The organism is Luteimonas sp. RIT-PG2_3, from assembly GCF_054902115.1.
In genome coordinates this window covers 345,436-457,999 of sequence record NZ_JBUBPF010000002.1, presented here as the reverse complement: position 1 = coordinate 457,999, position 112,564 = coordinate 345,436, and the positions used below count along the sequence as shown (strand labels likewise).

General features: G+C 67.0%; 102 protein-coding genes and 1 tRNA gene (1 of these 103 cut by a window edge). 56 read left to right on the top strand and 47 right to left on the bottom strand.

Annotation, left to right across the window (positions count from 1 at the left end; all coding sequences use genetic code 11):
* Positions 1–78: 78 nt before the first annotated feature.
* From ACYX7E_RS04840 to ACYX7E_RS04815, 6 genes are all read left to right on the top strand, one after another.
* Positions 79–993, top strand: a complete 915-nt coding sequence (locus tag ACYX7E_RS04840) for an ABC transporter permease (protein WP_462079429.1) — start codon at positions 79–81, stop codon at positions 991–993.
* Positions 994–1,025: 32 nt separating this feature from the next.
* Entirely contained in the window at positions 1,026–1,913 is an 888-nt protein-coding gene (locus tag ACYX7E_RS04835) for an ABC transporter permease (protein ID WP_462079428.1), read from the top strand.
* Positions 1,910–2,902, top strand: a complete 993-nt coding sequence (locus ACYX7E_RS04830; protein WP_462079427.1) for an ABC transporter ATP-binding protein — start codon at positions 1,910–1,912, stop codon at positions 2,900–2,902. Before ACYX7E_RS04835 ends, ACYX7E_RS04830 begins: the two co-directional genes overlap by 4 nt.
* Positions 2,899–3,861, top strand: coding sequence for an ABC transporter ATP-binding protein (locus ACYX7E_RS04825; RefSeq protein WP_462079426.1), 963 nt, complete (start codon positions 2,899–2,901; stop codon positions 3,859–3,861). The genes ACYX7E_RS04830 and ACYX7E_RS04825 overlap by 4 nt, the downstream gene beginning before the upstream one ends.
* A 75-nt stretch (positions 3,862–3,936) precedes the next feature.
* The gene (locus ACYX7E_RS04820) at positions 3,937–4,548 is read left to right on the top strand and encodes a DsbA family protein (protein WP_462079425.1); all 612 of its coding nucleotides are present in this window, start codon (positions 3,937–3,939) and stop codon (positions 4,546–4,548) included.
* Entirely contained in the window at positions 4,545–5,978 is a 1,434-nt protein-coding gene (locus tag ACYX7E_RS04815) for a SidA/IucD/PvdA family monooxygenase (protein WP_462079424.1), read from the top strand. Before ACYX7E_RS04820 ends, ACYX7E_RS04815 begins: the two co-directional genes overlap by 4 nt.
* Positions 5,979–6,055: 77 nt before the next feature.
* Here the strand turns inward: ACYX7E_RS04815 and ACYX7E_RS04810 are convergent, their stop codons facing one another.
* The 3 genes from ACYX7E_RS04810 to ACYX7E_RS04800 form a co-directional block, all read right to left on the bottom strand.
* Positions 6,056–7,492, bottom strand: a complete 1,437-nt coding sequence (locus ACYX7E_RS04810) for a S10 family peptidase (protein WP_462079423.1) — start codon at positions 7,490–7,492, stop codon at positions 6,056–6,058.
* Between the two features lie 193 nt (positions 7,493–7,685).
* On the bottom strand, positions 7,686–9,188 hold the full coding sequence (locus ACYX7E_RS04805; protein ID WP_462079422.1) for an amidase: 1,503 nt from the start codon (positions 9,186–9,188) through the stop codon (positions 7,686–7,688).
* Positions 9,185–10,705 (bottom strand): ABC transporter substrate-binding protein, encoded by a 1,521-nt coding sequence (locus ACYX7E_RS04800; RefSeq protein ID WP_462079421.1) that lies wholly within the window; start codon positions 10,703–10,705, stop codon positions 9,185–9,187. The genes ACYX7E_RS04805 and ACYX7E_RS04800 overlap by 4 nt, the downstream gene beginning before the upstream one ends.
* Before the next feature lie 109 nt (positions 10,706–10,814).
* On the opposite strand from ACYX7E_RS04800, the gene ACYX7E_RS04795 reads away from it, so the two are divergent.
* Together ACYX7E_RS04795 and ACYX7E_RS04790 are read left to right on the top strand one after the other, a co-directional pair.
* Entirely contained in the window at positions 10,815–11,186 is a 372-nt protein-coding gene (locus ACYX7E_RS04795; RefSeq protein WP_462079420.1) for a hypothetical protein, read from the top strand.
* 226 nt (positions 11,187–11,412) lie between these two features.
* Positions 11,413–12,342, top strand: a complete 930-nt coding sequence (locus ACYX7E_RS04790; RefSeq protein ID WP_462079419.1) for a hypothetical protein — start codon at positions 11,413–11,415, stop codon at positions 12,340–12,342.
* Positions 12,343–12,491: 149 nt separating this feature from the next.
* Here ACYX7E_RS04790 and lpdA read toward each other — a convergent pair whose 3' ends face one another.
* The 3 genes from lpdA to ACYX7E_RS04775 form a co-directional block, all read right to left on the bottom strand.
* Positions 12,492–14,342, bottom strand: a complete 1,851-nt coding sequence (gene lpdA, locus ACYX7E_RS04785; RefSeq protein ID WP_462079418.1) for a dihydrolipoyl dehydrogenase — start codon at positions 14,340–14,342, stop codon at positions 12,492–12,494.
* 95 nt (positions 14,343–14,437) lie between these two features.
* The gene (gene aceF, locus ACYX7E_RS04780) at positions 14,438–15,826 is read right to left on the bottom strand and encodes a dihydrolipoyllysine-residue acetyltransferase (protein ID WP_462079417.1); all 1,389 of its coding nucleotides are present in this window, start codon (positions 15,824–15,826) and stop codon (positions 14,438–14,440) included.
* Between the two features lie 136 nt (positions 15,827–15,962).
* Positions 15,963–16,790, bottom strand: coding sequence for a DUF2884 family protein (locus ACYX7E_RS04775; protein ID WP_462079416.1), 828 nt, complete (start codon positions 16,788–16,790; stop codon positions 15,963–15,965).
* 598 nt (positions 16,791–17,388) lie between these two features.
* Here ACYX7E_RS04775 and ACYX7E_RS04770 point away from each other — a divergent pair.
* Positions 17,389–18,021, top strand: a complete 633-nt coding sequence (locus tag ACYX7E_RS04770) for an OmpW/AlkL family protein (protein WP_462079415.1) — start codon at positions 17,389–17,391, stop codon at positions 18,019–18,021.
* A 1,102-nt stretch (positions 18,022–19,123) separates the two neighbouring features.
* Here ACYX7E_RS04770 and ACYX7E_RS04765 read toward each other — a convergent pair.
* Positions 19,124–19,663, bottom strand: coding sequence for a DUF1453 domain-containing protein (locus ACYX7E_RS04765; protein ID WP_462079414.1), 540 nt, complete (start codon positions 19,661–19,663; stop codon positions 19,124–19,126).
* A 99-nt stretch (positions 19,664–19,762) separates the two neighbouring features.
* On the bottom strand, positions 19,763–20,689 hold the full coding sequence (locus ACYX7E_RS04760) for a DMT family transporter (RefSeq protein ID WP_462079413.1): 927 nt from the start codon (positions 20,687–20,689) through the stop codon (positions 19,763–19,765).
* A gap of 212 nt (positions 20,690–20,901) precedes the next feature.
* Here ACYX7E_RS04760 and ACYX7E_RS04755 point away from each other — a divergent pair, with 212 nt between their 5' ends.
* Together ACYX7E_RS04755 and ACYX7E_RS04750 are read left to right on the top strand one after the other, a co-directional pair.
* Positions 20,902–21,384: a YajQ family cyclic di-GMP-binding protein gene (locus tag ACYX7E_RS04755; protein WP_462079412.1), complete on the top strand. Its 483-nt coding sequence runs from the start codon at positions 20,902–20,904 to the stop codon at positions 21,382–21,384.
* Positions 21,384–21,953: a DUF1415 domain-containing protein gene (locus ACYX7E_RS04750; protein WP_462079411.1), complete on the top strand. Its 570-nt coding sequence runs from the start codon at positions 21,384–21,386 to the stop codon at positions 21,951–21,953. Before ACYX7E_RS04755 ends, ACYX7E_RS04750 begins: the two co-directional genes overlap by 1 nt.
* Positions 21,954–22,028: 75 nt before the next feature.
* On the opposite strand, the gene ACYX7E_RS04745 is transcribed toward ACYX7E_RS04750, so the two are convergent.
* Complete coding sequence (locus tag ACYX7E_RS04745) at positions 22,029–23,201, bottom strand: prephenate dehydrogenase (RefSeq protein ID WP_462079471.1); 1,173 nt, start codon at positions 23,199–23,201, stop codon at positions 22,029–22,031.
* Between the two features lie 140 nt (positions 23,202–23,341).
* On the opposite strand from ACYX7E_RS04745, the gene ACYX7E_RS04740 reads away from it, so the two are divergent.
* Both ACYX7E_RS04740 and ACYX7E_RS04735 read left to right on the top strand, forming a co-directional pair.
* Positions 23,342–24,460, top strand: a complete 1,119-nt coding sequence (locus ACYX7E_RS04740) for a cation diffusion facilitator family transporter (RefSeq protein WP_462079410.1) — start codon at positions 23,342–23,344, stop codon at positions 24,458–24,460.
* Positions 24,457–24,789, top strand: a complete 333-nt coding sequence (locus ACYX7E_RS04735; protein ID WP_462079409.1) for an ArsR/SmtB family transcription factor — start codon at positions 24,457–24,459, stop codon at positions 24,787–24,789. The genes ACYX7E_RS04740 and ACYX7E_RS04735 overlap by 4 nt, the downstream gene beginning before the upstream one ends.
* Positions 24,790–24,826: 37 nt before the next feature.
* Here ACYX7E_RS04735 and ACYX7E_RS04730 read toward each other — a convergent pair whose 3' ends face one another.
* From ACYX7E_RS04730 to ACYX7E_RS04720, 3 genes are read right to left on the bottom strand one after another with little or no spacing between them, the layout of a single operon-like run.
* Positions 24,827–25,507 (bottom strand): HAD family hydrolase, encoded by a 681-nt coding sequence (locus tag ACYX7E_RS04730; protein WP_462079408.1) that lies wholly within the window; start codon positions 25,505–25,507, stop codon positions 24,827–24,829.
* Positions 25,504–26,214: a pseudouridine synthase gene (locus ACYX7E_RS04725; RefSeq protein WP_462079407.1), complete on the bottom strand. Its 711-nt coding sequence runs from the start codon at positions 26,212–26,214 to the stop codon at positions 25,504–25,506. Before ACYX7E_RS04725 ends, ACYX7E_RS04730 begins: the two co-directional genes overlap by 4 nt.
* A gap of 10 nt (positions 26,215–26,224) precedes the next feature.
* Positions 26,225–27,256, bottom strand: coding sequence for a class I SAM-dependent methyltransferase (locus ACYX7E_RS04720; protein ID WP_462079406.1), 1,032 nt, complete (start codon positions 27,254–27,256; stop codon positions 26,225–26,227).
* 189 nt (positions 27,257–27,445) lie between these two features.
* Here ACYX7E_RS04720 and fabA point away from each other — a divergent pair, with 189 nt between their 5' ends.
* Both fabA and fabB read left to right on the top strand, forming a co-directional pair.
* The gene (gene fabA / locus ACYX7E_RS04715) at positions 27,446–27,955 is read left to right on the top strand and encodes a 3-hydroxyacyl-[acyl-carrier-protein] dehydratase FabA (protein WP_462079405.1); all 510 of its coding nucleotides are present in this window, start codon (positions 27,446–27,448) and stop codon (positions 27,953–27,955) included.
* Positions 27,952–29,178, top strand: coding sequence for a beta-ketoacyl-ACP synthase I (gene fabB, locus ACYX7E_RS04710; RefSeq protein ID WP_462079404.1), 1,227 nt, complete (start codon positions 27,952–27,954; stop codon positions 29,176–29,178). Before fabA ends, fabB begins: the two co-directional genes overlap by 4 nt.
* A gap of 167 nt (positions 29,179–29,345) precedes the next feature.
* Here fabB and ACYX7E_RS04705 read toward each other — a convergent pair whose 3' ends face one another.
* Together ACYX7E_RS04705 and ACYX7E_RS04700 are read right to left on the bottom strand one after the other, a co-directional pair.
* Positions 29,346–29,822 (bottom strand): hypothetical protein, encoded by a 477-nt coding sequence (locus ACYX7E_RS04705; RefSeq protein WP_462079403.1) that lies wholly within the window; start codon positions 29,820–29,822, stop codon positions 29,346–29,348.
* Positions 29,819–30,541: an RNA polymerase sigma factor gene (locus ACYX7E_RS04700; protein ID WP_462079402.1), complete on the bottom strand. Its 723-nt coding sequence runs from the start codon at positions 30,539–30,541 to the stop codon at positions 29,819–29,821. The genes ACYX7E_RS04705 and ACYX7E_RS04700 overlap by 4 nt, the downstream gene beginning before the upstream one ends.
* A 227-nt stretch (positions 30,542–30,768) precedes the next feature.
* On the opposite strand from ACYX7E_RS04700, the gene ACYX7E_RS04695 reads away from it, so the two are divergent.
* Positions 30,769–31,095 carry a hypothetical protein gene (locus ACYX7E_RS04695; protein ID WP_462079401.1) on the top strand — a complete coding sequence of 109 codons (327 nt, stop codon included), beginning with the start codon at positions 30,769–30,771 and terminating at the stop codon, positions 31,093–31,095.
* Positions 31,096–31,186: 91 nt separating this feature from the next.
* Here ACYX7E_RS04695 and ACYX7E_RS04690 read toward each other — a convergent pair whose 3' ends face one another.
* Positions 31,187–33,712: an ABC transporter permease gene (locus tag ACYX7E_RS04690; protein ID WP_462079400.1), complete on the bottom strand. Its 2,526-nt coding sequence runs from the start codon at positions 33,710–33,712 to the stop codon at positions 31,187–31,189.
* Positions 33,709–34,461, bottom strand: a complete 753-nt coding sequence (locus ACYX7E_RS04685) for an ABC transporter ATP-binding protein (RefSeq protein ID WP_462079399.1) — start codon at positions 34,459–34,461, stop codon at positions 33,709–33,711. Before ACYX7E_RS04685 ends, ACYX7E_RS04690 begins: the two co-directional genes overlap by 4 nt.
* Before the next feature lie 84 nt (positions 34,462–34,545).
* Here ACYX7E_RS04685 and ACYX7E_RS04680 point away from each other — a divergent pair, with 84 nt between their 5' ends.
* The 6 genes from ACYX7E_RS04680 to ACYX7E_RS04655 all read left to right on the top strand — a co-directional run bounded on the left by ACYX7E_RS04680 (position 34,546) and on the right by ACYX7E_RS04655 (position 40,258).
* Entirely contained in the window at positions 34,546–35,220 is a 675-nt protein-coding gene (locus tag ACYX7E_RS04680) for an arylesterase (RefSeq protein ID WP_462079398.1), read from the top strand.
* A 288-nt stretch (positions 35,221–35,508) separates the two neighbouring features.
* Positions 35,509–35,634 (top strand): hypothetical protein, encoded by a 126-nt coding sequence (locus tag ACYX7E_RS04675; RefSeq protein ID WP_462079397.1) that lies wholly within the window; start codon positions 35,509–35,511, stop codon positions 35,632–35,634.
* Between the two features lie 419 nt (positions 35,635–36,053).
* Positions 36,054–36,122, top strand: a tRNA-OTHER gene (locus tag ACYX7E_RS04670).
* Between the two features lie 937 nt (positions 36,123–37,059).
* Positions 37,060–38,181, top strand: coding sequence for a slipin family protein (locus ACYX7E_RS04665; RefSeq protein ID WP_462079396.1), 1,122 nt, complete (start codon positions 37,060–37,062; stop codon positions 38,179–38,181).
* A gap of 84 nt (positions 38,182–38,265) precedes the next feature.
* Positions 38,266–39,489: an RtcB family protein gene (locus ACYX7E_RS04660; protein WP_462079395.1), complete on the top strand. Its 1,224-nt coding sequence runs from the start codon at positions 38,266–38,268 to the stop codon at positions 39,487–39,489.
* 217 nt (positions 39,490–39,706) lie between these two features.
* Positions 39,707–40,258 (top strand): DUF3016 domain-containing protein, encoded by a 552-nt coding sequence (locus ACYX7E_RS04655; protein WP_462079470.1) that lies wholly within the window; start codon positions 39,707–39,709, stop codon positions 40,256–40,258.
* Positions 40,259–40,366: 108 nt separating this feature from the next.
* Here ACYX7E_RS04655 and ACYX7E_RS04650 read toward each other — a convergent pair whose 3' ends face one another.
* On the bottom strand, positions 40,367–42,370 hold the full coding sequence (locus ACYX7E_RS04650; RefSeq protein WP_462079394.1) for a BCCT family transporter: 2,004 nt from the start codon (positions 42,368–42,370) through the stop codon (positions 40,367–40,369).
* Positions 42,371–42,993: 623 nt separating this feature from the next.
* Here ACYX7E_RS04650 and ACYX7E_RS04645 point away from each other — a divergent pair.
* Both ACYX7E_RS04645 and ACYX7E_RS04640 read left to right on the top strand, forming a co-directional pair.
* Positions 42,994–43,278 (top strand): DUF4031 domain-containing protein, encoded by a 285-nt coding sequence (locus ACYX7E_RS04645; RefSeq protein ID WP_462079393.1) that lies wholly within the window; start codon positions 42,994–42,996, stop codon positions 43,276–43,278.
* Between the two features lie 84 nt (positions 43,279–43,362).
* Positions 43,363–44,145, top strand: coding sequence for a class I SAM-dependent methyltransferase (locus tag ACYX7E_RS04640; protein WP_462079392.1), 783 nt, complete (start codon positions 43,363–43,365; stop codon positions 44,143–44,145).
* Positions 44,146–44,278: 133 nt separating this feature from the next.
* Here the strand turns inward: ACYX7E_RS04640 and ACYX7E_RS04635 are convergent, their stop codons facing one another.
* From ACYX7E_RS04635 to ACYX7E_RS04625, 3 genes are all read right to left on the bottom strand, one after another.
* The gene (locus tag ACYX7E_RS04635) at positions 44,279–44,791 is read right to left on the bottom strand and encodes a hypothetical protein (RefSeq protein ID WP_462079391.1); all 513 of its coding nucleotides are present in this window, start codon (positions 44,789–44,791) and stop codon (positions 44,279–44,281) included.
* Positions 44,792–45,263: 472 nt separating this feature from the next.
* Entirely contained in the window at positions 45,264–46,433 is a 1,170-nt protein-coding gene (locus ACYX7E_RS04630) for a YncE family protein (RefSeq protein ID WP_462079390.1), read from the bottom strand.
* Positions 46,434–46,742: 309 nt separating this feature from the next.
* Positions 46,743–47,303 (bottom strand): TlpA family protein disulfide reductase, encoded by a 561-nt coding sequence (locus tag ACYX7E_RS04625; RefSeq protein WP_462079389.1) that lies wholly within the window; start codon positions 47,301–47,303, stop codon positions 46,743–46,745.
* Positions 47,304–47,537: 234 nt separating this feature from the next.
* On the opposite strand from ACYX7E_RS04625, the gene rlmF reads away from it, so the two are divergent.
* Positions 47,538–48,623 carry a 23S rRNA (adenine(1618)-N(6))-methyltransferase RlmF gene (gene rlmF, locus ACYX7E_RS04620; protein ID WP_462079388.1) on the top strand — a complete coding sequence of 362 codons (1,086 nt, stop codon included), beginning with the start codon at positions 47,538–47,540 and terminating at the stop codon, positions 48,621–48,623.
* Here rlmF and ACYX7E_RS04615 read toward each other — a convergent pair.
* On the bottom strand, positions 48,542–49,861 hold the full coding sequence (locus tag ACYX7E_RS04615; RefSeq protein WP_462079387.1) for a putative bifunctional diguanylate cyclase/phosphodiesterase: 1,320 nt from the start codon (positions 49,859–49,861) through the stop codon (positions 48,542–48,544). The two genes, rlmF and ACYX7E_RS04615, sit on opposite strands and share 82 nt — an antisense overlap.
* Before the next feature lie 187 nt (positions 49,862–50,048).
* Positions 50,049–50,909 carry an amidohydrolase family protein gene (locus tag ACYX7E_RS04610; protein ID WP_462079386.1) on the bottom strand — a complete coding sequence of 287 codons (861 nt, stop codon included), beginning with the start codon at positions 50,907–50,909 and terminating at the stop codon, positions 50,049–50,051.
* 168 nt (positions 50,910–51,077) lie between these two features.
* Here ACYX7E_RS04610 and ACYX7E_RS04605 point away from each other — a divergent pair, with 168 nt between their 5' ends.
* The 7 genes from ACYX7E_RS04605 (at position 51,078) to ACYX7E_RS04575 (ending at position 55,999) form a co-directional block, all read left to right on the top strand.
* On the top strand, positions 51,078–51,635 hold the full coding sequence (locus ACYX7E_RS04605) for a DUF1190 domain-containing protein (RefSeq protein WP_462079385.1): 558 nt from the start codon (positions 51,078–51,080) through the stop codon (positions 51,633–51,635).
* Positions 51,636–51,639: 4 nt separating this feature from the next.
* Positions 51,640–52,851, top strand: coding sequence for a glutathionylspermidine synthase family protein (locus tag ACYX7E_RS04600; RefSeq protein ID WP_462079384.1), 1,212 nt, complete (start codon positions 51,640–51,642; stop codon positions 52,849–52,851).
* Between the two features lie 27 nt (positions 52,852–52,878).
* On the top strand, positions 52,879–53,382 hold the full coding sequence (locus ACYX7E_RS04595) for a GNAT family N-acetyltransferase (protein ID WP_462079383.1): 504 nt from the start codon (positions 52,879–52,881) through the stop codon (positions 53,380–53,382).
* Between the two features lie 171 nt (positions 53,383–53,553).
* Positions 53,554–53,886 carry an autorepressor SdpR family transcription factor gene (locus tag ACYX7E_RS04590; protein ID WP_462079382.1) on the top strand — a complete coding sequence of 111 codons (333 nt, stop codon included), beginning with the start codon at positions 53,554–53,556 and terminating at the stop codon, positions 53,884–53,886.
* Positions 53,883–54,314, top strand: a complete 432-nt coding sequence (locus tag ACYX7E_RS04585) for a hypothetical protein (RefSeq protein WP_462079381.1) — start codon at positions 53,883–53,885, stop codon at positions 54,312–54,314. Before ACYX7E_RS04590 ends, ACYX7E_RS04585 begins: the two co-directional genes overlap by 4 nt.
* Positions 54,315–54,405: 91 nt before the next feature.
* Positions 54,406–55,065 (top strand): glutathione S-transferase, encoded by a 660-nt coding sequence (locus ACYX7E_RS04580; RefSeq protein ID WP_462079380.1) that lies wholly within the window; start codon positions 54,406–54,408, stop codon positions 55,063–55,065.
* A 94-nt stretch (positions 55,066–55,159) separates the two neighbouring features.
* Positions 55,160–55,999 carry a plasmid replication/partition related protein gene (locus ACYX7E_RS04575; RefSeq protein ID WP_462079379.1) on the top strand — a complete coding sequence of 280 codons (840 nt, stop codon included), beginning with the start codon at positions 55,160–55,162 and terminating at the stop codon, positions 55,997–55,999.
* Between the two features lie 125 nt (positions 56,000–56,124).
* Here the strand turns inward: ACYX7E_RS04575 and ACYX7E_RS04570 are convergent, their stop codons facing one another.
* Together ACYX7E_RS04570 and ACYX7E_RS04565 are read right to left on the bottom strand one after the other, a co-directional pair.
* Positions 56,125–57,261 carry a hypothetical protein gene (locus ACYX7E_RS04570; RefSeq protein WP_462079378.1) on the bottom strand — a complete coding sequence of 379 codons (1,137 nt, stop codon included), beginning with the start codon at positions 57,259–57,261 and terminating at the stop codon, positions 56,125–56,127.
* A gap of 15 nt (positions 57,262–57,276) precedes the next feature.
* Entirely contained in the window at positions 57,277–57,903 is a 627-nt protein-coding gene (locus ACYX7E_RS04565) for a hypothetical protein (protein WP_462079377.1), read from the bottom strand.
* A 268-nt stretch (positions 57,904–58,171) separates the two neighbouring features.
* Between ACYX7E_RS04565 and ACYX7E_RS04560 the strand changes: the two genes are divergently transcribed.
* On the top strand, positions 58,172–58,699 hold the full coding sequence (locus ACYX7E_RS04560; protein WP_462079376.1) for a phage tail protein: 528 nt from the start codon (positions 58,172–58,174) through the stop codon (positions 58,697–58,699).
* Positions 58,700–58,736: 37 nt separating this feature from the next.
* Here ACYX7E_RS04560 and ACYX7E_RS04555 read toward each other — a convergent pair whose 3' ends face one another.
* A complete protein-coding gene (locus ACYX7E_RS04555; RefSeq protein ID WP_462079375.1) occupies positions 58,737–59,288 on the bottom strand; it encodes a YdeI/OmpD-associated family protein in 552 nt (183 codons plus the stop codon).
* A 112-nt stretch (positions 59,289–59,400) separates the two neighbouring features.
* Here ACYX7E_RS04555 and ACYX7E_RS04550 point away from each other — a divergent pair, with 112 nt between their 5' ends.
* The 3 genes from ACYX7E_RS04550 (at position 59,401) to ACYX7E_RS04540 (ending at position 62,334) form a co-directional block, all read left to right on the top strand.
* On the top strand, positions 59,401–61,314 hold the full coding sequence (locus ACYX7E_RS04550) for a M61 family metallopeptidase (RefSeq protein ID WP_462079374.1): 1,914 nt from the start codon (positions 59,401–59,403) through the stop codon (positions 61,312–61,314).
* Positions 61,315–61,425: 111 nt separating this feature from the next.
* Complete coding sequence (locus ACYX7E_RS04545) at positions 61,426–61,884, top strand: hypothetical protein (protein WP_462079373.1); 459 nt, start codon at positions 61,426–61,428, stop codon at positions 61,882–61,884.
* Between the two features lie 96 nt (positions 61,885–61,980).
* Positions 61,981–62,334 (top strand): FKBP-type peptidyl-prolyl cis-trans isomerase, encoded by a 354-nt coding sequence (locus ACYX7E_RS04540; protein WP_462079372.1) that lies wholly within the window; start codon positions 61,981–61,983, stop codon positions 62,332–62,334.
* A gap of 285 nt (positions 62,335–62,619) precedes the next feature.
* Here the strand turns inward: ACYX7E_RS04540 and ACYX7E_RS04535 are convergent, their stop codons facing one another.
* On the bottom strand, positions 62,620–65,331 hold the full coding sequence (locus ACYX7E_RS04535) for a TonB-dependent receptor domain-containing protein (RefSeq protein WP_462079371.1): 2,712 nt from the start codon (positions 65,329–65,331) through the stop codon (positions 62,620–62,622).
* 38 nt (positions 65,332–65,369) lie between these two features.
* Between ACYX7E_RS04535 and ACYX7E_RS04530 the strand changes: the two genes are divergently transcribed.
* Complete coding sequence (locus ACYX7E_RS04530; protein ID WP_462079370.1) at positions 65,370–65,621, top strand: hypothetical protein; 252 nt, start codon at positions 65,370–65,372, stop codon at positions 65,619–65,621.
* Here ACYX7E_RS04530 and ACYX7E_RS04525 read toward each other — a convergent pair.
* Positions 65,614–66,573 (bottom strand): FecR family protein, encoded by a 960-nt coding sequence (locus ACYX7E_RS04525; protein ID WP_462079369.1) that lies wholly within the window; start codon positions 66,571–66,573, stop codon positions 65,614–65,616. The two genes, ACYX7E_RS04530 and ACYX7E_RS04525, sit on opposite strands and share 8 nt — an antisense overlap.
* Positions 66,570–67,238, bottom strand: a complete 669-nt coding sequence (locus ACYX7E_RS04520; protein ID WP_462079368.1) for an RNA polymerase sigma factor — start codon at positions 67,236–67,238, stop codon at positions 66,570–66,572. The genes ACYX7E_RS04525 and ACYX7E_RS04520 overlap by 4 nt, the downstream gene beginning before the upstream one ends.
* A gap of 170 nt (positions 67,239–67,408) precedes the next feature.
* Between ACYX7E_RS04520 and ACYX7E_RS04515 the strand changes: the two genes are divergently transcribed.
* Positions 67,409–68,269, top strand: a complete 861-nt coding sequence (locus ACYX7E_RS04515) for a type II toxin-antitoxin system RelE/ParE family toxin (RefSeq protein WP_462079367.1) — start codon at positions 67,409–67,411, stop codon at positions 68,267–68,269.
* Between the two features lie 88 nt (positions 68,270–68,357).
* Complete coding sequence (gene trmY, locus ACYX7E_RS04510) at positions 68,358–68,951, top strand: tRNA (pseudouridine(54)-N(1))-methyltransferase TrmY (RefSeq protein ID WP_462079366.1); 594 nt, start codon at positions 68,358–68,360, stop codon at positions 68,949–68,951.
* A 69-nt stretch (positions 68,952–69,020) separates the two neighbouring features.
* On the opposite strand, the gene ACYX7E_RS04505 is transcribed toward trmY, so the two are convergent.
* A complete protein-coding gene (locus tag ACYX7E_RS04505; protein ID WP_462079365.1) occupies positions 69,021–69,491 on the bottom strand; it encodes a YehS family protein in 471 nt (156 codons plus the stop codon).
* A 422-nt stretch (positions 69,492–69,913) separates the two neighbouring features.
* Here ACYX7E_RS04505 and ACYX7E_RS04500 point away from each other — a divergent pair, with 422 nt between their 5' ends.
* Both ACYX7E_RS04500 and ACYX7E_RS04495 read left to right on the top strand, forming a co-directional pair.
* Positions 69,914–70,123: a cold-shock protein gene (locus ACYX7E_RS04500; RefSeq protein WP_462079364.1), complete on the top strand. Its 210-nt coding sequence runs from the start codon at positions 69,914–69,916 to the stop codon at positions 70,121–70,123.
* A 78-nt stretch (positions 70,124–70,201) separates the two neighbouring features.
* The gene (locus tag ACYX7E_RS04495; RefSeq protein ID WP_462079363.1) at positions 70,202–70,390 is read left to right on the top strand and encodes a hypothetical protein; all 189 of its coding nucleotides are present in this window, start codon (positions 70,202–70,204) and stop codon (positions 70,388–70,390) included.
* 22 nt (positions 70,391–70,412) lie between these two features.
* Here the strand turns inward: ACYX7E_RS04495 and ACYX7E_RS04490 are convergent, their stop codons facing one another.
* The 3 genes from ACYX7E_RS04490 to ACYX7E_RS04480 form a co-directional block, all read right to left on the bottom strand.
* Complete coding sequence (locus ACYX7E_RS04490; protein ID WP_462079362.1) at positions 70,413–71,030, bottom strand: hypothetical protein; 618 nt, start codon at positions 71,028–71,030, stop codon at positions 70,413–70,415.
* Positions 71,031–71,336: 306 nt separating this feature from the next.
* A complete protein-coding gene (locus ACYX7E_RS04485; RefSeq protein WP_462079361.1) occupies positions 71,337–73,787 on the bottom strand; it encodes a DUF305 domain-containing protein in 2,451 nt (816 codons plus the stop codon).
* A gap of 414 nt (positions 73,788–74,201) precedes the next feature.
* A complete protein-coding gene (locus ACYX7E_RS04480; RefSeq protein WP_462079360.1) occupies positions 74,202–75,350 on the bottom strand; it encodes an alpha/beta hydrolase family protein in 1,149 nt (382 codons plus the stop codon).
* A 233-nt stretch (positions 75,351–75,583) separates the two neighbouring features.
* On the opposite strand from ACYX7E_RS04480, the gene ACYX7E_RS04475 reads away from it, so the two are divergent.
* The 5 genes from ACYX7E_RS04475 to ACYX7E_RS04455 all read left to right on the top strand — a co-directional run bounded on the left by ACYX7E_RS04475 (position 75,584) and on the right by ACYX7E_RS04455 (position 79,740).
* The gene (locus tag ACYX7E_RS04475; protein WP_462079359.1) at positions 75,584–76,732 is read left to right on the top strand and encodes an SPFH domain-containing protein; all 1,149 of its coding nucleotides are present in this window, start codon (positions 75,584–75,586) and stop codon (positions 76,730–76,732) included.
* Between the two features lie 21 nt (positions 76,733–76,753).
* Complete coding sequence (locus tag ACYX7E_RS04470) at positions 76,754–78,079, top strand: TFIIB-type zinc ribbon-containing protein (protein ID WP_462079358.1); 1,326 nt, start codon at positions 76,754–76,756, stop codon at positions 78,077–78,079.
* A complete protein-coding gene (locus ACYX7E_RS04465; protein ID WP_462079357.1) occupies positions 78,076–78,336 on the top strand; it encodes a hypothetical protein in 261 nt (86 codons plus the stop codon). The genes ACYX7E_RS04470 and ACYX7E_RS04465 overlap by 4 nt, the downstream gene beginning before the upstream one ends.
* Positions 78,337–78,476: 140 nt before the next feature.
* Entirely contained in the window at positions 78,477–78,719 is a 243-nt protein-coding gene (locus ACYX7E_RS04460) for a hypothetical protein (protein WP_462079356.1), read from the top strand.
* 115 nt (positions 78,720–78,834) lie between these two features.
* A complete protein-coding gene (locus ACYX7E_RS04455) occupies positions 78,835–79,740 on the top strand; it encodes an SDR family NAD(P)-dependent oxidoreductase (RefSeq protein WP_462079355.1) in 906 nt (301 codons plus the stop codon).
* A gap of 245 nt (positions 79,741–79,985) precedes the next feature.
* Here the strand turns inward: ACYX7E_RS04455 and ACYX7E_RS04450 are convergent, their stop codons facing one another.
* The 4 genes from ACYX7E_RS04450 to ACYX7E_RS04435 form a co-directional block, all read right to left on the bottom strand.
* Complete coding sequence (locus ACYX7E_RS04450; protein ID WP_462079354.1) at positions 79,986–82,094, bottom strand: Atxe2 family lasso peptide isopeptidase; 2,109 nt, start codon at positions 82,092–82,094, stop codon at positions 79,986–79,988.
* A 93-nt stretch (positions 82,095–82,187) separates the two neighbouring features.
* A complete protein-coding gene (locus tag ACYX7E_RS04445; protein ID WP_462079353.1) occupies positions 82,188–84,884 on the bottom strand; it encodes a TonB-dependent receptor domain-containing protein in 2,697 nt (898 codons plus the stop codon).
* 97 nt (positions 84,885–84,981) lie between these two features.
* A complete protein-coding gene (locus ACYX7E_RS04440) occupies positions 84,982–86,061 on the bottom strand; it encodes a FecR family protein (protein WP_462079352.1) in 1,080 nt (359 codons plus the stop codon).
* Positions 86,051–86,656, bottom strand: a complete 606-nt coding sequence (locus ACYX7E_RS04435) for an RNA polymerase sigma factor (RefSeq protein WP_462079351.1) — start codon at positions 86,654–86,656, stop codon at positions 86,051–86,053. The genes ACYX7E_RS04440 and ACYX7E_RS04435 overlap by 11 nt, the downstream gene beginning before the upstream one ends.
* Before the next feature lie 210 nt (positions 86,657–86,866).
* Here ACYX7E_RS04435 and ACYX7E_RS04430 point away from each other — a divergent pair, with 210 nt between their 5' ends.
* The gene (locus ACYX7E_RS04430; protein ID WP_462079350.1) at positions 86,867–87,307 is read left to right on the top strand and encodes an FKBP-type peptidyl-prolyl cis-trans isomerase; all 441 of its coding nucleotides are present in this window, start codon (positions 86,867–86,869) and stop codon (positions 87,305–87,307) included.
* Between the two features lie 241 nt (positions 87,308–87,548).
* Here ACYX7E_RS04430 and ACYX7E_RS04425 read toward each other — a convergent pair whose 3' ends face one another.
* Positions 87,549–88,460 carry a bifunctional GNAT family N-acetyltransferase/nucleoside diphosphate kinase regulator gene (locus ACYX7E_RS04425; protein WP_462079349.1) on the bottom strand — a complete coding sequence of 304 codons (912 nt, stop codon included), beginning with the start codon at positions 88,458–88,460 and terminating at the stop codon, positions 87,549–87,551.
* Between the two features lie 222 nt (positions 88,461–88,682).
* On the opposite strand from ACYX7E_RS04425, the gene ACYX7E_RS04420 reads away from it, so the two are divergent.
* Entirely contained in the window at positions 88,683–88,910 is a 228-nt protein-coding gene (locus ACYX7E_RS04420) for a protein NO VEIN domain-containing protein (protein ID WP_462079348.1), read from the top strand.
* A gap of 368 nt (positions 88,911–89,278) precedes the next feature.
* Here the strand turns inward: ACYX7E_RS04420 and ACYX7E_RS04415 are convergent, their stop codons facing one another.
* A complete protein-coding gene (locus tag ACYX7E_RS04415; RefSeq protein WP_462079469.1) occupies positions 89,279–90,943 on the bottom strand; it encodes an NAD(P)/FAD-dependent oxidoreductase in 1,665 nt (554 codons plus the stop codon).
* Positions 90,944–91,157: 214 nt separating this feature from the next.
* On the opposite strand from ACYX7E_RS04415, the gene ACYX7E_RS04410 reads away from it, so the two are divergent.
* Both ACYX7E_RS04410 and ACYX7E_RS04405 read left to right on the top strand, forming a co-directional pair.
* Positions 91,158–91,853 (top strand): transposase, encoded by a 696-nt coding sequence (locus ACYX7E_RS04410; RefSeq protein WP_462079347.1) that lies wholly within the window; start codon positions 91,158–91,160, stop codon positions 91,851–91,853.
* Positions 91,850–92,074 (top strand): hypothetical protein, encoded by a 225-nt coding sequence (locus ACYX7E_RS04405; RefSeq protein WP_462079346.1) that lies wholly within the window; start codon positions 91,850–91,852, stop codon positions 92,072–92,074. Before ACYX7E_RS04410 ends, ACYX7E_RS04405 begins: the two co-directional genes overlap by 4 nt.
* On the opposite strand, the gene ACYX7E_RS04400 is transcribed toward ACYX7E_RS04405, so the two are convergent.
* The 4 genes from ACYX7E_RS04400 to aceE all read right to left on the bottom strand — a co-directional run bounded on the left by ACYX7E_RS04400 (position 92,057) and on the right by aceE (position 96,957).
* Positions 92,057–92,236 carry a hypothetical protein gene (locus tag ACYX7E_RS04400; protein WP_462079345.1) on the bottom strand — a complete coding sequence of 60 codons (180 nt, stop codon included), beginning with the start codon at positions 92,234–92,236 and terminating at the stop codon, positions 92,057–92,059. The two genes, ACYX7E_RS04405 and ACYX7E_RS04400, sit on opposite strands and share 18 nt — an antisense overlap.
* A complete protein-coding gene (hxsB, locus tag ACYX7E_RS04395; RefSeq protein WP_462079344.1) occupies positions 92,223–93,728 on the bottom strand; it encodes a His-Xaa-Ser system radical SAM maturase HxsB in 1,506 nt (501 codons plus the stop codon). Before hxsB ends, ACYX7E_RS04400 begins: the two co-directional genes overlap by 14 nt.
* The gene (locus tag ACYX7E_RS04390) at positions 93,725–94,030 is read right to left on the bottom strand and encodes a hypothetical protein (protein WP_462079343.1); all 306 of its coding nucleotides are present in this window, start codon (positions 94,028–94,030) and stop codon (positions 93,725–93,727) included. The genes hxsB and ACYX7E_RS04390 overlap by 4 nt, the downstream gene beginning before the upstream one ends.
* Before the next feature lie 236 nt (positions 94,031–94,266).
* Positions 94,267–96,957 (bottom strand): pyruvate dehydrogenase (acetyl-transferring), homodimeric type, encoded by a 2,691-nt coding sequence (gene aceE / locus ACYX7E_RS04385; RefSeq protein WP_462079342.1) that lies wholly within the window; start codon positions 96,955–96,957, stop codon positions 94,267–94,269.
* Positions 96,958–97,291: 334 nt separating this feature from the next.
* Between aceE and ACYX7E_RS04380 the strand changes: the two genes are divergently transcribed.
* From ACYX7E_RS04380 to ACYX7E_RS04370, 3 genes are read left to right on the top strand one after another with little or no spacing between them, the layout of a single operon-like run.
* A complete protein-coding gene (locus ACYX7E_RS04380; protein WP_462079341.1) occupies positions 97,292–99,103 on the top strand; it encodes a sensor histidine kinase in 1,812 nt (603 codons plus the stop codon).
* Entirely contained in the window at positions 99,096–99,536 is a 441-nt protein-coding gene (locus tag ACYX7E_RS04375) for a response regulator (RefSeq protein ID WP_462079340.1), read from the top strand. The genes ACYX7E_RS04380 and ACYX7E_RS04375 overlap by 8 nt, the downstream gene beginning before the upstream one ends.
* Positions 99,537–99,540: 4 nt before the next feature.
* The gene (locus tag ACYX7E_RS04370; RefSeq protein WP_462079339.1) at positions 99,541–99,933 is read left to right on the top strand and encodes a response regulator; all 393 of its coding nucleotides are present in this window, start codon (positions 99,541–99,543) and stop codon (positions 99,931–99,933) included.
* 103 nt (positions 99,934–100,036) lie between these two features.
* On the opposite strand, the gene ACYX7E_RS04365 is transcribed toward ACYX7E_RS04370, so the two are convergent.
* The 4 genes from ACYX7E_RS04365 to ACYX7E_RS04350 form a co-directional block, all read right to left on the bottom strand.
* Positions 100,037–102,316 carry an NADP-dependent malic enzyme gene (locus ACYX7E_RS04365; RefSeq protein ID WP_462079338.1) on the bottom strand — a complete coding sequence of 760 codons (2,280 nt, stop codon included), beginning with the start codon at positions 102,314–102,316 and terminating at the stop codon, positions 100,037–100,039.
* 166 nt (positions 102,317–102,482) lie between these two features.
* Positions 102,483–104,003, bottom strand: a complete 1,521-nt coding sequence (locus tag ACYX7E_RS04360; protein ID WP_462079337.1) for an OprO/OprP family phosphate-selective porin — start codon at positions 104,001–104,003, stop codon at positions 102,483–102,485.
* Between the two features lie 123 nt (positions 104,004–104,126).
* The gene (locus ACYX7E_RS04355) at positions 104,127–105,170 is read right to left on the bottom strand and encodes an alpha/beta hydrolase (RefSeq protein WP_462079336.1); all 1,044 of its coding nucleotides are present in this window, start codon (positions 105,168–105,170) and stop codon (positions 104,127–104,129) included.
* Between the two features lie 274 nt (positions 105,171–105,444).
* Positions 105,445–106,821, bottom strand: a complete 1,377-nt coding sequence (locus ACYX7E_RS04350; protein WP_462079335.1) for a dicarboxylate/amino acid:cation symporter — start codon at positions 106,819–106,821, stop codon at positions 105,445–105,447.
* Between the two features lie 191 nt (positions 106,822–107,012).
* On the opposite strand from ACYX7E_RS04350, the gene ACYX7E_RS04345 reads away from it, so the two are divergent.
* Positions 107,013–109,667 (top strand): PAS-domain containing protein, encoded by a 2,655-nt coding sequence (locus ACYX7E_RS04345; protein ID WP_462079334.1) that lies wholly within the window; start codon positions 107,013–107,015, stop codon positions 109,665–109,667.
* Between the two features lie 250 nt (positions 109,668–109,917).
* Here ACYX7E_RS04345 and ACYX7E_RS04340 read toward each other — a convergent pair whose 3' ends face one another.
* Positions 109,918–110,556, bottom strand: coding sequence for a response regulator (locus ACYX7E_RS04340; RefSeq protein WP_462079333.1), 639 nt, complete (start codon positions 110,554–110,556; stop codon positions 109,918–109,920).
* A gap of 331 nt (positions 110,557–110,887) precedes the next feature.
* Here ACYX7E_RS04340 and dgcN point away from each other — a divergent pair, with 331 nt between their 5' ends.
* Entirely contained in the window at positions 110,888–111,922 is a 1,035-nt protein-coding gene (gene dgcN, locus ACYX7E_RS04335; RefSeq protein WP_462079332.1) for an N-acetyltransferase DgcN, read from the top strand.
* Positions 111,919–112,564: the 5' portion of an N-acetyl-D-Glu racemase DgcA gene (gene dgcA, locus ACYX7E_RS04330; protein WP_462079331.1), read on the top strand. Its footprint extends 386 nt past the window's final position; the window shows 646 of its 1,032 coding nt (coding positions 1–646); its start codon is at positions 111,919–111,921; the stop codon falls past the right edge of the window. The genes dgcN and dgcA overlap by 4 nt, the downstream gene beginning before the upstream one ends.

Here is a 112,564-nt window from a genome sequence, read left to right as displayed (position 1 = left end):
ATGCGCCCCGCAGGGCGCATCCGGATTCCCGGCGGGCTTCGCGCCGGCCAGCCGTTCCTCGGGACCACCGCCCGATCCATGTTGCGATTCCTCTCATCCCGCATCGGCTACGCGTGCATCTCGCTGCTGTTGCTGACGTTGACCGTGTTCCTGCTGGCACGGCTGACGGGCAACCCTGCCGAGCTGATGCTGGAGCCCGGCGCCAGTGCCGACGACATCGCCGCACTGACGGCCCGGCTGGGTCTCGACCAGCCGTTGCCGTGGCAGTTCTGGCAGTTCATCAGCCAGGCCGCGCGTGGCGACTTCGGCGTGTCGATCTATCTCGGCGCGCCGGTGCTCGACCTGTATCTCGAGCGCCTGCCCAACTCGCTGCTGCTGGCCTCGCTGGCGTTCGCATGGTCGCTGCTGCTGGGCCTGGCCTGCGGCATTCTGGCGGCGCTGTATCCCAATACCCGGCTCGACCAGGCACTGCGCCTGCTCGCGCTCGGCGGCGTGGCGATCCCGCCGTTCTGGCTCGGCATGCTGCTGGTGATGCTGTTCACCGTGCACCTGAACTGGCTGCCCTCGTCCGGCAGCGGCAGCCCGCTGCAACTGGTGATGCCGGTGCTGACGCTGGGCTGGTACTTCTCCGCGGCCTACATGCGACTGGTGCGTTCGTCGATGCTGGACGTGCTGTCGTCGGACTACATCCGGCTGGCGCGCCTGAAAGGACTGTCGCCGTGGTCGGTGGTGATGCGCCATGGCTTCCGCAATGCGCTGATCCCGGTGCTGACGCTGGCGGCGATCAACCTGGTCTCGATGGTCAACTCGGCGGTCGTCGTCGAAACCCTGTTCGCGTGGCCGGGCGTCGGCCGGTTGCTGTACGACGGCATCACCTTCCGCGACTTCCCGGTCATCCAGAGCGTGGTGCTGCTGTCGGGCGTGATGATCATCCTGGTCAACCTGTTGACCGACGTCGCCTCGGCGCTGCTCGACCCGAGGATCCGGTTGTGAGCGCGCCGGACGCGGGCCTACCCAACACGGACGTGAGTCTTGCGACCGGGCGACCATGGCGCACGCGCTGGCAGCACTGGCGCCTGCGCAGCCGTGGCTGGCCACGCTTCGCATTGGCGATTGCCGCGGTCTTCGTGCTGGTGGCGCTGGGCGCCGACCTGATCGCGCCGTACGCGCCCGAGCAGACCGCGATGTCGCTGCGTTACCAGCCGCCGGCCTGGATCGACGGCGGCACCCTGCAACATCTGCTGGGCACCGACCACCTTGGCCGCGACGTGCTGTCGCGATTGATCCACGGCACGCGTATCTCGTTGCTGGTCGGCAGCTGCGCGGTGCTGATCGCCGGCATCGCCGGCACCGCGCTGGGCATCGCCGCCGGCTTCTTCGGCGGCTGGTTCGACCAAGTGGTGATGCGCCTGGTCGATGCCTGGCTGGCGTTGCCTTCGCTGGTCTTCGCGATCTTCCTGGCATCGATCACCGGCCCCAGCACGACCAACCTGGTGATCATCCTCGCGGCGATCTACTGGACCCGCTACGCGCGCGTGGTGCGCAGTGAAGTGCTGTCGCTGCGCGAGCGCGACTACGTCAAGCTGGCATGGATCGCAGGCGCGTCGCCGTGGCGGATCATGACGCGCCACCTGCTGCCCAACGTCGCCAATACCTCGGTGGTGCTGGCCACGCTGATGCTGGGCTCGGTGGTCGTCACCGAGGCCTCGCTGTCATTCCTCGGCGTCGGCGTGCCGCCGCCGGAGCCGGCCTGGGGATTGATGCTGTCCGATGGCCGCAAGGGCCTGATGGCAGGTTACTGGTGGCTGACCGTGTTCCCGGGCCTGTGCATCATGCTGCTGGTGTTGTCGGCGAGCCTGCTCGGCGACTGGCTGCGCGACCGGCTCGACCCGCAACTCAGGCCGATGCCATGAGCGCGCTGCTGGAGATCGACGACCTGCAGGTGGCCTACGACCACGGTCGTGCGCCAGTGCTGCGCGGCGTGTCGCTGCAGGTGCGGGCCGGACAGACGCTCGGCATCGTCGGCGAGTCGGGCTGCGGCAAGAGCACGCTGGCGCATGCCTTAACGCGCCTGCTGCCGGCCGGCGCGCGCCAGACCGGTGGCCGGATCCGCTTCGATGGACGCGACCTGTCGGCGCTCGGCGAGCGCGAGATGCGCGACGTGCGCGGGAGCGCCATGGCGATGATCCTGCAGGATCCGCTGTCGTCGTTGAATCCGCTGCTGAAGATCGGCACCCAGGTCGCCGAAGTCGCGCAGCGCCATCTGGGCATGTCACGCCGCCAGGCCTGGACGCATGCCGGCGATCTGCTGGCCTCGGTGCGGCTGGCCGAACCGCAGGCGCGACTGCACGAGTATCCGCACCAGCTGTCGGGCGGCATGCGCCAGCGCGTGGCCGGCGCGATCGCACTCGCCGGCCGCCCGCGGCTGCTGATCGCCGACGAGCCAACGACCGCCCTCGATCCCACCGTGCAGGTGCAGTACCTGCGCCTGCTGAAGGACCTGCAACGCACGCATGGCTTCGCGCTGGTGCTGATCACGCATGACCTCGGCATCGTGGCCCAGGCCTGCGATGACGTCGCGGTGATGTATGCCGGCCGTATCGTCGAAAGCGGCCCGGCGATGGAGGTGTTCGATGCGCCGCGCCATCCCTACACGCACGCGTTGCTGGGATCGCTGCCCGACCTGCATGCACGCGCCGGCACGCTGCCGACGATCGCGGGCCAGCCACCGCGTCCGCGCGACGTGCCGCCCGGTTGCGCCTTCCATCCGCGCTGCGGTCGATCACTGCCGCGCTGCGGCGCCGAGGTTCCCGCGCTGCGGGCCAATGACGCCAGTGCTGCACATGCGGCCTGCTGGCATCCGATCGCCGCCTATGCACCGTTCAGCAGGGGGCAGGCATGAGCAGGTTGCTGGAGCTCGACGGCATCTCGATGCATTACCCGATGCGCCGGCAATGGGGCAAGCCGCGCCCGGTGGTGCGGGCGGTCGACGACGTCAGCCTGTCGATCACTGCCGGCGAAAGCGTGGGCCTGGTCGGCGAATCCGGCAGCGGCAAGTCCACGCTGGCGCGCATCGTGCTGCAGTTGCAAGCCCCCACGCATGGTGGGCTCCGCTTCCGCGGTCAATCGCTGGGCAACGCCGGCGCGTCGACGCTGCGCGACGTCCGCAGCCAGGTCCAGGCGGTGTTCCAGGATCCCTATGCCTCGCTGAATCCGCGCATGCGTATCGGCGATGCCATTGCCGAACCGTTGCAGTCGCTGCCGCGCAGCCCCGGCCGACGCGATATCGCCGTGCGGGTCGCGCAGGCACTGGCAGACGTGGAACTGCCGGTCGACGCCGCGCAGCGCTATCCGCACCAGTTCTCCGGCGGCCAGCGCCAGCGCATCGCGATTGCGCGCGCGCTGATCCTGCGCCCCGCGCTGGTCGTGCTCGACGAGCCGATCTCGGCACTCGACGTCTCGATCCGCGCGCAGATCCTGAACCTGCTGGCAGACCTGCGCGAACGCCTGGGCATGGCCTACCTGTTCATCGCCCACGACCTGCCCGCGGTCGCCGCGATCAGCGACCGCATCGCGGTGATGTACTGCGGCGAGCTGGTCGAGACCGGCCCCGCCGACGACGTTGCGCGCGCGCCGCTGCATCCCTACACGCAGATGCTGTTCGCCTCGGTGCTGACTCCGCACGACCGCCATGCCTGGGAGCGGGCACTGCCCGAAGGCGAACCGGCCAGTCCGGTCGCGCCGCCCAGCGGCTGCCGCTTCCATCCGCGCTGCCCGCACGCCATCGCCCGTTGCCGCAGCGAATCGCCACCAGCGCGCGCCTGCGGTTCGCGCATCGTCCGTTGCCACCTGGTGTGCTGAGCACCGCGGCCACCAGGCACCAAGGCAACGCCGACACGACGCCCTTCCACTCCCCTTCCACCAGAACGCACCGCCATGACCGTCACCATCGAATACTTCCACTCGCTGTCCTCGCCCTGGGCCTACCTGGGTGCCCAGCGCTTCTACGAGATCGCCGCGCGCCACGGCGCGACGATCGTGCCGCGGCCGATCCTGGTGCTGCAGGAGAACGGCGGCATCCCGCTGCGCACGCGCCCGGATGCACGCCAGAACTACCACGCGCTCGAACTGGACCGCTGGCGCAAGTACCTCGACCTGCCGCTGAAGCTCAAGCCCAGGTACTACCCGACCAACCCGATCGAGTCCTGCTATCTCGTCATCGCCGCCAGGCAGCTCGGGCTCGACGCCAACCTGCTGTCGTTCCGCCTGCTCGAAGCGCTGTGGGCCAACGACCGCGACACCCTGGACGCCGACGTGCGCAAGGCCGTTGCCGACGAGGCCGGTCTCGACGGCGCCGCGCTGCTGGCCCACGCCGCGCGCCAGGAGGTGCTGGACGAATGGCAGCGCAACAAGGACGACGCCATCGCGCTGGGCATCTTCGGCACGCCCAACTACGTGCTCGACGGCGAGATCTTCTGGGGCCAGGATCGCCTCGATTTCCTCGACCGCAAGCTGCAGGTGCGCGCAGGCGCACAGCCGTCGGCATGAGTGCGCAGGCGCTGGCGGAGCTGGAAGCGCGCGTCCGCGAGGACCTGCAGTACCTGGACTTCCCGCACCAGGCCTGGGTGCGTCCGCGGAAGCTCGACGGGCGGCCCGTGCATGACGTCGTCGTGGTCGGTGCCGGACTCAGCGGACTCGGTATCGGCCATGGCCTGCTGCGCGAACACGTGCGGAACATCGCCGTCATCGACAGCGCGGCCGCCGGCCACGAAGGTCCGTGGCTGAGCTATGCGCGGATGCGGACCCTACGCACCGCCAAGGCCCTGATCGGGCCGGATCTCGGCACGCCGAGCCTGTCGTTCCCGGCCTGGTACATCGCGACCCGCGGCCGCGCCGCATGGGACGCGCTGGAACTGGCCAGCAATGCCGAGTTCGTCGAGTATCTGGTGTGGTTCCGCCGCGTCGCCAACGTGCCGGTCCACAACGGCGTGACCCTGCGTGCGGTGCGCCCGCAATCGGACGCGCTGGCGCTGGAGATCGACAACAACGGCCAGGCCCAGACCTGGTTCACGCGCAAGCTGGTGCTGGCGACCGGCCTGCCGAGCAGCGGCCCGCTGTTGCCGGCCATGGTCACCGAGGCGGTGCCGGCGTCGCAGTGGGCGCATTCGTCGGACGACATCGATTTCGAACGGCTGCGCAGCAAGCGCGTGGCAGTGCTCGGCGCCGGCGCATCGGCCTTCGACAATGCCGCGGTCGCGCTGGAACACGGCGCCGTCTCGGTGCACCTGTTCGCGCGCCGCGCGCGCATCGAGCAGCCGGCGATCCGCACGCCGCTGGAGTTCTCCGGCCTGTACCGGCACTACCCCGAACTCGACGACGACCAGCGCTGGCGGATCATGCGCAGGCTCGCCCGCCACAGCACACCGCCCCCGCCGTACAGCGTCGAACGCTGTACACGGCACGACACCTTCCGGATATCGACCCGTTGCGACTGGCAGTCGCTGGCGCATGGGGACGACGGCATCCACATCGAGACGTCGCAGGGCAGCGTCATCGTGGACTTCATCATCCTCGGGACCGGCTTCTCGATCGATGTCGCACGCCGGCCCGAACTGTCCGCCGTGGCGTCGTCGATCGCACGCTGGCGCGACGTCTACGTGCCGCCCGCAGACGACCGCGCCGACATCGTCGATGCGCTCGCGCAATCGCCCTACCTCGGACCGGCCTTCGAATATCGCGCGCGGCCCGGCGTGGATGCGCCGTGGCTGGCCGACATCCACGATTTCGGCATCGCCGGCCTGCTGAGCATGGGCCGGATCAGCCAGGGCATCCCGGGCATGAAGTTCGGGCCGGCGCGGCTGATCCAGGGCCTGACCCGCGACCTGTTCCTGGCCGATGCCGACTGGCACGAAGCCAACCTCGTCGCCGCCGACGCGATGACACTGGCCGACAGTGCCGACGCGGGGTCGGTGATCTGAGGGCCCGATCCAAGGGTGTGATCCGAGCGTGTGATCTGGGCGCGTGATGGATGTGCCGTGACCACGCGCGACCGGCCTCAGGGCGCGCGCGGCGCCGCGGCATCGTAGAACCGGGCCAGGTCCTGCTTGAGCTGCACCAGCGATCCGGGTTCGAGATACATCATGTGTCCCGACGGGTAATAGGTGAAGCTGAGGTTGCCGAGCAGCTCGCGCCCGATGTCCATGTGCGCCAGGTCGTATTCGGCGACCGAGAACGGCGTCGACAGGTCGTACCAGCCGTTGGCCGACAGCACCTTGAGGGCCGGATTGGCGCGCATCGCATCGGCCAGGTCCACGGTCATCACCGGCAGCGGCACCGGCAGCACCGGGCCCTGCGCGCCGCGCACCGCATGTTTCCAGTCCCAGACCCGGGTCAATGGCGCCTTCAGCACATAAGGATCGTTGCGGCGGTACTGCAGGGTGCCCCCGACATAGTCGTTCAGCGCCGCATAGAACGCGCCGGTGATCGCCGTCGACGAGGCATCGCTGCTCGGCTCGTCGCCGGCCAGCTCGCCTTCCAGCCCGAGGAAGCGACCGTCGTAGCGCCCGACGCTGCGGCCCGTATCACGCAGCAGCTCACGGCGGAAGCGCGGCACGCTGACACGCAGGTTGGCGGAGGTCCAGTAGTCGGCCGACAGGCCGGTGTAGGCGCTGAGCCGCTGCGCGATGGCATCGCTGCTGGCCGCATCCAGCGTATTGCCGCGCCCCAGCGCGACCGCATAGTCGCCGCGCGCGAACGTGCGCACCTCGTCGAGGAACTGCGCCTGCGTGTCGCTGCGTCCCGTCACCTTGCCGTGGTGCCAGGCGATCGCCGCGAAGGTCGGCAGCGTATGGATGAATTCATGGTCGAAGCCGGGCAGGCGCGCGCCGAAGTTCAGGATCGACGACATCAGCACCACCCCATTGCTTTCGATGCCGAGGTCCTGCAGGCGCTTGACCAGTCCGGCCGCGCGCACGGTGCCGTAGGATTCGCCGAACAGGAACTTCGGCGAATTCCAGCGCTGGTGCAACGCCAGGTAGCGCTGCACGAAACGCGCGAACGCATCGATGTCCTGGTCGGTGCCCCAGAAACGCTTGCCGGGATCGCTTTCCCCCGCGCGCGGCAGGCCCTTCGAATAGCCGGTGCCGATCGCGTCGATGAACACCAGGTCGCTGCGGTCGAGCAGGCTGTATGGATTGTCGCGCCAACGATATGGCGCCGGACCGGTCGATTCGGCATCCAGGGTGTCCACGCGCACCGGCCCGATCGAACCCAGGTGCAGCCACAGGCTCGATGAGCCGGGACCACCGTTGAACAGGAAGGTCAGCGGACGCGTCGACGGGTCGCGTACTCCTTCGGCGACATAGGCGACATAGAACATCTCCGCGTCCGGCCTGCCCTGCGCATCCTCGATGACCAGGGTGCCGGCCTGGGCCTGATAGGGGATGTCGCGACCGTCGATGCTGACCCGGTGGCGGGTGACGACCGCTGGCACTGGCGCGGGCGGGGCTACGGTGGCAACGGCGCCCGGCGCCGGGATTGTCGCGATCGCTGTCACACCACCCTCCTGCTGCGCGGCCATTGCCGCCGGAACCTGCAACGCCAACCACAATAGGCCGGCCACTCTGATCACGCGATGCATCTGCCACCTCGACTCGACAAAAAAACCGTGGACCGCGCTGCGACGATCATGCGTAGCCCGGCGGCACGCGGAAGCCGCCGTTGCCGGCCTGCAGCAGCTGCGCAAAGCGCAACGGCGTACGGTCCTCGAGGAACGGACCGAAGACCTGGATGCCGAGCGGAAGGCCGCTGCCGTCCTGCGCGATCGGCACCACCGTGGCCGGCAACGCCGCCAGTGTCGGCAGGCCAACCCAGACGAACAGGTCCAGGTACGGGATCTCCACGCCATCGGCATGCACATGGCGCGCGTCGCGTGGCTGGCTGTGATCGTGCGCGAACGCTGGGCTGACACTGACCGGAGTCACCACGACATCGAAGGCCTCGAACAGGCGACGCCACTGCGCGCGCAACTGCATGCGCGCCTCGTTGGCGATCAGCCATTCGCGATGCCCCAGCAGCGATGCGCGGACGCGGATCGCCTGGAAGCTGTCGTCGGCAGGATCGAGGCCGGCGATCGCATGGCGCGCGTCTTCGAAGAACGACGACGGCCGCTTGCCCAGGCCGGCACCGACCAGCAGTTGCTGGTAGACCTTGTGCGACTGCACCAGGTCGGGCAGCAATGGCGAATGCCGGCTGACCTGCGTGCCGGCATCGGCGAGCCGTCCGGCCACGACATCGATGGCGTGTTGCGCCGATGCGCTGGGCTGCAGCAGCGGGTGCGCAGGCAACAGCAGCACGCGGAAGTCGGCCAGACGGGCATGGCGCGCAGGTGGCAGGCGCAGCGTCCAGGCCTCGCGCGTGCGCGGGTCGGCATTGACCAGCAGGTCCAGCGCCAACTCGAGATCGTGGGCATCGCGTGCCATCGGCCCGGCGCAGGCCAGGTCGGATTCGACCAGACGCCCCGGCGGAGCGCCGCTGCCGAGCAGCGGCACAATGCCGTAACTGGGCTTGTGCGCGCTGACGCCGCAGAAGTGCGCCGGGATACGCACCGATCCCCCGATGTCCGAGCCCAGCTCCAGCGCCACGTAACCGGCGGCCAACGCCGTCGCCGAACCGCCGGAGGAACCGCCCGGCGTGCGGGCCGGGTCCCAGGGATTGCGGGTCAGGCCATGCAGGTCGTTGAAGGTCTGGATGTCACCATTGGCCAGCGGCACGTTGGTCTTGCCGACGATGATCGCACCGGCTCGCTTCAGTGCGGATACGGCAGGCGCATCGCTGTCGGCACGCAGCGCCGCATGGCGTGCGTCGCCGGTGGTCGTCGGCAGGCCGGCGACATCGAACGATTCCTTGACCGTCACCGGCACGCCGAGCAGCGGCGCGCGTTCGCCGCGCGCCAGTGCTACATCGGCCGCGTGCGCGGCAGCGCGGGCACGGGCCTCGTCGCGGACGGCCAGCGCATTGAGCGTAGGCTCGAAGCGATCCATGCGCTGCAGCGCGGCCTCCAGCAGGGCCTGCGCCGAGACCTCGCCGTTCGCCAGTGCGGTCGCCTGCGCGGCGGCGCTGGCGTAGTGCCAGGGCTGCGTATCCGCGCCTGCAGTCGCACCCGCCCCCACGCGCTCCGCTGCGCTCACGGCGCGGCCCCGTGCTTGAAACTCAGGTCTTCGTAGGGCGTGGTGTAGGGGCTGCCGGGAATCGCGTTGACGCCATCGAAGTCCATGCGTGGACCGACGACGACGACCATCGCGTATTCCAGTACCGGGAAGAAATAGTGCCCCTGCTGCAGGCGCGCCTGGACCTCGTCGAGCAAGGCGCGGCGCTTGCCCTCGTCGGTTTCCAGCGACTGCTGGTCGATCAGGCGGTCCAGCTCCGGCTCATGCAGGTAGGACAACGAGCCGCCGCTGCGGACAAACTGTTCGAGCCGCGTGGAGGCATTGCCGGCGGCGCCCGACCCGGTCAACACCAGGCCGGTCAGCGATTTCTCGCCCATCCGCTTCAGGTGCGATGCACGCTCGCTGAGGCGCAGCGAGACCTTGATGCCGATCTCGGCGAGATAGCTCTGCACCATTTCGCTGAAGTCGCCATTCTCGGCGTGCAGTTGGCCGCCATCGAAGCCATCGGGATATCCCGCCTCGGCGAGCAGCGCGCGGGCGCGCGCCGGATCGTAGGGATAGGCCGTGGGCTCGCGGTAGTAGGGCATGTCGCGCGGGATGATGCTGCTCGATTCGTAGCCCAGGCCCAGGTACAGGGCCTCGTTGATGGTCTTGCGATCGACCGCCAGGTTGGCGGCCTCGCGCACGCGCGGATCGCGCCACGGCGATGCGGTGTCGTACAGGCTGGCGAAGACGATGAAGTTGGTGACCGGAATCTTGGCGGTCTTCAGCGTCAGGCCGGGCGTGCGCTGCGCTTCCTTGGCCAGCGCATCGTTGAGCCCGTAGGCGACATCGATCTCGCCACGCGTCACCGCCGCAAGCCGGGTCGCCGCATCCGGGATCACCTTTATGACGATGCGGGAGATGTTGGGGCGCTTGCGCCAATAATGCGGGGAGGCCTCGAACACGAACTCGACGCCGGGCTTGAACGACACCAGCCGATACGGCCCGGCACCGATCGGCGCGTCGCGGAAACCAACCTCACCGACCTGTTCGATGTAGCGCTTGGGCACCACCCAGCCGGCACCGGTCGCAGTGGTGCCGTAGAAGGTCATGAAATCCGGCCAGGCCTGGTGCAGGCGGAAGCGGACATGCCGCGCATCGACGATCTCGACGGCCGCGACCTTCTGCTTCAGCAGCTTGGCGCCGGCGCCCTGATAGCGCTCGAACGTGAACTTCACGTCCTCGCTGGTCAGCGGGTCGCCGTTCTGAAAATGCAGGTCGGGACGCAGGTGGAAATCGTAGGTCAGGCCGTCTTCGCTGCGCACCCAGCGTTCGGCGAGGCTGGGCGCCGACGCCTTGCCCGCGACCGGACGCACCAGTGCGTCGTGCTGGGCGTACTGCAGCAGCAGCGGAACCCCGGTGCCCGGCGTCAGTCCAGGATCGAAGAACTGGCTGGTCAGCGACGAGCCGAAGCCCACCACCAGGGTGTCGTCGGGGGCCGACGCAGGTGGCGCGCATCCCGCCAGCCCGAGCAGCAGGGCGGCAAGCAGCGCCAACGATCCCCGCAGGCGCCACCGGCGCCGCGAAGCGACGGCGCCCCGTGGGTGACGCGGAACCAGAGACCAATAAGAACGCATTCATTGCAACTTTTCATGCACAAATCGCATGATCGAGCAGGAGGTCGCCGCGCCCAAAATGACATTCGGTCATCAGGTGATGACCTGCATTCCGGTCGTCACTGCGCCGCCAGCCGCCGATGCCGACGCGGTCGGCCTGCATGCCCTGCGGACGGTGCGTGCGACATGCTGTCGGGCCGCGAGCAGCGCACGCCAGCACCGGCACAATGCAGACCAGGTGAACGCACGCCGGGACCCGCACGCAGCCCAAGGCCCGTGCCTGCAACGGCCTGCGTTTCATCGCGTCGTCACGCGCGCACCACCGATGCAGTGGCGCATCAACGCACTGACGCATCAACACACGAGCACTTCAACGCACTGGCGCATCAACACGCGGGCGCATCAACGCATGAATGCATAGGTGAATCCATGCACAGACGCATCATGCGCCTGGTCCGCCGAGTCGAGATGTCTGCAACACGCATCGCAGCATCGATGCGCATTCGCGCCGACATCGCGATCGCACGCTGGTGCATGCGCGTAGGTCCACGCAAGACAATGTGTGCCAGGTCAGCGCGCCTTCACCTCACGTCGAACCTCGATGCACCACCATGCGGTCCACTTGGTTCGATATGGCACTGACTTCGATGACCCCACACACGCGCTCTTCACGCACACTGCGCCTCGCGATCCTCGCCGCGCTTCCCGCAGCATTGCTGTTCACAACGACTTCCGCATCCGCGCAGACCCAGGATGATCGCTTCGTGCTGCGACTGAGCGCCTTCAATCCGGAAGCCTCGCTGCGCTTCTCCGGCGATGCGGCGCTGGTCGCAGGTGAGGACAGCGGCAACGCGACCTTCGCCGAAACCCTGTCTGCCGGCAGCGAATGGCGCCCGCGTGGCGCGATCGGCTTCCGCATCAGTGATCGCCAGGCGCTGGTTGGCAACTACTACGACTATCGCCGCGACGACTCGCGCAGCTATGGTGGCGGCATCCTGAATCCTGCCGATTACGGCCTGTCCGGCGATCCTGTCGACATCCCGGAAGTGAACCTCGACGGCCGCCTGAAATTCAGCCTGGCCAGCTTCAACTACGAATACAGCGTCGTGCGCACCGACCACTTCCAGTGGGGTCTCGGACTGGGCGTGACTTATGCCGAGCTCGATGCCGGCGTGGCCGGCAACACGCCGGGCACGCCCGATGTCGCGCCGGAGTCGGGCGAAGTGGCGTGGAAGCGCAGCGGCCTGTCGCCGGGCGTGCACACGCGCCTGGCGTGGACGCCGTCCGAGCGTTGGCATGTCGGCCTGGAAGGCCAGTACGTCGATACCAACTGGGGCAACTTCACCGATGAGCGCGGTCATTTCGAACGCGGCGGCGTCATCGTCGAGTACATGATCAGCGAGCGCCTCGGCGTGCATGTGGGCTACGACTGGTTCCGCCTGAAGCTGGCCGACGACTACCGCGGCTCGCTGGAAGCACCGGCCGAAAGCGGCGTAGGCACTGTCGAGTACAGCGGCAAGCTGACTGGCCAGTTGAAGACGCATGGCCCGATGGCCGGCTTGACGTTCAAGTTCTGATCACTGCAGGTCTGATCGCTGCAGGCGATCGACGCTGACACAACAACGGCTGCAGGCATTACGCCTGCAGCCGTTTGCGTGTTGCCTCGCCTTGTCCCGCTTTATGGCACCGGCAAGCCGGGCCCATGGACGCGAGCGGCTGAAGGTCCCTACTTCTTTTTCGGGATGTAGAGGTCGGTGATCGTGCCTTCGTAGACCTCGGCCGCCATCGCAACGGTCTCGCTGAGCGTTGGATGCGGATGGATGGTCGCGCCGATATCGCCCGCCTCGGCCCCCATCTCCACTGCCAGCGCGACTTCGGCGATCAGGTCGCCGGCATGCACGCCGGTGATGCCACCACCGATGATCCGGTGCGTGGCCTCGTCGAATACCAGCTTGGTGAACCCTTCGCCGCGACCGATGCCGACCGCGCGTGCGGATGCCGCCCATGGGAACTTGCCGATGCCGACCTTCAGGCCCTTGGCCTTGGCTTCGGTCTCGGTGACGCCGACCCAGGCGATTTCCGGATCGGTGTACGCGACCGACGGAATCACCCGCGCGACCCATTCCTTCTTTTCACCGGCCGCGACTTCGGCCGCCAGCTTGCCTTCGTGCGTGGCCTTGTGCGCCAGCATCGGCTGGCCGACGAGGTCGCCGATCGCGAAGATGTGCGGGACGTTGGTGCGCATCTGCGCATCGACCGGGATGAAGCCGCGATCGGTGACCTTGACGCCGGCCTTGTCGGCATCGAGCTTGCCGCCGTTGGGCGAACGCCCCACTGCGACCAGCACGCGATCCCAGGTGCCCGATTCCAGCGCCGGGGCCTGGCCCTCGGTCGCGCTCTCGAACGACACCGTGATGCCCTTCTTGCCCGCTTCGACCTTGGCGGCCTTGGCCTTCAGGTGGACCACGACGCCCTGCTTCTTCAGGCGGTCGGCCAGCGGCTTGACCAGGTCCTTGTCGGCGCCCGGCATCAGCTGGTCCATGAACTCGACCACGGTCACGTCGCTGCCCAGCGCGCGGTAGACCGTCGCCATCTCCAGGCCGATGATGCCGCCGCCGACGACCAGCAGCGTCTTGGGCACGTCGGCCAGCTGCAGCGCATCGGTGGAATCCATGATCCGTGCGTCGTCCCACGGAAAGTTGGGCAGCTTGACCGCCTGCGAGCCGGCCGCGATGACGCAGTGCTGGAAACGCAGCAACTGGGTCTTGCCATCCTCGCCGGTGATCTCGAGCTCGTTGGGCGATACGAATTTCGCCACGCCCTGCACGCTGCGCACCTTGCGCTGCTTGGCCATGCCGGCCAGGCCCTTGGTGAACTGGCCCACGACCTTGTCCTGCTTGAAGCCGCGCAGCTTGTCGAGGTCGATCTTGGGCTTGCCGAAGCTGATGCCGATGTCGTCGGAATGCGCGGCCTCGTCGATCAGGGCGGCGGCATGCAGCAGCGCCTTGGACGGGATGCAGCCGACATTGAGGCAGACGCCGCCGAGTGCGGCATAGCGCTCGACCAGCACCGTATCCAGGCCCAGGTCGGCGGCGCGGAACGCGGAGGTGTAACCGCCGGGACCGGAACCGATGACGACGAAGGCGCATTCGATGTCGGCCTTGCGGCCGGTGCCCGCGGCGGCCTTGACCGGCTCGGGCTCTGCGGGTGCGCGGTGCGACGGCGTGACCGGGGGCTTGCTGCCGGGAGCCTCGACCTTCGCGGCCGGCTTGTCGTCGGCCTTCGCCTCGTCGGCCGGCTTGCCTGCGGATGCCGCGGCAGGCGCGTCGCCAGCGGCGTCGGTTTCCAGTTCCAGCACCACGCTGCCTTCGGACAGGTGGTCGCCCACCTTGACCTTCAGCGTCTTGACCACGCCGGCATGCGAGGACGGAACTTCCATCGTCGCCTTGTCGGACTCCAGCGTCACCAGGCCCTGGTCCTTGACGACGGTGTCGCCGACCGCGACCAGCACTTCGATGACCGGGACATCATCGTAGCCGCCGATGTCGGGAACCTTCACTTCGATTGTGTTCGCCATTGCGGGCTTCATCCTTCGTAGGGCGGGCCTGGGCCCGCCGCATTTCCAATGTGGGACGTCGTCGGCCGGTCGCGACCAGGCCTACGCCAGCAGGCTTACAGCAGCACGCGCCGCATGTCGCCAAGCAGCTGCGCCAGATACGCAGTGAAGCGCGCCGCCGCGGCACCGTCGATGACACGATGGTCGTAGCTCAGCGACAGCGGCAGGGTCAGCCGTGGCACGAACTGCTTGCCATCCCAGACCGGCTTCATCGCCGACTTGGACACGCCCAGGATCGCGACTTCAGGCGCGTTGACGATCGGCGTGAACGCGGTGCCGCCGATGCCGCCGAGCGAGCTGATCGAGAAACAGCCGCCCTGCATCTCGGCCGGGCCGAGCTTGCCGTCGCGGGCCTTCTTGGCCAGCGCACCGGTTTCCTGCGCGATCTCGATGACGCCCTTCTTGTCGACGTCGCGCACGACCGGCACGACCAGGCCGTTGGGCGTGTCGGCGGCGAAGCCGACGTGGAAGTACTTCTTCAGCGTCAGCGTCTCACCGCTGGCATCGAGCGAGGCGTTGAAGTTGGGGAACTGCTTCAGCGCCGAGACCGACGCCTTCATCAGGAACGCGAGCATCGTCAGCTTGATGCCGACCTTCTCGTTCTCCTTGTTCAGCGCGACACGCAGCGCCTCCAGGTCGGTGATATCGGCATCGTCGTGCTGGGTGACGTGCGGGATCATCGCCCAGTTGCGCGCCAGGTTGGCGCCGGAGATCTTCTGGATCCGCGTCAGCGGCTTGTCCTCGACCTCGCCGAACTTGGAGAAGTCCACCTTCGGCCACGGCAGCAGGTTGAGCCCGTTGCCACCACCGGTGGACGTCGCCGGAGCGGCGGTCGCACCCGACAGCACGCCCTTGACGTACTGCTGCACGTCCTCGCGGGTGATGCGCCCGGCCGTCGCGCTACCCTTGACCTGGAACAGGTCGACGCCCAGCTCGCGGGCGAACACGCGCACCACCGGGCTGGCATACGGAACCTTGTCGGGCATCAGCGCTTCGGCCTCGAAGCGCAGCGGCGGCTGGCCCTGCGCGGCCGGCGCGGCCTCCGCCTTGGCGGGCTCGGCCTTCGGTGCTTCGGGCTCGGCCTTGGGGGCTTCAGCCTTCGGGGCCTCCGGCTTGGCCGGCTCCGCCTTCGCTTCCGGCTTGCTGTCGGCAGGCGCGCTGTCGGCGGGCTTGGCTTCGGCCTTGGGCGCGGCGTCCGCGGATTCGGCCGCTTCGATCACCGCGACCACGCTGCCTTCCGACAGTGCGTCGCCGAGCTGGACCTTGAGTTCCTTGATGACGCCCGCGAACGGCGACGGCACTTCCATCGTCGCCTTGTCCGACTCCAGCGTCACAAGTCCCTGGTCCTTGGCGACGGTATCGCCCACCGCGACCAGGACTTCGATCACGGGGACGTCGTCATAGCCGCCAATATCGGGAACACGTGCTTCCTTGAGGTCGGCCATGCGGCGCTCCATTGAATCCGGGGGGAGCGCTATTGTGTCCGGATGCGGGCGACACGCCAACCCGCAAAAAAAAGCCCTCCGCTCAGGAGGGCAACGGAGAGTCTGCAGGCCCGAAGGCCTGCGACCGGGGATGTCTTCATTTGTCCCGGGACATCGACGCCGGCTTGACCACCAGCAGGTCCAGCGGGCGTCCGTCGGGCAGCCGGTAGGCCAGCGCGTTGTCGTAGCCGTCCAGGGCTTCCATTTTCCGGCACAGCAGGTTCGCGTTGCGCTCCAGCGTCTTGGCCCGGGGCGCGATCAGTGCCTCGATCTGGGCGTCCAGGTTGTCCATACGCTGCAGTCTGCTGGCGTCGCCGCTGAACGCGGCGCTGACCGCGCCGCCGACGACATCGCCGATAACGGCGGGGATCACGTCGGCGACGGCATCGCCGATGCCCTTGCCAAGCTCGTCGCCGCTGAAATGGTTGGCGCTGATCGCGGTCGCCAGCCGGGCATCGACCTTGGCGCGCGCCTCGGCCATCTTGGCCCGGGTCTCGGCGGGATTGTTGCTGAGCCCGGCAGCGACCTCGCCGATCGCCGTGAATGCGATCTGCGCGGCATCGCGACCGATCTGCTGGGCCAACGGCATGGTCAGGCGCGCATCGCGCTCGTAGTCGCGCAGCAGCCGGCTGTCGGCGGCACTGACGGTGACCCACTGGCCATCGACGAACAGCCGGCCCTCGCGCATCAGCACGGTCTGCGGCGAGCCCGACTTGCGGGTGAACACCACGCTGCGCTCGGTCAGGTGGAAGTCGTAGTCGCTGCTGACATCGCACTCGGCATTGATGCTGACGCCCTTGCCGCCGTTGACCTGGACGTTACCGGCCATCAGCGAACCCGACAGCAACAGCGCCGCCAGTGGCGTCGCGCGGAGCAGCGTGCGACCCCAGGCAGCGCCCACAGAACCCGCATGTCCCTGTGCCACGGTGGTGATTGACCCGATGATGACTGCCACGATGAACGCCCCAGATGCCCCGATAGTGGCCTGCATGTTGCCGCAGACCGGCACGGCGCGCGTGTGCCGATGGAGGGCATGACGATCGTCATGGTGGAACTGCTGCCTTGCGACCGCTGCACCAGCGCTCAGGGAACGGCAGCGGCCCTCGATCATCTCCCCCTCCGATTACACCGCCACCTGCATCGACATAAGGAAGATCGTCGCGCAGTCGCGCGACAAGCCCGACCTCCGCGCGCAGGCCGATGCCTGCGTGCAGCAGGCATTCACTTTTCCGGTCCCGCGCGTGCAGGCACGAAGCCCCGGGTCGCCAAGCGACAAGAACCCTCAAGGAACAGCGTGGTGACGCGGTTTTGGGGCGCGACACTCCGCAAGAATCCGGAAGTGGATGCAGCAGCGGGAACGTCATTGCAGTGAATGCAACGTGAGGAATCCGCCTATACGTGCGGGTGCTCCCCACAAAAAGTTCCATCGTTCATGTCGCGCCACAAAGACCGTTCACTGAAGGATCGATAGGGTGTGCCCTGCCCACTCCGCGGGCCATACAAGAATCATCAGGAGAACCCCCATGAAGTCTTTTCGTACCTTGACCATCGCCGCTGCACTTTCGCTTGCCATCGCTCCCGCCGCATTCGCACAGGATGGCAATACCGATACCGCATCGGGCAAACGCTTCTCGGTCGTCGGCGGCGTCACGCTGCTGGAGCCGACCAACCATACCGAACGCAACCAGGGCATCGATGTCGATGGTGGGCCGGCGCCGACGGCGGCCGTGTCCTACCACTTCACCGACAACATCAGTGCCGAACTGTGGGGCGCGCTCGACAAGTTCGACCACCGCGTCAAGCAAGATGGCGCCAAGATTGGCACCGTCGAGCAGCAGCCGATCGCGCTGAGCGCGCAGTACCATTTCGGACAGGCTGACAACACCTTCCGCCCGTTCGTGGGCCTGGGTTACCACCAGTCCAACATCAGCAATGAAGACCTCAACCCGGGTGGCGAGCACGTCGGCCTGACCACGCCGAAGGGCGCAATCGGCACCGTCGGTGTCGACATGAACATCACCCCGACCTGGTTTGCCCGTGCCGACGCGCGTTACCTGCGCAGCCGTGCGGACATCCAGCAGGCCGGCAGCACGGTCCAGAGCGACCTGAAGCTGGATCCGTGGACCGTCGGCATCGGTATCGGCGCACGCTTCTGATCCCTCCCCAAGGCGTCACGCCACCAGAAACCCGCTTCGGCGGGTTTCTTTTTTTGATGCTGCTCCGCAGCAGCACGTCGGGCGTTCGCATGGCTGACTCACCGCAGCAACCCCCGTCCGAGGCGACGCACTGATGTCGGATGGATCTATGTCTTCGCCCCCAAGAGCACGCACCGAAGACAGGCTTTACCAACACCGTAATCCTGGCGATGCGGTTCCGGAGATAGCGAACCTGCTTCGGCTCTCGCTGTTTTCAGTGAATTACAAGCCAAACGCACCATCGACTTCGGAAGTAGCGTCACCCCGACCCGGGATTACTCCTCGGCTCGGTCAGCCATCCATGGCCTGCCCTCCGCAATCCCGAGTCGGGATGCCGCACTACGTCGGATAGTTCGATGTCTTGGGCCTCGCGAGACAAATAGCTTTCCAACACCGTAGCCCTGATGCGCGCGGCAGCGTCGGGGCGGGCGGAGGTCGCGCCGAGCACGCCATGGATGGCGTGCGCCCGAGTCAGGGCAGGACGCCCTGACCGAGGGAAGAGCGGCCTCTGCCCGTCCCGGCGATGCGGTCCCGGAGACAGCGAACCTGCTTTGGATCTCGCGCTCTCGTGAAGAAGCCAAACGCGTGACCGGCTTCGGAAGCAGCGTCACCCCCACCCGGGATTACTCCTCGGCTCGGTCAGCCATCCTTGGCTGACTCGCCGCCGCAGGCCATCCATGGCCTGCTTTCCGCAATCCCGGGTGGGGATGCCGCACGATGTCGGAGGATTTGCTGTCTTCGGCCTTCAGAGACAAGCGCCGTAGGACGGATCTCGACCCGCCACATGGATTCCAGAACGTCCCGCACCTCCGACAAAAACATGCCGGGTCGAGACCCGGCCTACCCGGGCTTGGATCAGATGCCCGCTGGTTTCGGAGGCCTCGTCGCAATCGGCGTAGGCAATGCCGAACATTCAATCGAGGATTTGGAACGTCCGGAGTACTGGCGCGGCGAGCCCCGCCCTACGGCAGCGCCGCCATCCTCACGCACGGCAGCGTCGGGGCGGATCAGGAGAAAGCAGCCCCTTTTGAATCTGTTGCTTTCCAGCGAGAGCAAGCCATCCTCAGCGCATCCAGCGGCCCAGTCGCCGGTGCAGCAACCACGCATACGCCGCGTGGTAGCCGAGCAGCAGGCCGGCCACCGCGAACAGGCTCGCATGCGCGCCCAGCCAGCCCCAGCTGGCCAGCACGTCCTGATGGCCGAGCATGCGCTGCCACGTCTGCGCGATCGCGACCACGATCCGGGCGATCACGACCGCCGTCAGCGCCAGCACCAACCAGCGGTTGGGGGTGTACCAGACCTGCCCCGGCTGGTGCTCGACGCGCGTCAGCCCCCAGCCCAGACCGCCGAGCAGCAAACCCGCCAGCAGGCCGGCACCTGCATGCACGAAGGCGTGCTCGACCAGCAGGCCCGTCAGCAGCATCGCGCCCAGGAACAGCAGCACCGAGGCTGGCAGCAGCAGCGCATTGATCTTCGATAGCAGACGGTGCGGACGCCGCCTGGACGTGCCGATCCGATAGCGGTTCCACAGCGCCAGCGGCCACAGCAGCACGGCGGCAGCCAGCAGCACCAGCAACAGCAGGGGAAGGATCAGCAGCGGCATCGCGACAGCATGCCGGTCAGCGTGTGCACGGCATGCGGATGGCATGTGGGTGCAAGGCCTGCCGCACAGCCAGGCATTGCCGGCGCCACGTAGCGCGGCTTACGGCGGCGGCGTGCCGTCATGGCGACGTACCCCGCCGTCGACCGCAACACCGGCCTCGGCCAGCACGCGCTCGCGGCGGATCATGTACAGGCCGCTGGCGACGATGATCGCCGCGCCCAGCCAGGTCATCGTGTCCGGCAGCACCTGCCAGACGAACAGGTCCAGCAACACCACCCAGAGCAGCGCGGTGTATTCCAGCGGCGCGACCTGGCTGGCCTCGCCCAGCCGGAACGCGTGCGTCAGACCGACCTGTCCGAGCGCACCGGTGACGCCGATCATGCCGAGCACCCACCAGTGCCCGCGCTGCACCGGCTGCCAGTCCTGCCACGCCAGCGCGCCGGCGAACACGGCCATCAGCACCAGGAACCAGAACACCAGGGATTCCGGGCTGTCGCGCTGCGCGAGCTTGCGCACCGTGATCGAGGCGATCGAGTAGCACAGCGCGCCCAGCACCACCGACAGCCCGGCCAGTGTTGCCACGCCTTCACCAGTCGGCCGCAGCACCACCAGCACGCCGACAATGCCGATCGCGATCGCGGTCCAGCGCCGTGGCCCGACCCTTTCGCCCAGCAGCGGTACCGCCAGTGCGGTGACCATCAGCGGCGACACGAACACGATCGTATAGGCGGTCGACAGCGGCATCCGCGCCAGCCCGTAGACGAAGCCGGCGATCATGCCCACGCCCAGCACGCCGCGCAGCAGGTGCAGCGGCCAGTGCACCCGCAGCAGCGTGCCCGCGCGACCGCGCAGGCCGATCCAGGCCAGGATCAGCGGCAGCGTGCACAGGCTGCGCAGGGTGGCGACCTGGAACGCCGAATAGTCGTTGGCGATCCACTTCATGCCCGCGTCCATGCCGGCGAATGCGAGCACGGCAAACAGCATCCAGGCGGCGGCAGCGCGGGCGTTGGTGCGGGGCGCGGACATCGGCGCGGACATCACGAAGGACTCTGGAACGGGTGAGCGGAGCATCCTCGCACGGCGCACCGCGCGGCGACAGTGCGCGCGCCGGGAACGGCAAAAATCCCTGCGCCAGCCGCGTCGACACGCAGGTCGTGCCGTGCGCAACCACGCGACGGTCCCCATGGCGGCGGCGCTGCGGTAACCTTTCCGCTTCCTTCCTGCCATCCGGGCGCCACATGCCTTCTTTCGACATCGTGTCCGAAGTCGACACCCACGAGCTGACCAATGCGGTCGACCAGGCCAATCGCGAACTGACGACGCGATTCGACTTCAAGGGCGTCGAGGCCTCGTTCGAACTCGACGAAGCCGTCATCAACCAGACCGCGCCGAGCGAGTTCCAGGTCCAGCAGATGACCGAGATCCTCCGTGCCCGCCTGGCCGCGCGCAAGATCGACATCAAGTGCCTGGAGTTCGGCGACATCGAGACCAATGTCGCCGGTGCGCGGCAGAAGATCACCGTCAAGCAGGGCATCGAACGCGAACTGGCCAAGAAGATCCAGAATGCGCTCAAGACCGCCAAGCTGAAGGTCGACAGCCAGATCAACGGCGACAAGCTGCGCGTCAGCGGCAAGAAGCGCGACGACCTGCAGGCCGCGATGGCCCTGCTGCGCAGCAGCGACTTCGAGTTGCCGCTGCAGTTCGACAATTTCCGCGACTGATGCAGCCCACGCCCGCCAGCACGTCGTCCGATCCGCCCGCCAGCGACCCGATCGCCGAGACCCGGCGCTGGCTGGAGCGCGCGGTCATCGGCCTGAACCTGTGTCCGTTCGCCAAGGCCGTGTACGCCAAGCAGCAGGTGCGGTTCGTGCTCAGCGACGCGACCACGCCAGAAGCCCTGCTGCATCAGCTGGGCGAGGAGCTGGCGCTGCTCCGCGAGACGCCCGCGGAGCAGATCGACACCACGCTGCTGGTGCATCCGCAGGTGCTGACCGACTTCCTCGACTACAACGATTTCCTCGACGACGCCGACGCGCTGCTGGAAGCCCTGGATCTTGACGGCGACCTGCAGGTGGCGAGCTTCCATCCCGACTACCAGTTCGCCGACAGCCATGTCGACGACCTGGCCAACTGTACCAACCGCTCGCCGTATCCGACCCTGCACCTGTTGCGCGAGGACAGCGTCGAACGCGCGGTCGACATCTATCCCGACCCGGATGCAATCGTCGCCCGCAACATCGGAACCCTGGAAAAGCTCGGCCGCAAGCGCTGGCAGACCCTGCTCGACTGATCTGCTGGACTGACCTGCCCGGCTGGCGCGCGCCGTTGCCGGACGACGGCGGGCCATGCCCGCGTGCGCACCCGCTCAGTTGCGCTCGATGACCCGGCCGATGCCGCTGGCGTCGATTTCCCGCGCCGCCGCTTCCAGGCCGGCACTGTCGGTTTCGGGCACCAGGCCGATGCGGAAATGCAGTTCGCCGGCCGGCGTGCGCGAGGAGTGGATCGATGCCAGGCTGATGCCGTGCTGCTCGAACACGTGCAGCAGCGCGCGCAGCGAGCCCGGCCGGTCCAGCGGCAGGTAGACGCTCATGACACGCGTCTCGGTCAGGTCGGCCAGCAGGTAACCGACGCGCTCGAAGGTGTAGTTGCCCGCCGCCAGCGCGTCCTCGCCGATGCCGTCGCGCTGTGCGGCGAACAGCCTGCGGAATTCCTGTCGCGCCGCGTCGTCGCCCTGTACCACCAGTGCATGCAGCTGCGAGATCCGCGCCACCAGGCTGGCCAGCACGTCGGCGACATGCGGATTGCCGAACTGGATGTCCTCGTAGATCGCCGGGTTCAAGGACAGGATCCGCGAGATCATCGCGGTATCGAGTTCGAACGAGGCCGAACGGAACGGCATCAACGACGCCAGCGGCCCCAGCGTGCCGACCTGGTCCTGCAGCACCCCGGCCTGGCCGAGATGGCTGGCATGCACCATCGCCTGGACCAGCGCCATCACGCGGTCGTGGTGCTCGGCGCTGGCGCGCACCGATTCGCCCTGCAGCGCATGCAGCCACTGCGCGACCCACGGCTGCCAGCGCTGCAGCCGTGCCTCGCAGACCACGACGACGCGGCCCTTCAGCGTCGGCGCCTTCGGCGGCGCGGTCATCGGATGCAGGCCGACCACCTCGGCCTGCGAGCGCAGCATCGCCTCGACCGGCGCCTGCTTGATCGACGTCACGTCGACCCACAGGCGATCGCGCTCGCGACCGGCCGAGCGCGCCACGTAATCGTCGATCAGGCCGGCGGTGACCCGGATCGGCGCCGCGAACAGCAGCACATCGGCCTCGGCCAGCAGGCGTTCCGGCGTCTCCGACGCGGCATCGGCAGGATCGTGCCCCAGCACCTGCAGGCCCATCCGCTCGACGAAGAAGCGCCGCAGCCAGCGGCCATACGCACCATCGCTGCCGACGATGCCGATGACCGGGGCGGCGAGCGGGATTGCAGGGAGATCGGCGCCGGACGGCAGCGCGCGGGATTGGCCGGAAAGCGTATTCATCGCGACATTCTCGCCGGCCGGAGCCGTCATGCCTATGACATACCCCTGCCTGGGCCGTGGATCCGCCTGAGAGCCCCTCTTCATAACCATATAAATATATGTTTATATGTTGACACCCCGCCCACCGCCGACCCACGCCGATGCCCCACGACCACAGCTCCCACGGCCACAGCCATGGTGCCCACGACCACGGCCCGCACAGCCATGCGCCAACGGTGACCAACCGCAACGAGCGGGTCGTGCTGACCGGCCTCCTGCTGACCGCGAGCTTCATGGTCGTCGAGGTCATCGGCGGCCTGATGTCCGGCTCGCTCGCGCTGATCGCCGATGCCGGCCACATGCTGACCGACGCCGCCGCGCTGGCGCTGGCCTGGCTGGGTTTCCGCATCGGCCGCCGCGTGTCCAACGCGCGCAAGACCTTCGGCTACATGCGCTTCGAAGTGCTGGCCGGCCTGATCAATGCGATCACGCTGTTCGCGCTGGTTGCGTGGATCAGCTGGGAAGCAGTGCAGCGGCTGCGCGCGCCCGGCGAGATCCTGGCCGGCCCCATGCTGGTGGTCGCGATCATCGGGCTCGCGGTCAACTGCCTGGTGTTCTGGATCCTGCATCGCGGCGACCAGGAGCACGTCAACATCAAGGGCGCGACACTGCACGTGCTCGGCGACCTGCTGGGTTCGGTCGCCGCGATCATCGCCGCGCTGATCATCAAGTTCACCGGCTGGATGCCGATCGATCCGATCCTGTCGGTCCTGGTGTGCCTGCTGATCCTGCGCAGCGCCTGGGCACTGCTTCGCGGCTCGTTCGACATCCTGATGGAAGGCACGCCGCCGGGCATCGACATCGAACAACTGCGCGCGCAGCTGATCGAAGGCGTGCCCGGCGTGGCCGATGTCGATCACGTGCACGTCTGGTCGATCACCTCGGGCAAGATCCTGGCGACACTGGAGCTGACCCTGGCCGATGGCGCGCAGGCCGCGCAGGTGGTGCCGGCGGTCAAGCGCGCGCTGCTGGAGCGGCATGCGATCGGCCACACCACGGTCGAGGTCACCACCGCGTCGCGCGCACCCTGCGGCCTGGAGGCCGGGCCTGCATCGGGACCGGCGCAGGCGCCTGGCGAGCATGAGCATGCCCATGACCATGACCACGGGCATGGCGACCACGACCACGCGCATGCACACGATCACGCCGATGATCGGCCGCAGGATGACCCGCAGGGTCGCAAGCGGGTCGATCGCCTCGACGGAACCGCTGCCCGATGACACTGCCCCCTGCCCCGCTGCCGACGCCGGACGATGCCCAGATCACGATCATCGCCGAGACCTATCGCCTGCTCGGCGATCCGACCCGTCTGCGCGTACTGCTGGCCTGCCTCGATGGTCCGGTCGCGGTCGGCGACATCGCGCGCATCACCGGCGCGTCGCAACCGCTGGTCAGCCACCACCTGCGCCTGCTGCGCGGCGCGCGACTGGTGCGCGGCCAGCGCCAGCAGCGGCAGGTGCTGTACGCCACCGCCGACGCGCATATCCGCGACATGCTTGTCGACATGATCGAACACGCCGGCGAGGACGCCAGCCCGCACACGGACTGAGTGCCGACACGACCCGATCCATCCCCATCCGATCCAATCAGCGCGCCGGCAGCAGCCAGGGTTCGATCAGCGCCTGCGCATCGGCCAGCGAATCGACGATGCGATGCCCCAGCGCACGTACCGCCGCATCAGGGGCCAGCAGGTCCGGCACCTGGACCGGCGTCATGCCGGCGGCCAGCGCGGCACGCACGCCGGTGGGGGAATCCTCGAGTACCAGGCAATCGCCCGGCGCCACGCCCAGTTGTTGCGCAGCCAGCAGATAGACATCGGGCGCGGGCTTGGGATGGGCGACGTCGCTGCTGGTGCAGACCACGTCGAAGCGCCACAACAGGTCCGCGGCCTCGAGCTTGTGCAGCGCCAGCGGTCGTCGCGTCGATGTCGCCACCGCACACGGCAGCGCATGCGCTGCCAGCAGTTCCAGCAGCGCCACGATGCCGGGCCGGTGCGGGACGCCGCGCGTCGCTACGTCGATGTACAGCGCATGGCCACGTGCCAGCAGGCGATCGCTGGCCGCGGGGTCCAGGTGCGCCAGCAGCAGTTCGCGGCAGACTACGTCGGTATGCCCGATCATGCCGAACCAGACCGCATCGTCGATGGCCGCGTCCTGCTCGCGCGCCGCCTGGCGCAGGCAATCGATGATCGCGCGCTCGCTGTCGAGCATCAGTCCGTCCATGTCGAAGATCACCGCGGCAGGACGGCAGGACAGCGCCAGGCTCATGCCTCGTTCGTGGCCTGCAGGCCGTCGACCTCGGCGTCCGACAGCACGCGCCATTGCCCTTCCGGCAATCCGCCAAGCTCCAGCGCGCCGACGCGGCTGCGGTGCAGCGCCTGCACGTGGTTGCCGACCGCCGCGAACATCCGCCGCACCTGGTGGTAGCGGCCTTCGGTGATCGTCAGCCGCGCCCGGGTCGGCGACAGCGACTCGAGCAGCGCCGGCTTCAGTGGCGTCTTCTCCGACTCCAGCATCAGCGTGCCGCTGGCGAACAGCGCGGCTTCGTCGCCCCGCAGCGGCTGCGCCAACGTCGCCTCGTAGGCCTTGGGCAGGCCGAGCCTGGGCGAGATGATCCGGTGCAGCAGCTGGCCGTCGTCGGTGAACAGCAGCAGGCCGCTGGTGTCGCGATCGAGGCGACCGACACTGGACAGCACCGGCTGGCGCAGGCGATAGCGCGGCGGCAGCAGCTCATAGACCAGGCGCCCGCCATCCTTGGTCGAGCAGGTATAGCCGGCCGGCTTGTGCAGCAGCAGGGTCAGGCCCATCGGCGGATCGATGGCTTCTTCGTCGACGCGGATGCGCGCATGCTCGATCTGGTCGTCGGCGTAGAGCACCTCGCCGTCGCTGTCGGTGATGCGTCCTTCGCGGAACATCCGCGTCACGTCCTTGCGGCTGCCGTAGCCGAGATTGGCGAGCAGTTTGACCAGCTTCATCGACATGTCCTCAGCGCCCACGCTCAGCATGGATGACCTTGAAGCCCTGCTGCTGCGCGACGATGCTGACCGCGGCGAAACGCGCGTCGAACATGTCCTCGTACGGCAACTGGCGATTGGCGACCAGCCAGATCTGCCCGCGCGGCTTCAGCGCATTGGCGGCAGCGGCGATGAACGCCCGTCCGATCGCCGGCTGCGGATCGCGGCCCAGCCCATGGAACGGCGGATTGCTGACGATGACGTCGTAACGCCCGGGCAGGCCGGCGGTCACGTCATGCCAATGGAAGCCCAGCGTCGCCCGGGACGCGAACGACGTCAGATTGGTCTGCGCCAGCGCCAGCGCGCGCGCCTGCGCCTCGAACACGTCCAGGGCCTGCACGCCGGGGCAGCGCTGCAACAGCTCGGCCGACAGGTAGCCGTAACCGGCGCCGAGGTCGGCGGCATGGCCGGCCAGCGTCGGCGGCAACGCTTGCGCCAGCAGTCGCGACGCGGTGTCGATGCGATCCCAGGCGAACACGCCCGGCCGGCTGAAGAAGCGCCCCTGCTCGATCGGGCGCGTCGCATCCAGCGCCTGCCATTCGGCCGCCAGCGCCGGATCAACCGCGCCATCGCGGGCGGTGGCCCAAAACACCCTGCACTTGTGCTTGGTCAGCACGCTGACCGGACCCATCAACCGCGCCAGATCGGCCTGGCCGGCCTTGGCGCCCTCGTCGTTGGCGAGACTGGCGATGACCACGCCACCCGGCGTCACCCGCTGCAGCGCTTGCGCGAACAGCGCGCGTGCCTCGTCGCGCTGCCGGGGCGGCAGCACCAGCACCAGCGCACGGCGCTCGTCGGTGGGGGCGCGGACATCGAAGCCGTCGCGCTGCAGTGCATCGAACGCGGGCTTGAACCCCTGTTCACATATCAAGCGCGACGACCATGGCCGCAGCACCGCGCCCGGACGCGCACCCAGGAACAGCGCGCCGTCCCCGGGCCAGGCCAACTGACCGGACGAAAACGGCAACAACAGGGCTTCCAGCGCAGGATCGGCGTACGACATCAGGTCTCGGGACAGGTCAAAACCCCGCAATTCTATCGGCTGCGCACGTCGGCCAGGCGCGCCATCGCCGGTTCGGGCCCGCGGGCGGCACCGGCTCCCGACCAAAACGTACTCATGCGTACGGGCTTTTCACTGTGCGCATCCGCGATAATCGCGGGTCACCCATCCGCAGGCAGCGTGCCAGATTCGATGAAGGACTCTTTCAGCTACGAACAACTGATCTCCTCGGGCGAAGGCACGCTCTTCGGGCCCGACAGCGGGCGCCTGCCGCTGCCGCCGATGCTGATGTTCGACCGCATCACCCACATCGATGACGATGGCGGCCCGCACGGTCTGGGCCAGATCCGCGCCGAGCTCGATATCCGCCCCGACCTGTGGTTCTTCCAGTGCCACTTCCAGGGCGACCCGGTCATGCCCGGCTGCCTGGGCCTGGACGCGATGTGGCAGCTGATCGGCTTCTACCTCACCTGGCAGAAGCTGCCGGGCCGCGGCCGCGCGCTCGGCGCCGGCGAGGTCAAGTTCACCGGCGAAGTCGGTCCCGAGGCCAAGCAGGTGCGCTACGAGATCGACATCAAGCGCGTCATCAAGCGCAAGCTGATCCTCGCCATCGGCGACGCACGCATGTACGTCGACGACAAGGAGATCTACACCGCCAACGACCTGCGCGTGGGCTTGTTCATGCGCGAAGGCGACGCATGAACGGATCGCAGCGACGCGTCGTCATCACCGGCATGGGCATCGTCTCGTGCATCGGCAACGACCTGCAGACCGTCACCACCGCGCTGCGCGACAGCGCGCCGGGCATCCGCTTCGATGCCTCGTATGCCGAGAAGGGCATGCGCAGCCAGGTCTCGGGCGTGCCGCAGATCGACCTCGAAGCTCTGATCGACCGCAAGCTCAAGCGCTTCATGGGCGATGCAGCGGCCTATGCCTACGTGGCGCTGAAGGATGCGATCGCGCAGTCGGGCCTGCCCGAAGACGCGATTTCCCATCCGCGCACCGGCCTGATCATGGGCTCCGGCGGCGGCTCGCCGACCAACCAGATCGAATCGGCCGACACGCTGCGCGAGCGCGGCATCCGCCGCGTCGGCCCGTACCAGGTCACGCGCACGATGAGCTCGACGGTGTCGGCCTGCCTGGCGACCGCGTTCGGCATCAAGGGCCTGAACTATTCGATCTCGTCGGCCTGCGCGACTTCGGCGCATTGCATCGGCGTCGCCGCCCAGCAGATCCAGGCCGGGCTGCAGGACGTCGTGTTCGCCGGTGGCGGCGAGGAAGTCAGCTGGGGCATGGCGATGCTGTTCGACGGCATGGGCGCCTTGTCGAGCAAGTACAACGACACCCCCGAACGCGCCTCGCGTGCCTATGACGCCGACCGCGATGGCTTCGTCATCGCCGGCGGCGGCGGCGCGGTCGTGCTGGAAAGCCTGGAACACGCGCAGGCCCGCGGTGCCACCATCCTCGGCGAACTGGTCGGCTTCGGCGCCAGCTCGGATGGCGTCGACATGGTCGCCCCGTCCGGCGACGGTGCGATCGCCTGCATGCGCATGGCGATCGAAGGCCTCGATGGCGACATCGACTACATCAACACCCACGGCACCTCGACCCCGGTCGGCGACGTCAGCGAACTGCGCGCGATGCGCAAGGTCTTCGGCGATGCCGTGCCGCCGTTCTCGTCGACCAAGTCGCTGACCGGCCATTCGCTGGGCGCCACCAGTGTCCAGGAGGCGATCTACTGCCTGCTGATGCTGCAGGAAGGCTTCATCGCCGGCTCGGCGAACGTCGACACCGTCGACCCGGAAGCCGCCGACCTGCCGCTGGTCCGCGAAAGCCGCGATGCCCCGCTGCGCACCGTGCTGTCGAACAGCTTCGGTTTCGGCGGCACCAATGCCAGCCTCGTGCTGCGTCGCTGGGAAGGCTGAGTCGCGTCGACACGACGGATTCGCGGCAATCGCCGCGGGCCCGGATACATCGGCGGTGCGCAAGCCGCATCGCCGCATCACCGCGCTGAGGGTCCGCCCGGCATCCCGGCGCAGAACGTGATGAGCAGGGCCTCGCGACCATCGCCATCATGCGGTCCCCAGCTGACTCAGCTCGACAGTGGAAGGCTGCGCGCCTCGGCCCAGCGCCGCATCCAGCCCAGCGACCACGACAGCGCCGCACAGGCGGCGCACGCAAGCGTCCACATCACCGCACCGGCGCCGAAGGCCTGGTCGGCCAGCGCCAGCCACTGGCCGCCGTAGAGCGCGAGCACCGCCAGCGCGGCGACCACCAGCGCGCCCAGCAATCCGTGCTGCAGCACGCGTTCGATGCGGCCGTCATCGCGCGTGGCCGCCGCATGCGCCGGCATCCGGATCCGGGCAAGCCGCGCGACCTCGGCGGCGAAGTCGGCCGGCGGCTGCGTCAGCGGCATGCTGCGCAGCGCCTGCGCCAGCAATGCATCATGCCGATCGGGCGCGTCGGACGACAGCGCGCGCTCCTGCGCGGCCCAGTCGCGGGCCTCCTTCGACGAAGCCCCTGGATGGGGCGTGGGCGGGCGGGATGCAGGTGGGCGTGGCGTGTTCATGCGGCAAAGACTCCCAACTCCGGCTCCAACATCACGCGCAGCTGTTTCCTGCTGCGGAACAGATGGCTCTTGATCGTCCCCTCGGCCAGCCCGGTGACCTGCGAGATCTCGCCGATCGGCATGTCCTCGATGTGATACAGCGTCAGCAGGGTCCGTTGCAACGGCGGCAACCGGTCGATCGCCGCATGCAGCAGCGCGACGGCCTCGTCGTCCGACAGCGTGGCTTCCAGATCGACGCCATCGCCGATGCTTTCGACCCAGGGCCGCGTCGGCGAACCGTCCTCATCGACGCCATCGAACATCTCGGCGATCGGGATGCGTTTCTTCTCGAGATGGCGCTTGGCCACCGAATAGGCGACCTGCGCGATCCAGGACTTCAGCGCGCTGTCGCCACGATACTGGTGCAGCGCCTGGTGGATGCGCAGGAAGGCCTCCTGGCACAGCTCGCGGGTATCTTCCGGGTGCCGCACCATGCGGTCGATCACGTGCCAGCACAGGCCCTGGTAGTCGCGCACCAGCCGTTCGAATGCACCCGGCGCGCCAACCAGCACGGCATCGACCAGCACCCGGTCGGCCTGCCGTTGCACCGCCTGCGCCTGCTCGGCCTCGCCGTCGGCGGACGACAGGCGCGCAGCCCGTCCCTGTGCGTCACGCACGCGCCCGGCCAACACCGGCGCGTCGGGGCGCGATTCACGAGGGGGATCGGACAGGGTCGGCATCCCGGACAGGGATACGCCCGGGGCGAGATCGGTTGCAAGGCCGGAACGTCAGGGGTGCATGCGCACATCGCGTCAGCCAACGCAGGCAACAGCTGCGCCACTGCAACCGATCCGGCCGACGCGGTATCTGCTGTGCCAGGAGCCTCGCCTTTCCTCCGTCTCACAATCGCGCGTCACCACTACGCCGCACATCACCCACCCATCCACGCCACACGGAACACACCGCCATGGAATTCGGAATCCTGATCCCGATCACGTCGTTCATCTGCATCTATCTGTCGATCAAGGCCGTGGTCGACGCCCGCACGCGCCGCCAGATGGTCCAAGCCAACGGCTCCGAGGACATGCTGCGCTCGATCCTCGAAGGCGAGGAGTCGCGTCGCCGGCAGTCGGCGCTGCGCTGGGGCGTGATCCTGATGGCGCTGGCCGCCGGCTTCGGCCTGATCGAGGCCCTGGGCTTGAACGAGCCCTCGCCGGGCCTGTTCGCGATCCTGCTGGCCGCCACCGGCATCGGCAACCTGGCCGCCTACGCCCTGTCGCGACAGGCGAAGTAGGCCGCGCAGGTCGCGGGACGCCTGGGGAGCGTGGATCGCCTCTGCACGGGCCGGTCCGCGCACGGCGGTACCGGCCCCCTCAACGCCGGCCTCAGCCCTGCAGTTCCCGCAGCGTCACCGATGGCGGCGCGTCGAGCACCCGGCGCGTCGCCCACAGGCCGGCCAGCAGCGTCATCACTACGCCCAGGCCCGCACCGACCACGGCCAGCAGCAGGTTCGGTCGCCACGGCAGGTTGAACACCTGGCTGGCGACCACGCCCGACAGCACCGAGGCCGCGATCGCCGCGACCAGGCCGGCCAGCAGGCCGATCGCCACGAACTCCGACGCCTGTGCCATCCGCATCTGCGCACGGCTGCCGCCGAGCGCGCGCATGACGCCGCCTTCCAGCAGGCGTTCGTCCTGGCTGGCGCTGACCGCCGCCAGCAACACCAGCACGCCGGCCGCCAGCGAGAACCAGAACACCACCTGCACCACCGTCGAAACCTGATCGGCGGTACTGCGGACCTGCGCCAGCACCGCATCGATGTCGATCACCGACAGGTTCGGGAACTGCTGCACCAGCTCGGCGGTGAACCGCGTCTGCTCCGGCGGTACCCGCACCGCGGTGATATGGCTGGCCGGATAGCCATCCAGCGCGCCCGGCGAGGCCAGCACGAAGAAGTTCGGCTGGAAGCTTTCCCACTCCACGCTGCGCAGACTGGTGATCGGCGCCTCGAAACGCTGCCCGGCGATATCGAACGCGATGCGGTCGCCGATCTTCCAGCCCAGCGATTGCGCGAACCCTTCCTCGACCGAGATCTGCGGCGTCGCCGGCGTGCCCTGCCAGAACGTGCCGGCGGTGACCTTGTTGTCGTCGCGCAGCGTCTGCGCCATCGACAGGTTGAACTCGCGTTCGGCACGCCGCTGCGTGCGCTGGTCCTCGCCGGCATCGCCGCTGCGGTTGGCGAAGTCCTCGCCGCGCACCGGCGTCCCGTTGTGTTCGAGCAGGCGGCCGCGGATCATCGGGAACAGCACCGGCGCATCGAGCTTGCGCTCGGCCATGAAGGCCTGCACCGGATCGAGCTGGTCGGACTGCACGTTGATGATGAAACGGTTGGGCGCGTCCTGCGCCAGCGCCAGCTGCCAGCGATCGAGCAGGTCGGTGCGCACGAAGGTCAGCAGCAGCAACGCCATCAGGCCCAGGCCCAGCGCACTGATCTGCGCCACGCTGGTGCCGGCGCGACGACTGAGGTTGGCCAGCCCGTAACGCAGGCTGCCGCGCAGGCGCGTCCGCACGCGACGTACCAGCACGATCAGCACCCAGGCCAGCGCCGCCAGCACGACCAGCGTGCCGAGGATGCCGCCGAACATCGCCAGCGCCAGCCGCGCAGAGCCCGCCTGCCACCACAGCAGCGCACCCAAGCCCGCGAAGCCCAGGCCGGCCACCAGCCAGGCGCTGGGTTCGCTGCCGTCGAGGTCGCGGCGCAGCACGCGCAGCGCCGGCACCTTGCGCAGGGCCAGCACCGGCGGCGCGCCGAATGCCATCAGCACGACCAGGCCGACGCCGTAACCACGCAGCGCCGGCCACACGCTCGCGGCCGGGATCGAGACCTGCAGCGTCTGCGCCAGCCAACCCGCGACCGCCCATTGCAGCGCGAACGCGATCGCCACACCGAGGCTGCAGGCGATCAGGCCCAGCAGCAGCAACTCGCCGACATGGATACCGACCAGGGTGCGCTGGCTGGCACCGAGGCAGCGCATCACCGCCACGCCCGACAGGTGCCGCTCGCTGTGCTGGCGCGCGGCCATCGCCACCGCCACCGCCGCGAGCACCACCGACACCAGCGCCGCCAGTCCAAGGAAGCGACCCGCGCGATCCAGCGACGAGCGCACTTCCGGCCGCGCATCGGAGATCGTCTCGATGCGCTGCCCGCGCGCGAGACCGGCCCGCGCGGTTGCGACAAAGCCTTCGACCGCGTTCGCCTCGCCGGCGACCACCAGCCGGTAACGCACGCGACTGCCTTCCTGCACCAGCCCGGTCGCGTCCAGATCGCTGAGGTTGAGGAACACCTTCGGCGCAACGTTGAAGTAATCGATCGATGCATCCGGCTCCTGGATCACCAGCGCCGCCAGCGTGAAGCCGGCTTCGCCGATGTGCACGACATCGCCGATCTTCGCGCCCAGCGTGTCGGCACCGGCGCGGCTGAGCCATAGCGTGCCGGCGACCGGCACGGCCGGGGCATCGCGCTCGACGCCATCGGCACCGGCAATGCGGAACACGCCGCGCAACGGAAAGCCCTCGCCGATCGCGCGCAGGTCGCCCAGCCGCAGGGCCGCATCGGCGCCGTCGCCCACGCGGATCATGCTGTCGAGTTCGATCGTCTCGGCCTGGGCCAGGCCCGCGCCGCGCGCGGACGCGCGCAGGCTGTCGGCGATCGGGGCGTCGCCGCGGACGATCGCATCGCCGCCGAGCAGGCGGTTGGCCTCCAGCGCCAGCGCGCGTTCGGCGCGGTCGGTGACAAAGCCCACCGACGTCACCGCCACCACCGCCAGCACCAGGGCGGCCAGCAGGATGCGGATGTCGCCGGCGGCCAGGTCGCGACGCAACTGGCGCCAGGCCAGCGTCAGCACCTTCATGCGGCCTGCCCGTCGTGGCGACGCTGGTCCGCGACCAGCCGGCCGCTGTCCAGCCGCAGCACGCGGCCGCAACGCGCGGCCAGCTGGTCGTCATGGGTCACCAGCACCAGGGTGGTGCCGGCATCGGCATTGAGCGCGAACAGCAGTTCGATGATCGCCTGCCCGGTCCGGGTGTCGAGGTTGCCGGTGGGTTCGTCGGCGAACAGCAGCGACGGCCCCGTAACGAAGGCGCGCGCCAGCGCGACGCGTTGTTGCTCGCCGCCCGACAGCTGCTTGGGGTAATGCTCGAGGCGCTCGCCGAGGCCGACCTTGGCCAGGATCGCACGGGCCGGCGACTGCGCATCGGCATCGCCGCGCAGCTCCAGCGGCAGCATCACGTTCTCCAATGCCGTCAAGGAAGGCAACAGCTGGAAGCTCTGGAACACGAAGCCGACCTTCTCGCCGCGCACGCGCGCACGCCCGTCCTCGTCCAGCGTCGACAGCGGCGCGCCATCGAGCTGCACCGATCCGTCGCTGGGCGTATCCAGGCCGGCCATCAGCGACAGCAGCGTGCTCTTGCCCGACCCCGAGGCGCCGACGATCGCGACGCTCTCGCCGGGTGCGATGTCGAAGCCGACATCATCGAGTATCGTCAATGCGCCCGCGGGCAGCACGACGCGTTTACCGAGGGCGCGGACCTCGAGCGCGGCAGCGCGTGCGCCCTGCGGGCGCGAAGGGGTTTCAGCTTGCATCAGGGCGGCATCGGCCATAGTCATCGTGTCCGGGGGCTCAGTGGGGTTGGGTCCGAAGACAGCAAAGGCGGCATGTCGCCACCTCGGTTTGGAGCATCTTGCATGAACAATGGATATGGGGCATCGCGGCGCATGCCGCAATGGGTCATCGGTTGGGTCGCCCTGCTGCTGGCCTTCGGCGCTGGCGCGCAGGCCCCTGCCCCGCCCGCAGCCGCCGCATCGCCCGGCGCACACACGGTGCTGGTCATGGGCGACTCGTTGTCGGCCGGCTACGGCATGGCCGCGCGCGAAGGCTGGGTCTCGCTGCTGGGCGAGCGGCTGGCCCGCGACAGGCCCGGGTGGCGGGTCGTCAATGCCAGCATCAGCGGCGAGACCAGCGCCGGGGGTTCGTCACGGATCGTCGCCGAGGTCCTGCGCAACAAGCCCGACGTCGTCGTCATCGCACTGGGGGCCAACGACGGCCTGCGTGGCCTGCCGCTGCGCGACACACGCTACAACCTCGCGCGGATGATCGGCGCTTCCCGCCATGTCGGCGCGAAGGTGCTGCTGGTCGGCATGCGCATGCCGCCCAACCTGGGGGCGGAATACACCGCCGGCTTCGAACGCAACTTCCGCGAGCTGTCGACGATGTTCGACACCGGACTGCTGCCGTTCCTGCTGGAACCGATCGCACTCGACCGCGATGCTTTCCAGAACGACAACCTGCACCCGACCGTCGCCTCGCAGCCGGCGCTGCTCGATCACGTCTGGCCGGCGTTGCGTCCGCTGCTGGACTGAGCGGCCGGAGAACCCGCTGACGAATCGATGCGCTGCCATGGCCGCGCATCGATTGCCCTGCGCGACCACGCCAGACGATTCCCCACGCACGTCATGCGCGCGCGTGACAACCGCCGGTACGCACCGGATATTCGCCGCCCCGCAGGCGACCATTCGTCGCCCGACTTAATCCCTCCGGGCGATGCTTCGGATATTTCCGCACAAAACACTTGCAAGCGATAATCCATGCGAGTAAGGTGCGCGCCTTCGTCCTGTCGACGAACCACTGACACCAAGACGTCCATCGCCATGAAAGCCCTGTCCTCCATTGCCAAGCCCTGCATGTCGCGCGAAAGCCGCGATGCGGACGCGCGCGCGCATGCGGGCCACGGTGCATTTCCATACCGGCTTCTGGCAAACGACGCCACCGCCTGATCTTCATGTCCTGGAGATCGGCAACCCCGATCTCCGAGGAACGCGAACGCCCTCGGTCCAATGCCGGGGGCTTTTTTTTCGCGTCCGCAAAGGAAATGGATGGCAACCTGCCCGACCAGGGCAGGCCGATCAGAGCGTGCAATCTCGTTGACCGGACATAATTTCCGCCCTGAAGCACCCGGCGCATGCGTCGAGGCAATGGATGACAGGCCGTCGTGCTTCGGCGCGGGTGACGTGGGCAACGATATTGCTTGAAGGCGCGCATGCGCCCACCCCCGAATTGCCGGCGCCGTATCTGCGGCGTCGACAATCCGCAGTATCCAGTGCAACGGTCGCCATGGCGTGGAATCGTCTTCCACCCGGTGCGCGCGGCGCTGCCGTGGCGTATGCCGCGATCGCGACACGGGTGCTGCGCGAAAGGACGCAAGCTCAGCGGCGAGCAGCGGCGCAAGCCGAAGGCCACCGGTTCGAATCCGGTACGTCCACCACTGGATAGCTCAGTTGGGTAGAGCATCGATGTCGCTTTCACAGGCGCATCGACTGTCGCGGGTTCGAATCCCGCTCCACACATGACCTGTCACGTCATGACACCGGGGCGAAAGCCCTTCCACAGGAAACGCCCCGCGCGGGGCCCGGTCGCCGATGCCGTTTGCGGCAGACGCGGACCCCGCAGCGGCGACAACACCGGATCGCGACCCTCGAGGCACGCGGATCGGCCTGCAACGACGACGCGCCGGCGGCACTGCCGCCACGCGCGACGTCGACAAGGGCGCGATCGGCCACCGACAGCACGCAGGTTCCGTGTCGACGACGCCAGGGGCGGATCCATCTTGATTGCACGACACGACGGCAAGCCACCACAGGGCCACGTACGCGACGCATGCCATCGCACTGCACGGCCACACGCCGGCCGTCGATCGACGGCAGCGAATCGTGTCAGTTATTCGTGTCAGTTATTCGTGGCAGTTGATCGCGGGCAGTCGATCGACAGGCAGGACGCACGGACGCGACCCAAAAGCGCGCATGCGGAGATCGAAGCGGACAGACAGCGCAGACGATGCGGGGCAGAAGAGCCTGCACGTCCGTGTGCAGGAAATACCACACTGGCGAATCCTTCACCGGACTCTGCGGATCCGTGCGCAGACCAGGGAATCATCGCCCAGCGCGAAGTGAAGAATCGGTGACGGGCATCCTGATTTGGAGATCCCGACCGCAAAACAGCAAAAACACGCGCGACCCGATCCGGCGCGTGTCGACCGGGGGCATTCCAGATGCCCCCACCTGAAACCGGATCGCACCACCCGCCGGGACCGCCCGACGCCATCGCAGTGCGATGACGGGCCCACCCGGACAGCCATACCGCGCCATTGATGGCGCACGGCCTCCGCGCACTCGCGGCGGCCGCCACCCAAGGAGTTCATCCACATGTCCCTGTTCAAGCGAATCATCGTCGGCGACGGCGAGCGCGCCCTGATGTATCGCAATCGCCGCTTCGTCGGCGTGCTCGCCCCCGGCATCCACGTCCAGCTCGACCCGCTGCAACGGATCGAGGTCCGGATCTTCAACATCGCATCGCCCGAGTACGCCGGCCACGATGTCGACATGCTGATCGCGCGCCTCGGCACGGCCTTGGGCGACACTTTCGTGCACGCCGACATCGGCGTCGACGAGGTCGGTCTGGTGCTCAAGCACGGCAAGCTCGAAGACGTGCTGCCTCCGGGTTCGCGTCGCCTGTACTGGATCGGACTGGTCCAGGTGCAGGTCCGCAAGGTCACGCTGGCCGACACGCTGGCGATCGATGCCGCGGTCGCGCGCCGGCTGCGCCAGTTGGGCCTGTTGTCGAAGGTCGCCGCGTCCGCCGAGGTCCCGGCCGAATCGGCCGGATTGCTGTTCGTCGACGGCAGGCTGCTGCAGACGCTGGCGCCCGGCATGCACGCGTTCTGGAACTTCCAGAAGAATGTCGCGATCGAGGTCGTGGACCTGCGCGTGCAGTCGGTCGAGGTCTCTGGCCAGGAGTTGCTGACGCGCGATAAGGTCTCGTTGCTCGTCAATCTGGCCGCGAGCATGCGGGTCACCGATCCGGTGGCGGCGCGCACGCACGTGGCCAAGTCCGGCGACTACCTGTACCGCGAGTTGCAGTACGGCCTGCGCAAGGCGATCTCGGCCAAGACGCTGGACGAACTGCTGGGCGACAAGGCTTCGCTGGATGCGGACATCTTCGCCTACGTGCGCGGCACGGTCTCGGGCTTCGGCATCGAGGTGATGGGCGTCGGCGTCAAGGACGTGATCCTGCCGGGCGAGATGAAGGAGATCCTCAACGGCGTGGTGCAGGCGGAAAAGTCGGCGCAGGCCAACGTGATCCGTCGTCGCGAGGAAGCCAACGCCACGCGTTCGCTGCTCAACACTGCCAGGCTGATCGAGGAAAGCCCGGTACTGATGCGGCTCAAGGAGCTGGAGGCGCTGGAGAAGGTCACCGAGAAGATCGACAAGCTCACCGTGTTCGGCGGCCTGGATGGCGTGCTGAAGCAACTGGTGACGATGAAGTAGGCAGGCCCTGCGCGGGGATGGAGTCCGCGCGCAGGGCCGCAAGGAATCCACAACGAGAGCATCCGAGATGCATCCGGAGTCATCATGAACACACAACAGAATTTCGAACTGCTGCACGCCGAGGGCAGCCGCACGCCGATCAAGGGCTGGGTGCGCGGCGTGCCACTGGAGCCGCAGGCGCACGAACAGCTGCGCAACATCGCCGCGATCCCGTTCGTCGGGCCGTGGGTCGCGGTCATGCCCGACGTCCACCTGGGCAAGGGCGCGACCGTCGGCTCGGTGATCCCGACCCGGGGCGCCATCATCCCGGCCGCGGTCGGCGTCGACATCGGCTGCGGCATGGCCGCGGTGCGCACCACGCTGCGCGCCTCGGACCTGCCCGACAGCCTGGCGCAACTGCGCTCGAGCATCGAGCGCAGCGTGCCGGTCGGCAATGGCCGTGGGGGCGAGCATCACAAGCTGCCCGACAGCATCGGCACGCGCATCGCCCAGTCCGGGCTGGTGCAGCGGCTGGACGCGATCAAGGCCAGGCATCGCCGCATCCGCACCGACAAGCTCGCCAGCCAGATCGGCACGCTCGGCGGCGGCAACCACTTCATCGAGATCTGTCTCGATGAGTCCGATGCCGTCTGGGTCATGCTGCACAGCGGCTCGCGTGGCACCGGCAACCTGATCGGCAGCTACTTCATCGAGCAGGCGCGTGAGCAACTGGCGCACCGCGTGCTCGGCTTCCACCTGCCGGACAAGGACCTGGCGTTCTTCATGGAAGGCGAGCCGCTGTTCGACGACTACGTCGAGGCCGTCTCGTGGGCGCAGGACTACGCCCGCGAGAACCGCGAGGCGATGATGACGCGGGTGCTTGCGGAAATGCGTCATCGCCTGCCGCGCTTCCAGCTGGAAAAGCTGGCGGTGAATTGCCATCACAACTACGTGCAGAAGGAAACGCACGCAGGCGAGGAGCTACTGGTCACCCGCAAGGGCGCGGTCAGCGCGCGCAGCGGCGAGCTCGGGATCATCCCTGGCAGCATGGGCGCGAAGAGCTTCATCGTGCGCGGCCTGGGCAATGGCGACAGCTTCCACAGCTGCAGCCACGGCGCCGGCCGCGTGATGAGCCGCACCGCGGCGCGCCAGCAGATCACGCTGGCGCAGCACCGCGAGGCCACCGCGCATGTCGAATGCCGCAAGGACGCGGCGGTCATCGACGAGTCGCCGGCGGCCTACAAGTCGATCGAGGCGGTCATGGTCGCGCAGACCGACCTGGTCGAGGTCCTCCACACACTGCGCCAGGTGGTCTGCGTCAAGGGCTGACACGGCGCCGACACCCGCCTTTCCTGGGCGGAGCCGGACGCCCGGATGCCGCAGGTCCGCCCCCGGGCGCCGTTCATCGTGGGCGGCGCCCTTTTTGCGATGCATTAAGCTGCGGGGGCAGACAATCCTGTTGTTCCCTACCTGCCACCCGGAGACGGACATGTCACGCTTCTCCCGCTTTGCCTCCTCGCTCGCCCGACCGGCGCGCGTCGCACCGATGATCGCGGCCGTGTTCGCGGCCTGCCTGCTGGCCACCTCGGCCGTCTCGGCCAAGCCCCGCAACGTCACCGATCCCGACATCCCGCGCGCCCTGCCCGGCGACAGCGCCGTGTCCGTCGACTGGACCGATCCGGCACAGTTCACCGAACTGCGCTTCAGCGGCAACCGCTGGGAATCGCAGCGCGGCAACTGGGTCGTGCAACTGGCCGAGCACCTGCGCGACACCGCGGAGAAGCGCCTGCCTGCCGGCGACCGCCTGGAAGTGAACATCACGGACATCGCCCGCGCCGGTCATTACGAGCCGGCCGGCATGCGCATGGATTCGATCCGGATCATGCGCGACATCTATCCGCCGCGCATGGAACTCGCGTTCCGTCATATCGACGCCAATGGCCGCGTGGTGTCGGAAGGTCAGCGCAAGCTGCGCGATTCGATGTACCTGAGCAACAGCTCGATCATCGGCAGCAACGACACGCTGCGCTACGAGAAGCGGCTGATCGATGATTGGGTGCGTCGCGAGTTCACAGCACCGGCGACGGCAAGCCGCTGACACGCCGCCGACCTGCACCGGGGACTGATGTCCCCCACCTCGCGCAACAGTAGGTATCAACGCAACGGCCGGGCTCTCCCGGCCGTTCTGCCATCCGGGTGGCGGCGATCAACGCACCACGTCGAGGAAGTGCATGTGGCGCTGGTACTGGTCCAGCACGTCGTGGATCAGCTCGTCCTTGCGCCAGCCCATGACGTCGTAGTCCTGCCCGCCCTCGCGCAGGTGCACCTCGGCGCGGAAGTAGCGGTCGTCGTCGCTACGCTTGCGGCGCGGGTCGTCGAACATGAAGGTCGGCGGCTCGTAGGCCTGCGGGCGCACCGAGTAGAAGAAGTCCATCTCCTCGCCATGCCCCACCTGCAGCCAGGCGCGGCCATCCTCGCCGCCCTGCACCTGCACCTGCAATCCGCGCTTGCCCAGCTCGGCGGCCACTTCGGCCAGTGCCGGCGTGACCTGCTGCTGCAGGAACGCCAGTACCTCGCGCCGCTGCGGATGATGGGTCAGCGCCCGCAACCGCGCGCGCCAGTCGCCGCCACCGGCGCCCGAGGGCATCACCCGAGCATCGCGCAGGCTGCTGCGCTTGACCATCTCCAGCCGCATCGCGCGCAGCGTGCCCCAGCACATCAGGATCATGACGATGGTGAACGGCAAGGCGCTGGCGATCGTCGCCGCCTGCAGGGCGGCCAGGCCGCCGGCGATCAGCAGCGCGATCGCCACCGCGCCGACCAGCAACGCCCAGAAGATCCGCTGCCAGACCGGCGACTCGTCCTCCCCCTTCGAGGACAGCATGTCGATGACCAGCGCGCCGGAGTCGGCCGAGGTCACGAAGAAGATCACCACCAGCGCGGTCGCCAGCAGCGACGTCGCGCCGGACATCGGCAGGTATTCCAGGAACCGGAACAGCGCCACCGAACTGTCGGCGGCCACAGCCTCGACCAGTTCCCCGGCCCCCTGCGCCAGCACCAGGTGCAGCGCGGTATTGCCGTAGATCGTCATCCACAGGAAGGTGAAGCCCAGTGGCACCAGCAGCACGCCGACGACGAACTCGCGGATGCTGCGGCCGCGCGAGATGCGCGCGATGAACATGCCCACGAACGGCGACCACGCGATCCACCAGCCCCAGTAGAACAGCGTCCAGCCGCCGATCCAGCCCGAGGGCTCGTAGGCATACAGGTTGAACGTCATCGCGAACACGTTGGAGATGTACATGCCGGTGTTCTGCACGAACGCCTGCAGCAGGTGCACGGTCGGCCCCATGACCAGCACGAACGCGAGCAGCACCACCGCGAGGATCATGTTGAGCTCGGACAGGCGACGCACGCCGCGATCGAGCCCGCTGAATACCGAACCGGTCGCGATCAGCGTGATGACGATGATCAGCACGACCTGGGTCGTAGTGCCGACGGCGACGCCGAACAGGTAGTTCAAGCCAGCATTGATCTGGATGACACCCAATCCCAGCGATGTCGCCAGGCCGAAGATCGTCCCCAGCACCGCGAAGGTGTCGACCGCGTGGCCGATCGGCCCATGGATGCGCTCGCCGATCAGCGGATACAGCGACGAGCGGATCCGCAGCGGCAGGCCGTGGCGGTACGCGAAGTACGCCAGCGACAGCGCCACCACCGCATAGATCGCCCAGGCGTGGATGCCCCAGTGGAAGAAGGTGATGCGCATCGCCTGGCGCGCCGCCGCGATCGTGGCTGGATCGCCGACCGGCGGGTCGGCGTAATGCATGATCGGTTCGGCGACACCGAAGAACATCAGGCCGATGCCCATGCCGGCGGCGAACAGCATCGCGAACCAGGTCGCGTAGTTGTAGTCGGGCGTGCTGTGGTCGGGCCCGAGTTTCAGGCGACCGAAGCCGCTGGCCGCGATGCCGATGATGAAGACCAGGAATCCCGCGACCGCCAACACGGTGAACCAGCCGGCATCGTCGGCCACCCAGGTCTTGGCCGCACTGAACGCGGCTTCGGTGGCCTGCGGCGCCGCGAACGACAGCGCCAGCATCGCCAGGATGATCAGCGCGGACGGATAGAACACCGGGCCCAGGATGCGTGAGTGCCAGCGCTCCGGAGGCGCTGCAGTGACCGCGTGATGCGATGCGGGATCGTTCATGTGGTTTCCTCATGACGGGCGTCCGGTGACGCGACGAAGAGTGCCGCAGGGCCGGTGACGCCCAGGTGGAACTTGGATGGGGCATGGCATGGCATCGCGATGTCGGTGAGGCCCTGCGGCAGACCCGGGGACGGGCGTAGACGGCAGGGCATGCGCTGCGGCCATCGCAGCGCGGCATGCCTGATGGGCGGCATGCGTGATGGCTGGCATTCGTAATGAAGCGGCGGGAATGACGTGGGCCACTCGTCGGCAGGCGCGCCATCCGATCACGACGATGGACGTCACGCCTATCGCATGACGGGGGCGGCTTCTAGGCCGCATCGCCTGTCCGGCATCCCGCCGAAGCATCGGCGTATCGGGCGTTTTTCTCGGGACAAGCGCGCCATTCTAGCGTTTTTGCTGCAGTGCCGCAAATTCGCCAAGCCTGTGCCGGTGTTTCGGCAAGGTCGCTGTAGCGCCTTCCAGCGGGCAAACCCGCACGGCGACTGCGCGCACACGGCAACGCCAGCCCAGTCATCCGTCCCTCGCACGCGCCCGCTGCACGCATGCGCGTCCTGCTGCGTGCAGCGATCCACGTGGCGATATCATGCTGGCTCCCCCTTCTGCTGGATCCCGCGCCCACGATGGCTGTGTATGTCGACGATGCCGTGCATCCCTGGCGTGGCAAGCGCTGGGCGCACCTGATGGCCGACACGCTGGAGGAACTGCATGCCTTCGCCGACCGACTGGGCATCCCGCGACGCGCCTTCCAGGACAAGACCAGCGGCGCCCATTACGACGTCACCGCCGAACTGCGCGAACATGCGCTGCAACTGGGCGCCACGCCGATCTCGCGCCACGACGACCGCGAGCAGATGCGCCGGGTGATCCGCCAGGCCAAGGCCCAGGGGCGTCGCGAGGCCGTCTAGTCGACACGCTTACACGAACGGCTGCATTCCGTCACAGAAGCAGACTGGCCAACCACTCATTCCGCTTCGAAAGGAGACCGCGACATGGCATCCATCCACGACAGCGCGAGCGACGGTTATGCACAGGGTGCCGGCACCTATGTGCGCGGGCGTCCCGACTATCCGCCGGAGACCACGCAATGGCTGCGCGAGGTCGTCGGCCTGGCGCCCGGACGCCGCGTCGTCGACCTCGGGGCGGGTACCGGCAAGTTCATCCCCCGGCTGGCGGTCACCGGCGCGACCGTCATCGCGGTCGAACCGGTCGCGGCGATGCGGACCGAGCTCAGCCGGCTGCATCCCGACATCGACGTCCACGACGGCAGCGCCGATGCCATGCCACTGGCCGATGCCTCGGTCGATGCGGTGGTCTGCGCGCAGGCCTTCCACTGGTTCGCGACCACGGCCGCGCTGGCCGAGATCCGTCGCGTGCTGGTGCCCGGCGGCGTGCTGGCCCTGGTCTGGAACGTCCGCGACACCCGGATGCCCTGGGTCGCGGCCCTGACCGCGATGACCGATGTGCACGAAGGCGATACCCCGCGCCATGCCAGCGGCGCGTGGCGGCGGTTGTTCCCGGCCGACGGCTTCGAGGCGCTGGGCGAACAGACCGTGCGCCACGACCATGTCGGCCCGGCCGACCAGGTCATCGTGCAGCGCACGCTGTCGACCAGTTTCATTGCCGCGCTGCCGGACGCGCAGCGCGTAGAGGTCGAACGCCAGGTGCGCGCCCTGATCGCGGCAACCCCCGCCCTCGCGGATGCCGGCGACGGCGACATCGCGTTCCCCTACCGGACGCAGATGCTGGCGTTCCGCAAGACCGCCGCGGACTGACCATCCATGCGATGCCTTGCGATCAAACAACGCGCCAGGAGTCATCGCCGCGGAACATCGAATCATGGCCGATCGTGCCAGTACGGCGCGCCATGATCGGACCGTCAGGCGCGCCGGCAGCCATGCTGTGCGATCACGCCCCCGCCACCGGAGATGACGCGGAATGTGCGGGATTGGGAACCAGTCCGTAACGATCGATTCCCCAGAGCACGATCCATCCCAGCAACGTGCCTGCCAGGCCATATCCGGCATCGGTCGAATCAGGTGTATTGATGAAAGGGATGAAGCCTTCATAGACGACGTTGCACAGCGCGATCGCCAGGCCCAACAACACCACCGGCTTCCTCTTCACGCCCGTCATCAACCATTGGTAGCCGATCGCGGTGTACAGCAGGTAGGAGATCGAGAAGTTGGAGACATGCGTGTAGAACGTGGGAGCGTGGTCCAGAATCAGCGACAGCTTGAACAGGTCCATCGAGCGCCCCAGGAACAGCGCAAACACCAGCCCCAGCACCAAAAGATAGGCAAGCCCCGCCCAGGGCCGGGGAACCCGTTGGTAGATCGGCGTCTTCTTCCACTTCGATATCACGACCTGCCTCTCCCTATCCGTCGCGCCCGGCCGCGTGCGCTGCCGCAGCACAGCCATCCTGACACAGCACGCCAGGTGACCAAGATGACGAGCCCGCACAGGCCCCGGGCACGCGGCAAAATGGACGGCGTTGGCCTCACCCGCGCCAGCGGTTCTTCCAGGGATATGCGGAACTGCACCCGCTGCCGCTGCGCCGCGTGTATCGGGAGACGCTGTGGGGCATCCCGTTCTTCCTGCTGGCGCACCTTGGTGGTGCCTTCCTGGTGCCGGCGACGGCGCCGGGCGCCGGACTGGTATCGATGCTCTGCTGAGCACTGCGTTGAAGGCCCGGAAACCTGCGGTCATCACGTCCGGGATACCCGCTCCACGCCTGCGCGGCGCTTGATACGCGCAGCATCTTCCTGAAAAATTTGCGGCCTGCCGGGGGTACCCGGCAAGCCAACCGTGGCGTCATGTGGCCATGTGATCACGCAGCCCCGACCCGAGCCGCTAGACGGTACTGTCCCGTTGCAGGTCCAGCCCGCCGATATCAGAGCGCGATGCGCGCAACGCTTTCCTGCGCGGTCTCCGGATCCTGCTCACCGTTCTTGATGCTGACGTACAGCACGTTGCGCTTGCTGTCGAAGGCCAGGCTGTTCGGGTGCGTCGGCAGGTCGATGACATTCAGTTCGGCGTAGCTGTCGCTGTCGTAGACAGTGACCTTGCCGGCGCTGCGGTTGGTCACGTACAGGCGCGAACGCGGCGCATCCAGCAGCAGGCCCAGCGGACCGTCCTGGGTCGGGATGCTGTGGACTTCGGCACCGGTGTCGGCGTCGAGCACCAGCACGCGGTTGCCCGGATGCTTGGACGCGAAGCCCGGGATCGAGTCCGCCTGGTAGTCGCGGATCATCGCCAGGCCCTGGTCGGTTGCGAACAGGCGCTTGCTGTCGGCGTGGTGCACCAGGTTCATCGGCTGCTCGGCCGTGGTCTGGTGGCGCTTGGTCACTTCCAGCGTACCGGTATCGACCACCACGACCTCACCCAGCAGGTTCGAGGTGAACACGCGCTTGCCCGCCGCATCCAGGAACAGGCCCGGCGCCTTGTGCTTGCCGAGGCCTTCGACGGTCTTGATGACCTCCAGCTTGTCGGTGTCGACGACGAACAGCACGCTGCCTTCCTGCGAATGGCCGGTGACGTACAGGCGCTTGGCGACCGGATCGACGACCAGTTCGCGCAGGTCGTGCGTATAGGATTCGCGGCCGTCCTTGCCCTTGGTCTTCTGCTGCAGCTGCACCAGGCCGACGGCCTGGTTGGTGGCGATGTCGACCACGGTAACCGAGGTGTCGACGGTGTTGCCGACATAGAGGCGGCCATTGGCATCGTCGAGCACCACGCCGAAGCCCTTGCGCTCGAGCGGGATCTCGGCCTTGATCGCCAGCGTCTCCGGATCCAGGCGCAGCACGCGCGAGGGCTCGGACTGCTCGCCGAAGCCGCCGGACGAGGCAACGAACAATGCGTCCTGCGACGGGCTGTAGGCCAGCTCGTAGAGACCGCGCGCCAGCGCGACGCGCTGCGCCTGCGGCGCAGTGGCTTCCGCAGCAACGGCGGCGGGGGCGGCGGCATCGGCGGGGGCCGCAGCCGGCTCCTGCTTGCAGGCGGACAGGCCAACAGACAGCCCGAGGACGAGGAGTGCGCTGATCGCACTGGTGCGTGTTTTCATGAGAATTCCTGACAGTGAACGAAGGAAGGTTGCGTCTTTCGCTGGCACTGACGAATCCGGGAAACGCTGGTCACGGAAACACGACAGGTCCGCAATCACAAGGATCGGGAACGGGCTGGCAAGCCGCGCAATCTAGCAGTTGCGCCCCGCTTTGGCGATGGTGGACACGGCAACGGCCGCTGATCCTTGCGCCCGCCGCCCAGCTTCACTGCAGACGTGGCGACAGCCTGCAGCTGGCGCGGGTCCGGGCAGGTCTGGACGGTCCCTGGTTGCGGACGCGCGTGGCTTGGCTCACGCCAGCCGATCTCGTCAACCTTCGATAGCGCCAGGGAGCGATACCGCTCCGGTGGCCGCGGGCGGTCGCGGCTCGGCCAACATCTCGTTGACTACCTCGATCAAACGCGGCAGCGATGCCTCCGAATATCCACGATGGACGTAAGCCAACTCACCCGCCCTGTCGATAATGTAGACCACCGGCACTGCGGTCACGCCGTAGGCGTCCGAGATGGCGCCATCGGCATCATGCGTCAGCGTCACCGACAGATCCTTGAAACCGCGCCGCAGGGCGCGATAGGTTCGCAGCGGTTCCTGGAAGTTGACCACCACCACATCCAGACTGTGGCGTCCTACTTGCTGCTGGAAGTTCTCCAGCACGGGCAACAGCTTGCGGCAGTAGCCGCACCATGAGGCCCAGAAACTCACGATCACCACGTTGCCCCGAAGCGCGCTGACACGCACTTCCTCGCCCTGAGACGAGGTGCCGAGCAGGTCTGGAGGCGCATCCCCGATCTCCGGCTCAGCATGCGCCATGCCCGCGATGGCAAATAACAGGATCGCCAGCAGCGCCGGTCTCCATCCGTGTGACGTCATTGCATCCCCCTGTGGCCATGGCTGCCGCAAACCGGGCAGGCCTGCGGGACAAACGACTGGACGCTCAGCGAGCGCACGGCTATGGATCGCACGCGTGGACGAACGTTCCACCGCTTCACGATGCAAGTCAAGGCCGCCTGCCATCGCCCCCGCCGGCGCGATGTCGGGGCGTCGGGGACGACCTCGCGGCGGCGAAAGCTCGCCGTCCAGACCGCGATCGCGTCTAATCCTTCCATGGCACCCCCACCCGAATCCTCTGGCAAGACCCGCCCTGGGCCGTCGCCAAGACCAGCCGCACGCGTCGCGCTGCATCCGCGAAACCGTCACCAGGGCCGCTACGACTTCGCGCGCCTGGTGGCGGCCAGCCCGGCGCTCGCGGGCTTCCTGATCGCCACGCCCGGCGGCGAGACAAGCATCGATTTCGCCGATCCGGCGGCGGTACGCGCGCTCAACCGCGCCTTGCTCGCATTCGACTACGGCATCGCCCATTGGGACATCCCCGACGGCTACCTGTGCCCACCGATCCCCGGCCGCGCCGACTACCTGCACGGCCTCGCCGACCTGCTGGCCGATGGCGACGGCACCGCCATCCCGCTCGGAGCCGCGGTGCGCGTGCTCGACATCGGCGTCGGCGCCAACGCGATCTATCCCCTGCTCGGCCATGCCGAATACGGCTGGCACTTCGTCGGCACCGACATCGACGCCGAGGCCCTGCAATCCGCCGCCGCGATCGTACAGGCGAACGGACTGGGGCAAGCGATCGAACTACGCCAGCAGCACGCGCGCGGCAAGTTGTTCGCAGGCGTGCTGCAGGCCGGGGACCGCTTCGACCTCAGCCTCTGCAATCCGCCCTTCCACGCCTCCGCCAAGGACGCCGCCCGCGGCAGCCAACGCAAGCTGCGCAATCTCGCCGGTGGCGACGCACCGCCGAACCGCCGCAAGGCCGCGGCGCCGGCGTTGAACTTCGGCGGCCAGGCCAATGAGCTGTGGTGCACCGGCGGTGAAGCCTCGTTCCTGCGCCGGATGATCCGCGAGAGTGCCGACATCCCGCACCAGGTGCGCTGGTTCAGCAGCCTGGTCGCGAAATCCGAACACCTGGCCGACCTGCACACGCAACTGCGCAAGGCCGGCGCGCGCGACGTCCGCGAAGTGCCGATGGCGCAGGGCAACAAGCAGAGCCGCTTCATCGCCTGGACGTTCCTGGACGCCGACCAGCGCGCGGCTGCCGCCTCGCGGCATCACGCCACCGGTTGCGCCGGTACGCCGGCGAAGACCAGGCCATCGAAGGCCTCGATCTCCATCGCCTTGCCGAACAGATAGCCCTGGAACAGGTCGCAGCCCTGCGCACGCAGGAACTCGTACTGCTCCTGCTGCTCGATGCCTTCGGCGATGACGTCGATGCCGAGGTCGTGGCCCAGCTGCAACAGGTTGCGGGTGATGCTGGCGGCATGCGCGTCGCGGGTGACCTCGGCGACGAAGGCACGATCGATCTTCAGTTCCGACAGCGGCATCCGGCGCAGGTAGGACAACGACGAATAACCGGTGCCGAAGTCGTCCAGCGACAGCCGCACGCCCGCCGCGTCCAGCGCGTGCATCTTCGCGACCGCCCCGTCCATGTCGTGCAGCAGCACGCTTTCGGTCAGCTCCAGCGTCAGCAGGCCACCGTCGATGCCGCTGCGCTGCAGCGCGTCCAGCACCTGCTCGACGAAATCGGGTTGCCGCAGCTGCAGCGCGCTGACATTGACCGACAGGCGCAACCGGCTCAGTTCCGGGCGCTTGCGCCAGCGGCTCAGTTGTTCGCAGGCGGTGGTCAAGACCCATTGCCCCAGCGGCAGGATGAAACCGGTCTCCTCGGCCGCGCGGACGAACTCGCCCGGCAGCACCAGGCCACGCTTGGGATCGCGCCAGCGCAGCAGCGCCTCGGCGCCGACGATGCGGCCATCGGCATCGATCTGCGGCTGGTAGAACAGCTCGAAGCGACGGCTCGACAGCGCGTCGCGCAGGGCGCGGTGCAGCGCACGATGCGCGGCGCTGTCGCTCTCCTGCAGGTGCATCACCACCAGCAGGCTCAGCACCACGGTGACCAGGTTGATCCAGATGCCGACGCGACGCACCTCGTCGGGAATCGCATGGCGGCCCGGCAGGCCCTCGGGCATCGCCGCGAACACCACGAATGCAGCCAGGAACAGGCACACGCAACCGTAGCGCAGCCACGGCAGTTCGCTGCGGAAGACATGAAAGGCGCAGCCGGCGAGCACCAGCAGGAACAGATGCGTGGTGCGCGGGATGCCGGCCGTCTGCACATCGAGCTGCGCCGAGAACAGGCAGACAAAGAGGAACAGCCCGATGAAGGCCATCCACGCCGACATCCGCACGCGGCCCAGCCGCGCGGTCGCGATGACGGCGATGCCCAGCAGGGCCAGTGCCAGCTCGGTCAGCGCGACGAAGCGCGCGCCGTGCAGGAAGAAGAACGCGCACCAGCCGATGCCGAGTACGAGCATGATGGTGCCGGTGGCCAGCAGCAGCTGCAGCGCACGCCGGTTCCGACGCAGCTCCATGGCGTCGCGTATCCCGCTTCCGTGGACGATCCTGGCGGACGCCTTCAAGTCGCTGCCTCCCTTTCCCCCACGCCGATGGTACCCGTGCAAGGGCTCCGGTGCGCGCCGATGGTCGGCGACGCGAGATTCTCGCGGCGGCGTTGAGGCGAGCAGGGACGGCGCGGCGGTCGATGGCCGCGCCCGCTGCTCAGTCGTCCAGGCCGAACAGCCTGCGCGCGTTGCCGACGCGGATCGCGGTCTTTTCCTCGTCGCTGAGATCCAGGCGCTCCAGCGCCTCCAGTGTCCTGCCGAGCGGGATCTGCGGATAGTCCGAGCCCAGCAGCACCTGACCGATGCCGATGTTGCGCAGCGTCCAGACGAACTCCTCTTCGATCGGCGAGTCGGCGGCCAGCAGCACCGTCGCCGAGAGGTCGAAGTACAGGTTGTCCATGAAGAAGTCGTCGGCCGTACGCGCCAGCGCGAGGATGCTCCAGAAGCGGAAGTTCAAGCCGCCGACATGCGCCAGCACGAAGCGTGTCTTCGGCGCGCGTACCGCGAGGTTGAACAGGCGCTCGCTGTCGCCGGCGATGATGTTGGCGTTGTCGAACAGCACGATCAGGCCCAGCTCGCCGGCCTTGCGCACCAGGGCCAGCACGCGCGGATCGTCGACATCAAACTGCTGCGTATGCGGATGCAGCTTGATGATCCTGACTCCGGCACCTGAAAGGCGCGCCAGTTCGTCCAACGCCGATTGGCCGTCGTAGGGATGCACGATCGCGACCGGCAGCAGGCCGGGCTGCCGGCTTGCCAGCGCCAGCAGCGCATCGTTGTTGCGACGGATCCCGTCGGGCGCCCCCTGGGACGCCTGGTGCGGGCCGCCGAACCACATGCCGGCAAACCCGGCCAGCGTGATGCCGGCCTGGGCGACATCGGCCTCGTAGGCGCGCACCGAGGCCTCGCCGTCGCGCAGGTGGACGTGGACGTCGAAGACCGCGCCATCCACCCCGCCCGCAACCGCGCACGCTGGCGCGCAGGCCAGCATCAGCAACCCCAATGCCATCGACCGCATGTCGAACTCCCGGATCTCGGATCCGCCGATGGTAAAGGACCGCGCGCACCACTCGTTTGTGCAATGCGGCGGCGCGCGCCTGCGTTGCATGCATCGCGACCGCGTCGCATTGGACCGTCCTGGTCGATGCAGGCATCATGGGCGACTGCAAGCGAATGGATAACCGACGTGAAGCGATCAAAAAAGACGGCCCTGGTGTTGATGGGCGCAGCGCCGCTGCTGTTCACCGCATGCCAGCGCGACGAGCCCGTGCAACAGGTGCAGGAAGGCCTGTACACCTCGGTCGAAAGCTGCGGCCAGGCCACCGGCGATGCCGCCAGCTGTCGCGTCGCGTTCGACCAGGCCCAGCAGCAGGCCGCCGACAGCGCGCCGCAGTACGCCAGTCGTGCCGACTGCGAGCAGGATTACTCGGCCGAACAGTGCACCGAGCAGCGCACCTCGACCGGGCAGTCGTTCATCGGGCCGATGATGGCCGGCTTCTTCCTGTCGCGGATGCTGGGTGGTGTGGGTGGCGCGGGCGCGGGCATGGCGCAACAGCAGCAGGCCGCGCCGGCATGGCGCAACAAGGGCGACAGCTGGCTGCGTCCGTCCGGTGCCCCCGGCGCCGCAGCGGGCGCGGGTCGCGCCGGACTGGCGCCGGTGTCGATGACGCCGGACCGCGCGGTCACCGTCAATCGTGGTGGCTTCGGCGCCTCCGGCGGCAACCGCAGCAGCGTCGGCGGCTGATCGCATGCGGCGGGTCCCGATCGTCGAGCGCGGCGACTGGCGCGCGCGCGCCGCCGACAGCGGCTTCCGCTTCCACACCATCGACGGCGAACGCTACTGGGACGAACGCGCCTACTACGCATTCACGCTGCGCCAGATCGAGCACGACCTCGAAGACCCCAGCGCCGAGCTGCACCAGATGGCGATGGCGCTGGTCGACGAGATCGCCGGCAGCGACACCCTGATGCAGCGGCTGGCGATCCCCGACGCGTTCCGCGACTGGATCGCCGATAGCTGGCGTCGACGCGATGGCCATCTCTACGGCCGGCTGGATTTCGCCTACGACGGCCAGGGCCCGGCGAAGCTCTACGAACTCAACTACGACACCCCGACCTCGCTGTTCGAGGCCGCGTTCTTCCAGTGGCAGTGGCTCGAGGACCAGCGCGAATCCGGTCGACTGCCCGCGTATGCCGACCAGTTCAACTCCATCCACGAGGCGCTCGTCGAACGCTTCGGCGAACTGTCGCTGCAGTTGCCGCCGCCGCTGGCATTCGCCGCGGTGCGCGCATCGACCGAAGACCAGGGCACCGTCGAGTACCTGCGCGACTGCGCGGCGCAGGCGGGCCTGCATGGCGCCGCGCTGGCCATCGAAGACATCGGCCTGTCCGAAGACGGCCGCTATACCGACACCGACGACATCGTCATCGGCGCGCTGTTCAAGCTGTATCCGCTGGAGGACCTGTTCGCCGACGACTTCGGCCGCGCCTTGCCCGGATCCGGCCTGCGCCTGCTGGAACCGCCATGGAAGGCGCTGCTGAGCAACAAGGGTGTACTGCCGCTGCTGTGGGAACGCCATCGCGGCCATCCCAACCTGCTGCCGGCCGAGTTCGACGACGGCAGCCCGCTGCCGGCCGGCTGGGTGCGCAAACCCCTGCATTCGCGCGAAGGCGCCAATGTCGCGATGCACATGGCCGACGGCCGCTGGCTCGAAAGCGAAGGGCCGTATCGGGGCCCAAGCATTCGCCAGGCCCTGCATCCGCTGCCGCGCTTCGAGGGTCCTGCGTCACCAGGGCCTGCCCTGGCAGGGCATTACCCGATGGTCGGCAGCTGGATCGTCGGCGACACCGCCTGCGGCATCGGCATCCGCGAAGACGACAGCCCGATCACCCGCGACAGCGCGCGTTTCGTCCCGCACGCGATCGTCGACGAAGACGCGCCAAGCGTGCTGTACGCCTGAGGCGGCGTGCGCGTCCTGGACATGGCCATGATCTCCATGCGACCTGCCACCTCGCAGGACCGTGATGTCCTATTCCATCTGATGCAGTTCTATTTCTTCGAATCCTCCGCGTGGAGCGGCGAGGACGTCGGTGCGGATGGGCACTACGACTGCACGGCCGATGACGTGGCGTCCTCGCTCGCCGGTTCGCCGGGCTGGGCGCACCTGCTGCATGTGGACGGCCAGGTCGCAGGCTTCGTGCTGGTCGACGAAGCGGACTTCGCGGGCACCGCCTATCCCGAACTGGCCGACCTGTTCGTGCTGCCGAAGTATCGGGGCAAGGGGGTCGCTTTCCATGCCGCCACCGCCTTGCTGGCGCCCGCATCCGGTCCCTGGCTGCTCGCCGTGTTCAAGCGCGACCTGCAGGCGTACGCCTACTGGCGGCGCGCACTGCCGCGGCTTGGCGTCGCATTCGAGGAACAGCCCGAGCCGGCGCAGGGAGACTTCCGCTTCTTCCTGCTGAAGACTGCCTCCGCGCACGGCAGGGGCTGAGGCACTCGCTCAGGCGTTCGTGCCTCTGGACCGGGGGACGCGCGCGGCGTTTCCGCGGTTCCGGCGTGCATAAGGGCGCTGCCACCCCATTTTTATATTTGATTTCAATGGCTTGCGAATCTTCCAGCCCATCGCTTGACTCATATTTAGATATTTAGCTAAATATCGACTATGAACACCGTCTTCAAGGCCCTGGCCGACCCGACCCGCCGCACGGTGCTGGCGCTGCTGCGCGAGCGACCGATGACGGCAGGCGAACTGTCGGACCAGTTCCCGGTGTCGCGACCGACGATGTCGGCGCACTTCGCGGTGTTGCGCGAGGCCGACCTGATCGAGGCCAACAAGATCGGCACCTGCATCGTCTATCAACTGAAATTGTCGGTGCTGGAAGACGCGCTGCTGGGATTCACCCGGCTGTTCGGCATCGATGCCAAGGCGCAAGCGCCCGCGCCCTCCACGGACGAGGCGCCATCCCGACAGCCCCGCGACGGAGAAGACCGATGAACGAGCACGCCAGCCCGCGCAACCGCAAGCACATCCTCTTTTCCATCAAGCTCGCCGTGGTCATGGTCGGCTCCGCACTGCTGCTGACCCTGGCGCGCAAGCAGGGCTGGATCGACGCCGACCAGGTCGTGCGTGGCTACAACATCGTCATGGGACTCGCCCTGGCCGCCTACGGCAACGTCATGCCGAAGATGATGCATCCGATGCCGCCGCGCTCGATCCACGAAGCCACGCTGGCGCAGTCCATCGCGCGCGTCAGCAGCTGGAGCATGACGCTGGCGTTCCTGGCATGGGCCGCGTTGTGGGCCTTCGCGCCGATGGATGTCGCCAGGATCGGCGCACTGGCCGCGGTCGGCACCAGTGTCGTCGTCATGCTGGGCTACACCGCGTGGCGATGCCTCGGCAGGCGCGGGACCGGGCCACGCTGACGGCCAGGAGCAAGGCCCCGCCAGCAGGCCCTGACGGCGCCTTCAATGGCCTTGGTTAGACTGCGGCGAACCTCGCGCAAAGGCCCGCCCCATGCTGACCGTCCACCACCTCGATCATTCGCGCTCGCAGCGCGTGCTGTGGCTGCTCGAAGAGCTGGCGCTGCCCTACGAGGTCGTGCACTACCAGCGCGACCCGCAGACCATGCTGGCGCCGCCATCGCTGCGGGCCATCCATCCGCTGGGCAAGTCGCCGGTGGTCACCACCGACGACGGCCTGACGCTGGCGGAATCGGGCGCCATCGTCGAAACGCTGATCGCGCGTTACGGCAACGGCCGGCTGGCGCCTGCCGTCGATTCGGCGGATGCCGTCCGCTATCGCTACTGGCTGCATTTCGCCGAGGGCTCGGCGATGCCGCCGCTGCTGCTGAAGCTGATCTTCGACCGCATCGAGTCGAGCAGGATGCCGTTCTTCGCCAAGCCCATCGCCAAGGCGATCTCGGCCAAGACCAAGGCCGGCTTCATCCTGCCCAACATCACGCGCCAGCTCGACTACATGGAGGCCGAACTGGGCCAGCACGAATGGTTTGCCGGCGACACCTTCACCGGCGCCGACATCCTGATGAGCTTTCCCGTCGAAATCGCCCGCACCCGTGGCGGCCTCGACGCCTCGCGGCCGCGGTTGATGGCCTTCCTCGACCGCATCCAGGCCCGCCCCGCCTACCAGCGCGCGCAGCAGCGTGGAGCGCCTTGACCTTCCACGTCGTGACAGGCGCATGGCGTCACGCGCAAGGCGACGCTGACCCCGGTTCTGCCTACAATGCGCACCCCGTTTTTGTTGGTCGTGCATGGATATCGTTGTCGTCGAAGAACTGAAGGCTTACATCGACCCGCTGACACCGGATGAGTACGAGGCACTGGAACGCAGCCTGCTCGCCGAGGGCTGTCGCGACGCGCTGGTGCTGTGGGGCGATGTCCTCGTCGATGGCCACAACCGTTACGGCCTGTGCCAGAAGCATGGCCTGCCGTTCAACACCGTGCAGAACACGCGCTTCCAGTCGATGGACGACGTCCACCTGTGGATGATCGAGCAGCACCTGGGCCGGCGCAGCGTGTCCGACTACCAGCGCGGCGTGCTCGCCCTGCGCAAGCGCGCGATCCTGGCGGCACGCCAGCAGGCCCAGCGCGATGCGGTAGTCGCGGCGACGGACAGCGCCAACACCACCGCGGCGTCGGATGACAACGCCACCGACGATCGCCCGCCGTGGGACGAAGCGCCTGCACCGGTCAGCCGCGCCGAACTGGCCCGCGAAGCCAAGCTCAGCAACCACCAAGTGGTGATGATCGAACGCATCCACACGCAGGCGACGCCCGAGCTGGTCGAAGCCTTGAAGGCCGGCGAGATCTCGATCAGCGCCGCAGCAGCGGTCGCCAGCCTGCCGGAAGACGAACAGCGCAGTGCCGCCCAGGCCGGCAAGGCCGAGTTGAAGCAGGCCGCCAAGCGCGTCCGCGAAGCGAAGAAGCGCCCCAGGCCGAACGCCGATGGTGACGTCGCGGGCGATGGCGAGGACGCCGCGCCGGATCCGAAGGCGCTGCAGCGTCGCGTCATCGAACTCGAACGCGAGAACACCGCGTTGCGTGCGCAGGTCGAGACCCTGCAGAACCAACTGCAACGGTTGCGCAGCTGACGCGCTGGAGCGGATGCGGACACCAGGCCCCGGAAGCCGGCGTCAGCGTCAGCGTCGACGGTTCATCGCGGAATCCCGTCTGGAAATGACCTGCTGAACCTCCGGCGCCGACGCCGGAGGCTTGGCTATCCGCACTCCGCGCCGGTCATGCTCAGCTGCACCTGTTCGGCGGCGCAGGCCATCGGTCCGATGCGGATGTTGTCGCCCAGCCCGTGGCAACTGCCGCCGATGTAGTTGGCCTGGCTGAAGTGCACGCCGGCACCGGCAGGCGTGCCCGGGCAGCGTGCCTCGAACGTGACGCGGCACCCGGTCTTCGAAGGTGTCGAGGTCTGCAGGTAGAGCACGTCCTTGCCGCCGCCTACGCAGGTCGCCGCGCGGCCGCGGAAACCACTGAGCAACGACTGCTCGGCCTGCCGTAGCCGCTGCGCCTGCGCGGCTTGCTCCTGGCGCTGGCGTTCGGCGTTGGCGGCATCGCGCGCGCGTCGATCCTCGTCGGCCTTGCGTTGGCGCTCAGCCGCCGCCTGCTCGCTCGCGAGCGCCTGTTCGCGTTGTGCCTGCTGGCGCTGGCGCTCCGCCGCGACCTGCTCGCGCAACTGTTGCTGCTGCGCCTGTTGCTGCGATGGTTGTGCCGGCTGCGCCTGTCCGGACGAAGACTTCGTGGATGCCACCGCATTTGCCTGCTGCGCCATCTGCCGCTGCTGTAGAGCCTGCTGTTGTTGGGCTTGCTGTTGTCGGGCTTGCTGTTGTCGGGCCTGCTCGCGGCGCGCCTGCTCGTCGGCCACGCGCTGGCGCTCGCGTGCCAATTCCTGCTCACGCTGCCAGGCGATCGACTCGGCCTGGCGACGCACGTCATCGAGAAACGCTTCCTGCTGCGCGCGCTCGACCTGGGCCTTGGCCATCTCGTCCTGGAACACGCTCAGGCCGTGCAGCAGGGCCTCGCCGAATCCGCCCGATGAGGAGGGCTGCGGCTGCGATGCCTCCCATTCGGCCTGCGCGTCGCGCTCCATCTGCGCCAGGCGCTCTTCCTCTTCGCGCCGCAAAGCCTCCTCCTTCTGGCGCGCTTCGGCTTCCTGCGCTTCCTGCGCACGGCGCACCTTGCCCGCCGCCATGCGCGACTGCAGCCTCGCCTGGTCTTCGGCATTGAGTTGCCTGGGTGTCTGCGGCGGGGCTTGCGGTGCCGCGTCCTGCGCCCAGGCATCGGCAAGCGATGCGGTCGAGGCCATCAGCAGTGCGGCGAGACGGAACGTCGCGAACGTCGACATGGCGGGGTGCCCGGGTCAGAAGCCGGTATCGGCCGTTGGATCGCAACTCATCTGCAGGAACTTCATCGCGTACTCCAGGCGTTCAAGCATGTCCGGATCCTGCGTCCGCATCACCAGGCTGGTCTGCTTGAACTTCGTGTCGGGCACGGTCGCCACGACGGCCTGCGGGGTGCGCGATATTTTTGCCTTGCCCCAGGCGATCGCATGCGGTGGCGCCATCGCGACCGCATAGCTCGGTTCCCAACGGTACTCGCTGGTGTAGTACTCATCGTTGAAGTTGGCTTCTTCCCGGGCCTTGCGCTGCTCGGGCGTGAACGTCAACGCCGGGATCACCGTCGTGCAGGGATCGGGGCTTTCGAGTCGCACGACCTCGGCCTCCTGTGCGCCGGAGAGAACGTTGCCGCCGGATCGATATTCCACCCAACCCCGCAGCATCTTCTTTTCGTAGGTCGTGAAGGCGTACCGAACCGTCACATCGGCGAAGTGCAGGGACGCAGGTGCGATCCGCTCGGATGCCACGCGCAACAGGAACTGCTGCGCCCCTTCGGCTGTCTGCTTCGGCTGTCCGCCTGCCGCCGCCGACATCGCGGCGAGCGCAATCGCAGTTGTCCAGCGCCATGCATGCATGCGCGTGTTCGTCATCTTGCTTCCCCTGTTCCTGTTCGCGGCCCGGTGTCACGCCGGTGGCAGCCTCGGGGCCGATCCCCGGATGCGCAGCGCGGCTGCGGGCAGCGTCCACCGTCGACCTCCTGTCGGAACAGTCCAATACGGGGCTTGACAGGACCGCCGCGCCTGGTTGAGCCACGACAATCGGCGCAATCGCGACTGTCCGCTTCGCGCCCGCTGGCACGTAGTCATCAGGCACGTCGTCACCAGCATCCGCGCCCCCGCGCGACATGGAACCAATCGCATGCCCGAGTTCAACGTCAACCCGCAACGTCAGGACCCTTACAAGGCCCATCGCTTCCGGCTGAAATGGGACGGCCGCTATGTCGCCGGCATCTCGAAGATCAGTGCCTTGCGACGCACCTCCGAAGTGGTCATCCATCGCAGCGGCGGCGACCCGCCCAATACCCGCAAGTCACCCGGCACCACGCAGTTCGCGCCGATCACCATCGAGCGCGGCGTCACCCATGACACCGAGTTCGAGCAGTGGGCCAACCGGGTCTGGCAACACGGCGCCCCCATGGGCGAAGAAACCGCGCTGAAGACCTTCCGCAAGGACATCGTGCTGGAGCTCTTCAATGAAGCCGGCCAACTGGTGCTGGCCTACCGGATCTATCGTTGCTGGCCCTCGGAAATCGAAGTCCTGCCCGAGCTGGATGCCAATGGCCACGGCATCGCCATCCAGCGGCTGGTCTTGCAGAACGAGGGTTGGGAGCGCGACACCAGCATTGCTGAACCTGCGGAACCGTCGTCCACCCAGGGCAGCGGCTGAAACCCTGCAGGCCATCCTGCCGCGCTTGGCTGCGGGATCAGTCCGCGGCCTCGGGCGCGCCCATGTTGCCCTTGCTGTACATCCCCGAGCGGTCGAAGCAGCAGGCGCGGCGCTTGCCGGACGCCAGCATGTCGCAGGCGGTGCCGATCCGCTTGACCCGGGTCTCGGCCTTCTTGCCCGAGGTAACCCAGTGGATCCAGTCGCGGCGCGCCACCGGCGTCAGGCTGCTCCATTGCGTCTCCGCCACGGGATGCGCTGCCAGCGCCTCGCGCAGGTCGGCCGGCACCCTGGGTTCGGGCTCCTTGTCGACCGGCGCGAACGCGAGCGAGACCGTGTCGCCTGCCGCGATCCCGGCCGCCGTGCACAGGTCCGCATCGACCTTGAACCAGTGACTGCCCTCGCCATCGGGCTCCAGCGTGGCCTGGAACGGCTGGCCGTCGAGCGTGCCTTCGACCGTCACCATGCTGCGGGTCGGCAGCTTCGCGCTGGCGGTCGCCGGCAGCACCACGAACCGCCAGTCCGCGCCCTCGGGGCTGGCCGGGCGCAGCAGCCGGGGTCTGCAGCGGATCGGGGTGGCGACCTTGCTCATGGCGGCACGATAGAGAAAACCGGCGCCAGCGTCGACTTTCCGGAAAACTCGACGCCAACACGGGTTTCGGGCCTAGGATGCACGGACTTCCACGGCGACGGGATGCCGAACAATGAAACACGGATGCCCTTGGTGGCTGGCGATGCTGCTCGCGCTGCCGCTCGCGATCGCGCCCCTGTACGCACTGCAGGCGCAGCAGATCGACGCGCGCCAGGCGGCCCTGCAGGTCCAGGCCACCTACCCCGGCGAGATCACGCTGGAGGTCGACGTCAGCGATATCGACCGCCGCATCCAGCGCGTCCATCAACGCATTCCGGTGGGCGCCGGCCCGCTGACGCTGTGGTATCCGCAGTGGATCCCCGGACACCACGCGCCGACCGGCCCGATCAACCAGATCGCCGGCCTGCAGATCCTCGGCAATGGCCAGGCCCTGCCATGGCGGCGCGACCCGGGCGACATGTACGCCTTCCAGCTGCAGGTGCCCGATGGCGTGCAACTGCTGGACGTCACTTTCCAGTACCTGTCGCCAACCGCCTCCGACCAGGGCCGCGTGGCGATGACGCCCAACCTGCTCGCCGTGCAGTGGCATCGCGTCGTGATGTATCCCGCCGGCTACGACGCGCGCGGCATCCGGGTGCGGCCGTCGCTGCGCGTGCCTGCGGGCTGGCGCACCGGTAGCGCGCTGCAGGGGCAACGCGAGGGCGACGTCGAGCAGTACGCGCCGGTGTCGCTGATGACGCTGATCGATGCGCCTGTCTACGCCGGCCGTTACTTCACCCGCTTCGCGCTGGACGACCGCTCCGCGCAACCGGTGTGGCTGGACGTCGTTGCCGAGGACCCGCAGGCGCTGCAGGCCGATCCCGCCGTGCTGGCCGCGCATCGCGCGCTGGTGGGCGAAGGCGATGCGCTGTTCGGGGCGCGCCCGTATCGCGACTACACCTTCCTGCTCGCGGTCTCCGACGTGTTCAGCGGCATCGGCCTGGAACATGCGCAGTCCAGCGAGAACGGCATGCACGCCGGCTATCTGCAGGGCGAGCGGCCGATCGTCGACAACGACCTGCTGGCGCACGAATACACCCACGCCTGGATCGGCAAGGCCTGGCGGCCGCGCACGACCTGGGTGCCGCACTACAACGGCCCGATGCACAACGACGCACTGTGGATGTACGAGGGCCAGACCCAGTACTGGGCCGTCGTGCTCGCCGCGCGCGCCGGGCTGTGGACCCACGAACAGGCCATGGCGATGCTGGCCCAGTTGCAGGCCACCTACAGCCAGCAGGCCGGGCGCCGCTGGCGCGACCTGCAGGACACCGTCCACCAGGGCATCATCGATTTCAACGACAAGCCGCAGGCCTGGGCCGACTGGCAGCGCGGCTTCGACTTCTACAGCGAGGGCACCTTGCTGTGGCTGGCCGTCGATGCCCGCCTGCGCACGCTGTCGAACGGCAAGTACGCACTCGACGACTTCGCCCGCCGTTTCCACCAGGGCGGCGCGCGCGACGACATCCGGCTGTACGACCGCGCCGACGTCATGCAGGCGCTTGAAGCCCTGCAGCCCGGCGACTGGGACCGCTTCATCGGCGAGCGCCTGCAGGCCCGCGACGGTACCGCCCCGGACGGCCTCGCCGCGGCCGGCTGGGAACTGGTCTACCGCGAACAAGTCAACCTCGTCATTGCCGACGGCGAAGCCGATGGCGCGACCGACCTGCAGTATTCGCTGGGCCTCAAGCTCGATGGCGACGGCGTCGTGCAATGGGTCGGCTGGGAGAGCCCCGCCTTCCACGCAGGCCTGGCCAAGGACCTCACCGTGCTGGCCGTCGATGGCGCCACCTACAGCGGCAGCGCCCTGAAGCAGGCCGTCACGCGCGCCCGGCAGGACAAGGCGCCCATCGAACTCCTCGTGCGCCAGGCCGACAGCGTCCGCAGCGTGCGCATCGACTACCACGGCGGCCTGCGCTATCCGCACCTGCAACGCCTGCGCGGCACGCCCGACCTGCTGGGCAAGATCCTCGCGCCGCGCCGCTAGGCGAATGCGCATCACGCAAGCCGGGTTTCGACCCGGCACCCTGACCACCACGCCTCCCCTCATTCCACCGCAGCTAGACTCCCGAGACCCGCCACCTCTCCGGAGCCCACCATGTCACCTGACGAAGCCGCCATCGGCGCCGTGCTCGACGCCATGTACGCGATGATTTCCGGCCCCGCGGGGCCGCGGGACTGGCGTCGGCAACCTGAGATATTCCACCCCGATTGCCGGCAGATCCGCACCGGTGTCGATCCAGGCGGCGCGCCGTGGATGGCGATGTTCACGCCCGAGCAGTACCGCGCCAATGCCGACGCCATGCTCGCGAATGTGGATTTCCACGAAGTCGAGACCGCACGCGAGCTGCGCATCTTCGGAAACATCGCCCACGCCTGGAGCACCTACGAAGCCCGCCACGCCCCCGATGACGCCGAGCCCGAGCGCCGCGGCATCAACAGCATCCAGCTCTACCGCGATGTCGACACCGATGGCGATGGCCAGGCCCGCTGGCGGATCCTCCACATGATCTGGGACAACGAGCGGCCCGGACTGCGGATCCCGGCGGCGGGGTAAAATGCCCCCACGCATTCCGCCACCCGGCCGTCCAGCGGCCCATGTCGACCCTGCCCCCGGCGGTCACGACACCGGTTTTCACCAAAGGATCCCACCATGCCCTTCACCACCACCCCCTCCGGCCTGCAGTTCGAAGACACCGTCGTCGGCGACGGCGCCGATGCCCAGCGCGGCCGCAACGTGACCGTGCACTACACCGGCTGGCTCTACGAGAACGGCGAGCAGGGTGCCAAGTTCGATTCCAGCAAGGACCGCGACGAGCCCTTCATCTTCCCGCTCGGCGCCGGCATGGTCATCAAGGGCTGGGACGAAGGCGTGCAGGGCATGAAGATCGGCGGCAAGCGCACGCTGATCATCCCGTCCGACCTCGGCTACGGCGCGCGCGGCGCCGGCGGCGTGATCCCGCCGAACGCCACGCTGAAGTTCGAGGTCGAGCTGCTGGGCGTCTGAGCCGACACGGCAGGGAAGAATAAAGCGGCCCAAGTGGCCGCTTTTTTGTGGCGCCGTCCGGGAGACGCGGCGGGCGATCGGATGCGCTTTCGTCACCAAGCCACGCACACCTGCAGTCGTCGCTGCAGTGGCGACCGGGTTGCGGACACATGCCTCCCTGCGCGTGCCCGCTCCCCGGTCAGAACACATGACCCTCTGGGGCGGCTCGCGTAACATCGCCCAAAGCGTCTTATCCAATCCCGTGAGCAGCAAGGCGATGGCCCGCAGGCAGGGGGGACACCCGCATCAGAACGCGGCCTTGAAGCGCAGGTAGTAGTAGCCGCCGCTGAAACCGAACGGACTCAGCGCAGAATAGCGGTACGGCCCCTGCGGATTGTTGATCGCGGTCTGTTCGTCGGGGTAGACGTCGAAGGCATTATTGACACCGACCGTCACCGTGAACGGCTCGCCGATCTTTGCGCTGACACTGAGATCGGTCAGCCACTTGGCGCTGAACACCTGGTCGTAGGCCGGATTGGCGCTGCCCGAGAACACCTCGCCATAGCGCACGGTCCGCGCGAAGAACGACCAGTCGTCGATGTCGTAGCGCGCCGACACATTGAAAGTCCGTCGCGGCTGGCCACGCGAGTAGCTGATCAGGTTGTTGCGGTTGTAGAGCGGCAGGTCGGTAATCGCGGCCAGCTCCGGCGGCGACTCGGCCACGCGCAGGATCTTGCGGTTGTTGAAGTTGATCGCGCTGGTCAGGGTCAGCGTGCTACCATGTTCGAACGCGGTCACATGGTTCGCGGTCAGGTCCAGGCCACGCACCTGCGCATCGATGGCATTGGTCGGAAAGCTGGCGCCACTGATGTTGGGGTAGCCATTCGCGATGAAGAACGCGCGGGCGCGCGCATCGTTGAAGAAGCTCGAGGACACCAGCTGGTCCTTGACCTCGATCTGGTACAGGTCCAGCGACAGATTCAGCCGGTTGTCGAAGAACTGGAACGTGCTGCCGATGCTGTAGCCCACGGATTCTTCCGGCGTCAGGTCCTTGGCGCCCATCAGCCGTGCGACCGGGTCGGACGGCGAGAAACGTCGCGACACATACGACACGCCATCGATGAAGGCCGACGCCGTGGTCAGGTAATGGATGTCGGCCAGCGACGGCGCGCGGAAACCGGTGCTGGCACTGCCGCGCAGCGCGACGTGGTCGTTGAACGCATAGCGGAAGGCCAGCTTGCCGTCGAAGGTATTGCCAAAGTCGCTGTAGCGTTCGAAGCGCGCCGCGGCCGACAGCGTCAGCCGCTCGCGAAACGTGCTTTCCACGTCCGCATACAGCGCGACGTTGTTGCGGTCGACGTCGACCTCGTCGCCCGGCTGCAGGGCACCGAAGCCCTGCGAGCCGGCATTGGTCAGCCCACCCGCACTGGGGCCATCGAGCACCGGCACGCCGCCGTGGATATAGCCTTCGCGCCAGCCGGCACGGGTGTCGAACTGGTCCCAGCGATATTCCGCGCCCACGGCGAGATACAGCGGCGCATCCCAGCCGGTGTCGAACGAACGGCGCAGGTCGAGGTTGGTCACCGCCTGCTGCAACGCGTAACGGCCCGTGTAGAACTCGGTCGGACTGGCGGTACCCATCGACGGATTGAGGGTATTGCGCGGATACGGCCGCGTGCTGTTGGAGCCCCAGCCCTGGCTCAGGTCGTAGTCCCAATCACCCCAGGCGCCCTTGATGCCGACATTGAGCGAGGCATCGTCGACGATGCCGACCATGACCGGCTGGAAGCCGTCGGGATAGATCGCGCGTACGTTGTTGCGGTCGAGAGCCGCGCGGAACACGAACGGCGTCTCCACTTCGCGGCGCATGTAGCCGCCGAACGCATAGCCCACCGCATCGCCGATTGGCAGCTCGGCATTGAGGAACAAGCCTTTCTCGTCGCGGCGTGGTTCACCGAGGCGCCAGGTGTTCCAGCGGTCGATGGTCGCTTCGCGCGGATCGAGCGTATCGCCCGATTGCAGCACCGGCGTGGCGTCGCTGACGCTGGTGGTCGGGAAGATGATCGGCTGGCCATTGCGGGTGCCGAAATACATCTGCCGCTTGTCGTAGCCCTGGCGGTTGGTGTCCTCGCTCTTGCGGAAATACAGCGACGCATGCAGGAAGCCGCCATCGCCGATCGCGAAGCCGTGGTCGATCGAGGTCTCGACCGTCTCGCCATCACCTTCATAGGTCTGGCCGATCGTGGTCTCGACCTGGGTGCCCAGGTCGCGGCGCAGCATCACGTTGATGACGCCTGCGATCGCATCCGAGCCGTACTGCGCCGCCGCACCATCGCGCAGCACTTCGATATGGCCGATCGCGGTCGGCGGAAAGGCATTGAAATCGGCGGCGGAAAATCCGCCATTGGTGCCCAGGTGGCGACGCTTGCCGTTAACCAGCACCAGGGTCTGCGCCGCACCCAGTCCACGCAGCGATGCGCGCCGCATGAACGAGCTGGCATTGGACAGGTTGTTGGGCGGGAACTGGAACGACGGCACCAGCGCAGCCAGCATCGACGGCGTATCGCTGTAACCGCCGCTGCGCATGTCGTCATGGCTGAGCACATCGACCGGGACCGGCGATTCCAGCACCGTGCGATTGCCGAAGCGCGTGCCGGTAACGATCACCGAATCCAGGCTGCGGGCATCGCCCTGCGGATTCGACACCGGCGGCACGCAGCTCACGTTGCCGCCTTCGCGGCGTCCTTCGCACAGGGTGATGACGCCATTGTCGCGGCTGGCCACCAGCAGGCCGGTGTCTTCCAGCAGGCGGTCCAGCGCGGCCTGGCTGCTCATCACGCCAACAATCGCCCGCGTGCGCTTGCCTTCCACCGCATCATACGGAAACAGGATGCGCCAGCTCGATTGCTGCGAGAACGCATTCAAGGCCTCGCCCGCAGGCTGCGCGGGAATGTCGAAGCTGCGCTGGCTAGCGCTGTTCGGCGCCGGTGCCTGCGCGTGCACGGCGCCTACAGACATGGTGGCGAGGACGCAGGCCAGGGTGCAGGCAAGCGTGGTTGGACGACAGCCGCGCCTGGCGCGTGCCGGTGGATGTCTATGCATGTTCGCTCCGCAACCCGGAATGGGCCTTCCTTGACTCGGAACGGATCAACGCCGCAAACCCACCATGTGAATTTTTCCTGTATTTCGCGAATGCGCAGGCCAGCCAACCCGTTGTCGCCGTCAGCGCCTCGATGCGCCCGATCGGACACGCAGCATCCGCCACGCAGGATGACGCAGCGCAACAGACCTCGGCCAACCTCAATTGACCTGCTTGGGTACCAGGTACAAGGTGCCATCGGCACCCTTCACCGAGGTCACGCCAAACCCCGGCCCCAACGCGCCGATGAACTTGTCCGACTCGTCGGTGGCAAACGTGCCACCCACGCGGATCGACGCTAGGCGCGGATCGCCCAGCACCATCGGCGCACTGCGATAGCGGTTGAACTCGGTCACCGCCTGCTCCAGCGTTTCGCCACGCAGTTCGATCAGGTCCCGCTGCCAGGCAGTGCGTTGCTGCACCGCTTCCACCGTCAGTGCCACCGGCGCGATCGCGCCAGGGCCCGCCACCGCGCCCGCGCCGGCCTGGACCATGCGCGGCGCCTCGACGCGATTGCGCGCGTCTGCTGCAGGCCGCAAGGTTTCGTCGACCGCGACCGTGCCCTCGGTGACCGTCACTTCGACCACATCACGCTCGCGCAGGCGCACGTTGAAGACCGTGCCGACCGCACGCACCGTGGCATTGCCGGCATGCACCACGAACGGCCGCCCGGGATCGTGGGCGACATGGAACAGGGCTTCGCCCGATCGCAGATAGACATCACGGCCCTCCCTGGAATACGCGACATGCAGCTCGCTGGCGGTATTGAGTTCGACGCGACTGCCATCCCGGAGTGCGACGTCACTGCGTTGCCCGATGACGGTGCGATAGGCCTCCGGCTGCAGCGCCCACCAGGCGGCCGCACCTGCCAGCAACACCACGCTCGCCGCCGCGGCCCATGACAGGCGTCGTACGCGCGCACGCTTGTGCTGGCCACTGCGGGCGACGGCCTGCGGCGCCGCCCGCAGGCGCTGCGCGCGCTCCCAGGTCGCCTCCATCCGCGCGTAGGCGACAGCATGGTGGGGGCTCGCATCGAGCCAGGCCTCGAACGCACGCTGCATCTCCGGCGCCAGCGGACCCTGCTGGCACCGTGACAGCCATTCCGCTGCCTGTGCGTTCACCGGGCTTTCCGCATGCCGCGCCATGTGCGCTCCCTGTGCACCGCGCCCACGTGATCGTGCTCGGCCATGGCCTCGGTCAACAGCATCATGGCGCGTGCAAAGTGTTTTTCCACGGTCGACACCGTCAGCGACAGGCGCACGGCGACTTCATCGATATTCAGGCCGTCCAGGCGTCGCAACAGGAACACTTCGCGCGGTCGCGGAGGCAGGCGGTCGACCGCCCGCTGCAGGCGCTGCAGTTCATCGCGTGCGATCGCCACCGACTCGACCGAGGCACCCTCGTCAGCGAGGTTCAGGACGTCCAGGTCGGCAAACGTATCGAAGGCCACCACCTTGTGGCGGCGCGCCGCATCCAGGACCAGATTGCGCGCGATGCTGAACAGGTAACTGCGCCCCTGCTCGACGCGCGTCCAGTCTGCCACCTGATACGCGCGCGCCATCGCCTCGGCCACCAGGTCGTCGATATCGCCCGATGCAGCACCCTCGCGACGCAATTGCCGCCGCAATGCCGCCTCATGGGGCAGGATCACGGTCTTGAACCAAGCGAGACGGGCGAGATGGTCGCTCATGTCTGCACACAGGCGGCGAGGGACCGGAGCATGCGTCATGTGGCTGCCTCCGCGCAAATCAGCGCCCAGCCGACCTGCGCCGGCGACGAGGCCCATGGGCATGGGAACAGCGCGGCACCTGCGAGAAGCCGACGCCGACCATGGGGCATCGCGGGTGGAGGGAACCCCGGTTAATCGTCGACGCGTTACGATGCCGCACCCCATCGCTCGCACGCACGCTGTAGATCCCGCATGAAGGCCCCCACCCCCGTCGCAGCGCCGGCGGCATGAGCAAGGCGTCGAGCCGAGCCGATGCCAGGGCCGAACCCCGGATCGAACGCTGGCAGCCGTGGATCGCCGCGCTGGTCAGCGCGCTGCTGCACCTGCTGTTCGTGCTCATCGCGCTGTTGTCGCCGCCGATCACCGTGACCACGCCGCAGGGCACCGCCGCCGGCAGCCCGATGGTCGTGGACTTTGTCGGCATCACGCCGCCGCAACCGACGCAGGCGCCACCGGCCACCGCCAAGCCCGCGCCCCGCCCCGCCGAGAAACCGCCCGCCGCCTCGCGCGTTCGCACCACGACGGTCGCGCGTGCCGACGCGCCGATCCCGCCCGACGCCAGCACCACCGCGGACAACCGGACCACGCCGACGCCACCCGAGGTGCCGGCCGCCGCTGCGCCGGCACCCGCCCAGGCCGCGACGCCGAGCGCGCCGCCGATGCAGCAGCGCCGCGCGCATACCTGGGGCCAGCCGCCGGGCATGCTGCCGGAGAACCACGCCGCTGAGAACGTCGGACTGGCCCGCAGCGCCTCCACCGAGCGCGGCCGCAGGAACGACTCGGCCTCCGGCCAGCCCAACCTCGAAGTCGGCGGTTACCAGGTCTATTACGACCTGCGCAGTGAAACCCGGCTGCGCGCCTGGCGCGACCGCGGCATGACCGAGATCTTCATCCCGCTGCCGGGCACGCGCCGCCTGATGGTCTGCCCGCTGGAGATCGCACTGCGACGCGACTCCGGCGACTGCCGCCTGCTCGACCCCGATTCGCCCGAACTCCAGGCCATCGGCGACGCCCGCGAGGTCATCAACATGCAGCAGGTCTATCGCCGCGGCGAGCTGGTCTGGCGCGGGCCGGGGCCGTATCGATGAGCCGTTGCGACGCAAACGCACGACGCTGGACCTGCGACGATCCAGCCAACACTCCCTGCCAACGCATCCCGACCGGAACACCACGCGCATGCGAACCTTCGTACTGAGAGCGCGGGCGGCGCCGACCGACAGCCAGAAACTGCTGGCCGCCATCGGCAAGGACGCCCACCCGGAAATCCTCGCGCACACGCTGATGAACGCGATCTTCGTCGCGCAGGCGCATCGCCCCGACGTCACCGTTTACCTGGTGCTGGAAAGCACCCAGGACTTTTCGCGCACGATCCGCTTCGTCGCCAACGACATGCACGACATCGGCGGCTTCGACGAGCGCGCATTGCTGGGCAAGGTCGCGCAGGCGCTCGACGCCTCGCGGGGCATGGGCAAGGAAGAGACGCGTCCGGTCGAATCCGGCGTCACCGTGTCCACCACCAGCTTCGAACGCCTGGTGCAGACACTGGCCGAGGACCACCAGCTGTTCGTCATGGACCGCAAGGGCACGTCGATCCGCGAGCAGGCATTCGCAGGCAACCCCTGCTTCCTGCTGACCGACCATATCCCGATGCCGAAGAAGACCTACGGCAGCCTCGAGCGCCTGGGCGCGCAGAAGATCGCACTGGGGTCGAAGATGCTGTTCGCGTCGCAGTGCGTGGTGCTGATCCATCACGAGCTGGATCAGCGCTGACGCAGCCGCGCCAGGACCGCGGGTCGCACGTCAGCGAGCGGTCACGCCGCGTATGTCAGCCCGCATGTGTCAGCCCGCGCGCACCCGCAAGGTCAGGCCCTTCAGGAAATTGCGCAGCAACTGGTCGCCACAGGGACGGAAGTTGCGATGCCCCGCCAGGCGGAACAGCGCCGACAGCTCCGGCTTGGTCACCGGGAAGCCGGCCTCGCCGAAGATCTGGTGCATGTCGGCATCGGTCAGCTCGAAGGCGACCCGCAGCTTCTTCAACACCACGTTGTTGCTGATGCGCAGCTCGATCGGCCGCGCCGCCTGACGCGGATCGCGACCGCGACGGAACACGATCAGCCCATCGAGAAAGCGCGCCAGCAGCGCATCGCTGCAGGCCACGAAGCCAGGCTCGTCCTCCTTGAGCAGCAGCGGCCGGATCTCGTCCTTGCCGACCACGAACGCCGGATCCGCCAACCCGACGATCTCGACCACCTTCGGGTCGCTCAGGTCGAGCATGTAACGGATGCTGCGCAGGATGTCGTTGTTGATCATGGACCCGGGATCGGCAAGGAGAGCCGTGCAGTCTACGCGGGCACCCTGTCGCCGCGCTCGACGGATCGAGCCGCCGACAGGCAGGAGGGGCTCCGCGAGAGGCCCGACCGGCAAGCGCCACCCTGGGCGGCACGGCCTTCACATGGGACCCGGACACCGGCGCGACCGGCCCGATGAACCCCAAATGCGAACCTGAACCCGGTTTTGGCCCCACTTGCCCCGAATTGAGGTATTGTGGCGGCACTGTTCAAAGCGGGATCACGGTACATCGTGGCTCCGATGCGGTAGGTCCCAGGTTTCAGGTCGATATTCGACTTTCCAGACGATCCGCTCCATCGCTTCGCGTTACCCCTTGCTCGATACAGTCCCGGCACCGCGAAATCGCGGGCCGTGCATCCTCAACTGATCCAAGGAGTAACACCATGTCTGATCGTCAAACCGGTACCGTCAAGTGGTTCAACGACGCCAAGGGCTTCGGCTTCATCACCCCGCAGAGCGGCGCCGACCTGTTCGTGCATTTCCGCTCGATCCAGGGCAGCGGCTTCAAGTCCTTGCAGGAAGGCCAGCAGGTCTCCTTCAAGGTCGCGCAGGGCCAGAAGGGCCTGCAGGCTGAAGAAGTCCAGGCTGAGTAAGCCTTGATGCGGCGCTAGCGCCGCATCCGCAAGACCCCAGACCCCGGGCGGCAACGCCCGGGGTCTTTGCGTTTGGGGATGGATGGTCGCCGAGTTCAAACAAAAGCCAAAGAGAGAGCGCTGCTCGTATCGATCGGCCTGGGCGCCGCATCGGTGGGCACCAAGGGGGCGCTCTTCGAAGACAAAGCGACGCTATCCTTCTCTTTGAAGGCTTTCTCTTTGAAAGGCCGGCAGAACGCCAACACCCTTCAGGGCTGGCGTGATTGACCAGAGCAGGTCGAATTCTGCGCTACGGCCCACATTGCCAGCGTCCGTCGAAGACGCGGCTTGCACCATCGGCACGCTGATAGGTCAGCGTTGCCGGACGCGGTGGCGACTCGCCGCCGCCAACGGCCGGGCCCGTCAGGGCAATCAGGATCGTCTTGCCCTGCCCGGTGAACGTGGCGCCGTTGCTGATGCCGTTGAAGCCACCGGGTGCGCGGATCGGCTCCACGTAGCCCGACACCTTGACGACGCCCTGCGCGGCTTCACTGGACGAGACGACGCCTGTGGCATGCAGCAGCGGCGAGCCATCGCCGGTGGAGAAGCTGCAGGCGAGTTCGCCGGACAGCTTGGCGTCGCTGACATCGCTGCCGGTCAATGCATCCAGCTGGATCTGGGAGCCATCGCCGCCGACGGTTTCGCCGGCGGCCGGTGTCACGGTTGTGGCCCCAGGTGCGGGGGCCTCTGCAGGCGTCACAGCGCCCTGCATCGGGGCAGGTGTGTCCGCAGTGGCCTGCTGGGCGGCCTCCTGCGATGGCGCGGGCGCGGGGGAGCAGGCGGCGAGCAATGCGCCCGAGATCAGCGCCATCGCAATGGCGCCCTGCAGGCGCGGAGGCGTGTATTCGCGTGATGCGTTGACGGACATGCGGGGTCCTCGCAAGTGACGGGCGACATCACCGCGATGCCACCCTCGTGGCGCCATGGTGGCCATGAGGGTCTGTGCGCAACGTGAAGGCTGCGACGATCGATGCAGCAGCGCGTCAGCTTTGCGGCGGATACCCTGACCGGGCTCCGCATTGCGTCATGCCGATTGAATCATCGTCCAAATTGCGTCATCGGCATGGCGTCGTCGGCATTGCATCGTCTGATAGCGCCGATGCCATCGCCACCTCTGCATCGATCCTGATCGCAGCGACGCGATCTCCCTCGCAGAGAGATCGCGCCCAGGTGCTCAGCGCAGCGAGGCGGTGACGCCTTTGAGGGTGTCGCGCAACGCGGTCACGCGACGCGAGGTCTGCGAATCCTTGGCATCGGACGGCAGTCCGACCGCCAGCGCGTCGAGATCAGCGGCCAGTTGCGGATCCTTGGCCTTGGCGTCGACGCTGCCTGCGGCCTTGTCCAGCGCGGCCCCCAGCCGGGTCGCCGTTTCGGCGGGGATCGCGTTGGCGCGCTGCAGCTGGTCCACGTAGGCGCGCGCGACCGAGGGATGCTTCGGCCAGGTTACCGGGAACTGCTGCTGCGGGTTGAACGTGCGGCCCTGGTCGGCGAGTCCGGCCGCGGCGATCTCGGCCGCCGACAGGTACGCGCTGGGTTCGAGCGCAAGCACGTCGAGGCCGCGCACGATCTCGGTACCGTAGATCCGTCCGCCGTACCAGTAGACCGACCAGTAGCCGCCGACGATCAGGTGCTTGCCATCCACCGCGCCGCGATCGAAGTAGGCGATCTCGACCGGGTTCGCGGAGTCGGTGAAGTCGATCACCGACAGCCCGCCCTGGTACCAGGCCTGCACGAAGATGTCGCGGCCGGGCACCGGAATGATCGAGCCGTTGTGGGCGACGCAGTTCTCCTGATCGGTCTGCGCGGCCGGCAGCTTGTAGTAGCTGCGGAACTCCAGCTTGCCGTCGACGATGTCGTAGAACGCATTGGCGCCCCAGCTGCGCGGATCCTGCACACGGCAACGCGGGCGCGTGCCGCCGCCCCATTCGTCAGTGAACAGCACCTTGGTGCCGTCGTTGTTGAACGTGGCCGAGTGCCAGTACGCGAAGCCGGGATCGCCAACCGCATCGATGCGCTTGGGCGCGAGCGGATTGGAGATGTCGAAGATCAGGCCGTTGCCCGAGCAGGCGCCCGCCGCCAGGTTGCGCGACGGGAACGCGGTGATGTCGTGGCAATGGTCGGTGCGGCTGGTCTTCTGCGTGCCTTCGCCATGATCGCCGCCCTGCCACAGGCCGGCGATGCGGCCGGTCTCGGGATCGGCGAATACGGTCGGGCTGTCGATGATGCGCGCGTGCGACGGATTGGCGACCGGGATCTCGATGACATCGACCCGGAACAGCGCCGTGCGATCGTCGCCCGCCACCGGACCGACACATCCCTTCAGCTCGCGCTCGTCGCGGATCACCGCGATGCCGGAGTTGTAGAGGATGATGCGGCGATCGTCGGCCTTGACGATCGAATGCGTGTGCGAGCCACGGCAGGTCTGTACCTGGCCCACCTGCAGCGGCTGCAGCGGGTTGCTGATGTCGAAGATGCGTACGCCACGGAAACGGTCGGGACTGACATCCTGGCTGATGCCCTCGCGGCCGCAGTCCACGCGCGCCGTGGTCTGCTCGACCGACATGATCAGCAGGTCGCCGACGATGGAGACGTCGCCCTGGCCGCCGGGACAGACCACCGAGCTGATCAGCTTCGGCGCGTCGCCCTGGCCCAGACGATAGAGGTTGAAGCCGTGGTAGTTGCCGACCGCCATCAGGTCGCCGGAGAACGCCATATCGGTATTGGCGAAGCTCAGGAACGCCGAGCGCTTGCCGGACTTGTCGTCGCCCTCGTCATCCTCATCGCCCGCCTTGCGCGCGGCCGCCTTGCTGGCGTCTTTTGCGTCCTTGGCCTCCTTGGCGTCGGCATCCTCCGGGATCGGCGGCGGCAGGCCCGCCGGATTGTCCGGGTTATAGAAGCCCGCCGGCTTGGGCAGGCTGGCGAGCAGGGACAGATGGCTGATCGCCTGCTTGGCGTCGCGGAAGCCGGCCGCAAGGCTGGACCGCGGATCGTCCGACAGCTCGCGCGACAGCGCGGCCATGCGGCGGATCTCGCCGTTCTGCTCGTTGGTCACGTCGTTGACGAACTCGAACAGCACCGGGTCGTATGCCGAGCCCGGCTTGGCCAGCAACTGCTCGACCATCTTCACCGCCCCCTCGTGGTGGGCGATCATCAACTGCAGGAACAGCCGGTCGAAGGCCGGGCCGCTGGCGGCAGCGAGTTCGGCCATCTGCGCCGGCGTCGCCATCCCGGCCATGCCGCCCTGCGCCGCATCCTTGCCGTGCGCGGCATGCGCGGCGTGCGCCGCATGCGGATCGGCTGCCGCCGGAGCCGCGGGATTGGGCGCCGCCTGGCCGCGCTCGCGCAGCCAGTTGCGCATGAAGGCGATTTCGTCGGCCTGCGAGGCATCGATGCGCCCCGCGACGTCGATCAGCGGTTTGCGGTTGGTGCGCTCACGGACCAGCGCCGCCATCTGCACCGCCTGGTAGTGGTGCCCGATCATGTCCTGCATGAAGCGCACGTCGTCGGGCGAGTAGCGATCGTTGGCGATTCGCGCCGCTTCCACGGCGGTCAGCGTCTTCGACGTCTGCCCGGGCGCACCGGGCTGCACGATCGGCGCGTCCTGCGCCATCACACCCCCGGACATCATGGCCAGTCCAGCAAGCGAGGCACCGAAGCACCAGCGAATCAACGGCATGACGTCTTTAGCCACAACGATCTCCTCTCTGTCCTGATGATGCATACCTTGCGGATACGTGTGCAGGCGATCCGTGCAAGGCCCTGAAGCCGGTCAACGCAACATACTCGAATGCGCAGCGACGCGCGCCCGGTCGTGCAAGCCCCATGAGCCGGCCCACCGCGCCCACCCCTGCCCGCAGGCCATTCTCGACCTTAGGCGACCCGTGGCCGGCCCGGCATCGTAGGAAACACGTAATTGCAGCGGGCGGAATACGTATCGGCCTGTCCCAGGCCGTCGCCAATGAGCGGTGTTTGATGGCGGAGTGACAAGCGCACGCCGCACGCCATCGCACTCGCTTCCCTCAACGCCATCACCCTCCACTCAACGCAGCCGCAACGTCTCCAGCGCCGCGCCGACCGTGTCCTCGGCGAATCCGCAATGGCCTTCGCCGGCAGGCGGCAGCAGTCGCACCTGCGCGCCACGACCTGCGGCTTCGGCCAGTGCGAGATAGCCGCGGCTGAAACGCGCCGGTACGGTCGGGTCGGCGGGGTTGGGCTGCAACGCCACCGGCACGGGAGCCGCGCCGGTCAGCGCGCCGGTGTCGCGGACATAGGCAAGTGCAGCAGGAGCGGCGACATAACGGCGGATACGGACGCCGAGTGCCGCCTCGTCGCCGTCGATACCATCGGGGCCTGTCGTGCTGGCGACCGGGAAGCCGCCGGCCCGTTGCGCCAGTTCCTGCAGCACCAGGTAATACAGCCACAGCGACCCCGGCAAGGCATCGCGCGGAATGTCGAAGTGCTGCGCCAACGCGGTCGCACGCGTGGCGTTGCCGTCCATGGCGGCCGCGATCGCATCGCCGTCGGCGGCGTGCGGCAGCGACGCGTCGGCCAGGCCCGCCGGCGCCTGCGGCAACACGCCGGGGAACAGCGCATCGAAGGCGGCCAGGGGACCGAGCGCGCCGCGCGACATCATGGCTTCGCTCGACAGCGACACGCCGCACATCGACACCACGCCGCTCCATGCCTGCGGATGGCGTTCGGCACTCGCCAGCGCGACCAGCCCGCCCATCGACCAGCCGACCAGCCATGCGCGCCGGGGCGGGCCGTGTGTCGCGACCACATACGCGCGCAGGCGCTCGATGTCGGTGATCGCCTCGGGGATCGCCCAGCCCTTGGCCGAGTAACCGGTCGCCGCGATCGCGAAGCCCTGCGCCAGCAGCGGCGCCATCCCCTCCGGGAACGGCAGCGGGACCTGGCGCGGCGAACCGGCCGGTTCGTAGCCATGCGCGTTGACCACCAGCTCGCCATTCCAGTTGACGGGGATGTCGATGCGATACGCGGCGCCCTCGATCTCGCCGGTCTCAACGATGGCCTGTGCAGGCGGGACGGGGGCCGGTACGGCGGGGGCCGCAACCGGAGCCGACGCCGACGCCGGCGCCGGGCGGGCGTCGCGAACGGCGCCGGGCGTACAGCCGGCGAGCCATGCGGCGACGGCGATCGCCAGCAGCGTTGCGGTCCGTCGAGTCATTACGGGCTCCTGGGCGGTCGTGGCCGGGTGGGTGGGCGGACGATAGCGCAGATGGGCTGGCGGGCGCGGCGGCGGGGCGCGCGGCCGGCAGCGCGACGGGGCGCGCGACGGACGAGGGGCGCCGAAAAAAGTCGACGCCGCCCCCGGTGCATGTCTTCGGAGTGCAGCCATCGGAAGCGTATAGTCGCGCAGAGGTGGGCATGGTGCCCGGCCACGAATCACGGAGAGATGTCATGGGTCTTGTTCAGGCAGTGTCGGGCGCGGTTACCGGAGCCCTTGCCGATCAATGGAAGGACTTCTACACCGTTCCGGCGGGGCTGCCGTCGACGGCCGCGCTGTTCGCTGCCGTGCCGCAGGGCACCAATGCCGGGCGCGGTTCGAACACCAAGGGCTCGTCCAACATCATCAGCAACGGCTCCAAGATCGTGGTGCCGGAAGGCTACGGCCTGCTGCTGTTCCAGGACGGCAAGATCACCGGCTTCGTCGCCGAACCGGGCGGCTACGAGTGGCGCTCGGACGACGTCAACTCGCAATCGATCTTCGCCGGCGACGGCCTGGTCAGCCCGCTGATCAAGCAGAGCTGGGAGCGCTTCAAGTTCGGCGGGCAGCCGGGCTCGCAACAGGCCGCTTTCTTCGTCTCGCTGAAAGAGCTTCCGGACAACCGCTTCGGCACGCAGTCGGAGATCTACTGGGACGACGGCTTCCTCAACACGCAGGTCGGCGCGGTCACGCGCGGCTCGTACACCATCAAGATCGTCGACCCGATCCTGTTCGTGAAGAACTTCGTGCCGGCCAGCTACCTGCAGCCGGGCCAGGTCTTCGACTTCACCGACATGGACAACGCCGCCGCCGGCCAGCTGTTCAATGAGGTCGTGGGTTCGCTCGCGCCCGCCTTCAGCCTGTACAGCAACGATCCGGCCAAGGGCAATCGCATCAGCAAGCTGCAGCAGGATTCGCTGGGCTTCGCCAAGAGCCTGTCGGATGCCGTGGAAAGCGGCTACCAGTGGAAGTCCGATCGCGGCCTGGCCATCGTCAAGACCGCCATCGTCTCGATCGAGTACGACGCCAACACGCGGGAACTGCTGAAGACCGTGCAGCGCGCCGACGCACTGATGGGCGCACGCGGCAATTCCAACCTGCAGGCCAGCGTGGGTGCGGGCATCCAGTCCGCGGGCGAGAACGGCGGTGCCGCAGGCCTGATGGGCGTGGGCATGGCCTCGGGCATGCTCGGCGTCGGCGGCATCCAGCAGCCGGTGGCGCCGGCCGCACCGGCGGCGGACGACCCGGTCGCCAAGCTGAAGAAGGCCAAGGAGATGCTCGACCTCGGCCTGATCACGCAGGACGACTACGACGCGCTCAAGGCCAAGGCACTGGGCCTGTAAGTCACGAGCCGCGTCTTTCCCATGTCGAACACGAACAGCCCGCCGCCACTGCCCCCCTCGCCCCTGTCCGAGCGCCCTGGCCCGGGATCGCCGCAGGACGTGCCGCCACGGCCGGGCAGCCTGCCGATCGATCCGTCGGGCTTGCCCGACGCGATCCGCGATGAGTTGCTGGCGCCCGATCCGGTCGCCATCGATACCTCGGCCGCCGAGCTGAAGGACGGCCTCAACCGCTGTCCGAAATGCGGCGCGACCGACATCCGCCACAAGCCCGGCAGCGACCTGCTGGTCTGCCTGTACTGCCGCAACGAATGGGAGGGCGCGCGGGTCGAGGAGGCCTTCGGGTTCGGCGAAGGCATCGGCCAGCTCAGGGGCACGGTCATCGCCTCGGGCGCGCGCGACATCGCCGCCGACACCGCGAGTCTGATGACGTTCAAGTGCAACGGCTGCGGCGCCGAGGTCACCGTCAACACCGAAAGCACGATGACGGCGCGCTGCCATTGGTGCCGCCATGTCTTCGGCGTCAACGAGCAGGTGGCCAACGGCGCGGTGCCCGATGCGGTGCTGCCGTTCCACATCAAGAAGGACGATGCGGTCGCACGCATCCGCCAGTTCGTCGACAAGCGGCGGTTGTTCGCGCTGAAGGCCTTCAAGGAAGAGTTCACGCCCGAGAACGTCGTCGGCGTCTACCTGCCCTACATGATCGTCGATGGCACCGCGAGCGCCTCGGTCGCGGGCCAGGGCGAGATCAAGACGCGCGAGTACACACGCGGCAAGGACAACGACAAGAAGACCTATTACGACGCCGACGTCTACCAGATCGACCGGCACGTGGACTTCACCGTGGACGACCTGCCGCTGGAATCCTCCACCGAGCGCGGCAATCTCGACACCAGCACCAATACCAACAACATCATCAACGCGATCCTGCCGTTCGACACCAAGAACGCGGTGAAATGGAACGCGTCCTATCTGGCCGGCTTCACGTCGGAGAAGCGCAACCGCGACGTCGAACACCTGCGGCCGCGGCTGGAGGACCAGTTGCTGTCGATCGCGCGGGCCAAGGTCGAAGACTCCGTGCAGCGCTACGATCGCGGCGTGCGCTGGGAGCAGGAACGCCTCGACGTGCACGGCACGCGCTGGGTCGCCATGTACCTGCCGGTCTGGCTGTACTCGTACCACCAGCCCGGCAGCAACGGCGGCATGCTGCACTACATCGCGGTCAACGGCCGCACCGGAGAAACCATGGGCAGTGTCCCGGTCCAGCAATGGAAGCTGCTGCTTGCAGCATTGACGGTCGGCAGCGTGCTGGAAGGTATCGCGATCTCGATCCTGGTCGGTGCGTCATGAGTGAAGACAGCGGACTCTGGCTGCTCGCGGTCGGCCCGGCCGGCGCCGCTGCGCTGTACTGGGCCCTGTACCGGTACTACCGCAACACCGACAAGTCGCACGCCTTCGAACACGAAACGGTCGTCGATGCACAGCCCGTGACCGGCTCGGACCGGAAAGTCGGCGAGAACAACGGCACCCAGGCGACCAGCATCCGCGGCAACAACGTGCAGGCGTACCGCAAGCGCGTCGAGCGCGTCGCCCGCGACGACGCCTAGGCCGCGGTTCAAGACCAGCGATCGACACCTGGGGCACCGCACCCGTCGCGCCTTCGACCGGCGCGGGGCGGCCCTCAACGCCGGCAAGCCCTGCCGCTGTTGCCAACGCGTCCCTCCCTACGATATTCCGGACCTGCGCCATGCGCGATCAATTGACCATCGCCGTCAGTGAGCTCTACCAGGGCATCCGCCACGAGCACTGGCAAGGCAAGACCTATCGCCAGTTCTGGACCTGGTTCAACGACCGCTGCATCCAGATCGTCGGCGCTGCGGATGCGGACGAACTCGATGTCCTCGGCGCTGGACTGCTGGACGTCCGCGAGGCCGTCGACGCCGCCGGCTACCGGGTCTCGTCCGAGCAACTGGACCAGACCATCGAATAAGTGGCCGACCGCTGGTCGGCTTCCCCGGGCATGACCGCCCCGGCGCGCCGGACGGCGACCAGGTCGGGCAAAATATGGGACAGTCCGGGTTCCCTGCTCTCCGAGGAAGCCCGCCATGCGCACCCTGCTCGCCGCCTTCGCCCTGTCCCTCCTGCTCGTCGTCGCCCCTGCACGCGCCGAGACCGCCGCAGCCCCGTTGTCCTATGCCGGCAAGACCGTTCTTGTCACCGGCTCGACGGATGGCCTCGGCCGCGAGCTGGCGCTGGCCCTCGCGGCAGACGGCGCGCACGTCATCGTCCATGGCCGCAATGCGATGCGCGGCAAGGCCGTCGTCGACGAGATCACCGCATCAGGCAAGGGCTCGGCCCGCTTCATCGGCGCCGACTTCTCCTCGTTGCAGGCCGTCCGCGACTTCGCCGACAGCATCGCCAAGGCCGCGCCCAGACTCGACCTGCTGGTCAACAACGCCGGCATCGCCTTCAACAATGCGCCGCAGCGCAGCGCCAACGCCGACGGCTACGAACTGCAGTTCGTCGTGAACTACCTGGCCGGCTGGATCCTGTCGAACCGGCTGCTGCCCAACCTCGAAGCCGCCGCACCGTCGCGCATCATCAACGTCGCCTCCGGCAGCGCGTCCGCGATCGACTTCGACGACGTCATGCTCGAACAGCCCGACGCCCACCACCGCGGCTACGGCCAGAGCAAACTGGCGCAGGTCATGATGACCGCCGAGCTGGCCCCGACGTTTGCCCGGCACGGCGTCACCATGATCTCCCTGCACCCGGCCACGCTGATGGACACCACGATGGTCAAGGGCCTCGGCATCCCCTCCCGCACCACGGTGGCCGAAGGCCGCGACCACGTCATGGGCCTGATCCGCGCGCCCTCGCTGCAAGCCGGCGCGTACTACCGCGACGGCAAGTCCATACCACTGACCGACCCGCAGGCCGACGATGCCGCCGCGCGTGCAAGGCTGGCGACGCTGAGTGCGGAGCTGACCGGGGCGCCTGCGGCCAAGTAGGGAGGGCATGTTGCGTGCAGGAATGATGGAGCATCGGCCACGACAAGCCTATATTCGAGCAGGGCATCGTCTGGCATGCAGTCTGCCAATACGCGGCCTGTCTGCAGATGAAAAATGATTACATGGACAGTCCGCGCGCGACGCTGAATATCCAGCGTCGATGCTCTTCGGATTCATTTTATGCCGACATGCTGTGCCATCTTCCCACGAGATCAGGCAGGAGCTTTTCCACCCCCAACCAGAAATCAATTGGGCTGACAGTACCAAGGCATGACATCAGTCAACGCCCTCGCATTGCTGCAACTGCTTTCCCGCATCGTGCGCCAATGCGTATATTGGGTTTTCTTGACGAAAGCATCGTCCTCAACGCCCCGCAGCCAGAAGAGAAACCAGTCGAGGTTGCGTTCGTAGACGGCGAGCTTGTGGCGGGGTTGAAACTTCTGGTGCGGCTCGTGCGGAAAGACATATAGGTCCGCCCGCTGTTCGAGTACAAGTGGGATCACGTAATCTAGCGCATACATGTACTCTTGCTCCGAATGCTGGAAAAGGACCGGTGCGCGAAACCGTTCGATCTTGAAAGCTGGCGACAACGCCTGCCAGCGCTCCGGGGTCTCGTCGATCGCACCCAAACCCCACATGCGGCGCAAGTCATTTCGGAAGCCTTCGCCCTTCATGCTGGAAATCAAATAATAGGTCGGCGATACCACAGGATTAGCCACCGATGCCGCAGCAAGAAGGTCCGATTCTGTGACTGTCCACAAGGTGACTGCTCCGCCAAAGCTCAGTCCTCCCATCCCGACCCGAGCACGATCGATCTCGCCTGCTGCAGACAGCAGGTCAACCGCGCTCTCGACCGCTGAAAGTCCCTGTCCATGCCGCTCGACCGCATCCACGGTGTATCCGGGTAATTGATTGATGCATAGAGCCGCGATACCAGCCTGCGCCAGCGGGATCAACGGCCACTCGTCACCCACACCGCCTCGGACGAATCCCGGGCAACTGTAGTAGGTGACAAACAGCGGCATCGGAGCAGCTCCAACGCGTCGAGTTGAATAGAACTGCCCCGAAAACTGCCGCCCATCGGCGTCTTCCCACTGGAGGAGACGTACCGATAGGGTCCGCGTCATGTCTGACGCGAGCCCCTGATTAGGATCGAAAAGTATGCGACGCCCACCGTTGTCCAAGTCGATTCTTTCGAGGCGCGGAGGTTTATCTGCTTCCGCAGTCACGCAGATAAGTGCATTGGCCGTGACGCCGCACTCGGTCGATGGCGTGCGTCCGCCCGCGATCAAGCCGCGGGATTCCGCGACAAGACGGACCTGGCCAGTGCCAAGGTTCCAGGCGTGAATCGATTGCGCCAGTCCCCGACGCGGATCGGTCACAGTGAAGAGTACTTCGTCGTGATCGGGTCGCCACTGGACGCCGGTCATCGCTTTGTCGGCGCAGTGATCGGAACGGCACTCCACGACATCACGCGCTTTGACCGACAAAAGCACCTCAGGTCTATGCAGTAGCCCGCTACCATCTCCGATACGTGTCAGTAAAGCGACTCGACTACCGTCAACTTCAACGGCAGACTTCCAGGGATCGCCTCGGACCCCCGCAGTGTCCACCGTCGGCGTGGAAAGCGTACGTGTTCCCGGAACGCTCGATGTCTGCCGCTCACCCGTTGCAAGATCAAGTGAGACCCAACGGTCCGGCGCATCGCCCAACAATGCAACGCGGTCGAACCACACCTCAGCAAAGCGCTGCGTCGCCAGCCTTCCTTCGACGTTCCCTGAGCGGAAAAGATTCTGGCCAATAGGCACGGTGCCTTCAATACGGATGCCGCGATCGTATTCAGCCTGCTCGGCCGAACGTACTTCATCGCGCGTCGCGCCCACGCTATACAAAAGAATCCGACCATCACCTTCAAGGGAGAAATCGCGCACGTCTGCAGCGTCATGCGTCATCGGCGCGGCCCCTGAACCATCAGCTGCTGCACGCCACACATCAATTCTGTCGTCGATCAGCGCGCGGTAGTAGATCCACCTGCCATCTGCAGACCAGACGGCGGATGCAGGCAACGTGACCCCGGCGGCGTCTCTCAGTATCGCACCGCCTTCAGCCACACGTCGGGCCGGCGAGCTTCCATCGGTGTCTTGAACGTACCAGATGGCGTCATGGCTATTGAGTTCAATGGAAGCGCGTTCGATCCGATATGCCACCTGCTTTCCGTCAGGCGAAACCATTGGTGCGGAGAAGTCCACCACCTCTAGAATCTGGCGCGACGAGATCGTGATCGCTTGACATGGGCTTGCGACCGCCATCGCCAGTATGCCCCAGGCAAGCATCTTTACCATGAACATTGACATCAGGATTTTTTCCTCATCACGATTTGGATATAGTCGAGTTGGCCGCGCTTCTCACCTTGATGGCAGCAAGCACGCATCAGAGCAAACGCTTCCTTACCATCGCTTCGACAACGACAGACTCAGGAAGCGTCCAATCGCTGAGTAGTTGGTCTGGTCAAATGCTGGAACATAGATCGGCGCGCTGACCACGTTCCGCGGCGGCTCGCGATCAAGCACGTTGTCCACCGAAAGCGCCAGTTCAATTCCCGCCCACAACCCGCTCTCTTCGCGTCCGGCATAGCGCAGCGTGGCGTCAAAAGTGACAAACGAGCTCGTTTTCTGCTGATCGACGAGGTTCGTCACGCCATCCTTGTAGTTACCGAAGACTGATGCCGAGAAACCTCCACGGCTGAATACCCCGCCCATTCGGCTGCTGACTCTCGGTGGATTGAACAATGTTCCTGCAAGGTCGTAGGGAGGCTGGCTCTGGGCCGCGCTGTTCTGGCGGGTACTGTCCAGCCAACTTGCTGCCCCCCTCAATGTCAGACGACCGTCGCCGACGGTGAATCGATACGCAGCCGAAAGGTCGACGCCCCTGATTTCTTGACGAGCGACATTGATGTTGCGTCCCTCGATAATTGCGACCACGTTGGAAATATCAACGGGCGCGCCTGAAAAATTCGAAAAGTTCAGGGCAGAATCGATTTCTTCCGCTACTTCTCCTGAGGCCGGCGCGAATTCGACAAACTCGGCGTGGATCGGGTTGCTCAGTGCCTGCAGCAGACCTCCCCCACTGATCGCCTGCAGCACTCGATCTGTGAAGTCGATCTTGAAGACCGTCAGCTCGGCCTCCAGGCCAGGAAGCTCTTCGGGATGCACGGCCAGCGACGCACTCCATGTCCGCGCCCTTTCTGGCTCCAGATTTGAATTGCCGCCGTGGCGGACAAGTACCGTGGCGCCAGTCAAGTATCCCGTTCCACCCAGTGTCGTCGCCGGATAGAGGTACAGACTCTCGACCCAGTGCTGCTGGAATAGCGTTGGCGCTTTGAATGACCGTCCCCACGAAGCTTTCAAGGTGATATCACTGCTGGGTCCGTAGATCAAACCGAGCTTAGGTGTCGCGACCTGGCCGAAACTGTCGTAGTCCTCGCGACGCACAGCCCCAGTCAGCGCTAACCGATGTACACCGGCGATACTCTGTTCCGGGCCCACAAACGGCAAATTCAGTTCTGCGTAGGCGAAGCTGGAGCTCTCCTCACCCATAGCAGTATTGGTGTTCGTCCGGTAGTTGCGCCATTGAAACTCGTTTCTGCGCTGGCCAACGCCGACAGCAATCCGCGCATCGCCTCCCGCGAGCGCGAATAAAGGCCCTTCCGCATTGGCCTCGTAGCTGAGCACTTCGTTGCAATAGCAATCGTTGCTCGCAACCGAGGATACGCCTGTCGCAAGAACGGTCTGCACACGGTACTGATGGTGCTCATCTTTTCCCCATGACCCACCGATATCAAGTGTCCAATCGCCGGGTAGCAGGAACTGGATGCTGGGCGCAACCAGAGTCGTCGTTGTCTGAGGCGTGACGCGACTGCCGACGTTGTTCCAGTTGTAATACTGCAGCTGGTCGCGACGTGTCCTGAGGGTATCCAGGCGCAACTCGACGCGTTCTCCAAGCGCCTGGTAGGCGCTTAGGAGACCGCTCCGCAGATCGCTTCCGGGGAAAAGTGTCGAAGGATCCATCAGCAACTGGGTGTAGCGGCGCTGCTCGGTATAGATCGGATCGGTGGAGGCGTTTCTGTAGGTCGCGATCAGCCCGCCGCTGGACCAGGTCGTTCCCCCCGTAGCACTGTACTCGCGCGTGGCGAGTCCGCCATCAGTCGCGTGACCATATCGCGCACCGAGCATCAGGCCGTCGAAATCTCGCTTCAGGATCACGTTGGCCACACCGCCGACAGCGTCGGATCCGTAGATCGCCGATGCGCCATCCGACACGATCTCGAGCCGGTCCACCGCCGCCACCGGTATAGCGCTGATATCGACCGACTGGATGAACCCCCCATAGGCCATGCGCCGCCCGTTAAGCAATGTCAGAGTGGCATCAGCCCCCAAGCCCCTCAAGTTGAGGCCCGAGCCCCCCGTCATGTTCTGCTGTGCATCGCCGGCACCCGCGATGTTGCCCGAGCCGGATCCCGGGTTCTGTCCGCCATTGAAGTTCTGCGGAACCGCGCGTATCACTTCGCCCAGATCGTTGAAGCCTTCCTCGAGGATTCTCTCGGAACCGATCGTGGTTGTGGGCGACGGTGTTGAGCCACCACGGATGCGCGTGCCCGTGACGGTAATGCTCGCCAAGTCTTGCGTGCGCGAGATCGACCCCGAGGATGATGACTGGGAGGAAGCTCCGGATGCAGCGGACGCAGGCGTGCTGCCATGTCCCTGCGCATCCTCCGAAAGGGCATCCAAAGCACTCGCCTGTCCCGACACTGCTGCCGGATGCTGCCCCTCAGCTTCGGCTACCGGCGACAACGTCACCGTCTGCGCATCCAGGAACTCATACTTCAGGCCAGATCCCTGCAAAAGTTGCTCCAGGGCTTGGGTTGTTGTCAGCGGCCCGCTCAGCGCGGGCGCGCGCTTTCCTTCAACCAGATCGGCCGAATACACGATCTGCAGCTTCACTTGCTGAGCCAGCAATTTGAGTGCGGTCCCCAGGTCCTGGGCATGAACCTCAATGGCGTGCCGCGCTTGGACTTGCGCCGGCACGGGCGAGGTACCGGCCAACACCAGTATCAGCGCCGCGCACAGATAGGATCGCTTGATCATGAAAAATTTCTCCCCAGGTGATGCCGCCGGCTGTCGCGCGCGGCGTGCCATGTGTGTCACCTGGAGTAAGAGCACCGTTGCGCGGAAAGTGGGTACCTCACTCTCGTCGGATGATGCGGATTTCGCGCGGCGTGCGTTCCACGCGCACGTCCTCGATGCGTCCGACGAAGTGCAACAACGGCTCGGGGCCGGTGGTGTTGAACACGGCATTGACACGCAGTTCGCCCAGCGCGGGATCGTCCAGCACGATGGGAATGCGCTGGTATCTGTTGAACTCCTCCACCACGGATTTCAAGGGTTGCCCTTCGAACACGAGCTCCTGCTGCAACCAGCGAGTGGCAGCGTTGACGTTGGCATCCACGTGTTGCTCGATGATGCCGGCACGGCCGACGATGACCTGCTCGCCTGCCCTGACCGCCACCGGCCTGTTCGCACCCTCAGCCCCGACATCGGACTTACCGATCGCGCCGTCGGTGCGCACCTCCACTTCACCCTCCACCACCGTGACCACGGTGCCGACAGGTTTGCGGTAAACATCGAACTGGGTGCCGACCGCGCGCGTGCTGACTGTATCGCTGCGAACGATGAACGGCCGTTGCGCATCCTTCGCGACCTCGAACAGGGCCTGCCCGTCGACCAGTTCGATCAGACGCTGGTCGGCGCGCATACGCACCCTGACCTGCGAACGCGAGTTCAGGCGAATGATCGACCCGTCGGCCAAGGTGATCACACGCTGCTCGCCGACATCCGTGATGTAGATCAGTGGCTGCTCGATCTGCCACCAAGCCACAGCTCCCCCCAGACCCGCCAGAAGCGCCATTGAGGCCGCAATGGCATATATGCGGTGGCTGCGCTTTCGCTGCGGCGCGATGGATACCGATGTGTCGACGGCCGCGACGACATTTGCGTGCCGTCGCGCCTGATCGGGAAGCGGCAGCACGTTATCGACCCCACCTCCGAGATCCGTTTGCACCGGAAACGCCGGATCGAGGTGTGCGGCATCGCTCCAGAGCCCGGTCACGTCGAGATAGGCGCGCACATGCACCGGCGACGCCTGCAACCAGGCGGAAAACCCGGTGCGGTCTGCCTCCGATACCGTGGATTCGCGCATGATGAGGAACCACTCCGCCGCCGCTTGACTGATCTGCGGCGCAATGTCGTGCGGGTCACGCGACATGGTCGTTGCCTCCCTGCGTGTCGCCCAGGCGTTGATGGCAGTGCGCCATGGCCTGGGACAGGTATTTCTTGACCATATTGGTGGAAATTCCCAGTCGTGCGCCGATCTCCTTGTAGGTCAGGCCGTCGCGGCGATGCCAGACCAGGCAGGCGCGCGCCTTGGGGGAAAGCTGCGTCAGCACGGCCTGCAGCCGCTGCATGCGATCCGCGTCCAGGGCGGCGCGCTCTGGCGTGGCGGTGGCGAACGCATCCGAGTCAGCCGGCAAGGCTTCGAACGGCGTGTCGTCCAGCGCAATGGGGGGCGGGCGCGTCACCCGCTTTAATCTTTGCTCCCGGGCGATATTGCCCGCGATGGTGTACAGATAGGCCTCCGGGGACTGGATCAGCTCGGGCCGGTTGAGCCGAAGCAGGCGCAGATAGACCTCCTGCACCATGTCCGGCGCCTCGGCCGCGTCTGGCAAACGGGAGACGAAGAAACGCAGCAGAGGCCGCCCGTGCAGGGTGGCCATCGTGGTCAAGAACCTGTGCTTCCAGCTTTGGGACATGTCGATCACTGCATGAACAAAACGGTCATCCCGCCGGTAGCCGCTGGCCATGCCGGTCGCACCCAGGAATGTCCCTCATGAACAAGAGTATCCAACAGGGAAATGTGGGTACCTGCGTCCCATTCTTTGGCTGAATGCGTGAACTGAACGCTTTTGCCTCCCCTCAGGCGCAGGCTCAGCCAATTCCTGCCAACCAACAGTGGCACGGAGTTGTGAGACCCTTGGTCTCTCCCCAAGGTAACCGTCTACGGTGCTTATTCCATGACCTATCGCCCGCTCCGCCACGTCGCTCTACTGTTTGCCCTGCTGCTGGCTGCCTGTGGGGGCCCACCGCCCTATACCGGCGGTGATGTGGCCGAACTGCAGCGCATCGACGTGACCATCGGGCAAGGCGATCCCGCTGTCGCGGGTGACGAGGTCAGCGTGCACTACACCGGCTGGCTCTACGACGAGAACGCTGCCGACAAACGCGGCGCCAAATTCGACAGTTCCCGCGATCGCGGGCAGCCCTTCGCGTTCCCGCTTGGCGCCGGCCGTGTCATCCGCGGCTGGGACGAAGGCGTGGCCGGCATGCAGCGCGGTGGCACACGGGAGCTGCATATCCCCGCATGGCTCGGCTACGGTGCAGAAGGCGCGGGCAGAACGATCCCGCCAGGCGCTTCGCTGGTCTTCGAGGTGGAGTTGCTGGATATCCAGAGATAGGACCGCAAAGTTGCGCGAGTGGCGGCGCAGGTCGGCGCGGGTGTCCGAGCGGCCGAAGCCGTCGATACCCAGCACGGTGTCCGTGGCCGGGACGAACGGGTGGATCTGTTCGGCGAAGGCGCGGACGTCGTCGGTGGAGACGACGACCACGGAAAATATGCCGCGGAAAGGGGCCGAGGGCCATTGAGATGCGCCATCAAAAGCCATGGCGGCAACCATCCTTCAAGGCCCATAACACGCGCTAGAGATGAAAATCACCGGACGATTCCGGCTGGTATATCACTCTTTCAATCAGGATACGTCGCGTACGATCTGCAATCCTCCAGTCGATGGCATCGCCTTCCTGATAGCCCAGAATCGCGGCGCCGACGTCGGAGAGAACCGACAGTTTCCCGGAGCGTTCGTCGGCGTCTTGCGGATAGACAAGAGCGACTTCCTTTCGCTCGTCGTCCAACTGCAGAACGACCCTGGAATTCATTGTCACGACATCGTGCGCGACGCGCTTGGGATCAACGACAATGGCTCTCTCCAGCTCGTACTCGAGCTCCACAATTGCCTCCCCTTCCTCGAACTCAATCAGGCTCTGGAGTCGATTTCTGTCCATCTCCGTGACGTAAATGCCGGCAGAGTCTCCAATGGCGCCTTCGCGCAGGAGTTGGAAATACCGGACAGAGGTCATGGCCAGGGAATTGAGCGTTGGTGTTTCGATTTTTGGAAGAAATCCGCAGCGTTCAAACCCCTTGAGCGAGCGCGTGTTGCTCGGCTGAATTTTAGCGGTGACGCCCTCGGCCCGCATGTCGAGGAAGGCGAGCTTCAAACCTTCGCGGATGGTGCTGACGCCAAGCCCCCGCCCCCAGTTGTTCCGATCCCCGATGACCAAGACTATTTCACAGTCAGCGCCTGTCTTGACCAGACGGACGAAGCCGATCGGGATATCGTTTCGGTCGTAAGCCATAAAGAAGCGACCGCCCTGATTGAACAGATGCGTCAGGACCGGCATCTGCGTTCGGCCGACAGCCTGTCCGATGAATCGAGACACGCTACGGGAATCGCTCAGGTAGCGGGTGACGCGTTCATCTTCCAACCAGTCCATCAGGATCAGTGCGTGTGTCCGAGTGATTTCTGGACGCAACGAAACAAAAGGGTTGCTCATCTTCGCTACCTTGGTCGCAAGAATGAAAGCCTGTCACGTCGCTGCTGTGCTGGTTCTTTCGGGTCAACGTTGAGAACTGGAAGGCCGATCTTGCAGAATCCAGCGGCTCCTGAACCGCATTCCGTCTCAACATTCTCCATTTTCTCATAGCTTCATTCAGGAAGGTCACGGAGAGCGATAGCGTCATTGCTATCCCGCACAGCCCCACACAGCGAGTGCGCTATGTCATGCCCCAGTACTTTCTGCACATGTTTCGACGTACTGTCTTACGAAGAAAGCGGCCGCGAACGTCTGATCGACGTGAAAACCACACCTTTCGGTCAGCTCACGCCGTTCTACGTGAGCAGAAACGAACTGGCGCGATCCGAGATCGATGCCGAGATCTATCGGCTGTATCGGATCTTCAATTTCCGCGATCGACCAAGCATGCCGCCATCGGTAGGCTGGTAGAGACCAGACGCCCGGACTGAGATGAATAGGAGCGACTATGTCGATGTAGCAGTTACTAGTCATTTATTGATAACTGACTAGAAATTGCTACATGCGCCAGCCCGATCTCCGACCAGGCTCGAAGAGGCTGTCGCCAAGCGCCAGCCGCTGTTGCGTGCCCGCGATCTGGCGCAATGGGACATCTCGACCGTGATTCTTGGCAGACTGGTCGCGGCCGACAAGCTTACGGAGGCCCTATCGGCCGCAGCATGGAGATCCAATCGCGCGGGAGACCGAAATCAGCGGTTGGAAAATGAACCTGACCCCATTCTTCCATTCTTCCGATGCTTACGCGTATCGACTTCACGCACTGGCCGTCCCGCGGACCGTCAGATCATGCGTGCGGTGCCTGCCGCGATCATCGCCATGGCGACGGCTTCCGCGGCCTTGATGCCATCAACACCTGCCGACAGGATGCCGCCCGCGTAGCCGGCACCTTCGCCTGCGGGAAACAGCCCCAGCGTGTTGAGGCTCTGGCCATCCTCACCGCGCGTCATGCGCACCGGCGATGAGGTGCGTGTCTCAACGCCCGTCAGGATGGCATCGTCCATTGCGAAGCCTTTGATCTTCCGGTCGAACGCCGGTAACGCTTCTCGGATGGCATCGATGGCGTAGCGTGGCAATGCAGTGGCCAGATCACCCGGCTTCACGCCCGGCGTGTACGAGGGCTGCACCGTGCCGAACGCTGTCGATGCGCGCGCACCCAGAAAGTCACCGACCAATTGCCCTGGCGCTTCATAGGTCTCGCCACCCAGCCGATATGCCTGCGCCTCCCAATGCCGCTGCAGCGCGACACCCGCCAACGGACTACCGCTGTTGTCGTACTCGGCGTAATCCTCGGGCGTAACGCCGACCACGATGGCCGCGTTGGCATTGCGCTCGTTGCGCGAATACTGGCTCATACCGTTTGTCACCACACGTCCGGGTTCGCTGGCTGCGGCCACCACGGTGCCGCCTGGACACATGCAGAAGCTGTAAACCGAGCGCCCGTTGGCGCAGTGATGCACCAGCTTGTAATCTGCCGCGCCCAGGATCGGGTGGCCCGCCTGCGGGCCAAAGCGCGCGCGGTCGATGATCGATTGCGGATGCTCGATGCGAAAGCCGATCGAGAATGGCTTGGCTTCCATGAAAACGCCGCGCTCATGCAGCATGAAGAAAGTATCGCGCGCACTGTGCCCCAGGGCCATGACCACGTGGTCGGCGCGAACTTCGCTGCCATCGGCCAGCGTCACGCCGCGCACATGACGCGTGCCAGCCGCATCGGTCTCCACCAACAGATCATCGACGCGATGCGAGAAGCGGATCTCACCACCCAGCGCCACGATATCCGCGCGCATGTTTTCGACCATCGACACCAATCGGAACGTACCGATATGCGGCTTGCTGACGTAGAGGATTTCCTCAGGCGCACCCGCTTTGACAAACTCGGTCAGCACCTTGCGGCCGTAATGCCGCTTGTCGCTGATCTGGCTGTACAGCTTGCCGTCGGAGAAGGTCCCCGCACCGCCTTCGCCAAATTGCACGTTGGACTCGGGATTGAGGATCTTCTTCCGCCACAGACCGAAGGTATCCACGGTGCGCTCGCGCACGTTCTTGCCGCGCTCCAGGATGATCGGGCGCAGTCCCATCTGCGCCAGCACCAACCCCGCAAACAGACCGCACGGCCCCATGCCGACCACGATGGGGCGCAGATCCTGTCGCTCGCTCGCGGTCGCGACCGGCTGATACGTGGTGTCGGGCGCCGGGCCCACCTTGCCATCCAGCGCAGCCTGGTCTGCGGCCAGACGCGCCAGGATGTCGGCCTCGCGCGTGGTCTGCGCATCCACGGCATAGATCAACGCGATCCCACCGCGCTTGCGCGCGTCGTAGCTGCGCTTGGCCACGATAAATCCGCTCAGTTCGTGGGCGGAAATCCCCAGTCGCGCGATGATCGCGGACCGCAGCGCGGCCTCGTCATGGTCCAGCGGAAGCTTCAGATCGGTAACTCGGAGCATGGGAGAGCCTGCCTGGATGGGCACATTCTACTTTGCTGACTGATTCCAGCGGCCATCCAGCCAGCAGCCGCCTGGCAGACCCATCCGGATCGGCTGCCCAGCGCAGGCGGAATGGGGTCAGGTTCATTTTCTCCTACCCCACAGCGCAATCTTCCCCGACGTACCTCCTCAGGCCCGTGAGCCATCATCAAGGACCCACTCGCATGGATGCGACATGGCACGCCTACCCAGACTCGACCTCCCCGGCATTCCCCAGCACATCGTGCAACGGGGCAACGACCGGCAGCCCTGCTTCGCCGACAACGCCGACTACCTGCGCTACCGGCAGGAATTGCGCGAAGCCGCGCACAAGCACGGCTGCGCCTTGCATGCCTATGTGCTGATGACCAATCACGTCCACCTGCTGCTCACACCGGATGCACCGGGTGGTGCGTCGCGCATGATGCAGGCCATCGGACGCCGTTACGTCGGCGCCTTCAACGCTCGCTATTGGCGCACCGGCACACTTTGGGAAGGCCGGTTCAAGTCCGCACTGGTCGACAGCGACACCTACTTGCTCACTTGTTATCGCTACATCGAACTCAATCCGACGCGGGCCTGCATGGTGGCCGAGCCCGGCGACTACCGATGGTCGAGCCATCGATGTAACGCATTAGGCGAACGGGACAACGGGATAACACCACATCCTCGCTATCTGTCGCTGGGTACCGATGCCGGCACCCGGCAGGCGGCCTATCGTGAACTGTTCAAGGCGACTCTGGAACCGACCGATGCCGACGCACTGCGCAGCCATACCCGCCAGAACAAGGCATTCGGCAACGACCGCTTCCGCAGCAGAATCGAAGCACTCATCGGCCGCAGCATGGAGATCCGGTCGCGCGGGAGGCCCAAGTCATCTGTTGAAAAATGAACCTGACCCCTTTTCTTGAGGAACTTGCTGGTTCCGGTGATTTTCCTGCTCACGCATCCATTCTAAAGCTGGCGAAGCGCCTGGTCACTTCTTCCGATGACCATGCCCGCCAGAGCAAGGCATTCGGCAATGACCGCTTCCACAGCCGGATCGAGGCAGTCATCGGCCACAGCATGGAGATCCAGCTGCGCGGGAGACCCAAGTCATCTGTTGGAAAATGAACCTGACCCCATTCTTCCCGCATCAGGCGGTAGTGCGCGCAGGTCGAGGGCCATGCGCTCGAATGGGAGCTTTGCCTCAGCGATTTCGGCAAGCCCGGCGAGCTTGAGCAGCATGGGTCGCGAGAGGCCTGCAATGGTGGCTTTGGTCTCAAGCGGCAGCATCGAGCGCCTCCTGCTCCGGCTCGGCAGTGCCTGTGCCGAATGCCCATCCTTCGAGAACCTCGCGATCCTGTTGATCTCCACGCTCGTAGCGCTGTATCAAAAGATCGAACAAACCCATCTGGCGCTTGCAGAAATCGCTGGTCGGACGGTGACCGATCTCATCGCCTTGGCGGGCGTAGTGCTCGATGGGGTCCGCACCGCACATCGGTACGTAGGCGCAGTCGCTGCATGTGGGTAGCGCTTCCGCCACACCCGCTGCCATCAGCCGTTTCATGGCGGGCGAGGCAAGCCATTGGTCGACCGGCTGACCCACGTGGCCCAGCACGAACCTGGTGTCACCCATTGCAGCAAGCATGCGGGCTTCATCGGACGGGTAGACCTGGCCGTCATAGTCATAAATGACCGCACCAAAGCCGGCACCCGTCGGAGATCGCAGATCCACGTATCCGTGACCGAACGGCCCAAGCAATTGCGATAGCAACAGGCTGGCGAAGGTCTCGTCCATGCTGTAACCAGTACGATTTAACGCAATGAGGTGATCGATCGCTTTCGCATAGAACGAGAGGAAGGCCTCGGTGGAGTAGCCGTTGCGCTCCTTTGTCCGTGCCGCGAAGCCGTAGGGGCTCAAGGGTCGCAGCGAGATAGCGTGCAGCCCGAGCTTGCGATACTCATCGATGATGGCCTGGGGAACTTCCAGGCTGCGCTTGGTCAATGTGGTCAAGGCGGAGACGGCGTCGTCACCCAAGGCTGCTCGCCCACGCTCGATGCCCTCCACGGTACGGCGATAGCTGTCACGTTCTGGACGTGGTCGGTTGGCGTTGTGCAGCCATTCCGGTCCATCCAAAGAGGTCGACAGTTTGAACCTGTGCTCTTGGAAGAACCCGAGTTGCTCATCGGTCAGGTCGTGGAGGGTGGATGCCAGCACGAACCGCAAGCTCCGCTTTTCCGTCGCGTTGCGCGAGACGATGCGTTTGGTGATCGTCTGGACGCGCTCGAAGTGGAGAAGGGGTTCACCGCCTTGAAACTCGATGGTCAGCTCTTGCGAAGGCCATTCGAAAAGCCGATCGACTGCGAGAGCGGCGGCATCGCTCGCCATATCGAAAGCGGTGGCCGCTGTTTGCTGCCGGGAGACCTGGCAGTAGTTGCAAGTGTGATGGCATCGCAGGGAGACCACGAAGATATGGAGTGCAGGGCCACTCAACAGGTAGGACTTGCGCGTCCGATATTGGCTCAGCAGCGGTGCCAGTGAGCTGCGCTGCACGTCCACCACTGCCAGGTGGCGTGCCTGCAGATCGGCCAGCAATGGACCGTCTGCCGCCAGCTCATGCCCCACGAATCTCTCGAACGCATCGCGCTGCATGATGATCCAATCCCCCGCCAGGGAGGATACGAACACCCGCTGCCGATCCCATGGCAGACGACGAAAGCGAAGCGGAAGCAGTCGATAACCTTGCCTGGAGGCTGCGAAAGTCTCGGGGGGCCGGAACTTCACCGCTCGGCTTCCGCAACCCGGGGATGGGCTTCGCGAAGTGCTGCACGGATCAGCTCGGTATGAATGCTTTGAGTTTCTTGACGCACTGACTCGCGCAGCCGCTCGTCAAGCGCATCGTCGCGGAACCGGGCCTCGAGGTCGGCAGGCCGTTCCACACCTTCGCGCACGGTCAGCACAACCCCGACCTCATGCGCATTGGTGCAGAAATCCACGTGGAAGAAATTCGTGTAGCGGTGCGCCGCCCGCGAGATAACGTCTTCGTTGAACAGAAGACGATCAAACCAGATCGTAGAACCCTTCATCGATCACTTCCCCCCTGCCGCCCCCGCGGCAAAAAACACTTTGCGCTCCCGATCTTCTGGATGCAAGTGGCTTGGATCAAAGCAAAAATGCAGCGTAGGCGCTACCGAACCTTAGGATGGGCGCATTTCCTATGACAAATATGCAAAAGGCGGCCAATGGCCGCCTTCTGCTTTCCCTCACCCGCCTTCGGCACCCTCTCCCGCACGCGGGAGAGGGGATGACCGTTACGGTTGCATCAAACCCCAACCGGATTCGGCTTCTCCTGATCCAGCTTGTACAGCTTGATCGCCCTGGCAGCATCCTTGACCGTCATCTTGCCGTCCTTTGCGAGGGCGTCGATCGCGGCGTGAGCGATGTAATAGCGGTCGACTTCGAAGTGGCGGCGCAGGTTGGCGCGGGTGTCCGAGCGGCCGAAGCCGTCGGTGCCCAGCACGGTGTACGTGGCCGGGACGAACGGGCGGATCTGTTCGGCGAAGGCGCGGACGTAGTCGGTGGCGGCGACGACCGGGCCCTGGCGGCCTTCCAGCAGTTCGGTGACGTAGGCCTTGCGCGGCTTCTTGGCTTCGGGGTTGAAGCGGTTGTAACGCTCGGCGTCGAAGCCATCGCGACGTAGCTCATTGAAGCTGGGGCAGGACCAGATGTCGGCGGTGACGCCAAAGTCCTTGTCCAGCAGTTCGGCGGCGGCGATGGCTTCGCGCAGGATGGTGCCCGAGCCCAGCAGCTGCACGCGCAATTCGCCCTTCTTGGGCTTGCCGGCGTCCTTGAGCAGGTACATGCCCTTGATGATGCCCTCGGCCGCGCCTTCGGGCATGTCCGGGTGGCTGTAGTTCTCGTTCATCAGGGTCAGGTAGAAGTACTCGTCCTGCTGTTCGTCGAGCATGCGCTGCATGCCGTACTGCAGGATCACGGTGACTTCGTAGCCGAAGGTGGGGTCGTAGCTGCGGCAGTTGGGGATGGCGCCGGCCAGCAGGTGGCTGTGGCCGTCTTCATGCTGCAGGCCTTCGCCGTTGAGCGTGGTGCGGCCGGCCGTGCCGCCGAGCAGGAAGCCGCGCGCGCGCATGTCCGCGGCCTGCCAGGCGGCGTCGCCGACGCGCTGGAAGCCGAACATGGAGTAGTAGATGAAAAACGGCAGCATCGGCAGGTCGTTGGTGCTGTAGCTGGTCGCAGCCGCCATCCAGGACGCGAACGCGCCGGCTTCGGAGATGCCTTCCTGCAGCACCTGGCCGGTGGTGTCTTCGCGGTAGTACATCAGCTGGTCGCGATCCACCGGCTTGTACTTCTGGCCTTCGGGGGCGTAGATGCCGATCTGGCGGAACAGGCCTTCCATGCCGAAGGTGCGGGCTTCGTCGGCAACGATCGGGACGATGCGCGGGCCGACCTGCTTGTCGCGCAGGGCGATGTTGAGGGCCTGCACGAACGACATGGTGGTCGACATCTCGCGCTCGCCGGTGCTCTTGAGCAGGCGGTCGAAGACTTCGAGCTTGGGCGCGGTCAGGGTCTCGGTGCTCTTGACGCGGCGCTTGGGCAGGAAGCCCTTGAGCTGTTCGCGACGCTCGCGCATGTACTGCACTTCGTCGGACTTCTCGCCCGGGTGGTAGAACGGCACCGCGCCGTCCTTGAGCTGCTCGTCGTCGAGCGGGATCTTGAAGCGGTCGCGGAACGCGCGGACGTCGTCGTCGGCGAGCTTCTTGGTGTTGTGGGTCGGGTTCAGCGCTTCGCCGGCGCTGCCCATGCCGTAGCCCTTGACGGTCTTGGCCAGGATGACGGTCGGTTGGCCCTTGGTCTCGACGGCGTTCTGGTAGGAGGCGTAGACCTTGCGCGGGTCGTGGCCGCCACGGTTGAGGCGCCAGATGTCCTCGTCGGACAGGCTGGCGACCATCGCGGCGGTCTCGGGATACTTGCCGAAGAAATTCTCGCGGGTGTAGGCGCCGCCGAAGGCCTTGCAGTTCTGGTACTCGCCGTCGACGGTTTCCATCATCAGCTTCTTCAGGATGCCCTGGGTGTCGCGTGCGAGCAGCGGATCCCAGTAGCTGCCCCAGATGTTCTTGATGACGTTCCAGCCGGCGCCGCGGAAGGCGCCCTCGAGCTCTTGGATGATCTTGCCGTTGCCGCGCACCGGGCCGTCGAGGCGCTGCAGGTTGCAGTTGATGACGAAGACCAGGTTGTCGAGGCCTTCGCGGCCGGCGACCGAGATCGCGCCCAGGCTCTCGGGCTCGTCGGTCTCGCCGTCGCCCATGAAGCACCAGACCTTGCGGTCGGACTTGGGCATCAGGCCGCGCGATTCGAGGTACTTCCAGTTGCGCGCCTGGTAGATCGCTGCGATCGGGCCCAGGCCCATCGACACGGTGGGGGTCTGCCAGAAGTCCGGCATCAGCCAGGGATGCGGGTACGAGGACAGGCCGCGGCCGTCGACTTCCATGCGGAAGTTGTCGATCTGCGATTCGCTGATGCGGCCTTCGAGGAAGGCGCGGGCGTAGACGCCCGGCGAGCCGTGGCCCTGGATGTACAGCAGGTCGCCCGGGTGGTCGCCATCCTGGCCGCGCCAGAAGTGGTTGAAGCCGACGTCGTAGAGGGTAGCGCTGGAGGCGAAGCTGGCGATGTGGCCGCCGAGGTCGCCGGGCTTGCGGTTGGCACGGACGACCATGGCCATCGCGTTCCAGCGGATGATCGAGCGGATGCGCCATTCCAGCGTCTGGTCGCCCGGGAACTTGGGCTCAAGGTGCGCGGGGATGGTGTTGACGTACTCGGTGGTCGGCGCGAACGGCAGGTGGGCGCCGGCGCGACGGGTCAGTTCGACCATGTTCTCGAGCAGCTGGTGGGCGCGCTCGGGACCGCCGGCGTCGATGACCGCCTTCAGCGATTCAATCCACTCGCGGGTCTCGGTGGGATTGGGGTCGTTCTGTAGTACGTCGTTCAACCAGTTCATGCCTGCTCCGTCAACCGCATCGCTTCTGAAATAGCGAATCTTGAGTTAGTGAATATCGAATTAGAGCCCGGATTCTAGCAGGCGCGACGCGTTCTTCATTGCGCGTGAGACGGCTCGAATGCACTTGCTGCACCGCAACAAACACGATGTCCCGCGACAGCACGGAACAGGTCGGGGGACAAGCCGCCGGCAGCTGCCGGCAAGCCTGCGCGGGGGCTACGACCTTGGTCGAATACGGATGGTGAGCGCGGCCGATTTCAACGGCAGGTTGCTTATCGACCGGCCTTTCCCGCAGCATCGCCCGGTCCACCGTCCCAGGATCCGATCCGAGCCGATGCCCCCGTCCCTGCCCACCTTCCTGTCCGCGCGTTGGCAATGGCCGGCGATGGCCCTGGCGATCGCCGCGATCGTCATCGCCCCGTTCCTGTTCATCCGCTGGACCACGCTGGAAGCCGAGGAGGCCTCGCGGGCGGTCAAGCACAGCCGCGAGGTCGAGTCGCGGATGCTGTGGATCGCGGCCGACACCCGCAGCCTCGAGGCCGCGGCGCTGACGCTGACGCGCGGTATCGACAGCCCACTGCTGCAGGAACGCATCCAGCAGGCGCATGCGCGGGTGCAGCCCAACCTGGAGCGGGTGCTGGAGCTGACCCGCGACAACCCGGACCAGCAGGTCCGGCTGGGCGCGCTGCGCAGCCATGTCGAGGAGCGCACGGCGCGGGCGATGGGCGTCATTGCCAAGCACGGCAAGGCCGGCGACGAAGAGATCGACGACATGATCCGGCTGTACCCCGTGCATCGCCTGATCGACGGGTTCCTGAAGGAAGAACAGTTGCTGCTGGAGGAGCGCGTGGTACGCGCCGACCGTACCAGCCTGTACGCGACGATCACCGCCTGGGTGGCGATGGTGGCGCAGTTGGCGCTGCTGGGCGGTGCCGGCTGGTTCGCCCGCCGCCAGTGGGGGCGCCGCCAGGAGGCCGAGGGCCATGCGCAGCGCGCGAGCCATCGCGCCGCCGCGGTGCTCGACACCGTGCGCGAGCCGATCGTACTGGTCGACGGCGAGCAGCGGATCGTCATGCACAACGCCGCGTTCGCCGAACTCTATGGCGTCGAGGGCGACATGCGCGGCCAGCCGCTGGCGCAGATCGGCGATGGCGCCTGGGACCATGCGGAGACGCTGCGGCGCCTGCACGACGTACTGGCACGCGACCGCGAGCTGTGGGACTACCAGCAGCTGCAGCGCAGCGCCGACGGCGCCGAGCGCACGATGCTGATCAATGCACGGCGGATGCCGCTGCCGGACCGCGACGAGGAGGTCGCGCTGGTCACCGCATCCGACATCACCGCACAGGCGATCAACGAGCGCCAGGTGCGGGAGCTGAACCAGCAGCTGCAGGGCAAGGTGGAGCAGGTCTCGGACGTCAACCGCGAACTGGAGGCCTTCAGCTACTCGGTCTCGCACGACCTGCGCGCGCCGCTGCGGCACATCGCCGGCTTTGCCGACAAGCTGGGCCGACACCTGGGCGACGGCCTGGACGACAAGAGCACGCACTACCTGGGCGTGATCGCGACGTCGGCCAAGCGGATGTCGGCACTGATCGACGACCTGCTGGTGTACTCGCGCCTGGGCCGCAGCGCGCTGCGCCTGCAGGGCGTGGACATGCAGTCGCTGGTGGCCGAGACCCGGGCGATGCTGGACAGCGCCAGTTCCAGCGAGCAACCCGGCCATCACATCCATTGGCGTATACAACCGTTGCCGGTGGTCGTCGGCGACGAGAACATGCTGCGCCAGGTCTGGCAGAACCTGCTGGGCAACGCGGTCAAGTACAGCAGCAACCGCGAGCCGGCGGAGATCGAGGTCACCTGCCGGACGCTGGAGGGCGGTGGCCACGAGTTCACCGTCCGCGACAATGGCGCTGGATTCGACATGCAGTACGCAGGCAAACTGTTCGGCGTCTTCCAGCGCCTGCACTCGCCCAGCGAGTTCCCGGGTACCGGCGTGGGGTTGGCCAGCGTGCGTCGCGTGCTGGGCCGCCACGGCGGACAGATCCGTGCGGAGGCCGAACTCGGCCAAGGCGCCACCTTCCATTTCACGTTGCCCGCCCCCGGCGAGGTTGGCAGCAACCAAGGATCCAAGCCCAATGAGTGAGCTGCGCACCATCCTGCTGGCCGAAGACAATCCGCACGATGCCGAGATGGCCATCGATGCGCTGCGCGAGGCCCACTTGGCCAACCCGATCGTGCACGTCGAGGACGGCGTCGATGCGCTGGACTACCTGTACCGTCGCGGCCAGTTCGCCGGCCGTCCGGAAGGCAACCCGGCGGTGCTGCTGCTGGACATCAAGATGACCCGCATGGACGGGCTGGAAGTGTTGCAGCGGATGCGCGACGAGGAAGCGTTCAAGCGCATCCCGGTGGTGATCCTGTCGTCGTCGCGCGAGGAAAGCGACCTGGCGCGCAGCTGGGACCTGGGCGTCAACGCCTATGTGGTCAAGCCGGTGGACGTGGACCAGTTCTTCGAGGCGATCCGCACGCTCGGCCGGTTCTGGGCCGTGCTCAACGAAGTGCCCGGCGCAGACTGATCCCGTGCCCAAGCCCGAAAGCGGTGCCGATGCCGCGTCGCAACGCTGGCGGGTGCTGATCGTCGACGATTCGGTCGTCGACGCCGAGCTGACCGAGTTCACGCTGCGCGACGATGCAGCGCTGGACGTGGATGTCCTGCGCGTGGACAACGCCCCGGGGCTGCGCGATGCATTGTCGGGATTCGACCCGCACCTGGTGCTGTCCGACCTCAACCTGCCGGGCTTCTCCGGCGACGAGGCGCTGGACATGGTGCGCGCGTTCCGACCGGAGCTGCCGGTCGTGGTGCTGACCGGCGCGCTGCTGGCCGGCCAGGTCCCGCCGCCGGCCGATGCGCTGGTCCTGAAGGATGAGCCGGAACGGATCGCCGAGGTGGCGCGGAAGCTGTTGAAGGTCTAGCGGTTTCGCGGCCGTGGCCGCTCCCACAGGATAACGGCCCATCATTGCCCGGGCGCGTGGCGACGCGTTCGTCACCACGTACCCGGCATGTCCCCACTGGCCCTCAGCTACGCTGCTTCCGCAACTGCGACTCCACCGCCGCGATGGCCGTCATGTTGATGACGCGACGCGGAGTGGCCGCAGGCGTCAGCACGTGCGCCGGCTTGTTGATGCCCATCAGGATCGGGCCCAGCGCAACGCCGTTGGTCATCACCCGGATCATGTTGTAGGTGATGTTGGCGGCATCGAGGTTGGGCATCACGAACAGGTTCGCGCGCCCGGTCAGGCTGGTATTGGGGAACATGCGCCGGCGCAGGTCTTCATCCCAGGCGGTGTCGGCCATCATCTCGCCGTCGACTTCCAGCTTGGGCATGCGCTTGGCCAGGATCTCGCGGACCTGGCGCATCTTGCGGGCGCTGGCGTCGTCGTGGCTGCCGAAGTTGGAATGCGACAGTAGGGCGATCTTGGGATCGATGCCGAACAACTTCAGCCGGAACGCCGCCTGGATGGTGCTGTCGGCGATCTGCTCGGCGGTCGGGTCGGGCTGGACGTGGGTGTCGACGAAGAACCACATGCCCTGCTCGTTGACCACGCCGGTCATCGCCGAGGTGCTCTGCACGCCCGGGTCCAGCGAGAACACGCTGCGCAGGTAGCCGAGCTTCTTGTGGAAGCGGCCGACCAGGCCGGTGATCATCGCGTCGGCTTCGCCGCGCTCGACCATGATCGCGGCGATCAGCGTGGGCCGCGAGCGGATCAGCGTCTTCGCCGAGTCCGGGGTCACGCCGCGGCGCTCGGTCAGCTGGTGGTAGTGCTGCCAGTAATCGTTGAAGCGCGGGTCGTCGAGCAGGTTGGTCAGTTCGAAATCGACACCGGCGCGCAGGCGCAGGCCCAGGCGCTGGATGCGCGATTCGATGACCTCGGGGCGACCGATCAGGATCGGATGCGCCAGGCCTTCATCGACCACGGTCTGCACGGCGCGCAGCACGGTCTCTTCCTCGCCCTCGGCGTAGACCACGCGCTGGCGGTCGGCGCGTGCGCGCTCGTAGATCGGCTTCATCACCAGGCCGGTGCGGTGGATGAACTGCGCCAGCTTCTCGCGGTAGGCGCGCATGTCCTCGATCGGACGCTGGGCGATGCCCGAGTCCATCGCGGCCTGCGCCACGCAGGGCGCCAGCATGACCAGCAGGCGCGGGTCGAACGGACGCGGGATGATGTATTCGGGACCGAAGGTCGGCACGTCGCCGCCATAGGCGCTGCCCAGGTCACTGGACTCGCTCTTGGCAAGGGTCGCGATCGCGCGCACGCAGGCCAGCTTCATCGCTTCGTTGATGCCGGTCGCGCCGACGTCGAGCGCGCCACGGAAGATGTACGGGAAGCAGACCGCGTTGTTGACCTGGTTGGGGTAATCCGAGCGGCCGGTCGCGATGATGCAGTCCGGGCGCACGCGCTTGGCGTCCTCGGGCAGGATTTCCGGGTACGGGTTGGCCAGCGCCAGGATCACCGGACGCTCGGCCATCGTGGCGACCATCTCGGGCTTGAGGATGCCGCCGGCCGACAGGCCCAGGAACACGTCGGCGCCGTCGACGATCTCGGCCAGCGAACGCTTGTCGGTCTTGCGCGCGTAACGGGCCTTGTCGGGGTCGAGGTTGGGGCGGTCGGCGTGGATCACGCCTTCGCGGTCGAAGGCCAGGATGTTCTCGGGCTTCAGGCCCAGCGCGACCAGCATGTCCAGGCAGGCGATGCCGGCGGCACCGGCACCGGTGGTGGCCAGGCGCACGTCGCCGATGTCCTTGCCGGCCACTTCCAGCGCGTTGAGGACCGCGGCGCCGACGATGATCGCGGTGCCGTGCTGGTCGTCATGGAAGACCGGGATCTTCATGCGCTCGCGCAGCTTGCGCTCGACGATGAAGCACTCGGGGGCCTTGATGTCCTCGAGGTTGATGCCGCCGAAGGTCGGCTCCAGCGAGGCGATGATGTCGACCAGCTTGTCGGGGTCGTTCTCGTCGATCTCGATGTCGAACACATCGATGCCGGCGAACTTCTGGAACAGCACGCCCTTGCCTTCCATGACCGGCTTGGAGGCCAGCGGGCCGATGTTGCCCAGACCGAGCACGGCGGTGCCGTTGCTGATGACCGCGACCAGGTTGCCGCGTGCGGTCAGCTCGCTGGCCGTGCGCGGGTCGGCGACGATCTCCTCGCAGGCGAACGCGACGCCGGGCGAATAGGCCAGCGCCAGATCGCGCTGCGTGAGCATGGCCTTGGTCGCGGTGACCCTGATTTTTCCGGGCGGGGACAGCCGGTGGTAGTCGAGTGCGGCCTTGCGGAATTCATCGTTGTTCGACATCAGGTCACGGGTACTTTCAGCAGCGCGGTGGGTTTCGATTCTACCCCTGCCGCGCGCGGTGCGGGCGGCAGAAAGCGGAACCGGAAAGCCCATGCGCAGCAGTGCGTGCCGTCGCGCATGGACGTTCGGTCGGGTATGGATCAGGCGGGCACGATCGCGGACATGCTTAGAACACGACCTGGGCACGCACATTGACGGTGTTGCCGCTGTCGCGGCCCTGGTAGGCGCCGACCTGGTTGTCGGTGGTCCAGTGCACGTAGTTGAGCATCAGCCGCGACCAGTTGTTCAGATACCAGTTAACGCCGAGGGTCCAGGCATCGCCCTCGCCGCCGCGGGCGGCGTCGGTAAAGTCGAACTTGTCGTAGCGGGTCGCCAGTTCCCACGCGCCGATGCCGCCATCGGTGACCGGCCGCGCGACCCGGGTGGTGCCCCAGACGCCGGAGCGGGCGCTGAAGCCGGACTTCTCGCCGGTGATCAGCCAGCCGGCATAGAGCGAGGTGGCCTCCTGGTCGATCTCGCCGACGGTGCGCGAGCGGATGGTGCGGCGGGCGTGTTCGCCGAAGGCCCAGAAGTTGCGCCAGGTGCCGCCCAGCTCGGCGCCCCAGATCTGCTCGCGGGTGACATTGGCGATCGAACTCGCGGAGACGCGGATGTTGTCGTTGAAGCTCGATGCGATGCGCGGGGTCTTGTTGATGCTGGCGACATCGGCGCCGAAGTCCTCATAGACCAGCCAGCCGCCGACATGCAGGAAGCCGGCCGGACGCTTGATCGGATTCCAGTGGGCGCGCGTGGTCCAGGTCAGCGAGTCGCTCTGGGCGCCGTCGTTGCCGATGTCGTCGCCGGTCAGGCCGAGGCTGTAATGCCAGTTCTGGCCGACCAGCTTCATCTGCCCGCCCATGCCGAAGTAGCCGCTGTTGGGCGAGCCCACCGAGGCGACCGCGTTGCGCTCCATGAAGGGCGTACGGGTCAGCGTGGTCGAGCCGTCGATGCTGCGGTCCTTGAGCTTGTTGCCGACGTAGAACTCGGCCGGCAGGTTGCCCAGGCGGGTATCCCACGACAGGTAGGCATCCTTGATGCTGACGGCGTTGTCGGCCAGCTCCGCGTCGATCTTGTAGCCCAGCGGGCCCATGCTGCCCTCGGCGCCGAGGCGCACCTGGCGCATCTCGGTGCCGCCGATGTTGCGGGCGTCGAAACGCGAGCCGCGGGTCGACGAGAAGTCGGCCATGATCCGGCCGCGCGGATGGAAGGTGAAGCTGCGATCGCCGTTGCGCAGTTCGGGGCCGCCGCGGCGCCAGCTGGTGTTGCCGCCGCCACTGCCGCCGCCGGCCGCCAGCTGTGCGACCTGGGCCTGCAGGATCGCGAGGTCGTCGGCACGGGTGTCGGCGATGGCGGCGGCCACCTGCGCGTCCACGTCGGCCTTCGACCGGGCCTCGGCATCGAGGCCGTTGGTTGCAGCGGCAACGGATGCAGGACTGGCGGCGTTCGACGCGGCTGCGCCCCCTTCGATCGCCGCCAGGCGCTGGCTCAGGGCCTGCAATTGCGCGGCCTGTTGTTGCAATTGTTCCGATTGCAGGCGGATCAGTTCGCGCAGTTCGGCGTCGGATGCGGTGTCGGCGGCCAGGGCCGGCAAGGTGGCCAGTCCGAGCAGCACGCTGGCGGCCAGCGCGCGGGAATGGGAATGTGTCATGTCAGTCTCCGGAATGTGTGCAGGACGGGCCTGTGTTTGGCGCGCCTGTGTTTGGCAGGCATGTCGTTGGCAAAAGGCGTGCCGGCGTGGTGTCTCGCGCGCGGCGTGGTCGGCCTGCCGGGTTCAGTCGCCTTCGTCCTCGGTGTCGGCATCGTCTTCGGCCGGGGCAGCGACGGGCAGCGGCAGTGCGGTTGTCGTCGCGGGCTGCCCGGTCAGCGGCTGCAGGCCGGTCGCGGGACCGAGCACGCCATGCAGGCGCGCCCAGGTCGCGAACAGCCGCGGCCACTGCGCGACCTGGGTGCCGGGCCGGCCCAGCCCCCAGCTGTGTCCGCCGCGTTCGAACAGGTGCATCTCCACCGGTACCTTGTGGCTGCGCGCGGCCTGGTACATCGCCAGGCTGTGGCCGACGTCGGCGATCGGATCGTCGGCGGCATGCACCAGGAACACCGGCGGCATATCCGGACGCACATGCGATTCCACCGAGTAGGCCTCGACGGCATCGGCCTGGGTGCCGAGTTCGCGACGCGTGCGCGTGGTGTCGTACGGCGCGCGCAGCGTGACCACCGGATACAGCATCGCCAGGAAGGCCGGCTTCGACGATTGCTGGTCGGCGGCATCGAGTGCCGGGTAGAAGTCGTGGTCGAAGCGCGTGGCCAGGATGCCGCCGAGGTTGGCGCCGGCGGACGAGCCCATGACGCCGATGCGGGCCGGATCGATGCCGAGTTCACCGGCATGCGCCCGCAGCAGGCGCAGCGCACGCTGGCCATCGGCGAACGGTGCCGAGGCCGGCCAGCCATCGGCCGGCATGCGGTAGTACAGCACCGCGCTGGTCACACCGAGCGAGGCCAGCCACTGCGCCATCGGACGTGCAGCCGTGCCGACCTGGATACGGAAATAGCCACCGCCGCCGAGGATCAGCACGGCGCTGCCATTGGGATGCGCAGGACGGTGGATCTCCATGCGTGGTTCGGAGACGCGGCTGACCGCGCCCATCGAAGCACTCTCGTTGCCGACCACTTCGGGGCCCTGGACGACCCTGGGCAGGTGGCCGTCGGGCCACAGCGGCATCATCTGCACACTGCCCTGCTGGGCGAGTGCGGGAAACGCGCAGGCGCAGAACGCCAGCACGGCCAGCCAGCGGCTGGCGCGTTTGAGGGTGGAACTCATGTTGGATCTCCCTGGTGAAGTCTTGCCGGTATCGCGTGTCGGTCGTGCTGTTTTGATGTTGCTGTTTTGATGTTGCTGTTTTGGTCTTGCTGTTCTGGTGCTGCTGTTCTGGCGAAGCTGCTTGCGAAAAACCGTTGCGGTGGCGCTTCTTGTTGTTGTGTGACTTGTTGTTGTTCTTGTTGACGCGGGGTCTTTCAGAAAATTCCTGTGCTTGCCCGGCTGTCTTCGTGCGTTCTTGCCGGGCGCGCTGCCGCGTGGAGGCGCTGGCGCCGACTCAGGCGCGCGGACCTGCGACCGGATCGGTGGCCAGTACGTCGACCGGGGCGACGGCCGGTACCTTCTCCAGCGGCGCATGACCATCGAGCACGCGCGCCAACTGGTCGCGGTCGAGCGCGTTCTCCCAGCGCGACACCACGACGGTCGCCACGGCATTGCCGATGAAGTTGGTCAGCGAGCGGCATTCGCTCATGAAGCGGTCGACGCCGAGGATCAGCGCCATGCCCGCCACCGGCACGGTCGGCACCACCGACAGCGTGGCCGCCAGCGTGATGAAACCAGCGCCGGTGACGCCGGCTGCGCCCTTGGAGCTCAGCACCGCCACCAGCAGCAGCGTGACCTGCTGGCCCAGGGTCAGGTCGACATTGGTGGCCTGCGCGATGAACAACGCGGCCAGGGTCATGTAGATGTTGGTGCCGTCGAGGTTGAACGAGTAGCCGGTCGGTACGACCAGGCCGACCACCGACTTGCGGCAACCGGCCTTCTCCATCTTTTCCATCAGCGACGGCAGCGCCGACTCCGACGACGACGTGCCCAGCACCAGCAGCAGTTCGGCCTTGAGGTAGCGGATCAGCTTGAGGATGGAGAAGCCGCACATGCGCGCCACCAACCCGAGCACGACCAGCACGAACAGTAGTGACGTGATGTAGAACGTGCCGACCAGCCAGGCCAGGTTGACCAGCGACGACAGTCCGTACTTGCCGATCGTGAAGGCCATCGCGCCGAAGGCGCCGATCGGCGCGGCGCGCATCAGCAGGTGGACGAGCTTGAACACCGGCAGCGTCAGCGCTTCCAGGAACGACAGCACCGGCGCGCCGTAGTCGCCGACCATCGCCAGCGAGATGCCGAACAGCACCGCGACCAGCAGCACCTGCATGATGTTGCCGGAGGTGAACGCGCTGACCAGCGTGTCGGGGATGATGTCGAGCAGGAAGCCGGTCAGCGTCAGGTCGTGCGCCTTCTTGGTGTACTCGGTGACCTTGGAGACATCCAGCGTGGCCGGGTCGATGTTCATGCCGGCGCCGGGCTGCACCACGTGCGCGACGACCATGCCGATGACCAGCGCCAGCGTCGAGAAGAACAGGAAGTACGCCATCGCCTTGCCAAACACGCGGCCGACGCTGGACAGCTGCTTCATGCCGGCCACGCCGGTAACGATGGTCAGGAAGATCACCGGCGCGATGATCATCTTGACCAGCTTGATGAAGCCGTCGCCCAGCGGCTTGAGCTGCTCGCCGATGGCCGGTTCGAAGTGGCCAAGCAGGATGCCGGCGGTGATCGCGACCAGCACCTGCACGTACAACTGCCGATACCACGGCAGGGACACGGGGGCGGCAGCGATCTGGGCATCGGCGGGAGGCATGTGCAGCTGCATCAGTGGATCCTGGGTGGCACACCGGACGTCCGGAGGTGGCATGTTGTACCAAGCCCCGGGCGGATTTCCGATAACGCATAGGGGTTATGCGGCCAAAAATGCAGCGAACGAGAAGAGTTGCGGTCGAATGGGCCCGCGACGCGCCTTCACGCCTGCACCCGCCTGCGTGAAGGTCCCATTACACTGCGGCGATGATGCCTTCACGCCGCCGCCTGCTGCCGATCGTGTCGGCCACCGTGATCGCGGTGGCCGGACTGCTGGTCTGCGCGTGGCTGGCCTGGCAATGGGCCTATGCGCGAGAGATCGAACGCCAGACCGCGCAGGCGCGGCAGCAGATGACCCTGCATGCGCAATCGCTGGAGCAACTGGTCGGTCGTTATCGTGCACTGCCGCAATTGCTGGCGCTGGATCCGCAACTGCGCGATGCGCTGCAGGGCCCGGTCGACGCGGCGATGCGCGAACAGCTCAACCGGCGGCTGGAACAGGCCAGCCTGACCACGCGCGCGGCGACGCTGACGCTGATCAACATCTCCGGCATCGCAGTGGCCGCCAGCAACTGGCGCGACCCGGCCAGCAACGTCGGTGAGAACTACGGCTTCCGCCCGTACGTGCAGCAGGCGATGCACGAAGGGGAAGGCCGCTTCTACGGCGTCGGCGTCACCACCGGCCTGCCCGGCTACTACCTGTCGCGCGCGGTGCGCGGCGACAACGGCACCAGCATCGGCGTCATCGTCATCAAGATCGGCCTGGGCGCGCTGGAGTACGACTGGCTGCGCGGACCGGACACGGTGTTCGTCAGCGACGACAACGGCGTGGCCTTCCTGGCCGGCGACGACAGCTGGCGCTATCGCATGCTGCGGCCGCTCGATCCCGCGACGCGCGCGCTGCTGGACGCGACGCGGCAGTACCCGCCGCAACTGCTGCGGCCGCTGCTGGCACGCACGCTGCGTACGCTCGACGACGGCACCCGCGTGCGCGCGCTGCTGGAACCGCGCCAGCCGGGGCAATGGCTGGCGCTCGACATGCCGCTCCCCGAGCCCGGCTGGACCCTGCACCTGCTGCACGACGCTGCCGGCGCCGACGCGGCTGCGCGGCAATCGGCGATCGCCGCGGCGCTGCTGTGGCTGGCCCTGGTGCTGCTGGGCCTGTTCGTGCAGCAGCGCATGCGCCTGGGCAGCCTGCGCCAGCGCAGCCGACGCGAACTGGAAAGCCTGGTCCAGCAGCACGCGCTGGAACTGCGCACCGCGCAGGACGGTCTGGTCGAAGCGGCGCAGCAGGCCGACACCGGCCTCAGCCGTCGCCTCGCGCATCTGTCGCAGGGCATCGTCATCGTCGACGCCGACCTCAACCTGGTGGCCTGGAACGCGCGCTATCTCGAGCTGTTCCGGTTCCCGCCGGACCTGATCCGCGTCGGCCGCACGATCGAGGACGTGTTCCGCCACAACGCGCGCCGCGGCCTGCTCGGCCCGGGCCCGGTGGAGGAGGCGATCCAACGCCGCATGGGCCACCTGCGCAGCGGGCGGCCGCACATGCACGAGCGCGAGAAGGACGACGGCATGGTGCTGGAGATCCGCGGCAATCCCCTGCCCGATGGCGGCTTTGTCACCAGCTACACCGACATCACCAGCTACAAGCAGGCCGCGCGCGACCTGCGCTCGCTGGCCGATGCGCTGGAGCGCCGCATCGTCGAACGGACCGCCGACCTGGAACAGGCGCGGCGCGAGGCCGAGGACGCCAACCGCTACAAGAGCCGCTTCGCCGCGGCCGCCGTGCACGACCTGCTGCAACCGTTGAATGCCGCGCGGATGTTCGTGTCGACGCTGCGCAACCACCTGCAGGATCCCGACAACCGCGGCCTGGCCGACAGCATCGACGGCGCACTGGCCGCGCAGGACGCGATCCTGGCCAGCCTGCTCGACATCTCGCGGCTGGAGTCGGGCACGTTGCAGACCGACGTGCGCGACCTGCCGCTGGGACCGATGCTGGACACACTGGCGCGCGATGCCGGCGTGCTTGCCCATGCGCGCGGCCTGCAACTGGAACACATCGCGACGCGCGCATGGATCCGCAGCGATGCCGCGTTGCTGCGCCGGATCGTGCAGAACTTCCTGTCCAACGCGGTGCGCTATACCGCGCAGGGCCGCATCGTGCTCGGCTGCCGGCGGATCGGCGACAGCCTGCGGATCGAAGTGCACGACACCGGCCCCGGCATTCCACCGAACCGGCACAAGGACATCTTCGAAGAATTCCGCCGCCTCGACGATGGCGTCGGCAGCGCGCCGGGCACCGGCCTCGGGCTGGCGATCGTCGATCGCATCGCCAAGCTGCTGGGCCATCGCATCAGCCTGCGCTCCCGGGTCGGCCATGGCAGTGTGTTCGCGGTCAGCGTACCGCTGGTCCGTCCGGCGATGGCAGGCCATGACGCGGGTGCCGCCGCCGAAGCCGGGCGCGACGCAGGCGCTGCCTCGCGGCAGGCCGCGGCCGGCGAATCACTGCTCGAAGGCCGCAGCGTTGGCTGTCTGATCGACGACCCGGATGGCCACGACAGCACCGTGGCGCTCTTGCAGCGCTGGGGCTGCCGTGTGACGTCGGACGCGGATGCGGATGGCGATGACGCGGCCCCGCAGCTGTTGCTGGCGGACGCGCATCCGCGCCTGCGTGCGATGCTGGCGCGCCTGGCGAGCGGCGCTGCCGGCGAGGTCCCGCAGGCCATCCTGCTGGTCGCGCCCGATGACGTCGACAGTCGACGGCTGGCGCAGGACGAAGGCTGGGGCGTCATCAGCTTGCCGGTGCGGCCGTCGGCCTTGCGCGCCTTGATGACGCAGATGCTGTTGCGGCGCAGCTGAGAGCCTGTTCACGATCTGTCGCGAGCGCAGCCAGATGACGCGTGGCGGAGCACAGAAAGCGCAGTGTACGTGTGGTACATGAGCATTTCGAGCACCGCACGCGTGCCAGATGGCAAGCGCAGCAAGATCGTGCACAAGCTCTGAGGCCGCAGACAGCGTCCAGCACACGCCTTTGTGGGAGCGCCGACAGGCGCGAGGGGGCCTTCATGGACGGCCCGATCGCGCCTGTCGGCGCTCCTACATGACGCACTTACACTTCGCCGTCGGGCTCCAGCGCCTTGACCAGCACCGCCGCCTGCGTGCGGCTGTGGCATTCGAGTTTCTTCAAGATCGCGGTCACGTGGACCTTGACGGTGTTCTCGGCCAGGCCGAGGGTGTGCGCGATCTGCTTATTGAGCAGGCCGTCGGCCAGGCACATCAGCACGCGGAACTGTTGCGGGGTCAGCTGCGCGAGCCGCGCCGCCAGTTGCGCGTCGGCTTCCGAGCGCTCGGCGGTCAGCGGCGGGAACCAGGTCCCGCCGTCGAGGACGGCGCGCAGGGCATCGCCGATGGCATCGGCCGGCGCCGATTTCGAGATGAAACCGGCGGCGCCGAACTGCTGCACGCGGCGCACGGTGCGCGGATGGTCGTTGGACGAGATCACGATGACCGGCAGTTCCGGAAACTCGCCACGCAGGTGCACCAGCGACGACAGGCCGCGCGCGCCCGGCATCGCCAGGTCCAGCAGCACCAGCTCGAGGGCGGGGTCGACCTGCAACGCATGCTCCATGGCCTGCGGGCTGGCGGCTTCGGCGACATGGGCGCCGGGCAGCAGTTCCGCCAGCGCCCTCAGCAGGGCGGCGCGGAACAGCGGGTGATCGTCGACGACGAGGATGCGGGGACCGGTCATGGCCCCAGTCTGCCACGACGGGGCCGGATGTCGGCACCGGTCCGCGATCCCGCCACGCGTGCTGCCGGGGAGGCAGGCGCGCCTTCGGTACCACGTCCGCCGCGTGGCCAGCCGCTCCTTGAAAGCCGCCGGCGCATGACCTCCGGACCGGCTCCGCACGCCGCCAACCCCGCTCCTCCGGGGCCTCGTCGCCCCCCGGCCATGCATAACCTGTGGTTATGCGTGGCCGGTGTCTTTTCAATGGCGCCCCTCCCGGCAAGTGCCTATCGTGACCCCAAAGCTCTCCAACCCAGCCACGCCCGCCACCGGGCGACAGGAACCACCAGACGCCATGTCCACGCCTGCTTCCGCGATCGACGCCAACGCCTCGCATTGGCCGCCTCCCTTCCTGCTGTACCTGGGCAATGCACCGGACGACCTCGCCGCGAAGACCGCGCGCGGCCTGGCGCAGTGGCGCCCGGAATGGTGCGTGGGCCAGTTCCGCGACACCGACTGCAAGACCAGCGTCGGCGTGCCCGACATGGACTTCGTGCAAGCCCGCGCGGCCGGTGCGAACACGATGATCGTCGGCGTCGCCAATGCCGGCGGCCATATGGACGCGCGCATGGTCGAGCATGTCGTCGCCGCGCTCGATGCCGGCCTCAACGTCGCCTCGGGCCTGCATGAGCGCCTGGGTTCGCATGCGCCGATCCGCGACGCCGCGCAGCGCAATGGCCGCCACCTGTTCGACGCCCGGCATCCGCCGGCGACGCCGGTCGGTAACGGCCTCAAGCGCGCCGGCCGCCGCCTGCTGACGGTCGGCACCGACTGCTCGACCGGCAAGATGTACACCACGCTGGCACTGGAGCTGGAACTGCGCCGCCGTGGCGTCGCCGCGGATTTCCGCGCGACCGGCCAGACCGGCATCTTCATCGCCGGCCGCGGCATTCCGATCGACGCGGTGGTCGCCGACTTCATCTCGGGCGGCATCGAGTGGTTGTCGCCGGCGCGCGACGACAACGGCTGGGACCTGATCGAAGGCCAGGGCTCGCTGTTCCATCCCTCGTATGCCGGTGTGTCGATGGGCCTGCTGCATGGCGCCCAGGCCGATGCGCTGGTGCTGTGCCACGAGCCGAACCGTCCGCACATGCGCGGGCTCAAGCATTACCCGGTGCCGGGCCTGCGCGAGACGCTGGACGCCAATCTCGCGGCCGCGCGCCTGACCAATCCGGCGGCGATCGCGGTCGGCGTGGCATTGAACACTTCGCGACTGTCGGCTGACGACGCGGTCGCAGCCTGCCGCGCCGCCGAAGACCTGCTCGGGCTGCCGGCGCAGGATCCGGTGCGCGATGGCGTGGCCCGCATCGTCGACAGGTTGCTGGCATGACGGTCGTGCTCGATGTCGCGCATCGCAGTTGGCCGTTGTCGACACCCTTCCGGATCTCGCGTGGCATCCGCACCTCGGCCGAGGTCATCGAGGTCACGCTGCGTGACGGTGCGCTGGTCGCGCATGGCGAGGCCACGCCTTACGCACGCTATGGCGAGACGGTCGAATCGGTGACCGCGCAGGTGCAACTGGCGCGCGATGCCGTCGCCGCCGGCCTGACCCGCGTGCAGTTGCTGGCGCTGCTGCCTGCCGGGGCCGCCCGCAATGCGATCGACAGTGCGCTGTGGGACCTGGAGTCGCAGCGGCTGCGGCGCAGCGTCGCCGACCTCCTCGGCGAGCCGGCGATGCCGGCGTTGCGCAGCGCGCAGACCATCAGCCTGGACACGCCCGAGCGCATGGCGCAGGCGGCCCGCCAGTACGCGCACCTGGACCTGATCAAGATCAAGGTCGATGCCGCCGATCCCGCCACGCTGATCCGCGCGGTCCGCAGCGCGGTGCCGGATGCGCGCCTGATCGTCGACCCCAACGAAAGCTGGAACCTGGCCTTGCTGGAGGCGATGCAGCCGGTGCTGGCGGAGGCCCGCGTCGACCTGATCGAGCAGCCGCTGCCGGCCGACCAGGACGATGCGCTGCTGGGGTTCC

What these genes read in the sequence shown, in the direction of transcription:
- ACYX7E_RS04450 (WP_462079354.1), bottom strand. Translation starts at nt 82,094, where the DNA reads ATGTCAATGTTCATGGTAAAGATGCTTGCCTGGGGCATACTGGCGATG.
- ACYX7E_RS04455 (WP_462079355.1), top strand. Translation starts at nt 78,835, where the DNA reads ATGCGCACCCTGCTCGCCGCCTTCGCCCTGTCCCTCCTGCTCGTCGTC.
- ACYX7E_RS04585 (WP_462079381.1), top strand. Translation starts at nt 53,883, where the DNA reads ATGAACGAGCACGCCAGCCCGCGCAACCGCAAGCACATCCTCTTTTCC.
- ACYX7E_RS04690 (WP_462079400.1), bottom strand. Translation starts at nt 33,712, where the DNA reads ATGAAGGTGCTGACGCTGGCCTGGCGCCAGTTGCGTCGCGACCTGGCC.
- aceF (WP_462079417.1), bottom strand. Translation starts at nt 15,826, where the DNA reads ATGGCCGACCTCAAGGAAGCACGTGTTCCCGATATTGGCGGCTATGAC.
- ACYX7E_RS04830 (WP_462079427.1), top strand. Translation starts at nt 1,910, where the DNA reads ATGAGCGCGCTGCTGGAGATCGACGACCTGCAGGTGGCCTACGACCAC.
- ACYX7E_RS04470 (WP_462079358.1), top strand. Translation starts at nt 76,754, where the DNA reads ATGTCGAACACGAACAGCCCGCCGCCACTGCCCCCCTCGCCCCTGTCC.
- ACYX7E_RS04610 (WP_462079386.1), bottom strand. Translation starts at nt 50,909, where the DNA reads ATGCGGTCGATGGCATTGGGGTTGCTGATGCTGGCCTGCGCGCCAGCG.
- ACYX7E_RS04730 (WP_462079408.1), bottom strand. Translation starts at nt 25,507, where the DNA reads ATGAGCCTGGCGCTGTCCTGCCGTCCTGCCGCGGTGATCTTCGACATG.
- ACYX7E_RS04700 (WP_462079402.1), bottom strand. Translation starts at nt 30,541, where the DNA reads ATGCCGACCCTGTCCGATCCCCCTCGTGAATCGCGCCCCGACGCGCCG.
- rlmF (WP_462079388.1), top strand. Translation starts at nt 47,538, where the DNA reads ATGGCACCCCCACCCGAATCCTCTGGCAAGACCCGCCCTGGGCCGTCG.
- ACYX7E_RS04790 (WP_462079419.1), top strand. Translation starts at nt 11,413, where the DNA reads ATGACCCCACACACGCGCTCTTCACGCACACTGCGCCTCGCGATCCTC.
- ACYX7E_RS04375 (WP_462079340.1), top strand. Translation starts at nt 99,096, where the DNA reads ATGAGTGAGCTGCGCACCATCCTGCTGGCCGAAGACAATCCGCACGAT.
- ACYX7E_RS04365 (WP_462079338.1), bottom strand. Translation starts at nt 102,316, where the DNA reads ATGTCGAACAACGATGAATTCCGCAAGGCCGCACTCGACTACCACCGG.
- ACYX7E_RS04390 (WP_462079343.1), bottom strand. Translation starts at nt 94,030, where the DNA reads ATGAAGGGTTCTACGATCTGGTTTGATCGTCTTCTGTTCAACGAAGAC.
- ACYX7E_RS04345 (WP_462079334.1), top strand. Translation starts at nt 107,013, where the DNA reads ATGATGCCTTCACGCCGCCGCCTGCTGCCGATCGTGTCGGCCACCGTG.
- ACYX7E_RS04430 (WP_462079350.1), top strand. Translation starts at nt 86,867, where the DNA reads ATGACCTATCGCCCGCTCCGCCACGTCGCTCTACTGTTTGCCCTGCTG.
- ACYX7E_RS04515 (WP_462079367.1), top strand. Translation starts at nt 67,409, where the DNA reads ATGAGCAAGGCGTCGAGCCGAGCCGATGCCAGGGCCGAACCCCGGATC.
- aceE (WP_462079342.1), bottom strand. Translation starts at nt 96,957, where the DNA reads ATGAACTGGTTGAACGACGTACTACAGAACGACCCCAATCCCACCGAG.
- ACYX7E_RS04660 (WP_462079395.1), top strand. Translation starts at nt 38,266, where the DNA reads ATGAACACACAACAGAATTTCGAACTGCTGCACGCCGAGGGCAGCCGC.
- ACYX7E_RS04350 (WP_462079335.1), bottom strand. Translation starts at nt 106,821, where the DNA reads ATGCAGCTGCACATGCCTCCCGCCGATGCCCAGATCGCTGCCGCCCCC.
- ACYX7E_RS04575 (WP_462079379.1), top strand. Translation starts at nt 55,160, where the DNA reads ATGGATATCGTTGTCGTCGAAGAACTGAAGGCTTACATCGACCCGCTG.
- ACYX7E_RS04655 (WP_462079470.1), top strand. Translation starts at nt 39,707, where the DNA reads ATGATCGCGGCCGTGTTCGCGGCCTGCCTGCTGGCCACCTCGGCCGTC.
- ACYX7E_RS04735 (WP_462079409.1), top strand. Translation starts at nt 24,457, where the DNA reads ATGACACTGCCCCCTGCCCCGCTGCCGACGCCGGACGATGCCCAGATC.
- ACYX7E_RS04475 (WP_462079359.1), top strand. Translation starts at nt 75,584, where the DNA reads ATGGGTCTTGTTCAGGCAGTGTCGGGCGCGGTTACCGGAGCCCTTGCC.
- ACYX7E_RS04495 (WP_462079363.1), top strand. Translation starts at nt 70,202, where the DNA reads ATGGATGGTCGCCGAGTTCAAACAAAAGCCAAAGAGAGAGCGCTGCTC.
- ACYX7E_RS04435 (WP_462079351.1), bottom strand. Translation starts at nt 86,656, where the DNA reads ATGGCCAGCGGCTACCGGCGGGATGACCGTTTTGTTCATGCAGTGATC.
- ACYX7E_RS04480 (WP_462079360.1), bottom strand. Translation starts at nt 75,350, where the DNA reads ATGACTCGACGGACCGCAACGCTGCTGGCGATCGCCGTCGCCGCATGG.
- ACYX7E_RS04640 (WP_462079392.1), top strand. Translation starts at nt 43,363, where the DNA reads ATGGCATCCATCCACGACAGCGCGAGCGACGGTTATGCACAGGGTGCC.
- dgcN (WP_462079332.1), top strand. Translation starts at nt 110,888, where the DNA reads ATGTCCACGCCTGCTTCCGCGATCGACGCCAACGCCTCGCATTGGCCG.
- ACYX7E_RS04770 (WP_462079415.1), top strand. Translation starts at nt 17,389, where the DNA reads ATGAAGTCTTTTCGTACCTTGACCATCGCCGCTGCACTTTCGCTTGCC.
- ACYX7E_RS04615 (WP_462079387.1), bottom strand. Translation starts at nt 49,861, where the DNA reads ATGGAGCTGCGTCGGAACCGGCGTGCGCTGCAGCTGCTGCTGGCCACC.
- ACYX7E_RS04555 (WP_462079375.1), bottom strand. Translation starts at nt 59,288, where the DNA reads ATGAGCAAGGTCGCCACCCCGATCCGCTGCAGACCCCGGCTGCTGCGC.
- ACYX7E_RS04630 (WP_462079390.1), bottom strand. Translation starts at nt 46,433, where the DNA reads ATGAAAACACGCACCAGTGCGATCAGCGCACTCCTCGTCCTCGGGCTG.
- ACYX7E_RS04440 (WP_462079352.1), bottom strand. Translation starts at nt 86,061, where the DNA reads ATGTCGCGTGACCCGCACGACATTGCGCCGCAGATCAGTCAAGCGGCG.
- ACYX7E_RS04410 (WP_462079347.1), top strand. Translation starts at nt 91,158, where the DNA reads ATGGCACGCCTACCCAGACTCGACCTCCCCGGCATTCCCCAGCACATC.
- ACYX7E_RS04400 (WP_462079345.1), bottom strand. Translation starts at nt 92,236, where the DNA reads ATGCTGCCGCTTGAGACCAAAGCCACCATTGCAGGCCTCTCGCGACCC.
- ACYX7E_RS04565 (WP_462079377.1), bottom strand. Translation starts at nt 57,903, where the DNA reads ATGACGAACACGCGCATGCATGCATGGCGCTGGACAACTGCGATTGCG.
- ACYX7E_RS04535 (WP_462079371.1), bottom strand. Translation starts at nt 65,331, where the DNA reads ATGTCTGTAGGCGCCGTGCACGCGCAGGCACCGGCGCCGAACAGCGCT.
- ACYX7E_RS04635 (WP_462079391.1), bottom strand. Translation starts at nt 44,791, where the DNA reads ATGGCTGTGCTGCGGCAGCGCACGCGGCCGGGCGCGACGGATAGGGAG.
- ACYX7E_RS04490 (WP_462079362.1), bottom strand. Translation starts at nt 71,030, where the DNA reads ATGTCCGTCAACGCATCACGCGAATACACGCCTCCGCGCCTGCAGGGC.
- ACYX7E_RS04820 (WP_462079425.1), top strand. Translation starts at nt 3,937, where the DNA reads ATGACCGTCACCATCGAATACTTCCACTCGCTGTCCTCGCCCTGGGCC.
- ACYX7E_RS04675 (WP_462079397.1), top strand. Translation starts at nt 35,509, where the DNA reads ATGAAAGCCCTGTCCTCCATTGCCAAGCCCTGCATGTCGCGCGAAAGC.
- ACYX7E_RS04695 (WP_462079401.1), top strand. Translation starts at nt 30,769, where the DNA reads ATGGAATTCGGAATCCTGATCCCGATCACGTCGTTCATCTGCATCTAT.
- ACYX7E_RS04600 (WP_462079384.1), top strand. Translation starts at nt 51,640, where the DNA reads ATGCGGCGGGTCCCGATCGTCGAGCGCGGCGACTGGCGCGCGCGCGCC.
- ACYX7E_RS04425 (WP_462079349.1), bottom strand. Translation starts at nt 88,460, where the DNA reads ATGAGCAACCCTTTTGTTTCGTTGCGTCCAGAAATCACTCGGACACAC.
- ACYX7E_RS04595 (WP_462079383.1), top strand. Translation starts at nt 52,879, where the DNA reads ATGATCTCCATGCGACCTGCCACCTCGCAGGACCGTGATGTCCTATTC.
- ACYX7E_RS04485 (WP_462079361.1), bottom strand. Translation starts at nt 73,787, where the DNA reads ATGTCCGGGGGTGTGATGGCGCAGGACGCGCCGATCGTGCAGCCCGGT.
- ACYX7E_RS04650 (WP_462079394.1), bottom strand. Translation starts at nt 42,370, where the DNA reads ATGAACGATCCCGCATCGCATCACGCGGTCACTGCAGCGCCTCCGGAG.
- ACYX7E_RS04505 (WP_462079365.1), bottom strand. Translation starts at nt 69,491, where the DNA reads ATGATCAACAACGACATCCTGCGCAGCATCCGTTACATGCTCGACCTG.
- ACYX7E_RS04590 (WP_462079382.1), top strand. Translation starts at nt 53,554, where the DNA reads ATGAACACCGTCTTCAAGGCCCTGGCCGACCCGACCCGCCGCACGGTG.
- ACYX7E_RS04680 (WP_462079398.1), top strand. Translation starts at nt 34,546, where the DNA reads ATGAACAATGGATATGGGGCATCGCGGCGCATGCCGCAATGGGTCATC.
- ACYX7E_RS04340 (WP_462079333.1), bottom strand. Translation starts at nt 110,556, where the DNA reads ATGACCGGTCCCCGCATCCTCGTCGTCGACGATCACCCGCTGTTCCGC.
- fabA (WP_462079405.1), top strand. Translation starts at nt 27,446, where the DNA reads ATGAAGGACTCTTTCAGCTACGAACAACTGATCTCCTCGGGCGAAGGC.
- ACYX7E_RS04540 (WP_462079372.1), top strand. Translation starts at nt 61,981, where the DNA reads ATGCCCTTCACCACCACCCCCTCCGGCCTGCAGTTCGAAGACACCGTC.
- ACYX7E_RS04570 (WP_462079378.1), bottom strand. Translation starts at nt 57,261, where the DNA reads ATGTCGACGTTCGCGACGTTCCGTCTCGCCGCACTGCTGATGGCCTCG.
- ACYX7E_RS04720 (WP_462079406.1), bottom strand. Translation starts at nt 27,256, where the DNA reads ATGTCGTACGCCGATCCTGCGCTGGAAGCCCTGTTGTTGCCGTTTTCG.
- ACYX7E_RS04815 (WP_462079424.1), top strand. Translation starts at nt 4,545, where the DNA reads ATGAGTGCGCAGGCGCTGGCGGAGCTGGAAGCGCGCGTCCGCGAGGAC.
- ACYX7E_RS04745 (WP_462079471.1), bottom strand. Translation starts at nt 23,201, where the DNA reads ATGAATACGCTTTCCGGCCAATCCCGCGCGCTGCCGTCCGGCGCCGAT.
- ACYX7E_RS04380 (WP_462079341.1), top strand. Translation starts at nt 97,292, where the DNA reads ATGCCCCCGTCCCTGCCCACCTTCCTGTCCGCGCGTTGGCAATGGCCG.
- ACYX7E_RS04550 (WP_462079374.1), top strand. Translation starts at nt 59,401, where the DNA reads ATGAAACACGGATGCCCTTGGTGGCTGGCGATGCTGCTCGCGCTGCCG.
- ACYX7E_RS04760 (WP_462079413.1), bottom strand. Translation starts at nt 20,689, where the DNA reads ATGTCCGCGCCCCGCACCAACGCCCGCGCTGCCGCCGCCTGGATGCTG.
- ACYX7E_RS04460 (WP_462079356.1), top strand. Translation starts at nt 78,477, where the DNA reads ATGCGCGATCAATTGACCATCGCCGTCAGTGAGCTCTACCAGGGCATC.
- ACYX7E_RS04405 (WP_462079346.1), top strand. Translation starts at nt 91,850, where the DNA reads ATGAACCTGACCCCTTTTCTTGAGGAACTTGCTGGTTCCGGTGATTTT.
- ACYX7E_RS04545 (WP_462079373.1), top strand. Translation starts at nt 61,426, where the DNA reads ATGTCACCTGACGAAGCCGCCATCGGCGCCGTGCTCGACGCCATGTAC.
- ACYX7E_RS04740 (WP_462079410.1), top strand. Translation starts at nt 23,342, where the DNA reads ATGCCCCACGACCACAGCTCCCACGGCCACAGCCATGGTGCCCACGAC.
- ACYX7E_RS04725 (WP_462079407.1), bottom strand. Translation starts at nt 26,214, where the DNA reads ATGAAGCTGGTCAAACTGCTCGCCAATCTCGGCTACGGCAGCCGCAAG.
- ACYX7E_RS04415 (WP_462079469.1), bottom strand. Translation starts at nt 90,943, where the DNA reads ATGCTCCGAGTTACCGATCTGAAGCTTCCGCTGGACCATGACGAGGCC.
- lpdA (WP_462079418.1), bottom strand. Translation starts at nt 14,342, where the DNA reads ATGGCGAACACAATCGAAGTGAAGGTTCCCGACATCGGCGGCTACGAT.
- ACYX7E_RS04360 (WP_462079337.1), bottom strand. Translation starts at nt 104,003, where the DNA reads ATGACACATTCCCATTCCCGCGCGCTGGCCGCCAGCGTGCTGCTCGGA.
- ACYX7E_RS04665 (WP_462079396.1), top strand. Translation starts at nt 37,060, where the DNA reads ATGTCCCTGTTCAAGCGAATCATCGTCGGCGACGGCGAGCGCGCCCTG.
- ACYX7E_RS04560 (WP_462079376.1), top strand. Translation starts at nt 58,172, where the DNA reads ATGCCCGAGTTCAACGTCAACCCGCAACGTCAGGACCCTTACAAGGCC.
- ACYX7E_RS04625 (WP_462079389.1), bottom strand. Translation starts at nt 47,303, where the DNA reads ATGACGTCACACGGATGGAGACCGGCGCTGCTGGCGATCCTGTTATTT.
- fabB (WP_462079404.1), top strand. Translation starts at nt 27,952, where the DNA reads ATGAACGGATCGCAGCGACGCGTCGTCATCACCGGCATGGGCATCGTC.
- ACYX7E_RS04420 (WP_462079348.1), top strand. Translation starts at nt 88,683, where the DNA reads ATGTCATGCCCCAGTACTTTCTGCACATGTTTCGACGTACTGTCTTAC.
- ACYX7E_RS04580 (WP_462079380.1), top strand. Translation starts at nt 54,406, where the DNA reads ATGCTGACCGTCCACCACCTCGATCATTCGCGCTCGCAGCGCGTGCTG.
- ACYX7E_RS04795 (WP_462079420.1), top strand. Translation starts at nt 10,815, where the DNA reads ATGATCGAGCAGGAGGTCGCCGCGCCCAAAATGACATTCGGTCATCAG.
- ACYX7E_RS04840 (WP_462079429.1), top strand. Translation starts at nt 79, where the DNA reads ATGTTGCGATTCCTCTCATCCCGCATCGGCTACGCGTGCATCTCGCTG.
- ACYX7E_RS04825 (WP_462079426.1), top strand. Translation starts at nt 2,899, where the DNA reads ATGAGCAGGTTGCTGGAGCTCGACGGCATCTCGATGCATTACCCGATG.
- trmY (WP_462079366.1), top strand. Translation starts at nt 68,358, where the DNA reads ATGCGAACCTTCGTACTGAGAGCGCGGGCGGCGCCGACCGACAGCCAG.
- ACYX7E_RS04765 (WP_462079414.1), bottom strand. Translation starts at nt 19,663, where the DNA reads ATGCCGCTGCTGATCCTTCCCCTGCTGTTGCTGGTGCTGCTGGCTGCC.
- ACYX7E_RS04750 (WP_462079411.1), top strand. Translation starts at nt 21,384, where the DNA reads ATGCAGCCCACGCCCGCCAGCACGTCGTCCGATCCGCCCGCCAGCGAC.
- ACYX7E_RS04705 (WP_462079403.1), bottom strand. Translation starts at nt 29,822, where the DNA reads ATGAACACGCCACGCCCACCTGCATCCCGCCCGCCCACGCCCCATCCA.
- ACYX7E_RS04355 (WP_462079336.1), bottom strand. Translation starts at nt 105,170, where the DNA reads ATGAGTTCCACCCTCAAACGCGCCAGCCGCTGGCTGGCCGTGCTGGCG.
- ACYX7E_RS04465 (WP_462079357.1), top strand. Translation starts at nt 78,076, where the DNA reads ATGAGTGAAGACAGCGGACTCTGGCTGCTCGCGGTCGGCCCGGCCGGC.
- ACYX7E_RS04500 (WP_462079364.1), top strand. Translation starts at nt 69,914, where the DNA reads ATGTCTGATCGTCAAACCGGTACCGTCAAGTGGTTCAACGACGCCAAG.
- ACYX7E_RS04645 (WP_462079393.1), top strand. Translation starts at nt 42,994, where the DNA reads ATGGCTGTGTATGTCGACGATGCCGTGCATCCCTGGCGTGGCAAGCGC.
- ACYX7E_RS04685 (WP_462079399.1), bottom strand. Translation starts at nt 34,461, where the DNA reads ATGGCCGATGCCGCCCTGATGCAAGCTGAAACCCCTTCGCGCCCGCAG.
- ACYX7E_RS04445 (WP_462079353.1), bottom strand. Translation starts at nt 84,884, where the DNA reads ATGATCAAGCGATCCTATCTGTGCGCGGCGCTGATACTGGTGTTGGCC.
- ACYX7E_RS04755 (WP_462079412.1), top strand. Translation starts at nt 20,902, where the DNA reads ATGCCTTCTTTCGACATCGTGTCCGAAGTCGACACCCACGAGCTGACC.
- ACYX7E_RS04520 (WP_462079368.1), bottom strand. Translation starts at nt 67,238, where the DNA reads ATGGGCCTCGTCGCCGGCGCAGGTCGGCTGGGCGCTGATTTGCGCGGA.